Annotated in this window: 67 protein-coding genes, 8 tRNA genes, 2 rRNA genes, 6 pseudogenes and 1 other annotated feature; of the genes and pseudogenes, 18 read left to right on the top strand and 65 right to left on the bottom strand. The window is 35.0% G+C overall.

The window, feature by feature from the left end; translation table 11 throughout:
• The 4 genes and pseudogenes from U8D43_RS09550 to U8D43_RS09535 form a co-directional block, all read right to left on the bottom strand.
• Positions 1–934, bottom strand: a pseudogene (locus U8D43_RS09550) (IS1634 family transposase); the annotation flags it as partial.
• Between the two features lie 137 nt (positions 935–1,071).
• Positions 1,072–2,008, bottom strand: a pseudogene (locus U8D43_RS20960) (DUF4158 domain-containing protein); the annotation flags it as partial.
• Between the two features lie 152 nt (positions 2,009–2,160).
• Entirely contained in the window at positions 2,161–2,361 is a 201-nt protein-coding gene (locus U8D43_RS09540; RefSeq protein ID WP_335870955.1) for a DUF3953 domain-containing protein, read from the bottom strand.
• Between the two features lie 149 nt (positions 2,362–2,510).
• Positions 2,511–2,870 (bottom strand): DUF6176 family protein, encoded by a 360-nt coding sequence (locus tag U8D43_RS09535; protein ID WP_335870954.1) that lies wholly within the window; start codon positions 2,868–2,870, stop codon positions 2,511–2,513.
• 1,307 nt (positions 2,871–4,177) lie between these two features.
• On the opposite strand from U8D43_RS09535, the gene U8D43_RS09530 reads away from it, so the two are divergent.
• From U8D43_RS09530 to U8D43_RS09520, 4 genes and pseudogenes are all read left to right on the top strand, one after another.
• Positions 4,178–4,609, top strand: coding sequence for a 6-pyruvoyl trahydropterin synthase family protein (locus tag U8D43_RS09530; RefSeq protein WP_335870953.1), 432 nt, complete (start codon positions 4,178–4,180; stop codon positions 4,607–4,609).
• A pseudogene (locus U8D43_RS20955) lies at positions 4,605–4,808 on the top strand (IS1595 family transposase); the annotation flags it as partial. The gene U8D43_RS09530 and the pseudogene U8D43_RS20955, both read left to right, overlap by 5 nt.
• A 205-nt stretch (positions 4,809–5,013) precedes the next feature.
• Positions 5,014–5,151 (top strand): hypothetical protein, encoded by a 138-nt coding sequence (locus U8D43_RS09525; RefSeq protein ID WP_335870952.1) that lies wholly within the window; start codon positions 5,014–5,016, stop codon positions 5,149–5,151.
• A gap of 238 nt (positions 5,152–5,389) precedes the next feature.
• The gene (locus tag U8D43_RS09520; RefSeq protein WP_335870951.1) at positions 5,390–5,641 is read left to right on the top strand and encodes a hypothetical protein; all 252 of its coding nucleotides are present in this window, start codon (positions 5,390–5,392) and stop codon (positions 5,639–5,641) included.
• A gap of 37 nt (positions 5,642–5,678) precedes the next feature.
• On the opposite strand, the gene U8D43_RS09515 is transcribed toward U8D43_RS09520, so the two are convergent.
• From U8D43_RS09515 to U8D43_RS09505, 3 genes are all read right to left on the bottom strand, one after another.
• The gene (locus U8D43_RS09515; RefSeq protein ID WP_335870950.1) at positions 5,679–7,007 is read right to left on the bottom strand and encodes an IS3 family transposase; all 1,329 of its coding nucleotides are present in this window, start codon (positions 7,005–7,007) and stop codon (positions 5,679–5,681) included.
• A gap of 113 nt (positions 7,008–7,120) precedes the next feature.
• Positions 7,121–7,363 (bottom strand): hypothetical protein, encoded by a 243-nt coding sequence (locus U8D43_RS09510; protein WP_335870949.1) that lies wholly within the window; start codon positions 7,361–7,363, stop codon positions 7,121–7,123.
• 29 nt (positions 7,364–7,392) lie between these two features.
• Positions 7,393–7,572, bottom strand: coding sequence for a hypothetical protein (locus U8D43_RS09505; protein WP_335870948.1), 180 nt, complete (start codon positions 7,570–7,572; stop codon positions 7,393–7,395).
• A gap of 530 nt (positions 7,573–8,102) precedes the next feature.
• On the opposite strand from U8D43_RS09505, the gene U8D43_RS09500 reads away from it, so the two are divergent.
• A complete protein-coding gene (locus tag U8D43_RS09500) occupies positions 8,103–8,312 on the top strand; it encodes a helix-turn-helix transcriptional regulator (RefSeq protein ID WP_335870947.1) in 210 nt (69 codons plus the stop codon).
• On the top strand, positions 8,309–8,785 hold the full coding sequence (locus U8D43_RS09495; RefSeq protein ID WP_335870946.1) for a hypothetical protein: 477 nt from the start codon (positions 8,309–8,311) through the stop codon (positions 8,783–8,785). Before U8D43_RS09500 ends, U8D43_RS09495 begins: the two co-directional genes overlap by 4 nt.
• 82 nt (positions 8,786–8,867) lie before the next feature.
• Here the strand turns inward: U8D43_RS09495 and U8D43_RS09490 are convergent, their stop codons facing one another.
• The 5 genes from U8D43_RS09490 to U8D43_RS09475 form a co-directional block, all read right to left on the bottom strand.
• Positions 8,868–9,125: a hypothetical protein gene (locus U8D43_RS09490; protein WP_335870945.1), complete on the bottom strand. Its 258-nt coding sequence runs from the start codon at positions 9,123–9,125 to the stop codon at positions 8,868–8,870.
• A gap of 57 nt (positions 9,126–9,182) precedes the next feature.
• On the bottom strand, positions 9,183–9,440 hold the full coding sequence (locus tag U8D43_RS09485; protein ID WP_335870945.1) for a hypothetical protein: 258 nt from the start codon (positions 9,438–9,440) through the stop codon (positions 9,183–9,185).
• Complete coding sequence (locus U8D43_RS20950) at positions 9,437–9,973, bottom strand: metalloprotease family protein (RefSeq protein WP_442893586.1); 537 nt, start codon at positions 9,971–9,973, stop codon at positions 9,437–9,439. Before U8D43_RS20950 ends, U8D43_RS09485 begins: the two co-directional genes overlap by 4 nt.
• A 261-nt stretch (positions 9,974–10,234) precedes the next feature.
• A complete protein-coding gene (locus tag U8D43_RS09480; protein ID WP_335870944.1) occupies positions 10,235–11,380 on the bottom strand; it encodes a hypothetical protein in 1,146 nt (381 codons plus the stop codon).
• Positions 11,381–11,727: 347 nt separating this feature from the next.
• Entirely contained in the window at positions 11,728–12,462 is a 735-nt protein-coding gene (locus U8D43_RS09475; protein WP_335870943.1) for an ABC transporter ATP-binding protein, read from the bottom strand.
• A 244-nt stretch (positions 12,463–12,706) separates the two neighbouring features.
• On the opposite strand from U8D43_RS09475, the gene tnpA reads away from it, so the two are divergent.
• The 4 genes from tnpA (at position 12,707) to U8D43_RS09460 (ending at position 14,739) form a co-directional block, all read left to right on the top strand.
• Positions 12,707–12,928: an IS66 family insertion sequence element accessory protein TnpA gene (gene tnpA / locus U8D43_RS09470; RefSeq protein ID WP_335870942.1), complete on the top strand. Its 222-nt coding sequence runs from the start codon at positions 12,707–12,709 to the stop codon at positions 12,926–12,928.
• 71 nt (positions 12,929–12,999) lie between these two features.
• Complete coding sequence (gene tnpB / locus U8D43_RS20945; protein WP_442893584.1) at positions 13,000–13,314, top strand: IS66 family insertion sequence element accessory protein TnpB; 315 nt, start codon at positions 13,000–13,002, stop codon at positions 13,312–13,314.
• A 529-nt stretch (positions 13,315–13,843) separates the two neighbouring features.
• A complete protein-coding gene (locus tag U8D43_RS09465; protein WP_335870941.1) occupies positions 13,844–14,272 on the top strand; it encodes a disulfide oxidoreductase in 429 nt (142 codons plus the stop codon).
• Positions 14,269–14,739, top strand: coding sequence for a thioredoxin family protein (locus U8D43_RS09460; RefSeq protein ID WP_335870940.1), 471 nt, complete (start codon positions 14,269–14,271; stop codon positions 14,737–14,739). The genes U8D43_RS09465 and U8D43_RS09460 overlap by 4 nt, the downstream gene beginning before the upstream one ends.
• A gap of 130 nt (positions 14,740–14,869) precedes the next feature.
• Here U8D43_RS09460 and U8D43_RS09455 read toward each other — a convergent pair.
• Positions 14,870–15,193, bottom strand: a pseudogene (locus U8D43_RS09455) (transposase); the annotation flags it as partial.
• A gap of 214 nt (positions 15,194–15,407) precedes the next feature.
• On the opposite strand from U8D43_RS09455, the pseudogene U8D43_RS09450 reads away from it, so the two are divergent.
• Positions 15,408–16,265 (top strand): annotated as a pseudogene (locus U8D43_RS09450) (DUF4158 domain-containing protein); the annotation flags it as partial.
• Positions 16,266–17,156: 891 nt separating this feature from the next.
• Here the strand turns inward: U8D43_RS09450 and U8D43_RS09445 are convergent.
• The 6 genes from U8D43_RS09445 to U8D43_RS09420 all read right to left on the bottom strand — a co-directional run bounded on the left by U8D43_RS09445 (position 17,157) and on the right by U8D43_RS09420 (position 24,508).
• A complete protein-coding gene (locus U8D43_RS09445; protein WP_335870937.1) occupies positions 17,157–17,978 on the bottom strand; it encodes an alpha/beta fold hydrolase in 822 nt (273 codons plus the stop codon).
• Positions 17,979–18,157: 179 nt separating this feature from the next.
• A complete protein-coding gene (locus tag U8D43_RS09440) occupies positions 18,158–19,420 on the bottom strand; it encodes a cell wall-binding repeat-containing protein (RefSeq protein ID WP_335870936.1) in 1,263 nt (420 codons plus the stop codon).
• 35 nt (positions 19,421–19,455) lie between these two features.
• Positions 19,456–20,229 carry a hypothetical protein gene (locus U8D43_RS09435; protein ID WP_335870935.1) on the bottom strand — a complete coding sequence of 258 codons (774 nt, stop codon included), beginning with the start codon at positions 20,227–20,229 and terminating at the stop codon, positions 19,456–19,458.
• A 1,511-nt stretch (positions 20,230–21,740) separates the two neighbouring features.
• Positions 21,741–23,234, bottom strand: a complete 1,494-nt coding sequence (locus U8D43_RS09430) for a BMQ_0737 family morphogenetic spore coat protein (protein WP_335870934.1) — start codon at positions 23,232–23,234, stop codon at positions 21,741–21,743.
• A 142-nt stretch (positions 23,235–23,376) separates the two neighbouring features.
• Complete coding sequence (locus tag U8D43_RS09425; RefSeq protein WP_335870933.1) at positions 23,377–23,586, bottom strand: hypothetical protein; 210 nt, start codon at positions 23,584–23,586, stop codon at positions 23,377–23,379.
• Between the two features lie 310 nt (positions 23,587–23,896).
• Complete coding sequence (locus U8D43_RS09420; protein ID WP_335870932.1) at positions 23,897–24,508, bottom strand: Type 1 glutamine amidotransferase-like domain-containing protein; 612 nt, start codon at positions 24,506–24,508, stop codon at positions 23,897–23,899.
• A 776-nt stretch (positions 24,509–25,284) separates the two neighbouring features.
• Between U8D43_RS09420 and U8D43_RS09415 the strand changes: the two genes are divergently transcribed.
• Positions 25,285–26,400, top strand: a complete 1,116-nt coding sequence (locus tag U8D43_RS09415) for an IS4 family transposase (protein ID WP_335870931.1) — start codon at positions 25,285–25,287, stop codon at positions 26,398–26,400.
• A gap of 513 nt (positions 26,401–26,913) precedes the next feature.
• On the opposite strand, the gene U8D43_RS09410 is transcribed toward U8D43_RS09415, so the two are convergent.
• The 11 genes and pseudogenes from U8D43_RS09410 to U8D43_RS09365 form a co-directional block, all read right to left on the bottom strand.
• Positions 26,914–27,159, bottom strand: a complete 246-nt coding sequence (locus U8D43_RS09410) for a hypothetical protein (protein ID WP_335870930.1) — start codon at positions 27,157–27,159, stop codon at positions 26,914–26,916.
• Between the two features lie 189 nt (positions 27,160–27,348).
• Entirely contained in the window at positions 27,349–27,594 is a 246-nt protein-coding gene (locus U8D43_RS09405; protein ID WP_335870929.1) for a hypothetical protein, read from the bottom strand.
• Between the two features lie 694 nt (positions 27,595–28,288).
• Positions 28,289–28,804 carry a hypothetical protein gene (locus tag U8D43_RS09400; protein WP_335870928.1) on the bottom strand — a complete coding sequence of 172 codons (516 nt, stop codon included), beginning with the start codon at positions 28,802–28,804 and terminating at the stop codon, positions 28,289–28,291.
• Positions 28,805–29,029: 225 nt separating this feature from the next.
• Positions 29,030–29,695 (bottom strand): hypothetical protein, encoded by a 666-nt coding sequence (locus U8D43_RS09395; protein ID WP_335870927.1) that lies wholly within the window; start codon positions 29,693–29,695, stop codon positions 29,030–29,032.
• Positions 29,649–30,224 carry a sigma-70 family RNA polymerase sigma factor gene (locus tag U8D43_RS09390; protein WP_335870926.1) on the bottom strand — a complete coding sequence of 192 codons (576 nt, stop codon included), beginning with the start codon at positions 30,222–30,224 and terminating at the stop codon, positions 29,649–29,651. Before U8D43_RS09390 ends, U8D43_RS09395 begins: the two co-directional genes overlap by 47 nt.
• A 265-nt stretch (positions 30,225–30,489) precedes the next feature.
• On the bottom strand, positions 30,490–31,053 hold the full coding sequence (locus U8D43_RS09385) for a GNAT family N-acetyltransferase (RefSeq protein WP_335870925.1): 564 nt from the start codon (positions 31,051–31,053) through the stop codon (positions 30,490–30,492).
• Between the two features lie 78 nt (positions 31,054–31,131).
• Positions 31,132–31,380 (bottom strand) — a binding site (T-box leader).
• Between the two features lie 1,000 nt (positions 31,381–32,380).
• Entirely contained in the window at positions 32,381–33,199 is an 819-nt protein-coding gene (locus tag U8D43_RS09380; protein ID WP_335870989.1) for a DUF4238 domain-containing protein, read from the bottom strand.
• Positions 33,200–33,211: 12 nt separating this feature from the next.
• Positions 33,212–34,348, bottom strand: a pseudogene (locus tag U8D43_RS09375) (IS4 family transposase).
• 14 nt (positions 34,349–34,362) lie between these two features.
• A complete protein-coding gene (locus U8D43_RS09370) occupies positions 34,363–34,959 on the bottom strand; it encodes a hypothetical protein (RefSeq protein ID WP_503627276.1) in 597 nt (198 codons plus the stop codon).
• Between the two features lie 663 nt (positions 34,960–35,622).
• Positions 35,623–35,787: an RDD family protein gene (locus U8D43_RS20940; protein WP_442893583.1), complete on the bottom strand. Its 165-nt coding sequence runs from the start codon at positions 35,785–35,787 to the stop codon at positions 35,623–35,625.
• Positions 35,788–35,795: 8 nt separating this feature from the next.
• Positions 35,796–36,002 (bottom strand): hypothetical protein, encoded by a 207-nt coding sequence (locus U8D43_RS09365; RefSeq protein WP_335870923.1) that lies wholly within the window; start codon positions 36,000–36,002, stop codon positions 35,796–35,798.
• Positions 36,003–36,940: 938 nt separating this feature from the next.
• Here U8D43_RS09365 and U8D43_RS09360 point away from each other — a divergent pair.
• The 4 genes from U8D43_RS09360 to U8D43_RS09345 are packed head-to-tail and all read left to right on the top strand — an operon-like array spanning position 36,941 to position 41,895.
• Complete coding sequence (locus U8D43_RS09360) at positions 36,941–37,987, top strand: ThiF family adenylyltransferase (protein ID WP_335870922.1); 1,047 nt, start codon at positions 36,941–36,943, stop codon at positions 37,985–37,987.
• 13 nt (positions 37,988–38,000) lie between these two features.
• Positions 38,001–38,900: an LpxL/LpxP family acyltransferase gene (locus tag U8D43_RS09355; RefSeq protein ID WP_335870921.1), complete on the top strand. Its 900-nt coding sequence runs from the start codon at positions 38,001–38,003 to the stop codon at positions 38,898–38,900.
• Positions 38,897–40,156, top strand: coding sequence for an MFS transporter (locus tag U8D43_RS09350; protein ID WP_335870920.1), 1,260 nt, complete (start codon positions 38,897–38,899; stop codon positions 40,154–40,156). The genes U8D43_RS09355 and U8D43_RS09350 overlap by 4 nt, the downstream gene beginning before the upstream one ends.
• 38 nt (positions 40,157–40,194) lie before the next feature.
• Positions 40,195–41,895 (top strand): M3 family metallopeptidase, encoded by a 1,701-nt coding sequence (locus U8D43_RS09345; RefSeq protein ID WP_335870919.1) that lies wholly within the window; start codon positions 40,195–40,197, stop codon positions 41,893–41,895.
• Between the two features lie 127 nt (positions 41,896–42,022).
• On the opposite strand, the gene U8D43_RS09340 is transcribed toward U8D43_RS09345, so the two are convergent.
• Together U8D43_RS09340 and U8D43_RS09335 are read right to left on the bottom strand one after the other, a co-directional pair.
• The gene (locus tag U8D43_RS09340) at positions 42,023–42,430 is read right to left on the bottom strand and encodes a hypothetical protein (RefSeq protein WP_335870918.1); all 408 of its coding nucleotides are present in this window, start codon (positions 42,428–42,430) and stop codon (positions 42,023–42,025) included.
• Positions 42,431–42,669: 239 nt separating this feature from the next.
• Positions 42,670–43,932 (bottom strand): helix-turn-helix domain-containing protein, encoded by a 1,263-nt coding sequence (locus U8D43_RS09335; RefSeq protein ID WP_335870917.1) that lies wholly within the window; start codon positions 43,930–43,932, stop codon positions 42,670–42,672.
• A 380-nt stretch (positions 43,933–44,312) separates the two neighbouring features.
• On the opposite strand from U8D43_RS09335, the gene U8D43_RS09330 reads away from it, so the two are divergent.
• Positions 44,313–45,419: a spermidine synthase gene (locus tag U8D43_RS09330; RefSeq protein WP_335870916.1), complete on the top strand. Its 1,107-nt coding sequence runs from the start codon at positions 44,313–44,315 to the stop codon at positions 45,417–45,419.
• Positions 45,420–45,909: 490 nt separating this feature from the next.
• On the opposite strand, the gene U8D43_RS09325 is transcribed toward U8D43_RS09330, so the two are convergent.
• From U8D43_RS09325 to sigW, 22 genes are all read right to left on the bottom strand, one after another.
• Positions 45,910–46,326: a hypothetical protein gene (locus tag U8D43_RS09325; protein WP_335870915.1), complete on the bottom strand. Its 417-nt coding sequence runs from the start codon at positions 46,324–46,326 to the stop codon at positions 45,910–45,912.
• A 405-nt stretch (positions 46,327–46,731) separates the two neighbouring features.
• A complete protein-coding gene (locus U8D43_RS09320; protein WP_335870914.1) occupies positions 46,732–48,267 on the bottom strand; it encodes a Tn7-like element transposition protein TnsE in 1,536 nt (511 codons plus the stop codon).
• On the bottom strand, positions 48,248–50,107 hold the full coding sequence (locus tag U8D43_RS09315; protein ID WP_335870913.1) for a TnsD family Tn7-like transposition protein: 1,860 nt from the start codon (positions 50,105–50,107) through the stop codon (positions 48,248–48,250). Before U8D43_RS09315 ends, U8D43_RS09320 begins: the two co-directional genes overlap by 20 nt.
• 11 nt (positions 50,108–50,118) lie before the next feature.
• Positions 50,119–51,813, bottom strand: a complete 1,695-nt coding sequence (locus U8D43_RS09310; RefSeq protein ID WP_335870912.1) for an ATP-binding protein — start codon at positions 51,811–51,813, stop codon at positions 50,119–50,121.
• On the bottom strand, positions 51,788–53,944 hold the full coding sequence (locus tag U8D43_RS09305; RefSeq protein ID WP_335870911.1) for a TnsB C-terminal domain-containing protein: 2,157 nt from the start codon (positions 53,942–53,944) through the stop codon (positions 51,788–51,790). The genes U8D43_RS09310 and U8D43_RS09305 overlap by 26 nt, the downstream gene beginning before the upstream one ends.
• Positions 53,941–54,780, bottom strand: coding sequence for a TnsA endonuclease N-terminal domain-containing protein (locus U8D43_RS09300; protein ID WP_335870910.1), 840 nt, complete (start codon positions 54,778–54,780; stop codon positions 53,941–53,943). The genes U8D43_RS09305 and U8D43_RS09300 overlap by 4 nt, the downstream gene beginning before the upstream one ends.
• Before the next feature lie 465 nt (positions 54,781–55,245).
• Positions 55,246–57,000: a type I restriction-modification system subunit M gene (locus tag U8D43_RS09295; RefSeq protein WP_335870909.1), complete on the bottom strand. Its 1,755-nt coding sequence runs from the start codon at positions 56,998–57,000 to the stop codon at positions 55,246–55,248.
• 11 nt (positions 57,001–57,011) lie between these two features.
• Positions 57,012–58,127 (bottom strand): AAA family ATPase, encoded by a 1,116-nt coding sequence (locus U8D43_RS09290; protein ID WP_335870908.1) that lies wholly within the window; start codon positions 58,125–58,127, stop codon positions 57,012–57,014.
• A complete protein-coding gene (locus tag U8D43_RS09285) occupies positions 58,124–59,392 on the bottom strand; it encodes a restriction endonuclease subunit S (RefSeq protein ID WP_335870907.1) in 1,269 nt (422 codons plus the stop codon). Before U8D43_RS09285 ends, U8D43_RS09290 begins: the two co-directional genes overlap by 4 nt.
• Positions 59,385–62,393, bottom strand: coding sequence for a type I restriction endonuclease subunit R (locus U8D43_RS09280; protein ID WP_335870906.1), 3,009 nt, complete (start codon positions 62,391–62,393; stop codon positions 59,385–59,387). Before U8D43_RS09280 ends, U8D43_RS09285 begins: the two co-directional genes overlap by 8 nt.
• Positions 62,394–62,456: 63 nt before the next feature.
• The gene (locus U8D43_RS09275) at positions 62,457–62,672 is read right to left on the bottom strand and encodes a helix-turn-helix domain-containing protein (RefSeq protein ID WP_335870905.1); all 216 of its coding nucleotides are present in this window, start codon (positions 62,670–62,672) and stop codon (positions 62,457–62,459) included.
• A 383-nt stretch (positions 62,673–63,055) separates the two neighbouring features.
• Entirely contained in the window at positions 63,056–64,591 is a 1,536-nt protein-coding gene (locus U8D43_RS09270) for a Tn7-like element transposition protein TnsE (RefSeq protein ID WP_335870904.1), read from the bottom strand.
• Positions 64,572–66,443 carry a TnsD family Tn7-like transposition protein gene (locus U8D43_RS09265; protein WP_335870903.1) on the bottom strand — a complete coding sequence of 624 codons (1,872 nt, stop codon included), beginning with the start codon at positions 66,441–66,443 and terminating at the stop codon, positions 64,572–64,574. The genes U8D43_RS09270 and U8D43_RS09265 overlap by 20 nt, the downstream gene beginning before the upstream one ends.
• Positions 66,444–66,527: 84 nt before the next feature.
• Complete coding sequence (locus U8D43_RS09260; protein WP_335870902.1) at positions 66,528–68,219, bottom strand: ATP-binding protein; 1,692 nt, start codon at positions 68,217–68,219, stop codon at positions 66,528–66,530.
• Positions 68,194–70,350 carry a TnsB C-terminal domain-containing protein gene (locus tag U8D43_RS09255; RefSeq protein ID WP_335870901.1) on the bottom strand — a complete coding sequence of 719 codons (2,157 nt, stop codon included), beginning with the start codon at positions 70,348–70,350 and terminating at the stop codon, positions 68,194–68,196. The genes U8D43_RS09260 and U8D43_RS09255 overlap by 26 nt, the downstream gene beginning before the upstream one ends.
• On the bottom strand, positions 70,347–71,186 hold the full coding sequence (locus U8D43_RS09250) for a TnsA endonuclease N-terminal domain-containing protein (protein WP_335870900.1): 840 nt from the start codon (positions 71,184–71,186) through the stop codon (positions 70,347–70,349). The genes U8D43_RS09255 and U8D43_RS09250 overlap by 4 nt, the downstream gene beginning before the upstream one ends.
• Before the next feature lie 152 nt (positions 71,187–71,338).
• A complete protein-coding gene (gene glmS / locus U8D43_RS09245; RefSeq protein WP_335870899.1) occupies positions 71,339–73,141 on the bottom strand; it encodes a glutamine--fructose-6-phosphate transaminase (isomerizing) in 1,803 nt (600 codons plus the stop codon).
• Between the two features lie 622 nt (positions 73,142–73,763).
• A complete protein-coding gene (glmM, locus tag U8D43_RS09240) occupies positions 73,764–75,107 on the bottom strand; it encodes a phosphoglucosamine mutase (RefSeq protein ID WP_335870898.1) in 1,344 nt (447 codons plus the stop codon).
• 28 nt (positions 75,108–75,135) lie between these two features.
• Positions 75,136–76,365, bottom strand: a complete 1,230-nt coding sequence (locus tag U8D43_RS09235; RefSeq protein WP_335870897.1) for a CdaR family protein — start codon at positions 76,363–76,365, stop codon at positions 75,136–75,138.
• Positions 76,358–77,197, bottom strand: a complete 840-nt coding sequence (cdaA, locus tag U8D43_RS09230; RefSeq protein ID WP_335870896.1) for a diadenylate cyclase CdaA — start codon at positions 77,195–77,197, stop codon at positions 76,358–76,360. Before cdaA ends, U8D43_RS09235 begins: the two co-directional genes overlap by 8 nt.
• A gap of 453 nt (positions 77,198–77,650) precedes the next feature.
• Positions 77,651–78,268 carry a zf-HC2 domain-containing protein gene (locus tag U8D43_RS09225; protein WP_335870895.1) on the bottom strand — a complete coding sequence of 206 codons (618 nt, stop codon included), beginning with the start codon at positions 78,266–78,268 and terminating at the stop codon, positions 77,651–77,653.
• Between the two features lie 13 nt (positions 78,269–78,281).
• On the bottom strand, positions 78,282–78,845 hold the full coding sequence (gene sigW / locus U8D43_RS09220; RefSeq protein WP_335870894.1) for an RNA polymerase sigma factor SigW: 564 nt from the start codon (positions 78,843–78,845) through the stop codon (positions 78,282–78,284).
• A 166-nt stretch (positions 78,846–79,011) separates the two neighbouring features.
• On the opposite strand from sigW, the gene U8D43_RS09215 reads away from it, so the two are divergent.
• Positions 79,012–79,173 carry a Spo0E family sporulation regulatory protein-aspartic acid phosphatase gene (locus U8D43_RS09215; protein WP_335870893.1) on the top strand — a complete coding sequence of 54 codons (162 nt, stop codon included), beginning with the start codon at positions 79,012–79,014 and terminating at the stop codon, positions 79,171–79,173.
• Between the two features lie 30 nt (positions 79,174–79,203).
• Here the strand turns inward: U8D43_RS09215 and rocF are convergent, their stop codons facing one another.
• From rocF to U8D43_RS09160, 11 genes are all read right to left on the bottom strand, one after another.
• A complete protein-coding gene (rocF, locus tag U8D43_RS09210; protein ID WP_335870892.1) occupies positions 79,204–80,106 on the bottom strand; it encodes an arginase in 903 nt (300 codons plus the stop codon).
• A 365-nt stretch (positions 80,107–80,471) separates the two neighbouring features.
• Positions 80,472–80,544, bottom strand: a tRNA-Lys gene (locus tag U8D43_RS09205).
• A 185-nt stretch (positions 80,545–80,729) separates the two neighbouring features.
• Positions 80,730–80,804 (bottom strand) — tRNA-Gln (locus tag U8D43_RS09200).
• 153 nt (positions 80,805–80,957) lie between these two features.
• Positions 80,958–81,041 (bottom strand) — tRNA-Tyr (locus U8D43_RS09195).
• 12 nt (positions 81,042–81,053) lie between these two features.
• A tRNA-Thr gene (locus U8D43_RS09190) sits at positions 81,054–81,129 on the bottom strand.
• A 122-nt stretch (positions 81,130–81,251) separates the two neighbouring features.
• Positions 81,252–81,324: transfer RNA gene (locus U8D43_RS09185), tRNA-Val, on the bottom strand.
• 63 nt (positions 81,325–81,387) lie between these two features.
• Positions 81,388–81,462: transfer RNA gene (locus U8D43_RS09180), tRNA-Glu, on the bottom strand.
• Positions 81,463–81,475: 13 nt separating this feature from the next.
• Positions 81,476–81,548: transfer RNA gene (locus U8D43_RS09175), tRNA-Thr, on the bottom strand.
• Between the two features lies 1 nt (position 81,549).
• Positions 81,550–81,624 (bottom strand) — tRNA-Asn (locus U8D43_RS09170).
• Between the two features lie 7 nt (positions 81,625–81,631).
• A 5S ribosomal RNA gene (rrf, locus tag U8D43_RS09165) occupies positions 81,632–81,747 on the bottom strand.
• A 126-nt stretch (positions 81,748–81,873) separates the two neighbouring features.
• Positions 81,874–81,991: ribosomal RNA gene (locus tag U8D43_RS09160) — 23S ribosomal RNA — on the bottom strand; the annotation flags it as partial.

Here is an 81,991-nt window from a genome sequence, read left to right as displayed (position 1 = left end):
TTTCACCTTCTGTTTTTCCAATTGACTCGAGTGGGCAACGAGGAATCGATACAACCGCCCCTCTAGTTCTTCTTCAAACGCTTGGTAACGGTAGTTGGAGCCATTCGTTTGGCTCGTTAATTTCCCTATGACCTCCCACTTATTGTTCTTCCACGCCTTGCTTTTTAATTCAGTGGAAAGTCTGAAGGTATCAGGAAGCCGCGAAAGAAAATCCAACTGATGGGCAGCTAAATCTTGGAGATTTCCTTTTGAAATGAGGGCAGAATCGGCTTGGTATAGGAGGTTCGACCAGTTCTCTTCTGACAGGGTTTCACGTAATTTCTGAACAAATTCCATGTTCCATTTCACATCCGAGGTGTTTCCATTCTCCAACTTGGCTACGATGGGGATCCCTTGAGGAGTGACGCCCATGCCCAGGACGATTTGCTTCAAATCCGGACGTTTTTGTTTACTGTATCCATACGTGACGGAAAGGGGTTCTTTTTCAGATAGACCAGAAGAAGAAGAATCGGGAAGATAATCGCCAGATACGGAAAAGGAAGTCGTGTCGCAATGTAAAGTATCGAGTGCTACATTCAGTTGATTTAAGGTCGATAAGGCTAACGGGGTGTTGACTTTCCACGGATCGGCTTCGTATAAATAATCAAGCGCTCTTCCTAACGAATCATCATTGAACTGTTCCGGTTTTACATCCGATCCAAAGAGAAGTTCAACATCTTGTTTTTGGTAAAATTCCTGGACCTTATAGAGAGGAGATTTTTGGCCAAGGATGTTTAGAACCAACGCCTTGAGTCGGGTACCGGGGGGACAGGCCACAGCGCTGTTAATCCCAAACGACCGACTCATTAATCTTTTCTTCAAACTGAATTTCATCCATTAATTTCGACAATAGTTGTGATGGTCCCACGTCTAACGTAAGTACTTGATTCACCATAATTTGACCCTCCACTTTCATCATTACTGTAAGGTTCTAGAAAAAGTGGAGGTATCCTTCATAAAAATAATACTTGGATAATTTTTCATGCGGAATGTGAGTTATAATAAATTATCGATCTTTATTTTAAAACTACATCCATCCGGGTGATCAAGGGTTGCTTTTAATAGATTTAAGATATGCTTATTTTCCCCTGTACTTCCCCTAATTCTTCCTGAGTTTCTTTACGTGTCGAATTCTTTGCTTTGTTACCAAATTTGTGTGAAATTTCATCCAATAAATCCGCCAGTCCGTCAATAATCTCTGATTTCTGATGTGCGAATAAAACTGACAAAATGGTATAACGAATGGATGGAGGATGTGCACGTAGCTCCGTGGCTGTTTCAGTTGCAGCACGAAGGCGATACTTAGTGACAAGTTTAGGTGCCGCCAGATGATCAAAAGGCCCTCAGGGATACCTAGGTATCCCTGAGGGCTAATAACTTCTGTAATTCCATCTCCATTGTGGCAACACTTGGCTTACGTGGAGAAGACAAAAGATCCCGAAAAGTCATAATCTAACGGCTTTCTGTTTCTTGTCCTTCATTGACACGAGAATCCAACAAGGCATCAATAGTTCGTTTTAAACTCCCTGGGGAAGGGGGTTCCACTTTCTGTTTGCGAAAGAAGCCATAGGATTGATTGGTTAAGAAATCAATATAATGTGACAGGGATACATGCTCTGCCAACCATCCGCTTAATCGTTCATTATCTGCACCTATAAGTTCTCGAAAACCAAAAAATTCTCTTATCATGTTACGATGGCGAGTATAAATTTTTTCTTTTCCATCCCATCCATACTCTTCAAAACAATCTGGAGATACATCTATTTGTTTTGCAATATATTCAATAATAACCCTTGGAATATCTTGCTTTATCGTTGGGGATTTTGCATCCTGTTGGAAATATTTCAATAACAGGGCAAAACCCAAACGATTTGCCTCGGTTCTATTTCCCATAAGTAAATTTAGTTCATCTGGCTGGCATAAGTATAAAATCAGTTATAAGCTCTTCTTCAGTCCAGTTTCGTTTCAATACTTTCCCCTCTAATCTATAGTGTTTATTTCTAGTATAATTTTGATAGGGCAACGCTAGCAAGTGAGCTAAAAGAATTACTTTCATCTGTTTGTTTTACATTTATTGTAATCCTTGTGACGGACTAGAGAAGCAACCCTGTGATTGAGCCTTTAAGGGATGAATAGTACTACGAATAGAAGCATAGAAACAAATAAATTAAGATAGCCATAAGCTGTTCGTCCTTGTTGAAATCCTTCTAATCCCATAACCAACATCATCAAACCTAAGAAGAACAACATGTATAGTAGTAGCCAAACATGTTTTGTTAGTAAGCTATAACCTGACACAGTAAAAACTATTACATCTAACATAATTCTTAAATTTCCCTACATAGTTTTCTCCCTACCGGTAGGACAGGTTCCCAAAAATAGGAGTCTACATAAATACTTCCATTGTTTGGTTTCGCTATAAAACAAGACCCGAAAAACATCCTTCTTCATTTTATTAAAGGTACATTTTTTTAGCTCATAGCGTTTCTGATATGATCAGGTACCATCATCACTTCAGTAGCTATTGCTGGCATCTCCTCATCCTGTACAATACACTCTTCCCAATAGTGAATATGTTTTTTCATGACATCATTTTTCTTATTTAATTCCTCATCAGAAAGTTGAACTTCTTTCTTATTACCTTGTATTGCATACCAATAAAGGTATTCTCCGTCCTCACCTTTTTCTCGAAACATCGTTTCAACAAATAAGTTCTCATTCTTCAAAATAATCAATACCTTATCCATATTTTGATTTAGCATATCCATCCACTGATCCACCTGCTTTGTTTTTCCATCTTTAATGCGAAATTTACTTAATCGAGCTTTCATTTCCTACGCACCTCCATCTTATGTATCTATTAAAATATAGCACAATTTAACAGGTAGAACACAGGCTTTCCATATTCGGGAAGCGTCTTCATCTCAATTACAAACCTTTCCTATGGAAGCTCCACTGATCATCTCCTATTTAACGTCCGAACCACTTGTAGTTGATGATCAGGATTGAAGCCAGGATTCACTTCGACATCCACTTCTTCTACTCGAATAGAAATACTTAGATTCTGATTGATCAACTTGTTCAGATAGATCCATGGGTAACCACTGAGTAGTTGTTTTGATTGGACTTTCGACAACACTAAATTTTCTAAGCCAGTAATAGAACTGGGAGTAGGTAACAGGTTTTATTGAAACTTAAATTACCTAATGAGAGACCATAACTTGAGATTAAAAGAACGATTCAGGATCTCTTGTTCAATCAAATTGAAAAATGAATTCGTGCTCTCTTTAGAAGGGTGACGAGAGTATCGAAAGAACGAAAAAAGTATGACTGGGAGAGAAAATTTAAGGAAGCTGGGCATGGAGACAATCTAATTTACGATCCGTTGTTCTTCACCTTAATAAATGGTTTTATCCAATCAGTTGATTGTAACGGAGATGCTCGATTCCTATAGGAATAGCGGGGCATGTGAGACCACGCAGGCGCAAAGCGCAGGATGCTCACCGTCCGCCCCACGGAATGCGAGCATCCTGTTGAGGAAATCAACCACTACTCGCTTATAAAAAATATCATCAATGTTTACAAAAAGAAGCCAATTTGAAAAAAGATTGATCAAAATGGCTTCTTTTATTGTGAATTAGTGTACAATTTTTATAAAAAAGTTGGATCAAAAAATATCATACATCTTCATACAGCACAGTTTGCTTAAATGTTCACCTTCTAAAACGGTTAAACTTTTTTCCAGACATCGCATCTTTTTTATAAGCTTCTTCGCTATTTAGTATTTAGTTCAAACAACTATGTAGGTTTCGGAACTCAATCAATTATTCTTGTAACAGGTGGTGAATGCTGAGCGAGCAATTGAACTCATTCCCTTGTCCGGTTTGGTTTTTCGCTTGTTTTAATCAATATGTAGAATCCTGATATTAAGCTAAAATGGTAGCATCAATTGAACCCTAGAAAATTGTCTTGTCAACACTAAATAGCGAAGAGCCATATTCAGTCTATATAGATATTCTAAATACTTTTCGCCGAATAACATCAAAAACCAATTTAATTCAACTTTTATAGAGATTTGTACAATCAAAAACCTCGTACCTACCATATTATAAGTAGACCTTTAGGAAGGAGGGATACTATGTCAAAATCCAAATCAAAACCAAACTTTGCAAGTTTCGAAGCCATTATTCCACTAGATTCACAAAGGGTTGTAACAGGCTTCGGTTTTAATAGTGGTTCCCCATTGATTGGGGTAGAACTTACCATCTCCGGTACACCAAATCCTGTTACAGGATTTGTCGATGAATTTGGTGAGTTAAATGCCCTGTATAATATAACAATAGGTAATGAACTAAATAACAAGGCTCTAATTGAAAAAGGTGAACCCATACCACCAGGGTTAAGTAAACCCATATTAAAATTAAATTTTTCTCCTAGTGCTGAAAACATTGCATTATTTGTTTTTAAAAAATTAGATTCAGTTTTAGCTCAAAATAATTTACGTTTAGATAGAGTAACAGCTATCATACCTCAAGGTAAAGGTATAGTAGAAAGAGAGATGTTTAAATGAAGACGCCGATACGAAAGCGGCCTTCACAGTGATTAGAGAAAACCCGTTTTAAAGAGGGACTGGGCTCTGTTGATTGTAGAAGTGCTCTAAGGTAGAGGGAAATAGAAAGCACAGAGATTGACAAAGGTATACCTCTCGTGACTACGTCAAGTCTTTCAATGAACTCTCTAATACTCCAATTTCAGGGACGCGTTATCTGAATTAAGGGGCCTGATCCCCAGCACGGTAAAACTTCGAATTAAGGGGCCTGACCTCCTTAATTCCATGCTTATGTGGATTGCAAGTCAGAATCAGCATTAAAAGCAGGTGTTGGCTACACTTACGTTACATCGGAAAGCATAACTTCAACCCATACAATGACAATTGAAGCAGGGTATGCAGGATACTGGAGATTTGATCCTAGAATGAGAAAATCCACTGGTACAATGGATGCATATATAGATTGGTATCTTGCATCTTCAAGAGATGTAAGAGCGTACTATCCTACCAGACAAGGAAATGATTTAGATGGATGGTTAGTAGCAGTGAAAACTCCACTTTAGGGATGAGAGTGTATAGTTCTTAAAGAGAATCTAATAAATAGAATTAAAAAGTAGGCCATGTTCATTCGGACAGGCCTATTTTTTTAGCAATTTCCCCCAAAATGCATAACCAGAAAAACAATACTATATAAAAATATGCGCAGGAGGAATTTACCCTTTATAGAACCTTATTATAGAGTAGATTATTCAAAGAATAGGAACTTAATAAAATTAGATAATTAAAGGAGTTGGTTTTTTTATGTCGAGAAGAGGAGTTGGAATTTCATTTATAGCAATTGCTTCATTTTTGATTTCATCGAAATATATAAGTGCAGCAATATTCGGTTCCAGTCTACAAAACTGGAATGAAGGATTATTTAACGCAATGTTAGAATATGTGGGTAACACACTGAGCAATCTTAGTGTAATTGCTTTGATTGCTGGGATTTTGTATTTATTCATCGCCGAATTTGAATCTATAAGAAACAAAAAAAAAGAACAGTACTATTAAACTGGCACCTATGTCAAGGACACTATAAAAAAAGAGGTTAAGCAGCTAAAAGATGATTCCTATATTGAATAGGGGTCATCTTTTTTAGATTCCATTGATAACGATAATTGTTATAGTAAACCATGTAATGATTTATTTTTGACTTCAGTTCCTTCAATGTTCTTGCCGATTTATAATCGACCTCATCCTTCAGATGGCCAAAGAATGACTCCTGAGGGGCATTATCCCAACAGTTCCCTCTTCGCGACATGGACTGCCCTAAGCCATATTTTTTTAATAGCTTCTGGAATCGTGGGCTTGTGTAATGGCTTCCTTGGTCTGAGTGGATAAAGGCTTCTTCAGGAAGGATAACTTTTTTGTTGTTCTTCAATTTATGAAGGGTCTGGGTTGCGACGTCCAAAGTGATACGATCAGATACATGGTAAGCTAGTATTTCATTGGTGGATGCGTCTTTTACGGTCGACAAATAAGCCATACGATTGCCATTATATGGTAAATAAGTGATATCTGTCAGTAACACTTTCCCCGGGACTCCTTGCTTAAATTCCCTGTTTAATTTGTTCGGGACGACCTGGTGCTCCTTTGTTGCCTTAGCGATTTTTTTGTAAGGATTCGGCTTCCTATGAGGACACACAATTCCATATTTCTTCATGATTCTTTGTATCTTTTTACGGCTAAAGATCAGATCATACTCATTCTCGAGGATCATCTTTATGGAGCGTGAACCTTTTTTATATCCCCGGCGGTTAAACGCCATTAGGATGAGTTTCTTTACTTCCAAATCCAACTTCTCCCTGGCTTCCCGGTTGGTTGTTGCCTTTAGGTAGCTATAATATCCAGAACGAGAAACCTCTAAAAGATCACAAAAATACCTGGTCATCCTCTTAAATTCATTCCGATTAATTATCTCATGGATCAACTGATATACTTTACTCGTATTTAGTGTTTCTCTTGCGTTTAGTAGCCTCCTTTCTGTCGTTTCTAGCTTTTTTAACAGTTCCACCTGTCCCTCTAGAAGCTTGATTCTTGCATTCTGTCTTTCAATTACTTCGATTGGTGTAAGTTCCCGCTTTATCGGCCTTCCGGAAGCCATTTTCCTGGAATCTGTCAGCCCAATCAGCCCATTCTTTTCATACGATTTCTTCCAACGGTAAGCTGATTGTTCAATTCGTTTAATTCCAATCATATCCGTGTCGAAGCCATTCTCCGTAAATATCTGTCGAGGTAATTTTCCGGTTAGATAGTCATCCAAGAACTTCTTTTTAAATGCATCTGTATAGGTAATAGATTTCATGCTAGAGCGCTGTACATTTGGATTCTTTTGAAGTGTTTTTATCTCTTTAGCTGAAAATTTTATTTTACTCATGATGTCTCCTAATCCCCTTATAGTGAAATTTAAGTATATAAAAAAATACCTGTAGATAAAACACTCTTTTTCAAGTGTCTTAACTACAGGTACCATTTAGTTCCTTTCTTCTCTTAATATTCATATTGAGTGAAATTCATAAATGATATCCAATCTTTGTAATTGATCAGCAAATTATCAGAATCAAAATCTTCCTTCTTCATAAAAAGATGAAAATTAAAATTAGCTTCTTTCATAAAGTGATTCAAAAAGTACATTTGAGTGGCATCAACATCAATTGTGATAAAAACATCTGGATGTCCTTCATCTCCATATCGATTATTTCCAATTATCGGGGCAATGCTTGCATGAAGCATAGCGAATAGGTCGTTCCCCCCCGCTATCTCTAGAGGATAGTATCTCTGCTAGATAACCTTGAAATTTGTTGTTGAATCACTTGATTTTCCTCCGGCAAAAACACTAAATAATTACTGCGATTAAAATTATTTGGTAACGTTTGTGTATAGTGAATAAAAGCTTGTTCTCTTCCTACATTTTCGTTAAACAAAATTAAAGAATTATTCATTTAAAACACCACGTTTTTTTCGATTTTTCGCTTGATAACTTCAAGATACTTATCACTTTTGATAATCATTTCGGTTGACTGCTTATTATTATAATCATTTTTTCGTAGATGCCCATAAATAAGGACTTCCTTCCCCACCAGCTTCTTTTCTGAATACGAGAAGTCTTTCCAATGTTTTTGAAAAATTACGATAGTAAATGGGACATTTGTTGCTTCAAAATTGATATAAAGGGGTACTGCCAACAATTTGACATGAAACCCCGTTAAGAAAATAAATGGAAAATAAAAACTGGTTTCTCATCAATTAGGAAAAAATCCAAATATTTAAACAAGATCGTATCTATGATACGATCTGAAAATACTGTTACTACTGCATAAAAATCAGTTTTAAAGATCTTCAAACATCTCATCAAAGGCGGAACTTTTGATTTGAGAATAACAATCATGAAAAATTATACCTATTTAAAACGTAAATATACTTTACAAAATGAGTATAATACTTTACAATTTTTATAGGGAGAGATTGGATAATGAAAAATCGGGTTAAGGAATATCGGGCAAGATACAACTATTCACAAGAAAAACTTGCTTCATTAATTAAAGTATCAAGACAGACGATAGGGTTTATTGAGAAAAACAAGATGCTTCCCTCGACTTTGCTCGCATTAAAGCTGGCGAAAGTTTTTGATTGCAGTGTTGAGGATTTATTCTTTCTTGAGGAGGGTCATGACGGATTATGAACAGGTTTAAACTATATCACCCTAAATTTATGGTCTTTTTCTACTGTGTTTTATTCTTTTTCTTTGGCATTATTGACCTAACCATAAGAAATCCTAACTTTGCGATAATTACGGTCGGTGAGTATAAAATTCAGCTATTTAGCATAATAATTATATTAGGACTCATTAGTTTTTCTGTTTTCCTAATAATTTATTTTTTTTATTTTCAGAAGTGGAACAAAGGGAATCCTTTTACGCTTAAGCCACCGGAGATAAACGAAGAAGACGAGGGTTCACAAGAGATTTATTATACGGCTGCAAAACGGATTTACATGTTTTACACGGCTGTCATTCCAATATTGATGTCAATTACCTTTTTCTTATATATAATTTCATTTCAAATTGAAACTTACATGATAATACATGTTTTGCTTATGATTTTATTAATTCATTATCTAATTTATTATAAAGTCATTTTAGAATATATTAATTAACTATACTTTTAACTACTAATAGTTCCCTATAGTAGTTAAAAGAAAAAGCCTTCTGAAATTCATACTTCAGAAGGCCACCCTATTAAATACATTCAGCTTTTACACTTACGCCTGTCGTGCTCCACTTCCAATCTCCTGAGAAAGCCTTACCTTTCTCAACTACACACCAAATTGTAAGTGCTGCGAAGACTGTAAATGCTAGCACCATAAGAACTGCTAATAATATAGTGAACCAAGCATTGTATTCTACCTTTTTTTCTTGGATCGTAGAAATCATATCCTCTTTCCAGGTTGTCAAGGAAAGTAATATATTAATCCAAAATTGATTTACTAATGTCATGTTTTCCACCTCCTTTCAATAGTCGTTTTCTTAATAAGCAAAGCTTTTATAACATCATTAAATACATTCAGCTTTTACACTTACGCCTGTCGTGCTCCACTTCCAATCTCCTGAGAAAGCCTTACCTTTCTCAACTACGCACCAAATTGTAAGTGCTGCGAAGACTGTAAATGCTAGCACCATAAGAACTGCTAATAATATAGTGAACCAAGCATTGTATTCTACCTTTTTTTCTTGGATCGTAGAAATCATATCCTCTTTCCAGGTTGTCAAGGAAAGTAATATATTAATCCAGAATTGATTTACTAATGTCATGTTTTCCACCTCCTTTCAATAGTCGTTTTCTTAATAAGCAAAGCTTTTATTAACATCATTCCATCACCAAGTGGAGGAATGATGTTAATAACGTGAAAGATATAAATATAGCCTGTTAGGATTAGAAATGTTTGTTCTGTCCATTTTCCGATAGATATCATAAGGAGACCTACAATTGGTAACAAAAGTGCTGGCAACAAGGCTACCCTAATCATCTCTTTTTTTGACAATTGAAATTTTGGATAAAGTGAGATCTTCATAAATGAGAATTCTACTTGAACTTCCCCTCCTCTTCTGTTTCTTTTAAGACATTGAATATGCAAGTATTCGTGAACTACATATGACAACAATAGCCCACAGAAAAAAATTACATAAAACTGCAAAGTCAACTTTGCCAAAGTGAGGGTTGGATGAATTAAGAACGGGATTGATGTTACAAAAATGGATGTTAGCAGCACCTTTTTGTAATATCCTAAAATCAAACGTGTCAAAAGTATGAATGACAACTTTTGCACAGGGAAAGTAGAAACCATCATGATTTAGGTCTAGTCTTTTTGAAAAGTTGAACCAGAAATAAGTAGATCACAAAAAATAATGCGATTGTTATAAATATGGGTAGCCCACTCGCTACCCCAAATTCTAATGCTACCGAGTCATTTTCCGATGTTGTGCTAGAAAAGAATAAACTGCCGAAATACGATGTGCGATACCCATCTTCATTACTACTAAACAACAAAAATATAAAACTAGATGTTAAAATGAGCAAAGTTGTAATTACTGCTGCGATTAGGTAGTTAATGGCTGTAATCATTTTTTTCACTTCTAAAACTCCTTTTTAAGTTTATCAATCCTTGGATACTGAATAGAATAATGACGACGTAGAATAAGAAGAAAAACAGACTGTTCAGTAAATTCCCCAAGTTCAAGAATGTTAGTGATATACCTATGACAAGAACTGGAATCGTGACAATTGTAATGCTCGTTAAAACAGAAAAAGGATTGTCATTATAGGGAGGGAATAAAATCCCTGCCAATACGAATATTAAAACACCTAATGTAACAACTAAATAAGGAAGGAAAAGATGGACGACTGAATCTACTATAAATATCCCCGACAAAAAAATCGGAATGGAAATAAGATAGACCATGATGATTTGAGAAGTAACCAAATAGAGATAGTCCTTCCAAGGTACATAGTTAAACTTATACATCAATTGGCGAAGATTTTGAGAATAGATAAAGCTATAAATACCATTTATTGCGAGAATAATCGTCGTGTACAAAATAAAGTCACTGAGTTGAAAAATCATTAAGATAAATGCAGCCAAATAAACAAGCGCTACCGTATTTATTGTATTCATGTTTCGCAAGGAGCTCAGCACATATGCCTTCATTAAACGCATTGACTTTGTTCCTGTGATAAGAATGTTCCTGGACTTTGACATGTACGATTGATCTGGGATGATAATGATTACTCCGATAAAGATCAAACAGAGCGCTACGTATATAAGCGTAGTTAGTAAAAAGCCGAATTCTTGGTGAACATTTTGAAAGAGAAGGAGGAAACTCTTTGCCTCATTTGTCCCAAGAAGAAAGTCATTGGCAAGCTTCTTTACAAGTTCTTGAGCTTGACTGAAAAACATTGCAAAAATTAATACTAAAATTGATATATTAATAACATGAAACATTTTTGAAATTCGAAAAAAGTAACAAATAAAAGACGTCAATTTTGAAATAACTTGTAGTGCCAGATAAGTAAAGCTGCTTACATATAGTAAATTCACAATCAAAATGTTGACATAAGTAAATTGATGGATCAAGAGCATTGATAAGACGACGGAGAATGAGAGAAAAAAGATAGCTACAAAGGAAAAAAGTGTCTCATAGATAAAAATTGAGAAGTTTCGTTCCTTATTGCTGATTGGAAAATTGATCGTCATTCTCAAGAATCCATGGACCTTTGAAAAAACAATTTTAAGAAAAATCGTTACAACCATTGTCCAAAGAATTATTGTATTGGAATAAGTATTTAAAAGGAATACAACTGTTTTCTCTGTCTGAATCGTATCAGAGAAAAAAATAAATATGGAATATGAAATAAATGTAGTTAAAATAAATACAGCGAAAAAAAGTAAAATTCTCACAATGTAATTTTTTAAAATACCAAAGTTTAAGATTTTACGAGTAAAAAAAGTGTTATACAAACGAACAAGGCTTTTAATTTGAAATAATCTCATTTTAGTAGAGTCTCCGTAAAATTCAGAATTATATTGATATTGATAGAAAATTATATGTCACTTAAGATGATCTCATTCTTTAAATCTTCATGATTCATTATCCCTCTAAAAATAGAAAGAAGATTAGTAGTTTTATTAACATTATCTATGTATTCTTGAGTATGTATTTTCCCACCATATAACATTACTACTTTATTACACATCTCTTCCAACAGATGAAGGTCGTGTGAACACATTAGTATGATATTCTCAGCACCAGAGAAATTCATTAACAATAGTTTTGTGACTTCACGAGATTCAACGTCCATTCCGTTTAACGTTTCATCAATAATAAGTACTTTGGGGTTGATTAACATAGCCGCGATTAGCTGCACTTTCTTCTTCATTCCATTTGAATATTCCTCCATTAAGACATCCATTGCTGCTTCAAATGAATAATAGTTAGTTAATCGAATGAGATTCTCTGAATGGATTGGTACTGAATACAAATCAAGCATAAGGTTGATGTACTCACGTCCGGTGAGGAACTCTGGTAAGACATCATCACTAGGTAGATACAATATCTCTTGCTTCACTTTGAGAAAATTGTTGTCTGCCCCATCTAGCTTGATTGTGCCACATTGCCTTTCAAGGAGATCACAAATAAGTTTAATCAAGGTTGTTTTCCCGCAACCATTGGGTCCAATCAAAGCAAGAAAATCACCTTTATCAACTTCTAGATTTAGTTTATCTAAGACAGGAGTCTTCTTATCATATGAAAAAGATATATTTTCTATTTTTAACATCATATTCCTCCTTTGGTAGTAAATAACAATAATATCACTTTGTTATTATATAATATAATTAAATAAAATAATAGTAATATTTAAAATAAATAAAATAATATGAATATTTAAAATAAAAAACTGAAAATAGTTTAGTTTTTTAGATTCTGTCAAGAAATTCACAATCTATGATTCCACCCAAGAGCGGACATAACGTAAGCGTCAAACAGCCCACACCTTCTCCATCAAATCGAGGAGTGTCGTTATGGATCGAAAAACAAAATATCAGGTCTGGAAAAAACGAATGGAAGACTATGAAATTAATGGTCAATCCATTTTAGATTGGGTATCTAGTTACAGGGGTGGGCTCACGATTCATCAGTTCTATTACTGGAGAAAGAAATTTGAATCCGAGAATAAACGAATAGACCAGAACACCAAAAATAGTTGGACATCGTTTGAAGTCGAAACTTTCTCAACTACCTGAACCCTACAGGTAAGAATCAATGATATGTTACTTTATATCCCGAAGACGCGAGCGCTGATCATACACATCGAGTGTTTAGGGTGCTGAGACACGTGTGGTCAGTCAAAGACAATTTGATCATACGTGTATATCTTGCACAAAGGAGTACCGATCTAGGGAAATCAATTGAGGGCCTTGCAGCCATTGTTCAAGAAACATTCGAATTGAATCCCTTTTCCTCGTGTCTCTTTGTTTTCTGTAATCGTCAACGAGACAAGATTAAAATACTCCACTGGGAGCTCAATGGGTTCTGTCTCTATTACCGCCGATTAGAAAAGCGTAACTTCCCATGGTCTGAATCCTCTTCCACTTCTCCGCAAGTCATTACTCACCGGCAATTTCGTTGATTACTAGATGGGCTTTCAGCTCGGGCCAGAGCTATTATTTACTGTAAAGTCGAAACTGCCAAAGAAAATGGATTGAATCTATTACAGTATTTAATCTATTTGAGAAACTCCCAAATAAGAGTGCAACAGACATGAATGGATTGACCATCTACTGCCTTGGTTAAAAGGATTGCCAGATCATTGCCGTACCTTTAAAGAGAAGTAAATCATATAACAATCCCTATCTAGTTCATAGGTGGGGATTGTTTGTCACTTACGATTTCCTTAGTGAGTTTTCATTTGTTATTACAGGTATTTTAACAAATTTTGGAGTTTTTTCCAAAGAAAGATTGACTGCATATATTTTATGTTTTATGTTATTTAATATTGGTATTTTTTTCAGGAAGGCACCAATAAATATTAAGAAAAATAAATAAAATATGAAGTTTTTGATTTGAATGTGTAGCCTAAATTGAATTAGGTTATAAAAGAAAATTAAGTTGAATCATTTTGATACAACTTAATTTTCTTATTTTTGGAGGTAGTAATGATGAACAAAAAGGAAGAAAATATTTTATTCTATTCTTGGGTATTTGCTTTTTTAGGGACGATAGGATCTCTTTATTTTTCTGTGATAAGAGGTTATGTTCCATGTGAGTTATGTTGGTATCAAAGAATCTTCATGTACCCAATGTCTGTTATTTTATTTATTTCTATTTGGAAAAAAGACACAAGTGTTTGGATTTACTCTTTAATACTATCTGGAATTGGAATAATACTTTCATCTTTTCATTATTCTATTCAAAAACTTGCTTTTTTTACAAATAGTATTCCATCTTGCGGCGAAACTCCTTGTTCAGGTGAATATATTAATTGGTTAGGATTTGTAACAATTCCATTTTTATCATTAACTACTTTTGTTATAATTTTCATTTGTAGTTTATGGATTAAAAAATTAAGAAAGGAAGAACCTCAATGAAAAAAATATTAATTTTTTCGAGCGTAGTTATAACATTATTTATAGGAATTGCTGCAATTAATTTTTATAAAAATGCTAAAGCAATAGAGGATAATCCATATAATAAATCAAATCTTCATCCTGAGACTGTTAAATTACTTGATGATCCAAACTATCAAAATTTAATTTTGCCAGAAGAGCTAGAAAACAAATTATCTAAAGATGATGTAGTTACGGTGTATTTTTATAGTCCACTATGCACTTATTGTGTAAAAATGACTCCCATGATTTCTCCTTTTGCGAAGGAAATAGGTGTAGATTTAGTTCAATACAATATATATGAATTTAAAGAAGGATGGGATAAATATAAAATTGATTCTACACCAACAATAGTTCATTATGAAAATGGAAAAGAGGTAGCTAGAATTGTTGGTGGACAACCAAAAGAAAAATTAAAAAAATTCTTTGATACAAATCTACTAAATTAAAAGGCTCTTCGCCATTTACAGTGATTTTATAGAGAGAATTCAACTCTATTTTTCTCAAAAACTAAAAACCGGACAAGGAAATGGGTTCAGTTGTGAGCGAGGTATGGCTCCGAACTGTTACTCATTCTTTTTATTTAAGTGCAAAATCAAGTTTTCCAGCAAGCAGGTAAATCACGGCGATCATATTCTTATCAGAACGATACCCACGAGCTTTTCTCTTAGCTGCCTGAAATAAACTATTAATCCCTTCTAGCAGTCCGTTATTTAGGTTGGACTTAAACCACTGGGTGATTCCGTCGTAATGGTTTTTAATCATTTTGGTCACTTCTACCATGGGTTCTAATCGGCAGCGTAGGCCCCATTGAATCCAATCTTTTAATGCCATCTTGGGGATTACTCCTGGGTAACGATAAATCTCTTGCAAGGTAAGTTTCATTCGGTATGCTTTCGCAGTATGGGTATTTTTACATATCCCCCCGATAAGGTTTATTAAGAGGGAAAACAACGTATTTCAAAAAGTATGCAACGCTATTGAAATATTTCAAATTGCATTATGATGTATTTCTGAAACGTAAAAAACATGTTTAAAAGAGCATTTCAAATAGTATACTTTTTGAAATAGATTAATAGGATCCAAAATATAATCTCTTTTTTTGGAAAGGGCAAATATGGATATTGTCAAAAGCAGAACTGAGCAAAAACGATTGAAAATTCTTGGGGAAGATGAATTAGAAAGCATTTACGGGAGACCACGTTTTACATATGAGGATCGTTGTCACTATTTTTCTCTTTCTCAACCAGAGAAAGAGTTGTTAGATACATTTCGTTCTGTCAAATCTAAGGTCTACTTTATCTTGCAGCTCGGCTATTTTAAAGTAAAAAACCAATTTTTCTCGTTTGACCTCCATGAGGTAGAGGAAGATCTTCGATATATTTTAAACGAGCATTTTAATAATCGTGAAATGGTCACTCTAAATGTAGTTGGTAAGAATACTAGGCTCAAACAACAACACTTGATTCGTGAATTTTTCAACTATCGCAGTTGTGATGCCGAAGAAAAACAACAATTAGAGAAAAAGGCTTGCAAGGCAGCTACTTTTAGTGGGAAACCAATCTTTATTTTCCGTGAAATTATGAATTACTTATCAGAGAACCTCATCGTTATTCCTGGTTATAGTTTTATGCAAGAAACGATAGGAAAAGCCATAACTCATGAACAAAACCGATTAATTGTTATGATGCAGAATCACCTAAATCATCCTGATATCGATTCCTTAAAGCGACTACTTGAAGATTCTCAAGGTCTGTATGAAATTACGCAGCTTAAACATGAACCAAGGGACTTTAGTGCAGGTGAAATAAAGCGAGAGTTGGAGCGAGGGAAACAAATACAGTCTTTATATCGGCTGGCGAAAAAATTGTTACCAGGGTTAGGAGTTTCTAATGAAAGCATCAAATACTATGCTTCATTGGTAGGGTATTATTCGGTCTACAGGCTCAAGCAACTCAATGAGTGGGTCGGTTACGAGGAAGCACGGGGACGTATCTCGTGCTTTCCTTCTTCAATTTAACACTGGGTGCCTCTCTACCCGAATTTTCTTGTTTCACAAATATGTTTCACGTTAATATTTTTAGCAATCACTAATTTTCAGGGGCAATTGGTGGTTGCTTTTATACGTTGATAAAATGCACTATCACTCTTACTATTCTTTGATGAAAGAATTAAACAGCTACAGTAGAGGGATTTAAAGATTGGGTATTTTTGCATATCCCCCCGAAAAGGTTTATTATGAAAAACTTCCTTATTTTTACTTGTGGGAGGTCCTATCAAAACTAAACCCCAAGGCATTCTCTAGCAGTCCTCCATTAAAGCAGATGTTGGTTTGGAATAAAGTTTGATCAAAAATGTCATGTAAAGGCTCACCTTATGACAAACAAAAAGAATCCATTTTGAAAAAAGATTGATCAAAATGAGTGCTTCTCTTTAAATTGATAGCTTAATTTTTATAAAAAGTTTGATCAAAAGTATACTATCCAAAGGGGGAAAACGGTACATCTTTTTTGAAACCGGTATGACTTTATTGTAAACGGTACATCTTTTTTATAAACGGTACGACTTTATTTCAAATCCACAGTTGGTTTGGAATAAAGTTTGATCAAAACAACTGATAAACCTTAATAATATCGCGAACAAAAAGAAGCCATTTTGAAAAAAGATTGATCAGAACGGCTTCTTTCATTGTGAATTAGTGTGCAGTTTTTATAAAAAAGTTGATCAAAAATTTCCATAAACCTCTATATATCAATATTTCCTCTAATACTCTCCTTCTAAAACGGTTAAACTTTTTTCAAAGTAATCAAACTTTATTTTATCAGAAGTGGGTTTTGTCCCAGCCTCTTTTTCTATTTTTTATTCATCAATCAATCATTTTCACTATTTCATCAATAACCAATTTAGGTTGATCTAAATGAATATAGTGACCAGCACCTTCGACTGTAATGTGAGTATTATGGTCAGATAATGAAGCAATATCTTGTTGTAGCATAGCCCAAACTTGTTCCGCTTCGTTGCCTAAACCATGTTCTGTAGCTGATAGGACGGTAATCGGAATGGTACGTAATGGATCTGATTCTCGGGAGTCTAAAGCTTGTTGAAAACTATTCATAACAGTTTCATAGTCTCCTTCGGCTGTAAACTGTTCATAATAAAATTCTTTCATTTCTTCTGGTAAATAAGGTTCAATCATTAGCTCCTCTTGACTTTCATGTGAACTGTCAATGAATACTATTCCATCTAACTCGTCTCCAAATTTTTCTGCATATACACGAGCATTGATTCCTCCAATGGAATGGGCAACAATTACATAAGGTGCCTTAATTTTTGATTTTTTAATCGCTTTATGAAGTTGCTTTGCATGATGTTCAGCGTCCTTTGGCATTTCACCATTACCACTTTGACCTAACCCTACTCGGTCATAAGAGAGGGTTTGGGTTACTTCAGATATTTCCGCTTGAAGTCCATTCCAATTACTAGAGTCATCTCCATAGCCGCTCTCAAAAACGACAGCAGGTTCATGCATATCTCGATTCTCAGATCCTTGGACATTTACAAAAAGGTCCACCTTTCCAACATCCACCTTACTAGAGAAATCTTCGTGTGGTTTAGCGGATGCAGTAGTGTTAGTACCGATGAATAGCATGGAGACGGATAAAGATACGGTTAATATTGTTTTCTTCATAGATTTATTCCTCCCTTGTTCTAATGGTAGTTATTAGACAAAAACCCTAAAAGTCCTTCAAGGATTATCTCTCGCACATTACAAATTAATACATTTCTAGGACTAGAATCTATATATTGGTTAAGCGGAAGTGTATCAAAACAATCCCCCTATAAATAAATTTATAGGGGGATTGTTTATCATTCTGTTACTCCAAGTTCTAAATTAACGAGCACATCTTCCGAAATCGCATTATCACCTCCTAATACAAAGACTCGCCCACTCTTGTTTTTTAAATAATCTTTCACTTCTTGACGTGTTTCCGTTGGGTGTATCAATACTATCTGCGCTCCAAATTGGTGAGATAAACCGGAAGCGACTACCGCATCCGGATAGTCTTGTTTGGTAGTAGAGGTAGACTCACCACGAACCAAAATATAATTAAATCTAGAATCAGATAAATGCTGAGCTGCAGCAACACTCGTCGCGTATCGATTTGATCCTGCAATGCGATTCACAGTAATCCCTTTTGATTCTAATTGAGCTGAGAGCTTTTCTGATATTACAGCTTTCCCTCCATAAATATCGACAGAAGTAATGGTATCAGGTAGATTAACAGGTAATTCGTCGCTATTTGCTAAATAAATTGGTTCTGCTACAAGAGAAGCATGAGCAGAAGCCGAAAGAGCATCTGCCACAGTATACCCGTTCACAATAATTGCGTTCGTATTGGTAAAATTGACTCTTGAAACAATTTTGTTGATATTAGCAGCAGTATCAAAACGAGTAGCCCCTGCTACACGCTCTACATCGTATCCTAGTTTCAGTAATTTTTTTTCAACTGTGGTACTTATCGCTGAAGTTCCACCAAGCAAATAAATTTTATCAGTTTTTAGTCTACTAATTTCATTGAGTACAGATTGATCTATTCTCGATGGATAGGTTAATAGTATTGGAGCATCTTTAGCACCTGATAAACCAGATCCTGCTAAAGCATCGACAGGATTGTCAGCTCTTGCAAGAATGACAGATTTTTCATGAGGATATTTCAACCCTTTCGGCCACCCTTGTTTAGACACTTCTATCGCAGTATCTAATCTTGTTTTCCCAGAAAAGCGAATATAATCTCCTACTTCTTCTCCATCAGCCCCAACTATATAGAACGTTAACATTTCATGGATGTTTGGTGAAAATGGATTAGAAATTTCAAAGGTCTGTCCACTATATTCCACCGTTCCGTTATAAAGGCCACTCAAATGAAAGTTACCTGCTCCGAAATATCCCACAATAACTGGTTCACAAAAGTTATTCGGACTTACACCATTTTCAAAACCTACATTATTGATACTAATCGTCATCTCACATTGCCCATAATCAGCTTCACTTCCATTACCAAAAGCTACGTTTGTCGAACTAAACATAGCTATTACAAGCAAGCTACTTAATAATTTATAGAATTTCATTTATGTTCTCCTTTTTCTCCTTATACAAAGACCTATTATTGAATTAGACGTTTGGTTCTATAGTTTTCAGGAGTTATTTCAATGCTCTGTAAATCGAAATACATTTTTTTTATCTTAATATATAATTTTTGCGAATTCTCATTGTTCATTTCTACCAACTGACCAAGTAACTTATCTGTATCTAATAATCGTAACCCATTCTTATGAGAAAAAGTCACTTCAACATCCATACTGTTCAACGTAGTCAATATCTTTTCTAATTCCTGTATCGCAAATTTATCTTTTTCATGCCGATAAATAACAGAAAAAATTATATAACTTATCATTATCCCGATAGCCAATTGCAGCACAATAGATACACTTTCTGCTATGGTTAGAAGGTTGTAAAAAACAACATTATTTATCACTGAATAAAATGGGGACAATAGCGGTTCTAGCAAATAGTTCAAAAACACGTATAACAACATCATATTGATCAATGTACGTACTAAGGATTTGCTTATGTATCTAACATATTTGGCTCTCTCTACAACAAACAGAATGATGTTTTCTACTAATTTGAAATACTCCAGAAAAGTAAATTCTTTCTTTAATTTTCGTAAATTTAATTTCGTAAACCATAAAGTTGTCACTACAAAACTAGCAATAATTAAGAAAACCTTACTAGTCAGAGCAGGTACAGCGGACCCATTGGATAACGTTGTGACTGAGTACATTGTTGCTGTTACCAATATGAAAAATAGTGATATCCCTACTAGCATTTTCCTATCGATTACTGTGTTTAGAAAACTTGACTTACTTGTATCCATTTTATTCTCCTTTATTTTTAATTCTTAATACTAGTATGTTTATTGAAACAATAGAAGTCTTTAAATCTCTGTATAGCTGTTGGTTTGGAATAAAGTTTGATCAAAAACATCTTCCAATCCTCAATATTATTGCTAACAAAAAGAATCCATTTTGAAAAAAGATTGATCAAAATAGATTCTTCTCCTGAAGATTCAATGTGAATTTTTATAAAAAAGTTCGATCATTTTCTACCTTTGTTATTCGACTATCAGCGCCCAACTCTTGAAGACTTGAATTCGAGATAATCTTTAAAAATATTTATAGCTGTATTCAAAAGAATCCCCTGTATTAGTACTATCTAATAAAAATCGCATTCCTAAAGATAAGAACAAATATCCTAACAAATGATAAAGTTTTTAAAGTTGAATAACTCACATCGACCCAATCTATTCATCTCTTAAATAAATAGATAAATAACAAAAAATGAGATAAATATTGTATCAATGACTAACAAGTATAATCCAACATTAGATTTTTTTACCTTTACTAAGCTAAAATTAAATACGCTATCATACAAACTTATAACAAATAAAACAAATGAAATGATAATTACAACAGTGTTTTCTGTAATTAACACTGCAAGTAAATAAATCAACCACCTTCGAAAGAAATTAAACATCATAACAAAAAGAAAGAAGGGAATAGAATTTGGATTTATATCCAACTCAGCATCGGAAGAAATCTCACTAATTCCCTTTTTTATATTCTTAAAATCCCTTAAGTAGTCAATATTAATCCACAATACAATTATGCAGTATACGATTATATATACTTCTTCAATGTTTTTTACCAGATCCATAACTATAAACACCACACTCCCATTGACTAATTGCTCACTTTTTCTTCCATATGTTTAATAAAGCACTTACGATGTTCATACTACGTTACATAAATATCCATTTAATAGGCTAGTCTTCAACAATATAGTTCTTATTTAGAATGACTGTTGTTGTTGATGTTTATTCCACCGTCGAAACAAGGAGTGCACCCATTAAAAATAATAGGAATAGCAACGAGCAATTTCAAAATACCACTCCCTAGCATCCTCTAGTTTAATTACAATTATTGCAAATATTCTATATTTACACAATCTTTCATTCAGTTATATGGCCCTTTATGTCGGTTTGGATTAAAGTTTGTTCAAAAATATCTCACAAACCTTTATACTATCACCTGCAAAGAGAAGCCATTTTGAAAAAAGATTGATCAAAATGACTTCTTCTCCTGAAGGTTAATTGTGGATTTTTATAAAAAAGTTCGATTATTTTCTACCTTTGATCCACAAGCGCTCCCGATTGCCGAAAATATGAATTCGAGGTAACTCCAATTATGTAGTTAAGTTATAATGTTGTTATTTGGAAGTAGGGGCGAATAAATTTACTGAACAGTTTCTTCGAAGTGTTCAGTAAACTTCTTCTCGTTCATCCATTTTAAAATGAAAATCATGGGTCCCTCCTCACCTTTCTCAGAACTATGATGAGGAAGGTGGGAATTCTGGAAATACTATGGGACACTGTGGTGGTCTAACGGGTGATGGACAAGTTTGTGGTAAAACGTCTCTAGGTTGACAGAAGTCGGCTTCTAATTCTACGGCTACAGGGAATGTAGACTGAATACTTTGGCAAAGGGTCAGCTTAATGATTACATTAGAGAATGTGATTTGTCCGCCCCCTGGAGATTCAGTAAGAGTGCCCGTGCTCACGAGAAAACACTCTCGTTGAGTATAAGTGATATCAATGTTGGTTCCAGTAGGCGCACATAATACGACTTGCTCAAAGAGAGAAAATCGTTGAGGACCACTAACACCTGTGATGGCTAGACCTACTGGTATATTTAAATCCCCAGCTCCAAACTGACTCTCTCGTACAGGTACTGTTGGATCGGATATATCATAGATTTCAATGGTACCATCAGAAGAATTACTTACATAGAGGATCGAACCTGTAATTTCTAAACCTGTTGGCCCAGATAAATCCCCGGTTCCAAACTGATCCTCTCGTACAGGTACTATTGGATCAGAAATGTCATAGATTTCGATGGTGTTATCGCTTAAATTACTTACATAGAGGATCGAACCTGTAATTTCTAAACCTGTTGGCCCAGATAAATCTACAGCTCCAAACTGATCCTCTTGTACAGGCGCTGTTGGATCGGAAATGTCATAGATTTCGATGGTGTTATCGCCGTTATTACTTACATAGAGAATAGAACCGGTGATGGCTAAGCCTGATGGCTCATCTAAATCTACAGCTCCAAACTGCCCCTCTCGCACAGGCACTATTGGATCGGAAATATCATAGATTTCGATGGTGTTATCATTTATATTACTTACATAGAGAATGGAACCGGTGATGGCTAAACTTACTGGTTGATCTAAATCTCCATCTCCAAACTGCCCCTCTCGTACAGGTGCTGTTGGATTGGATATATCATAGATTTCAACGGTGGAATCGTCTCTATTACTTACATAGAGAATAGAACCGGTGATGGCTAAACCAAATGGCTCATCTAAATCTCCACCCCCGAACTGGCCTTCTCGTACAGGCGCTGTTGGATCGGAAATATTATAGATTTCGATAGTACTATCGTCACTATTTGCCACATACAAATACTGTTCCTCTGTATTGCCACTTCTAAAGACCGTTCCATCGGCCAACATAATCATGAACGTAATCATTACATTCTTTTGAATCGTTACCCATTGTAGCGTTACTTCTTCCCCATCAATGATAACCGTACGATCTTCCCTACTCACGATCTGAAAGGGATTCGTGGGATCAGGTAGTACCTCACATGTAGTCGTTACTCCTGATAAGTCTGCTCCAGCAGGTAATCCAGGGAAAGAAATCGTTGTATTCCCTAATGGTAACGTGAAATCAGCTTCATTGATGATCCAGTCATACACCTTGTGAACATGTATACAAATGGGTTCTTGTCCATCTTGAAAAGGATTGAGTTGCATCATTTATTGTCAACTCCTTTCATAGTATCATTCTATGAAAGCTCAAAGGAGTGGGTGTGGACGCTCACCTACTTTGTGTCGCTCTTTGGGTCAAAAGGTTAATATCCTCTTTTCTCAAACTACCACATAGCAATTTCATTGGAGTTCACTTCACAAGGCTATTTCCGCAAAATGGACAGAATTTAATTGGTATAAATATACTTTCTTCACCTTCACCATAACTTGAATCATATATTTCTGTTGTCACTTCCATATATGGGCTACCGTCAATTTTAGAAATTTCTAACTTATCTCCATTCCGTAATTCTTTTATGGCTAAATTCATTTCTTCACATTGATGATCTTTGATAGACATTTCCTCACTCCTTTACTTCGCTTTTTGTGTAAAGAGGATAGTTCAATTAATTATTGAGCGCTTATCTCTCCACTCCAACCACATTTACAAAAGTAATTCCAACAAGTCGTTTCTAAGTGTTGCTTTGAAATAAAGTTTGATTAAAAACACCAAACAAACCAACATTTTACGTTAATTGAAAAGAACCCGTTTTGAAAAAAGTTTGCTCAAAACGGGTCAATTCTTTGTGAAATAATTTGCATTTTTTATAATAAAGTTTGCTCATTTCCTGCTGTTAATCTGCAACAATTGTCCCCGATAGTTGATTTTTTTAACAAACAACTACATTGTTTTCTTTAACTTCAATTACTTGTGTATTTGAAATGGGCAAAAGATTTAACGTGGAACCATAATGAACAATTAAATCCGATGCCGCGTCCTTAAATGGCTCGTTAATACAGTGAGGAACAGGATAAAATCCAACTAAGTTCAGACCTTCAAATGTGTTCAAGTTTGTAGCTTTTTCTTTATCATCCATAAATCTCACATACTCTATATTAGGAGAAGTTACTATTGCTCCTGCCGATTCCCCAATATACAATTTTCCCGAATCAACTTGTTCTTTTATTATCTTATCTGCTCCTGATCTTCTCAGCTCTTGCAGCAGGAAAAACGTGTTTCCTCCTGAAACATAGATAAAATCATTTCGTTCCAATTTTTCTTTAATCTCTTCTTGCGTTGCTACAGCAACATCAAGTTCTTCAACTATCACGCCCAACTTTTTGAATTCTTCTTTTGCTGTATAAACATAGTGAACGACTTCTTCTGGGATACTCGCAGTAGGAATGAATGTTAAAATTTTCCCTTTTAAATCCTCATCAACAAATTCCCTGAATAGATCAACTACATCTTTAAACGAAGATGTTAAAAATATTTTCTTCATATCAATTCTCCTTTTTCGTTATTGCTTTTATACAGATTTGAAAATCCCTTTAACAAAATTTGGCTCGATTGCGGTATAACCTTATATTATTTTTACCATAAAAAACACCCTTTGGACAATGCAAAATCCAAAGGGATAAAGCTTCGCAACTTTTTCACAAACGTCGCATCTTTATTTTAAACATCGCGAGTTTATTTCAAATCCACACTAAGTAGCCGTCATTCTTTATTATCTTTCCAGTGCGTGCTGAACGAATTACACCTACAGCATGTTGTTCGTATATCTTTAAATTCTCGTTGTTACACTTAGGGCACTTTTCGTATTCCATTTTAATCACCTCAATGTGTCACAGTTTTGGTCAATTCTTACCCTATTTTGTTGAAATACTCATTAAGATTCAGCTTCTTCGTGCATTTTATCAATCCACGAAATTAAACCTTCTATTGTTGGATTAGTCTTCTTTTCTTCACAATCAAGCATATAATATTTTACGCTTTCGCCTATGTCCGAAAGCCAGTTTGATCTAAACTAACCTCATAGTGTATAGCAATAATAAAGTTGTTTAATTTTTGCTCTAGAAACGAAGTAACCACCTAACAAATAATTTGATAAGTAGTTTTAAAGTTGTTTAATTTCACTAGTGTTGCATTAATTTAATGTAAATATTTAAAATACTCACAATCTTCAATTTTATTATTTTATGCAAAGAAAAAGTCCTTTATAATGGATAAAGTCAGGTGGTAACCCGTCCCAATCCACTAAAAAGGACCAAAATCATGGACAAGATTACACGAAAAACTTCATTTGGGCAATGGTTTTCTCCGATAAATTTTCAATCATTTGAAAAAGATGTGAAAACCATGCAATATAACCGTTATACTAAAAAACTAACTATGGATTCATTTCTAAAACTTATGCTTTTTGCACAAGTAAAACAATCTGATAGCCTTTACGATTTGAGGGATGCTCTAATTGATGACGACTTTCAGCAAGGCGTCAACATAGAGTCCATCAGTGTTTCGCAACTTTCTCGTCGATTAAACAGTATTCACCCTGATATTTTTCAACGGCTGTTTCTAGATTTAGTCGTGCAGATTCATCAAAAAACAAACTATGCGAAAATCCCTATGCCATTAAAAATCATTGATTCGAGTACACTACCTTTAAATTTGACCTACCACCAATGGGCGGAGTTTCGGAAGTCAAAAGCAGGTGTGAAATTACACCTCCGCCTTGTATTCATGGAAAACGGATCATCCTACCCGGAAAAAGCGGTCATTACAAACGCCATTGAACATGACAAGAATCATCTCGAAGTTTTAGTTGATGACAAAGAATGCATGTATGTGTTCGACCGAGGCTATATAGATTATGAACGCTTTGATCGGATGACCGATGAAGGGTATTTTTTCCTTTCGAGATTACGGAAAAACGCCGTGACACGAGTAGTTTATGACTTCGAAATTCCAGAGGATTCTTCTGTTCTATCGGATCAAATGATGTTGATTGGTACCACGCAAAATCGAGCAGAGAACTATTTTCGCTTACTTAAGGTCATCGATTCAAAAGGAAACCTACTTAATTTAGTTACGAATCGTTTTGATTTAGAACCTGATGAAATTTCAGAAATGTACAAATCACGCTGGGCAATTGAATTGTTTTTTAAATGGATCAAACAACACGTAAAGATAAAGAAATTTTTTGGTCAAAGCGAATGGGCCATTCATAATCAAGTCTTCATTGCGTTAATCACGTATTGTTTACATGTCCTAGCTCAACAAACCACGAATAGTAAACGGACAATTTTACAAATAACGCGTTACTTTATAGGAACCATCTGGAAACCAGCACGTACTTGGATCCGGAAAGTCGAAGGAAAAACTATTCCGTAATATAAAATAGGTCGTGTCGCTACTGTATAAATGGAAATAAAAACCAAATGGACGAGCCACTTTTGTTCAGGTGCTGAATTTTTTGCTCTTAACAACGAAAACAATATAACTGAATATTAAGTCTTTATTTATGCAACACTAATGGACCATTATGAATGTAATAATTATTGAGTATTTTAAAATCATAAAGAAAAACTCTGGATAAGGAGTTTCCTCTAACGAAACCATTCCATCAACATCTGTTGTACTTCTAACCCTTTGTATCAGGACTATCATCAATGAGAAAGAAGTAATAAAGGAATATATACCAGTTTTTACTAAAGTCCTCTCCACAAAAATCCTCCTTAATCTAAATTGTTCATTTCACCTCTAACACAATTGTAACATTTTGTGATTTATTTAGTGCCTCCTTATTCCATAAAACTGCCCAATAATTGAACAAGGGCAATAGCCAGATCAATTAGATGATCTTCAGTTATTGCCCCCTTTACATGAAGATGAATTCAAAAACTCTTAAACTCCAAGGTTGCTTACTATCCAAGTTGAAAATATAATTCCGCCTATTGTATTAACGACTCCCAAAACCATAATTATCTTTCCTTGATTACCTACTTCATAATCTCTTCTTAAAACTAATCCAAGAAAAAACGCAATTGGGCCAAACACAATTGGACTAAATAGATAAGGAAAAAATGCCGAAATCCAACTTATTGTTAACAATATTTTCCTTCCATCTTTCTGTTTAATAGTCTCTCCCATAAGTAAATACCCCCTAATTATTTGCTGAGTTTTATCACAAAACATATTCTTCTTATTTCATAAACCTGCCCTTTAATGGAGTATTGATAAAACCGAGACCAGCTCCTGATCTTCAGCTATTGCCCAATTTAATGGAATAACCATCTCCCCAAGGACGAGGCGACCTGGGTTTGAGTTTTAAAATATCGATTAGAAAACTCGGTTAAAAGTTGCGGCTATCTTCGAAAATAATTCAGATGGTGATGGGAAACCACGATCAATAAAGTACAACTCATTTATAATAAGAAAGAGAAGTGAAACCAAGACAGCAATAACAATAAATATTGTCCATATTTTTCTATCTCTATCTCTTTTTACATTTTTATACTTCCTCTTTCTGTATAAACTTTGAGCCATTCGTAGCCGTTGATTTTTATCTTGTTTATCGGCATTCATAGCTTACAATCCCTTCTTTCAACGATCAACTTATATGTTTAATACAAAAAACCTAATACTTATCTATCGTTACTCCAATAGACTTCCTAATAAAATGTGCCTATTAAAGAATCCAGCCCCTTTAACTTTATTCCAATTATTTCAAAATCGAACAGATCATTCAAGAAAAACTATAAATAAAAAAGAAGCTCATCTAGTTCCGGATAAGCCTCTATAATTGAAATCCTAAATAAAAGTTCGCTTTGATAAGAGAATAATCAAACCGCACAGTAACGCTACAATAACTAAAGAAAAAAAGTATAAAGCTGGTGAAATTGTAGCGCCAAATCATATTCTGTTGGGTAGTTTTTCAACATTGTTCCAAGCAGCTTCCATATCAGGAACATACCTCTTCGTCCTTATATAGCCTATTGTCATCGTACTAATGAAATAAACTATATGAATAGTAATTGAACATAAAATTGCTTGAATTATTACTTTCAATTCCAATCACCCTTCGAATTCATCAAAATTATAATTTCATTTGTTCAGCTATACTGCGGATTTTTTTACGCTGCTGTCCAGTTGGTAGCCGCATTCACTTATTCCGTTAAGCTGCCCGTTAATCCAATAACACCAACAAAATAGCGTTAATCCTTCTTGGATCAACGCCCATTTTTTTCTTGAGTAAGCCTTTATTAGAATTCCTATTCTTTTATTGCTTCAATTTTTCTAATAATCCACCATCATCTATATTTCGTATGATCGAAATTTCCCCATTTTCATTTAAGTTAATTCTTCCAGTGACATTTGCTGTGTTTGTTAGTTCACCTTTATTGTACTCTACTTTAACTTTGTACTTGTAGGTAGCATTTTCAGTGTCACCCTCTATTTTTTGTATGTCAATGTTAGTTGGCTCTAATTGATAGCCATTTTCATATGCAAACCTGAGATATGTCAATGCCCAATTTTTATTAACAAATTGTTTTAAGTCTGCAACTAGCGGCTTATAGTTTTCTTCTACATACTCTTGTAAATCAGGTGGATATGCACCCTCTTGCTCAAGGGCATTAATTAGTTCATCACTAGGACCTGTAAATTCATTTTCTAAATAAGTTTGGATTGTTTTCATATCCTCATCATCTTCCTTTGAAGAACTACACGCTGCCATTAAAACTGAAAAAAAAGCTAAAACCAATAATATCCTGATTAAACCAAAGGCATCTTTCATAATTATCCCCCTTTAATTATTTACGTACTGAAAAAAGAAAGTTTCAAATATCTAATAACACAAAGATAATATTCCTTATTCATAAACACTTTAGTAATTAGAAACTCAATTACTTAATTTTTAAATTTCCATTCGCTTTAACCTGTGCTTACCTTAATATTAGGTTTTTTAAATTCAAAGGAGACCGCCATTTACAGCAATCACCCTTCTAATTTATTTTATGTCTTACTGGAATGACTTAGCTATCTGCACCAATTCATTCTGATAAAGCATAATTTCTGATTTACCTGGATCATAATAGATATCGTACTGCGTTCGTTCATTTTCTGACCAATGAAAAGTACTTCTATTAAGTTCATTATCATCAAACAATTGGCCAGGGTGATAATAACCAATAATATCTCCACTTTCTATCTTCTCACCACTGGAATGTTGATGTTCTTCACCAACACTAGATTCAAAAAATAAAACTCTGAGAATTTGATTTTGCTCTCCCTCAAACCTTACACTATGCATTGTTCCATATGAGGAATCATCAACTGTTTTAGTTGTTACCTCTTCTACTTTAAATGGGAGCTTTGTAGGGAATTTAAATTTCTCATCCAAAAAAACTGGCCTATTTATATCAACTTCATATAACTCTAAATTACTATTTCCATTTTTATTTTCGAAGACCCCTAACTCTGTACCCCCATAATAAGCAAATATTGATATACATGCAGCTACAAAAATAGTTGAGAATAGAGGAGCAAATATAAATCTATTTTTGGTTGCTCTTTTTGCCTTAGCCCCGTTTTTTATCTGGTGAAACATTTCCATTTTCCTTTCATTGCTCAGACTAATCTTATTCAAAGGAGATTCCCTGACTAGTTGTTTGATATTTCTCTCCATCCTTAGTATTCCCCCCTTGCAAATTTTTCTTTACCAGTTCTTTTGCTCTGGACAGCCGTGATTTCATTGTATTTTCGTTAACACCTAATACAGCGGCTATTTCTTTAATTTTCAATTCTTGAAAATAATAGAGGTAAATAACTTCACGATACTTTAATGGTAAATTCAGAATCTCTTTTGTCAGGCAATGTTTTCCGTAATCCTCCAAAACCAAATCCTCAGGTGTTTTGGTATTTCCTTTAGCAAGGGAAGATATCTTATCACTAAGGTATACATACCTTGAATAAGCACTCCTTAGATAGTCTTTAGATTGATTGATGGCAATACTCATGATCCACGTTTTAACAGAAGAGTTACCTTTAAAATTGTCAATATTCTTATAGCACTTTATAAAAACGTCTTGTACTAAATCTTCGGCAATTTCTTTTTTCTTTACATATGTAAAAATTAAGCGGTAAACATCATCATTATACTCGTTGAAGATGTATGCGAATAAGTCATCATTTGAAGAAAAACTGCGATAATTCATAACAACAACCTCCTTTCTTTTTCTTATTAATCATTAGACGATTCTACATTCCTAATCGTTGAAGAATTTAATAAAAATATTCAAATACCCGCTAATACAAAAGGCGATCACCTTATATGGCAATCGACTCCCGTTTTTGTACGATATATTCGGATCATATTTCATTAACCTGCCCTTTAATTGAACAAGGGCAATAGACGAATCAATTAGCTGATCTTCAGTTATTGCCCCCTATAATGGAAGATTGATTTCTTCAGAAGATACCTTATCTAATCACTGAATAGATACTAGTATCTGTTAGTTTACTTCCATCTGCGGATAAATCATCGTTTCTTAATGTCCCTTCAAATTCGAAATCAAGTTTCTCAGGGATTGAGCGACTTCTCTGATTTGTTGATTCACAACGAATTTCAATTCTTTTAAATTTAATGTGATTTAAACCAAAATCAGTTAACTCCTTTACAGCTTCCGTCATATATCCATAGCCACTAAACTTTGTATTAATCCAGTATCCGATTTCGCATTTTGGAATATCCCAGTCTATCCCCTGAAAACTAATGGTCCCTATAAAATCGTTGTTATCCCTACGAAAAATTAGAAAACGGAAACTTTCTCTTTTCAAAAAATTTATATGAGCATTTCTCAAATTAATCTCCGTTTCTTCAATAGTAGGAAGTTCTTGGGCAAAGGGTAACCAAGCCTTTAATTCCTCAAATGAATCTCTAATAGCTTGGTTTACAATATTCCCATCACCAGTTTGATGTGGTGCCCTGAGAACTAGTCTTTCTGTTTCTATTTGCAGCGGAACATCTATTAATATTGGATTCACTCTAAATCCCCTCCTGATTTTTGTTGATTTCTATTTAAACTTTTGCAATAAAAAAACTCTCACCCCCAAGAAATAATTCTTGAGGACGAGAGTTGTAATTTCGCGGTACCACCTCAGTTTGTTGATACGTCACCATACCAACCTCTTCAGGTACTTTCATACCCTATCTTGATATCGGAAGAATCCGTCTTACTATCCCTAATTTTCATTAGCTTGGCAAGAAGCTCCGAGGCTTTATTCATTAAGACGAAAATTACTCCTTTTCAGCAGGTTGGAGCTCTCTGTAAAAATTCAGTTCTTAACTACTCTTCTCATCAACGCTCAATAATATGAAATTTTCTAAAAATTATACCTTTTTTTGCTAAAATTGTCAAAAGCTTTTTCAATTAACGTTAGCAATAGGTAAGCGTTTGAAGCTATCTCCGACTTTTCCCCTGCTCCGCACCGAACGTGCTAGTTTCCCAGTATTCGGCGGTCCATCTACTGACTGATATGTACTAGATTATAAGTTCCTAGTTACTTTGACGATTAGGATAATACGATGTTTTCCAGTTCACATACCTTCGGGTATTGATTGATTTTGTTCAAAATGGTCTTTGAGATGTTGAGATTTTTAAGGATTGACTCTATCTTCTCCATGTCTGTTAGGTGGATTAACCGGTGAATATCCTGGTGAAGAATTCGCAGGTTATGAAACTTATCGTTTCCTCCTAGTGACTTTGGGAGATGGTGATGACAATGCACTTCAAACGCCTGTAAATCCCGGCCTGTGAATTCACATTTCCCCATTTTCATACTGTATCGGCTAATTCTATTATCCGCACCTTAACGCTCAATACCATAGCTTTTGACTACAGCACCTTAAGGTAGTTTGAAACCTCCACCTGTATGGCGATTCCGCCGGGCCCACCGTCATCATTTGTACAGCATAGTTGCTTTGAGTAGTCTCGCTACTCACGGACACTTTCGTGGCGCACAGTCGTCCGCATAGCAGACGAGGTATCCTTCCTTCAGATTAGACCGTTTCTTTGCGTATCGTTCACCAACTTTTGATTTGTATGATTTGTGCAGAGGAAAGAACTTCCATTGGTCAGCAATCCACTGATCTAAATCATTCAACACGATATTAGTGAGGAGGGGAGATCTACCGTCTTTTAAAGTACAATCTTCTGCCTCTTTTGAAGGATAAACGGTGCCTGAACCTCTTCACTGAAAAATAAAGTGACCTTTTTATTGGTCATTTTTTTTACTTATATTCTTTTCTAACAAATTTTTCGTTTCGTTTTGCAAAATCATTTGAATATTTAGCTTTCTCTGCTTCTAAAAATTACCTTATCAATGGAGATTCTGTTCGATTCAACCCTCCCATGTGAGAAGGAACCTTTAAGCTATTAGCAAATAGGGAATTCCTTATCCATGAAAATCGAAAGTCTTTTGACACTTTATTTTGGCTAAAGCTAACTAACATTCCATCCGAATCAACTGATTCAAAAGAGGCCACTTCTCTTTCAAAGTCTTTTATCTTCGGTTTGCGAATGTTCTTTTTGTATAATCCCTCGATATAATCTTTTTTTGTCTTTTGATTAAAAAATACGTTATTATATGCATTTAAATAAAAAAAGTCATTTAATTGATCAACATCTTTCGCTCTACGTAAGGTTAATACACCATTTTTCACCTCAGGAATATCGTAAGCTAGTTTGTCATATAGCATAATACATTTATGAGGTGAGATAGGAAGAAATAATTGTAGCCCCCTCGTTATAAAACCAAAACCTCTGGTATATCCCTTGCTAACATAAAAAGAATTATAACGAACGACAGAATTATCAGATGTAATAAATCTTCTCGCTCCTGTTTGTTCTACAATTAAGATAGGTTCTAAATCAATAACCATAGGTATACTTTCAAGTGCAGCTTTTATCTGGTGATTAGCCGGTTCATTCCAACCAATTGTGAATTGGTCTAAGTCGACATCTTTAAATTCGGGATGTTCTTTCATCATTGTTTTAGTCATAAAGTCAACCATATTATTTGTTGAGTCTGCAGACCTTAAGTTTCTTGCTTCACTTACTAAAATGAATTTTATAAGTTCAATATACTCTTCAAAACTCGGGAATTCATTGGTGTCAATAATACCTTTTATCAGGCGTGTTGATTATCCATTTTCAGGCAGACTAATCCCGTAGAAAAGCCGGGTGTTTTTTAAAACTACACTCATTTCGGATAACCAATCAATTGGGAGATCATTTATTAAAAGAAGTCTTGTAAATGAGATAAATGATAGCTTCGTTTTTACTTCTCGTTTGGATGTATTCTGATACAACCATTTGAGTAAAACGTATGCGATAAGTGCTGAAAAGAGCTGATTATAAACAGCGTTCTCCGTCGTTCAAAAGAGCACAGGAACATTAAGGTTTTGTTTAATCCAGCGAAAAAACGTTTCCATTTTCCAGCGTGCTTTATACATTTCCGCAATGTTCTATGCAGAAATATGCATTAAATCGGTAACGACTCGAATTTCTTTTCCTTTATCATCATGAAAAAACACCACTCGATGTCTTTTGGAAGTTCGGCATTGTTTCGTTCCAAGCTTACAAGTGATATCTCGATTCACGTTTGATCCTTCCTTTTCCATTCGTTGAAGGGACTTTGGGCTAACGATTTCAACGTTTGATTTAAGACGAATCACAAATGATTGACCTTCCTGAAGAAATTGATCAAAACGAGACAGTTTTCCATACGCACGGTCTTCAACGAGAATAAAACGATCATCGACTAGCTTTTCTCCAATTGGACCATCATGTTTCCTTCCGATCGTTTCAATCACTTTTAGAGGCATTTCTGTTTCTTCTGTAAATGCGACATGGAGCTTGATGCCAGAGCGTTCCCCATGAAAAAGAGCCCAAGGAAGGCGGGTTTTTCCAACCGTAATCGTAGTAGAATCAACAAGTAATAGGTTTTTAGGGATTTTTAATGATCTTCTTGTCGCACGATTGCATTTCGAAACGATAAGATGAAATAGTTCTTTCATCAATTGATAAGGGACATGACTTCCTTTTTTAGAAAAGGTAGAATAATTGACTTGAGGTAATCCGTGTTTTCTTCCAACATCGGCACTTTGACGGTAGCTTTTCCATTCATTAGCAGCAGCACAAACAAAATAACAAACGAGTGTCATTACATCGAATTTAGTACTTTTATCCTTATAACCAGTGAGTTTTGTGGCGATTTTTATCTCTTCTGGCAGAATTAACTTTTGAATCAAATTTGGGAAAGTGGTAGACTGTTTCATAGGGACGCTCCTTTTTAAATTGTTTGTGTCGTAACAACAATTTTACTAAAAGGGCGTCCTTTTTTGTAGTTTTTTACTGGATTTAATTGGTTAATCAACACTCTTGGTCCAGCATAAAAGATTGGATTTCCGATAGAGTCGTAGATAATATTCCTTTCATTATATGCCTCTAGCTTATCTTTCCAAGTTGAATGATATGAATACGTGATGGTCTCTGTCGGTGTTCCGATTGTACCTGTGGAGTAGGTATATTCTTTCTTAAAGAGAATATTGCCTCCAGTGTCATACTCATACGTAAAGGTTTTGTTGGTATGAGGGGTGTTTTCACGAATTAGTTCATTGAACTCATTGTACGTATACGTGATCGTCTTGCCCTTTTCTGTAATCGACTTAATATTCCCATTCGGATCATAGGTATAGTCAATCTGATTATCTTTATTTTTGATAGATTTCACCCTATTTGTCGTACCATTGTTGATTCCCTCTTCGTACATCAAGGTTGTTTTAAACTTCGTTGCGCCTGTATCTAGACTTCTTGTTTTTAGACGTCCCAGTGCATCATAAGCATAGGAATCATTTACCATAGAGCTTTCATCGTGTACGTTTAAAATTTGACTGTCTGTCCATGCTTTTCTAGAGAAAGAAACGCCCGGATGTAACCATTTAAGGCATCTCGACCGAAAATGCTGGATCCAATTTCGGTTTTTCCACTTGTGAAATCTTTAAAGACCTCTACTGTAGCTGTATATTTCTTTCATCAAGGAATATTAAGAGTGATAGTGCTTTTTATCAACGCAAAAAAGCAACCACCAATTGTCCATGCATATTGGTGGTTGCTAGGAAAATTATCGTGAAACACTTTTGTGAAACAAGAAAATTCGGGTAGTGACAGGCACCCATTAGCCTTTGTTTTTAGACGTCCCAGTGCATCATAAGTATAGAAATCATTTACCATAGAGCTTTCATCATGTACGTTTAAAATTTGACTGTCTGTCCATGCTTTTCTGGAGAAAGCAAACGAGCGAATGTAACCGTTTAAGGCATCCCTACCAAATAGGCTGGACCCAATAGCGGTTTTTCCACCTGTGAAGTCTTTAAACCCCTCTACTGTATCTGTATATTTCTTTCATCAAAGAATATTGAGAGTGTTAGTGATTTTTATCAACGTAAATAAGCAACCACCAATTGCCCCTGCATATTGGTGGTTGCTAGTAATATTATCGTGAAACAAGGAAATTCGGGTAGTGAAACCACCTAATTCAACAGTGTCACTTTTATTTAACATAAGTTTTGGCGAGTAAGTCTCCTATTCTCTTATTATCATCTCTATAGAATAACACTATCATTTCAACTATTACTATAGGTAAAGTAATGTTTCTTATGATTACTTGAAAGTTACTTAAATCAAAATTATCACCATAGATTTTCAATCCAAACATTCGTTTCCCTATACTGTTTTTTTGAAGCTATCCTTAAACACGGGGAGTGTGAATACAAAAAGATTTATAAGAAAGTTCATCTCGGTTGTTACTTTAAATTCGTCATTTGACAAAAAAGGGATACTAATTAAAACTAATAAGACAGCGATAATAGTGAACAGCAAATAATCAACTAAAAATGCAGCTATTCTTTTAAATACAATGTTACCTTTCATGAACTTTACTTCCTTTCGATTTCAATTTTTCAGCATATTAATATTAAATCTCTCATAACATCTATAGCTTTTTTATACGTTAGAGGTGACAAATAGTTTGGCTGGGAATGGTCCTCTTAGAGTTATAAAAAATAACAATATATTCAAATTAATTTTTCATTGGTTTTGCTTTTGTTTCGTACGTTTATTAGAAAGCATTCAACCAAATTTTTTCAGAGTTAGCCATTTCTAGATTTTTTGAGCATCTCTTGTGTCAACAGTAACTACGAAAGTTTGTACATCCATACTAAATTCTGAGCAAAAGAGATACCAATATTATCTTTAAATAAATTTATATCATTTTTTACAAAATAAGAGAAATTACTACTACTACTATAAATTTTAAAACTTCTTGAATCAGCTTTTTTCATTCTAGTCTAATTTTAGTTTTACTACTTTCCAAAATCAATATTCTTCTTTTGTAAAGTATATAGAACCATCCGCCATTGCAATTTCAAAGAAAAAAGGTCTATTATCTGGAGGGAAAAGTATTAAAGGACATGCTCAAAAGACAAAATGAAGCACGAGATACGTCCCCATGCTTCCCAATAAAAAGGGATGGGATATAACTAGCTTCAAATAATGAAAACGTACCCAATGCATCTAGCATTATATATATATTGTTTGTTGAAAAAATTGAAAAAATCCCCATAAGAAACCTCAATTATCCTTTTGAATTAAAGGAATTTTCTCAATACACAAAAACTTATATTTGAGTTATTCTTAATTTAGAAAGTTTGAGGGATTAAATTTCAAACTTTAAATACATAATCTCATGGGAGGTGAGAACATGGTACTAGTATCTACTGAAAAACAAGGCGATACAAAAAAATGCTAATCTTATTTTAGGGAGATAGTAAATTATTATCTCCCTTTTTTATATTATTGGAGGGACAATAATGGATACATATTTTATTTTAAGATTTGATATTAGCGTTTATTATAACTTTCCACATATCACATGTGTTATGGGTAATACAAACTTAAACAAAACCTTTGCTGTGGATGAAGAAAATATTATTTGCTTTATTGAATATTTGTCCCAGTGTCGTTCTAAGGAGGATATATTAGAGTGGGCAAGTAAAAATACTATAGGTACTGACATAATTGAAATTGTAGATATACTGGTCAGTAATGAAATTGTAATCTCAGGAATAGAACCTTTAATAGATATAGATGAGAGTAATAGATTTTACAGTTATATTATGACAAAATCGCAATCTATCCAGCAGTTTAATAATGCAATAGTTAATATCCGCAAATCAAAAATAGGTATTGTTGGAGTAGGTGGAATTGGAAGTAGAGTAGCACATGAGCTAGCTGCTTTAGGAATCAATTCTTTTAGCCTCGTAGATGCCGATATAATAGAAAGCCATAATCTGCAACATCAAATAAGTTACAGAAAACACTCAATTGGTTTATCGAAGGCGGAGGAACTTAGTAAGCTATTAACAGAGGAATATGATGCTAAAGTATACTCTGTTAAAGAGTTAATTAAGGGGCAAATGTCGAAAACTACAAAAAAAAGTTTAGTAAACTGTGACCTAGTTATTGTCTGCGCAGATGAGCCTTCAGTTGATGTTGTAGCAGACACCATGACCCCTTTTTTTGAAGAAAATTCAATACCTCATATAGTGGGAGGAGGATACCATTCCCATTATACCAACACAGGTATAACCATTGTTCCTGGAAAGACAATGGGCTGGAGGGACATGAATTCTCTAAAAAAAAATGGAACTACCAACCTTATCGGCAATCAACGAATAGAAGGAATAACGGGAAGTTATAATCCTTTAGCTACTATACTTTCTGGTTTAATAGTAAATGAGGCAATATCTGTAATTACAGAACTTTGGTCACCAAACTTTAGTGGTAAAATGGGCGACTTTAATATAGAAGATGTTTCGTTTACATGGAGATACGGATTTTCAAAATCACTAAGATAAGGAAGTGTGCTGAATGTCAGTAATAGATTTCGATCATATGGTTAATAACTCAAATATATGGAAGAGTATACCTTTTAATGATTCTACAGATCGTAAGAGACTATATAACTTTATAGATCTAATTGATCAGGAGGGTTCTATTTATGAAGCTGATAATAAAGCTGAACGACATAAAAATGTATCAGAAAAATTAATTCCATTCAAAGATATTCTGAATATAGAAGATTTAGCTAATGACTATATTCAATACAGCTATGAGCGTAAAAAAATCTGGCTGAAATTTTCTTTAGCCCTACACCACAAACAACTAACAACAATAATAGATGAGGAAAGTCTAAAAGAAATGGAGATTGTTTGTAATAAAAAACATCCCACAATATTATGTCCTTTCCATCTAGGTCCATATTCTTTGGTTACCATTCTACCCACTATATTTAACAGAGAGATTTCTGTGCTGGTGAATGACGAAGAGAGAGGCCTACTAAGTGATTGGGCAAAAAATTTTATTGAACATGAAGAATTTAAAAGAATGAACTTATTGAAGGTACCATCAATGTCATCACCGTTAAGGTTCCTTAAAAATGTTATGAAGAATCATATTGGAATTATTTTTCCTGAATTCTCTTATGGAATTGGAAAAGAGTTCGAGAGAGTAAACTTCTTTGGTAAAACTATGAACGTACCTACTGGGGTTTACACGCTTTCTAAAAAAGCTAACGCTAAAGTTATTCCTATGACTTGTTATTGGGAAAATAATAAAATACACTTTGCATTCGGAAGAGAATATGATCCAAGTCTACTCAATGCTTCTGCATTCCTTAATGAAATATTCTCATTCGGCGAAACTTATATAAAGGCATATAAGGAGCAATGGTTTTGGGAATTAGTTGATATGAATGGAGAAATTGAATGAGTTTATTAAAAAATAAAAATTTTATGCTGTTACTTGCAGGAAGGATTGTTACCAATATCGGTGACAGCCTTTACCTTATTGCGGCTATGTGGCTGGTCCTAGATCTTGGTGGATCAGCTTTTTATACTGGTCTTGCGGGTTTTTTAACCACCTTACCTAGCACTTTGCAATTCTTAGCAGGTCCATTAGTTGATAAATATGACAAGAAGAAAATAATGGTTATTTCTCAAATATGCCAACTGGTTCTTATTCTATCGATTCCCATACTCTACTATGTAGGATGGCTAAATATAACCTTGGTATTAATAATAATGCCTATTCTCTCACTAATGGAACAACTTACTTACCCTGCCCAGACTTCACTAATACCTATTATTGTAAAAAACGAGCAACTTGCTTCAGCAAATTCTCTAATGACCTTTGCTTTTAGATCAGTAGATATGATATCAAGAGGATTAGCCGGGGCTATGATCGTTATGTTTGGAGCAATAAATATATATATATTAGATTCTTTCACTTTTGTAATCACTATTGTTTTGTTCAGTATGATGAAACTACAAAAAAGTAGTGATTCTCGAAAAGAAAAGGTATCTATAAAACAAGTAGCTATCAACTATTCTAATGATTTAAAACAAGGGTTTAATTTCATTAAGGGAACCATAATTATGAACATGTTCCTAGGTGCAATTTTAGCTAATTTTATTTTTGGTATGGCTTTCGCAATACTTCCGATTTTTTCAAATGAACATGGAGGTGCAGACACTTACGGTTACCTATTAGCTGCTTTTTCTTTTGGTTTTTTAGCCGGTGCTGTGATGGCACCAAAATTTAGGAACTTTCGCCTAGGCATGATTACTATAATATTATACTTAATAGCCACTTTATTTTGGGTTGGATCTGTTATGTTAATTTCTTATAGCACACTACTAGGCGTTCTTTTCTTTTCTTTGGCAACTATACCACTTGGAATTTCGGAAATTCTCTTATCAACTGTTGGACAAATGTTAATTCCACCAAGATTAATGGGAAGGGTATTTTCAATAATTACATCTGTTAGTGCTTTGTCATATCCACTTGGTTCATTGAGTGGTGGCTTATTGGGCATCTATTTTAGTCCAACTCTTATTTTTGCTTTAGGAGGATTGGGCCTTTTCGCTATAAGCACAATATGGTTAATCTTCTCTAGACTTAGAAATTTACCAAAACCCTCAGATATTCAATTAACTAAGAATGAAATCACTAAAAGTATAAGTTAACAGATATATGAAATATTACATTCAGAAAGGGGTACGTTATGCTTTGGAATTTAGACTCAATCTACAATTCATTAGAAGAATGGAAATCTGATTTTTTTGGTTTAAAAACTATGATTGATTTCAATACAGAAGATACAAAAGAAATTTTATGTGATAAAAATATTAAAGAACTTCTAACCATTAGAGAGAAAGAGATACGTACGGCAGAAAAGTTATATGTATATTCAAAATTGAAATTCGATTTAGACTTATGTGATGATACAAATCAAAGAAATTATCAACAAGCGTTAGAATTATTAGTTAAAGTGATAAACCGTAAAGAAAAAATGAGCCGAGAAATTGAAAAGATAAAAAATACACTTAACGATCAAGCAAAACATAATGAAATTATTGAAAAAAAACTAAAAGTAAAGACTTATAATGATAAAGGTAAACTTGACCATTTTATGCAACAGCTTGAATTTAATAAATTATCTTATAGAAAGATATTAAATAATACTAAAAATATGTTAGTAAATGAGGATGAATTTTACACTAGTTTATATAGTAATGATGCATTCGTAAGAAAAAGTAATTTTAAAAACTATCATAGATATTTTTTTGGGGTGATTGATGAGGTATCGGAATTATTGATCTCTCAAATTAAAATCTATAAAGAACTTGCATCCATACAGGGATTTGACTCTGCACTTACAGGAGTTTTGAACAATGATATGCTAAATAAAGAATTTTTCATTCGTTTCTTAAAAAATATCAATCAAAACATCTCCTATTTTCATAAGTATATTGACAATAGAAAAAAATGCTTAGAAATAGAAGAATTACATTCTTATGATTTATATTATTCTCCTGAAAGGATGCTTAATGACAATATTGAAACAATTGACCAGGCTTTGTCACTTGTCAAAGAAGCATTAGCACCGTTAGGAACGGAGTACCAGAACATAATTGAGGAAATTACTGATAGAGGTCTTATTCATTCCGAGATGTCTCCAAACAGACGAAGAGGCTCATATAGTATCGGTTCGTATGATACGAAGCAATTTATTTTGTTAGAATGGCAAAATGATATAGACGGTATTCATACACTTGCACATGAAATAGGACATAGTGTCCACAGTACTCTTTCTAATGAATATCAGGGCTATTCGGATGCAGGTTATTCAAATTTTATTGGGGAAGTATTTGCGCTACTGAACGAGGTACTAGTCGTAAACTATTTAATAAACAATACTGAGAATCCTAGAAAAAAAAGAGAATATATTTCATATTATATTAGGAAATGTATCGATAAGGTCTTTAATCCTGCATTGTTCTCTGAGTTTGAATATTGGTTACATGAACAGATTGATAATTCTAAAGAACTCTCTTCGAAAGACTTATCTGATAAATATTATAAAGTTTATCAATTGTTCTATGGTCCCCATTTTACTTATGATGATGAAAATGCAATAGAATGGGTAAGGATACCTCATTTATTCGATGCATTCTATTTATACAAGTATGCAGCTGGCTATACAATTGCAATTAGCTTATATTCTAAAATTCTCCAAAGCGATTCAGATTTTGTGAAAAAGTTAATAAACATTTTAAAGGCAGGTAAAACTATAAGTGTAGCTGATTTTTTTGAAATTACTGGGATTGAAATTAATGAAATGAATTTTATGGATGACTTCTTTCAGGAGTTTGATAAGCAATTATATTGTATGGAAAACACAATTCTCCCTAAAATTTTGTAAGAAAACAAAAAGTCTGACTTAATAGTTACGTTGAGTCAGATTTTTGCTTTTTGATATCCAGTAATTATAACTATGCCTTTGGAGATTCTTGATACAACCCTCTTCACATAATTAATATAAATTTATATCAAAGGTGTACAGGATTTGGATATTCACCTGCTTCTATAAAAGCAGGTGAAGGGTCTGGATATTCATCTGTTGCCATAAATGCCGGTGAAGAGTCTGGATATTCATCTGTTGCCATAAATGCCAGTGAAGGGTCTGGATATTCATCTGTTGCCATAAATGCCGGTGAAGAGTCTGGATATTCATCTGTTGCCATAAATGCCGGTGAAGGGTCTGGATATTCATCTGTTGCCATAAATGCCGGTGAAGGGTCTGGATATTCATCTGTTTCCATAAATGCCAGTGAAGGGTCTGGATATTCATCTGTTGCTATAATTGCTGGTGAAGGGTCTAGATAATCATCTGCTAAGGTTATAGCCAGCATTAAAGAAATACAAACTGATAAAACAACTAATACAACTCTTTTCAATATAAAAGTTCCTTTCTTATGTACAATGTATTATTACATTATATTCTTATACTAATATTCAATGATTAACTCTGTTACTTTTTAAATTTATTAATAGAATTTTCACATAATTTAATATATTTAAATTACTTCTCTATTTTTTTTGATTATTGGTATCCACTTATTATAACTATTACTATGTTTATGAGTTATAGTTAACACCAAAGAAATACAAACAGATAAAAACAATATCAGTCTTTTCAATATAAAAGTTCCTTTCTTATATGCATAGTATTGTCTGTACTTAAGTATTTTTCAAAGTATTTACAAGCTGACTTGTAGTGGTTTATTTTTTGATATAATTCAGCTAATAAAAGCATACATTCCTTAGATAATATAGGATCTGTTTCTAAATAGTAAGGAAGTATTGTATTTTCTACTAGTTCGATTAGTTGGATCTCGCTTCCTTCCATAGAATATAGCTTCATTATTTGAAATTTATACAGCAGTTGAGATTGAATGTTCTCTGTTATCTTGATGCCTTTATCCATGTAGTAGAAGGCTTTATCTATATCTCCATATCGTTTATAGGTATACGCTAATAAGTATATTGTATTTGCTCGTTCAGCAGGTTTATCTTTTAAGTCTAGTGATTTTCCGAAGAAATCTAAGGACTTCACTAACTCATTTTTATATGAATAAACAATTCCAAGGTTATGATAAACTCTACTTAAGTTTTTTTGATTATCAGAGTAATTTAAATTATCGATTAATTTAAGGAAGTATTCTTCAGCTTTATTAAAATTTCCAACTTTACTGTAGTTAATGCCTATTATTAAATTGCATTCAACAATTTTCTTGAAATTTAACTCTTGATTAAAGGTAACTAAAGCTATTTTTATATATTTATTAGATTGTTCAAATTTTTTCAGTCTTGAATTTACCATACCGAGTTGAAAATATAGATTAGCATCTTCGCCTTTCATTTCAACTAAGACTTGTTGAGCTTCCTCATAATTAGATTTACTATTCTCTATAGAGCCAAATAGATATTGAAAAAAACCATTTGATTTATGATACCAATATTCATATTCCAAAGTCATATACTTTTTCATATTATTAGCTTTATGTAAATAATTTTGTGCTTCTATTTGATTATTTTTATATATTGCGTAATTTGCTAGAACTATAAAATATCCAATACTTATTTCTGGATCAATTAAGTTTTGGTTTTTTTTAATAAGTTTATCTATCAATATTTCTATCTTTATCTCATTTCTTCTAGAAATTTCTTCATAGGCTTCTTTAATTAAAGCCTTTAAACTTTTGCTATCACCTTCTTTTAGGTCATTAAGATTTAGGTCTAATCGGTTGCATAATAGCTGTAAGATATCATTTTTGGGAGCTATTACATTATTTTCTACTTTACTTAAATATGTAATTGAGCAAATTCCCGAACACACAACCTCTTGAGTTAGACCTAATTCTTTTCTTCTATGCTGTAAGATTACACCAATCCTCACGTTATTGCACCCCCAGAAATATTGAAAAAAAATCAAAAAAAAAGGGTTATAATCCCTGATATTAAAATAATATTTTTCAACAATATTTTACCTACAATTACAATTTATAGCAAGTGTGAATATTGAATATCCTTTATTTATATAGGCTATCATGGAATCTGTTAAAAAGATTGAAAAAAAAAAAAAACACCCCCCCTAATAATACTATTCAAAAAAAATAAATTTCTCAATACTATTACAATGACTTATAAACTAGAGTTAAAGTAGGTGTTTTAGAGTACCACACTTTAAGTTGTTCAGAAGGTGAAGAAAAAAATCATAATACCCTCTATTATTCAGAGAGGAATGGAAACTTAAGTGCATGAAAGGAGATATTGCTAATGTCAAACTGGACAGTGAATAATAATTTTATTGAAATTAATAAAGGAGATCATAACCATTTTGTCTACTCGGAAAAAGTAGATAATTACTTATCTTTTAAGTACTACGATTACTTGGCATGGGCCATCTATAAGTCTAGAGCAAAGAACATATTGCTTTTAGGGATGGGCGGAGGAACAGTATTACAGCTATTAAAGAAATGGAGCTTTACACCACCCTGTACTGCTGTTGAAATAGATGCAGATCTTATTGAATTTTCAGTTGATAATCAGTGGTTAGACTATCCAAACTTAAATATAGTACATGCAGATGCTACTAAGTACATCCCCACAGAAGAATATGATGCAATTGTTATAGATTTATATAACGATAAAGGTTTAGTAGAGGAAATGTATAAAATAAATAAATTATCGTACTTATTTAACAAACTATCTGAAAATGGTTCTATTTATTTACATTGTTTTGAACCTGCCCTCAGATTTGAGGCTTTTAATATATTCTTTTCAGAAAAGATACCTTCAATATCATTTACTTTGGCGCAGGATATCACAAGAATGGGTGGATTTTCGAATATCATTCGTTATTGGACAAGTTCATTACTCATTGCCTCGAAACAACCAACTAGCATCGATAACAACTATAGTTGGGAGATTAACAGTGAAGAAATAAAATGGCTAGATGAATTTTTACTTTCTAAAGAAAAAAATATTTTATCTTTAGATGAACAATATACTATCTTTACAGAAGGATATTCATTTTCAGAATTATACAAAGTAGATAATTTTTATTTGGGACAATTTATTCATTCATGTACCGATGAAATAAAAGACCAAATAAGTTCAATCTTAAAACTCGATACCTTGGCTGAAAAACAAGTAGATGCATACCTTGCAAATGGTAGTGAAATATCACAATATAGGATTAATGCTGCTTTTCTTTTATCGGATTTATTCCAAAAAAAGAGCCAAAGTGAATTAAAAGTTATTTTAATACATTTATTGGATTTATACAAATACGATAAAGATTCATCTATTAAACAATTGATAAGTTATGTCTATGCAATGCTGGGTAACTTTAAAAGCGCTATAGATTATTTACAAAATTAGAACAGTTTTCTCATAAGGAGATTGTGTATTGAAAGCATCTAAGGAATTAATTAAGGACTTAGAAGATCTTTATCATAAGTATGAGGTGGACTTTGAGGGAAAATCTAAAGAAGGTTTATTATCGAACAATACAGTAAAGACTTATCTCTTGCACTCTGGTAATTTTTCGATGGTGTAGGGATGAGTTTGTACCAGGTGAAAAGAACAAAAAAAGCAATTGATCCAAAAAGGGACAGTTCAAACAAATGGAACGTCCCTTATATTATTTAATAGGTTTAATTATTAAATTATTTTCATGTAATTAATTTACCACTCTCTTAAAGTATGTATTATTTAATAATTACACTTACATTATAGTGGATTTTTTTGTGAAAAACACTATTTTAATAGAAAAATGTCATATTTTTAGTAAATTTCCTTTTAATAAATCATTTTTTGGTAAAAAAAACACAAGAGAAATTTCTCTCGGTTTTTTTCAAACATATTTAAATTAAGATGTACTCATAGATTTTCTAATTATATCAGTCAAAAAAATATATAATGGGAAAATTATTACTGCACCAATTAACAATAAACCTAAACCTGCGGATGGAATATCACTTTCAGTTGGGTCAGGAAGGATTCTAGTGGTAATATAACTAAAAAATACAAAGTATGGAATCCAAAGTATGTAGCGCAAAAAGTTCAATAAACTTTCTTTGATCCATTTTTTTGATAAATAAAGTACGAAAAGCGTTCCCAATATCAATATAATAATTGTTGTCACATTATTCAAAACAAGTACCTTTTCATTTTTCAATTCTGTTATTCTACTTATACGCTGTGCATTTACCATTAATTCCACTGGAATAAGTAACAATAAAGAATATACAATACTAATTATATTTATCTTAATAAAATAGTTCATACTAAAACCCCCTTCTATTTTTTAACAACCACACTTGATGTTTACATAATAATTATATTATTTTAGTTGCACGATGTAAAAAGGTATCTTCTCTATTCTTTTCAAGACCTCATTTCTTTCTAACGTGGGCTGTAATACGGCCAAATTATTATTATGCGCAAAGATAAAAAGTCTGTAACTTTCTCTCATTTCCCGCTAATCACCAGTTGTCAAAAACGTAAGCGTCAAACTATCCCCACATGGTTTGACGCTTACTATACAAGAGTGCCTATGTCAGAAATAACTTTTTTAAAACCATTTACTTTCCAGTATAACTATATGGTGGCACATTGAGAATCCCTTGTTATTTATTCCAAATCATAAGTAAGTCTTTATTAACTTCTATCTACATTGGTTTATCCTCTACTAATATAGTATTTTATTCAATAAAACCTCTGCCCTATGCTGAACCCCTTTAGAACTATGTTTAGCTTTTACCAGTGTAATACCTTGGTCTTCCAGGCTTTTCAATGACTTACTTGTCCAAGTTCCACAATCATTCACAAGATTTACTAGCAACCGATCATAAATAGCTTTCCATTCACACGTTATAGATGATGATATAATCAACATTGACAAAGAACGATTTTGCCGTTCAATTTCTATAATATTGTATTGTTTTCCATTCCCTAAATATATTTGGGCAATAACATATCGTCGCTTAGTGATATTATCACTCAACTTAGTAAATCTCCGTTCACCGTGACTATCTGGCAACACATCCATAATTACTTGTATTGCTCCTATTATGGGATATCGCTCAAGTACTTTTAGAACATTAATAAAATCTTGAAGCTCTCCTTGTGCTTGAATTTCATGTAGCATTTGATGCTCTAATCCTCGCACGAGTTGTTGTCCACCACTATCTGCGGTTGATCGAATAGAACCCGTATTAATGTAGTATTTCTTTGTGTTTTCATCTTCCTTCGTTCGCTGCTTGGAAACGCTACCTTTAATACGTTCAATTTTGGGAACTAATGTGTATTCATGTTTTAACTGATTCATTTGTACGAGATCAAAGTCTTCAGTAGAACCATCTAATTGTTCATCTAATGTAAAGCCCTCTTCATCACCCTGTTTATTTAGAGAACGATAAGTGTACTTCTTCGCTTCATTGGATTTCTCTTGATCTTGTATTTCTGGATGTGAAATAGAAATATACTTGTACGGAATATCTTTATTTTTCACATTAACAATTTGTAATATTGTAAACGTATTATTCTTCTCCTTTACACGAGCTGTTATAGTTATCGGCTGTGTAAAGGTCCATTCGAATCTCAAAGCCTTTTCCTGCAACCAGGTAAAGGCTATATTTTCATAAACTTGTCGTAAATCACGGTTCGTCAGCAACCACACCAATTGATATACGAACGCTGTCTTTGTATATTTCAATTCATATTGTGATGAAAAGCTAAGATGAATTTTATTAGGTTCGTATGTTTCTGTGAAGAACTGAGGAAATGAATTCGATTCGAACAAGCGATATAAAAGAAAACCATTCGGAGCTAATATGCTACGTAATACTTCAATGACTGGTAAAATAACATTCTTCCCATTGAAAGAGAACACGAAACTACGGGAAGTTGCAGAATCACTGCTTCCCTGAATAGACCAAGGTCGTTCATGATATTTAACTTTATTAGGATAAATAGTCATATTTATCTCTTGTACACCTTCAGGGGCTTTACTTACCGTTATGATGCCATCAGTATAAAAATGTTGAATTGCTAGGCATGGTAATGTACCCCAATCCATTAATATACATTCTGTACGGCCTTGTGAGCGAAAATAAGCTTTAATCATCATTTTATGTTCATATCGGAATGGTTCACCAATCCATAGTAGTTGTGCTTTTTCACCTGTAGCAAAAGGCCAAGCAATTTTAACCTGTTGTTTGCTCATAACTTTTCACTTCCTGTTTTGTTCGTAAATATTCTTCCAAATACGGTTTTATTTCATGAAAATGATGTGACTTCACAGCGCCAATACGCTGTATTTTCCATAATACAACTAGTTCTTGCCTCTGTAATATTCGATCAATAATCTTACAACAACGTCTGATTTGGAATTGTTGAGTAGATTCCGTAGTTTCAGATAGGAGCTTTTTAGTCTGGGGGAGCTTATCAAGATGTTTCTCCAAGTTTGATAATATTCCAAGCCGTTTCCCAATAATTGAGATTGTAATTCGGACAGGTTTTTCTAGTTCGATTAACTCCTTGTAAAGCTTCTCCACTTTAAAGCAGTATTCTCGATCACGTGAGGCCCAATCGACAATTGCTTGGTTATTCTTCTTCTCCTGAATTATAGGCAGCTGTTTGAACAGCCATTCTTTATCATGACGATACAAGTACATATATTCTTTTGGGAAACACTTATGAATTTGTGTTCTTGAATAACTTGGGTATTGCCTCATTCCGTTTAACAATTGTTTTCGATAAATTAGCAACATCGAAGGAATAGTGTTCTCTGATAATCTTTCAATTTTTATCTCTGAAGAAAGATATTTTTTAACCGTTTTCGAATCTACACCAAGCACTTTAGCTAATGTTCTTGTACTGTACCTCCCTTCTGCTTCCAATTCATGTAATTTTGCCTTCCAGACGTCTCCAAACGCTTTTATACGTCCAATACGATATTTAAATCTATCAGGGCCTTTTTTAGAGTAAATAAAGCCACAAGAGCATTCAAACGTACCAATGGATGCTTTTGATTTAAAATCTCTCGTAACATTTACTTCAGGAATCACAAATTCTTTATAATGATTAGCTGCTTTATTTAAACAAGGCCATGGGCCACTACCGAAAGAACCTGTATCAGCTTCAACTTGTAAAAAGGAATCTACATCTTGTTCTAAGAAATAAAGCATAAGCAAATGACGGAAAGGATGTGCATGGCGTTTTAGATTGCGTGTAATGACCTTCAGCCAATTGTACTCATCATCAACATCGATTGCTGATTCATACTTAACTAAAAATCCTTTTGGGAACTTTGATTGAAATACTTTGTATAGCTCATTTTGCCGAATTCGATTAGAAGTTGTTATTAAATTACGCTCACGTAAAAGAACACGATATTTACGATTAATAGATTCTCTTGAAAAGTGATGTATTGGGACTTGCAGCAGTTGATATGCCATCTTTGCCAAAGCAATTTGAATAACTACAAACTCTTTTGGTTCAACCTCTTGAATCATCGATAAGTTCATTAGTTTTTTATCAAATCGAATAAACTCGATTCTACTCTGCTTTGAAAAATCTATAGGATACTTCTTTAATTTCTGTTCATGATGTGCACAGAAATCAATCCCTTGTAGTTGATGCTCACGATGAATATAGGGTTCTCCACGTCGCTCAATATCACTAGCTGCACATTCCGGACAATAATAGAGTCCGTCCTTTTTACAAATACCTCCTGCGACCATTCCAAGTCTTGTATATAGTCCTTTTCCATCTCCTTGAACATCTTGTAAAAGTTCTTGCTGACGTTGTTTGGAAAGAAACGGAGCATAGTAAAGGTAAATCGTGTGATTAGCGACTAGGCTTTCAACAGAATAGTTAGAGCCTAATTGCTCAACTAGTACAGAAAAATGACTGCCAATCTCTACACTTGGTATAACAGAACGAGTTTGAAATACTTCTTCCAACGTATCCTTGCAATCAATATTCCCACTGTAAAAGTGATAACGTGCGACCGCCGAATAAATCAATTCATCTGGATATGGATCAGTAAAGAATGGCAGCATGTGATTCCCTCCTAGTAGAATTCCTCCAAAGGATTTTTAATGTATCCATTTGCTTTTAATAATTCATAGGGGTGTTGCTTTTTGTCTAACGCTTGCTTTCTTAGCTTTAGCAATGGCAGAATCTCTGTATTTTTTGCTTTTCCCTTTGATTTTTGATCTTTCTTTTGTTGATTTAATGCAATCGCATGCTGAATCACATCTGATTTAAGTTGATTAAATTCAGTATCAAGTGGATTTCTCTCAACTATTTTTTGTGCGAGTTTTTTTATATCATTTTCTTTCAAACTATCAAAAATACCTAGGGCTACCACCTCAACACTTAAGTTCCCAATCATGTCTTGGCGTTTATACTCTATTGTATTTTGGCGCTCTTTAAATGCTTCTTGAATACGTCCTGTCATTTCAGTATTTCGCTTGTGATTCAGCATGACTTCATCCAAGTTAATCATAATATCTTCATATTTCATCATATCGGCAAAATTGTTCGTCCGAATAGCTGTCATCATTGGTTGAATCGTTTGCATATCTACCCTAGCAGTCTTTTTTAACACTTGTGGTGTAATGATTTCAGCCGGGTTGTCCTCATCAAATAATACTCGTTCTTGCGCTAGAATAAATAGGTTCACGGCAACAGCAGTAATCCCTTGGCATTCATAATAAAATGCCTTCTTTGTCTCCTCTGTAAGCTCAGAATGGGTTTTTAAACACTGTAATTCCCAAAGTGTCTCTAGGAAAAACTCCCACTCTTCACTATTTTTATCCATACGATCCCAAATAATAGCTCCATCACTTGCTGCCCGTCTTGCCTGTCTGAAGTTTCCTTTGAATAGTTTTTGTGCTTTAGAAGTGCCGATTAAAACCGTAGGAATACCAACTGTATTAGACAGTGTTACAAAAAAATTTAACATTTCTTCCTGTTCATTTTTGGAATGTAGTAAGTGCTGGATTTCATCAATTACTAAAACACCGATGCCGTACATACTTGCTAACGATGTCATGTACAATAACATTGTCGATGTCACACGGTTCAAATAACCGTACTTTTCTAAATATCGAGTTCCTAGTAAATCATCAATTGCTTTGAAAAAGCTTTTGCAAAGTGTAGATAAACTTCCATCATACGGGCAGTCAATTTTAAGCCAAACAATTTGAGTTCTATTAAACGGTTGTCCTTTGTATTCTTCATGCTTGATCACTTGTGGATACATAAGCAAAAGACGTTCAATTGCTGTTGTTTTACCAATTCCAGAAATACCGATAATGGATAAGCTATCAGCAGTTGAACGAATGTAATTTAGTCGTTCATCTATATATCTATGAGCTGTTTCCTCTTCTTCACGCAATTCATGCAACACCCGAACACGCTCTAGAAATGTTCTATCTAATGGATTTCGCGCCAAGTAACCTCTCCGAATCAATGTAGACAATCGGCGTTCTACCTCGAAATGTATCGGTAACGGCTGGGTAAAATTCCTTACACGTTTTAAGACGTGATAACGAATATTCGTTTCACTTAACTTATCTTGCTCACTAATTCGTGGAGTCACCATAAATCGCTCTAGCACATCGTCCTCATTAAATATAGGTGGAAGAGCTTCGATGAAAGGATTATTGGTATATTCATTTAAAAGTTGTTCCTTATAGACAGCTTTCTCAAAGTCTCCTTTTAAGACAACCATGTCATTTGTCTTTCCCAAATTCCTCATCTCGCTTCTTCTTTAATTTTTCCATAAGACGTGAGCTTGATTTCTTAGGTGGTGTTTCATCAATCTTCTCTTTTGTAACGAAGTCGATTACTTCAGCTGCTTCACTAACTTTATGAGGTGATAAATCAAACTTTTCAGCTTCACGGTTTAACTGCTTTTCAACATCCTTGTTTTCACGAATAGCTGCTATTTTAGCTTTCTTGCTGGTTGGCTGATTGAAAGATTCTTTTTTGTTCTTCACTGCTTTTTTTATAATCTCTTCTAATGCAGCATCAGTATTTACTGTAAGCTGGATCTGATTTGTTCGTTCCATTCCCTCTAGTTCATTCCGAAGTTGTTGCTGAAAAACAATTTCCTCTAAGAAGTCACCTTTATATTGCTGATTAGGCTCTAATAAAATACACGTTTCAAAATCTATTCCGTTATCATGGGGAATATAGATTTTTTCAATATTGCGCGGATCATAAACGATTTCTAGACTTCTATTTTTCAACTTTAAATACCATTGCTCTTCAATCGCTTGGCGAGAACCATAAAGAAGATTTTTAAACTTGATTCCAGCTCTTGAAATTGTCGCTTTCCCACGTGGAAGCACGTTTAGACGTAGAATATTTCGATCAACTGCCCTTAACCTTCCTTTACGATTTTGAATACCCCAATTCCATAAGTTAATCGGTGTTGGCACTAGTCCATCAGATACCATTTCTTTTTCAACGGGATATTTATCAATGATTTTGCGGTTATGGTGTAGCACCATCGTAATAATAAGAGATGTAAATTCCTTTAAATTCAGCGTAGCGTTTAAGCGATAATCTTGATCGCCCCGTTCTCGAAATTCCTTTTGAATTGCCCCGGGAGCTTTTTGCTTTACCTTCCCATTAAACGTACGGAATTTCCTTTCAACAATCCCTTTCAAATCCCCCCTATAAGCCGCAGTATTCTCGATTTTAATGTTAAGATTGTTAATTAAATTCTCTACGGAATAGCCTTCAAACTCACCTCGATCAGCGATAATAATTTCAGGCAAATGATGTGTTGGCCATTGCTCAGGTGTAATATCAATTCCGTACTGATTACAGAACTTTACTTTGTCAGCAACCATATTATCTAAAGCCATCATTGCACCTATCCAAGACGGCCCTTCTAGCCCAACATATAGACCCGTAATAATACGTGAATACACATCAAGTACCGCATAAATAACAGGTCGCCCAATTACTTTATTTACGTCAAGTGAACTAACTAAATAAATATCTGCAATGGTAGCGTCAATTTGAAATCTAGTACCAGGACCATTTGTTTCTGATTTAGAATCACTTAAAATCGGACGATGCTTCAATTCATATTCCTTTGTACTTTTACGGAATTGAATATCCTTTTTCGGGTCTTCAAGCTTTTTAAACCAGTAGTAAAACTGATGGTACGAGGGAATTCGAGTGGCCTCCCAAATACCGTACTTTAGCTCACCATTTACCTTATAGCGATCAGAGTAAAAGTCACGCAGCATGAAATTATAAACATCTCTTAAAGAGTAATTATTCTTTTTCCTGTAGTACTTGTTGATAACGTGCTCAATTTGGATCTTTACTTCATCAGTAATGTTAATACCAGTTTGATATTCATTATTTATACTTACCTTTCTAGGACGACCAACCTTTGCATTTGTTAGGGCTTTTGTTCTCCCTTTACCACCTGAATTAGAGTAGTCAGGTAACATGGCATTTTTGGTCATACCACGTTGCCAATAACGAGTTAGTAACTTTTTAACCTTTGTTTTGCCTAAGTTGCTGTCCCGAGCGATTTCACGAATTTTATTTTCTCTTCCTCGTTTGTAGCGCAAATCTTGCATATTGGGGACACAGTATTTTTGTATAGTTTCCCAATCTTCTTCGCGCTTACGAATTTGCACTTCTGTTAAATCACTTTCTGAAATCACTTTTGCATAGGGATCATTAATCGCAAGTAACTCTCCTTGATTCATATCTGTAATTAGGTTGGAATATAGCTCCCTCCTCGGCATCGCACTACTCGTGTCAATATTAACAATATAGACATGTGGTTCTTCAATATCAATTACCCGAATCCTTGTCGAATCGGTTACATATTGAAATACTTGATTAATATAAATCATCCGTATTTCACCTTCTCTAAATTACCTTCATCAATACATTTAATATCAATTGTTTGCTCTAAATCAATCGGCTTTTGCATATCAATGACTACGATTTTTCTAGCAAGCAAGTGATAAAATAGTGTAACACCACTTCCAAAAGGCAAGTGTGTATCTGTATCAAACTCATTAGTAATTTCACGGATACTTCGTGAATTATTCAATAGGCGATTCATAAGAGACATGGATAAAGCTTCAATATGTTGGTCATCCATTTCTTGATATACATCATAGCTACGAATATCAAAATAATCATGGATATAACTAATATTTCTTGCCATTGTCTTATGAATTTCTTCCTCTGTTACAGTTGCCCAATTAATGCTTCTACGCTTCCAATATTCCCGTTCAATTTCAAACTTCTCTAACACACGTTCTTCTAACAGCTTATCTTTCATTTTGATAGTATGAGCGACTTCAAATACACCTTGCCCTTTATCAACTGTTAATAAAAAGTCCGTTGTCATAACAATTGGATGGCCTGTTTTTGGATCAGCTGGGTGTTTAATCCCAAGCTCTTCAGCAATGACAATCGTCTCTTCTTGTGGTAATAAAGGAAATTGTTCACGAATATCCAAGATAACATCAGAAAATTCAGTTAAATAAAAGTAGTTCCGTTCCAAATCCGATAAAAACTCATGTTGTCTGCCGGTTTTTATACCTTTTAATCTTGTTGATCGACCTAATGAGGAAACATCTTGAATTTTAAGCCAAGGCTGATAATCTGCTCCACTGCCAGTGCCTCGACCTTCTTTAATCCACTTCTCAATTTCAGATGTTCTTTTTCTTTTCGACACAAAAACACCCCTTTAGATAATCAAATCCAAAGGGGTAAAGCTTCGCAACTTTTTTATAAACGTCGCGTCTTTATTTTAAACATCGCATCTTTTTTATAAACATCGCGTCTTTATTTCAAAGCCACAAACTGTTGGTTTGAAATAAAGTTTAATCACAAATATCTCACCAAACGGCATTTCCCGTTAAATTAAAAGAATCCATTTTGAATAAAGATTGATCAAAATGGATTCTATATCAGTAGATCTATTCTTTGATTTTATAAAAAAGTTTGATCATTTTCTAATGAATGGTGTTACTCAATAGTGCTCTTGATTGTGGAAGATCCTTACATAATTCTTATTCAACATAAAGAAACTTTACTTGAACAAGTAGATTTTATAAACTTTAATTTTGTACTAAAAGAAGTATTCATTTATATATAACTATTAGAATGTAAAGAACTTATTTTTGCATAATAACTCGCTTTAAGATAGCTCAGGCAATCCAAGCTCTTTTAAGAATTGATTATGCTTATCCTTTGCCTTGCTAATAGCAACCTCAATTTCATCTAGATTTTTTTTCACATCTGTAAGGTCAATAATTTCTTCTTCCGCAGCCGTACTAACATATCTTGAAATGTTTAAGTTGAAATCATTCTTTTCAATTTCTTTCATAGATACACGGCGAGAGTATCTTTTGTCATCTTCTTTTCGAAATTGATATGTGTCAACTATTCTGTCGATATGCTCTGGCAATAGGAAATTTTGCCGCTTACCTCTGTCGTAGTACTCACTTGCGTTGATAAACAACACGTCTTCAAATTTTTTGCATTTTTTAAGCACAAGAATACAAACCGGAATACCCGTTGAAAAAAACAAGTTAGCGGGCAAACCTATAATCGCGTCAATATTTCCATCTTTGAGTAGCTTTGTTCTGATTTTCTCCTCTGCTCCACCACGGAACAGAACACCATGAGGCAAGATAATTGCCATTGTTCCCTCACTACTTAAAAAGTGAAACCCATGAAGTAAAAATGCAAAGTCAGCTGCTGATTTCGGTGCAAGACCGTAGCTTTTAAAGCGGAAATCCTCAGCTAGAGTATCGGTAGGCTCCCAGCGGTAACTGAAAGGTGGATTGGCTACAACTGCATCATATTCCAACTTTTTTGCTGGGTTCATTTCAGTGAGAATTTCCCAATCATTTAGCAGTGAATCTCCGTGAAATATTTTAAATTCGGAGTCTTTAAGCCCATGTAGAAGCATATTCATACGAGCAAGATTATAAGTTGTTATATTCTTTTCCTGCCCGTATATTTGACCAATATTATTTGCACCGAGCTGCTTTCTAACATTAATCAGAAGCGAGCCGGAACCGCACGCAAAGTCAAGTATGTTATTAAGTTTCCGTTTTTTACCTATGCTTGGGTCTTGGCTATCAAGTGTGACTATTCTAGAAAGGATAGTTGAAATTTGCTGGGGCGTATAAAACTCTCCTGCTTTTTTACCTGAGCCTGCAGCAAATTGTCCTATTAAGTATTCATACGCATCTCCTAGAAGGTCACTTTCATTGGGGAACTCCGATAATCCTTCTGCAATAGCAGTTATTATTGAGCACAGCGTTGTATTGCGTGATTCATAATTCTTTCCAAGCTTATCTGAGTCGAGGTTAACCTCAGAAAATAATCCGCGAAACGTGCTATCAAAGGATTCATTTTCTATAAATTTGAAGCCTGCTTGCAAATTTTTTAAAAGATACTTATTTTGTGTACGAGCCAATTCATATATATTACCCCAGAGATATTGTGGCTTGATTACAAAATGAACTTTACGTCTCATTTGTTTTTCAAACGTAGCCACTAGATCTAAATTGTTGATATACCAAACAACAAGTGGAGTCAACTTTTTGCTTTCCAACAACACTTCATGCTCTTCAATTATTGTGTTTTTTTCCTTGCTATCAAATTGCTGTTTATTAGCATAGTCTATTATTTGTTCTTTCAATGCGTTAATAACATCATCCTGATTGGCAGCAACGGTGAGTTTTTTTATTTCTTCTTCACATTGTAAATAATCGGTGCCGAGTTCTTTCTTTGCCGCTTCTTCATAATTATCCGAAAGGTAGCGCAGGAAGAGGAAAGACAGCATATAATCACGGAAGTCATCAGCATTCATGGACCCGCGCAATTTGTCAGCAATTCCCCAAAGTGTTGCGCCTAATTGTTTCTGTTGTGTATCAGTCATTTTTTTGCCCTCTATTCTTCAGTAAATAGTTCAGGGTTGAATCGGTATAATTCCAAGTAACCCCTTAAAATTTTTCTGAAAACCTCTTTATTATCTTCAACCATTTCAATAGGCTCAAACAACGAATAGTTCCCATGACTTAATATGTTCACATATCTTGCAAATGTTATTCCATCCGGGTCATCTTCATCGCGTTTAATACATTCGGTGAAGTCTTTGAATCCATGAAACGATGCTGCCTTTTCAAGAATGTTTCGCAAAATATTGAAGTGATAAGTATAGAGTCTACCTGTGTTCGCTGCATTGCTTAGCTCTTTAATTAATGCAACATGGTTGAAAAATGGAGTATCTTTGGTTTCTTGAATAAGGTATTCGTCTGTTTCCTTATTTTTCAACAAAAGATAGTCCTTTCCTTTTGACTTTTTAAACTCATTATACATTACATTGAAAAACAACGAATGATGTGAAGATATGACTACTTTAATACCCTCTTGGCTCTTTAGCATCTTAGCTAAATGGCTTGCTACTGCAATGACGTTATTATCATCCAGTGATGAAATGGGATCATCAATATAGATGTGCTTAACCCAACTGTAGGCTGGTTCTTGGTCAACAACTAATTGAACAACCGCCAGAAAAAAACACCATACAAATATATTCTCTTCACCACGAGAAATCTTTATGTTATCTATTTTTTCGGTTCCGCCATCTTTTCTGACTTCCCGTGCAAAACTAATCGTCCAATCTTGGTAATCAATTGAAAAATCAAAATCAGCGTACCGATTTAAAAACGGGCGAATACGACTTTCCATTTCAAGCTCTCTTAAGCCATCAAAAAAACGAGAATTTCTATTAATATACAAGAGTCTATTGGTGTCTCCCTCTAAGTCGTTATCCCAAGTGAATAAATCTTCTGTGAAAGCATTGTAATATAATGTATCTCGTGTTTTTTCTTCAGTTTCAGGAATAGGATGTTTCCCCAAGTCTTTAAAAACTCCTGAAAGTCTTGTTTTACCTGTACCATTGTATGCAAAAAGAAGAACATATTTCTTGCTATCAAGAACCGTTCTAAAATGGGTCGCCAGTTCATTTAAATCAGTAAAAGAAGTTATCGATTGAGAATTCATTCACTCACCTCCTCAATAGAAGGGAACAGTCCTTGCATCAAGCCTTTTTTATGAATTCTCAAAGATTCAATTTTTTCTGCCTGTGCTGTTATAAGGGTGTCTAAAGCAGAAAGGCAATTAGCTATTTTTTCTTGTTCTTTAATATCTTTTGGAATATAGAAGATATAATTTTTCAATTTAGTGCCATTAATTGAATTTATGGTTGCACCCAAATCAGCTTTCACTTGTTTATTATAAGCCGTTGATTGAAGTAGTTGAAACACAAATTTGGAGAACTTCGTTCTAAAGACTGTCATAAACGCGCCATGAGTACATAAAGGCATGCCCTTGGGAATAATCGCATTTTTACCTATCAAAGCTTTTGAACCATTTCGGACACAAATTAATATATCATTTTCAAAAGAAAGATTGGCACCTCTTATATCTGTTCTAACATAAACGTTGTCATCTAATGTGATGACATTATTTTTGATATTTGACGATCTTAAAACAAGCAAACCGTTTTCTCTAATATCATTCGGACTGTATGTTAATCCCGAGACAAGCTCACCTAATTGACCAAGAGTCGTTTTTATCCATTCGCCGCTGTCCTTAAAATCCGAAAATCTCCATTCGGGTACGGTCTTATCTTCAGCGGGAAACATCTTTTGCATCAAACCTTTTTTATATGCTTTAAGAGTCCTAAGCTTATCCTCCTCAGCAGCAATAAGATCATCAAGCGAAGAAAGGCAGTCGGCTATTTTTTGTTGTTCAGCCTCTGAATTGTAAGGCAAAGGCATCTTCATAAAATCACCATTTGAAATGCTCATACGGTCATGTCTTGCACCAGTATTTGAGACTCTTTTTAAATAGGGATGCCATAGAACTGTTTTAAAGTAATGCTCATAAAAGTCATTATTTGGCTTCTCAAACCTGAACACTGTATATAGCGGCGACATGACACCTCTTCCGACCTTATTTTTAGATATCGGACCTACTGGAGCAGTTACAGATATACGAGGATTATAAACATAGTCCCCTTCCTCAATCACAAAATAATTCTCAAGATTATTTTGGTTTGCAACTTTTCTGTCGAAATAATCACTTTGGTCCACAACTCCCTCAACAGCCGAGTTTGTAAGAACACGATTTACTATATTATCTTTATTTCTTTTTGTTATTTTGTTTGCTAAATTATTTAGAGTGATTATTTTCCATTCTCCCGTTGAGCGAAACTCCGGAAACCTTAGTCTCGGCACCAACTTCGTTTTCTCTTTATTATTCATAAGCATTCAGCCCCACAATCACACGTCCATCTGCAAGCTTTTTAAGCAGTGGGATTAAATTATCCATCAAGTCTAGTTCTTTTTTTGTCCTGTCTCTCCAGCCAAGCTCTAGCGGCTCTAACAAATCACTTAGCTTTTCACCGTCAAAAATCATGCGCCCTATAATATCATCTATAAAGGCTTGCAACGATGCAGGTTCAATACCATGTTTGTTTGCAATTGATTCCATTTCTTTTACTGCTTTTTCTTCCTTGAATTTTTGGTATCCAGCTTTTATTTCCTTTTCATCCAATCCTTTTCCAAATTCCAATGTTCTGATATAAGCAATAATATCTTCACGTTCCTCCATCATATTTGAATTGGAACAAAGTAAACTAATAAGCTGCTCACGGCTCATTTTTTCTTTTTTAGGTACATCGGGTTGTGTATATTTCGAAATTAAAGACATAATGTAGTCATAATCAATAATGGCAGAGGAAAATAAAACGAATTCAAAATCGAGCTGTTCAATCACCGGATCTTTATCCTTAATATCTTTGCCCTGCTGTGCCTTTAACATTTGGGCAGTTTCAATGTAAACACCACGGAACGCACGCAAAGTGTCCTCTGGCAAAAGTCCTTCAATTTTTGCCGATTGTTCTTCTTTGATATCTGTATATTGGTCTAGCTGTGTTTTAAGGCGTTGTACTTCCTTAAATTTATTAATGAATTCACCTCGAGCGGAGTCGCCCTTAAGGTTGCTTACTTGCTCAGGCTTACATTCTAACCCTTGTGATTCCATAAATGTCTCAAGATCGACAACTGCTTTTTCTAGCTTTTCAACCACAACAGGAGCAGGGTCAACTAGCCAAATTTCTTTTGCCCTACTACTGTTTTCTTTTCCAGAAAACAGCGCAATTGCTTCATCTACATCTTTTTCTTGCCCTCTAAAGTCAAGAATATTCCCATAAGGTTTTGTGTCGTTCAAAACACGGTTTGTTCTTGAAAATGCTTGAATTAAGCCATGTTGCTTTAAGTTTTTATCAACGTATAAAGTGTTTAGATACTTTGAATCAAATCCTGTTAAGAGCATATCCACCACAATAGTAATATCAATTTTGTTTACATGAGGATAGTCAGAATTAGTGTACTTATGGTCTTTGATGCGCTTTTGCACATCTTGATAGTATAAATCGAATTCGTTTATGCTGTGATTTGTGCCATACTGCAAGTTATAGTCATCAATGATACTTTTAAGTGCGGCTTTTTTCTTATCTGGCTCTTGTTCATTATCGGCTTTTTCTTGTTGTAAGTCTTCTTGTAACTGCTTAACATCTTTGTTTCCTTCGGCCGGAGGTGAGAAAACACAGCCAATATTTAGCCGCTTAAAGCTTTCGTCATCAGATTTTTTTCGTTCCTTTTGCAGTGACTTGAAAAGTTCAAAGTATTCTATTGCATCGTTGATAGAAGCTGTGGCGAAAATCGCATTGTATCTCCTACCATTTGTTGCGGAATCATGTTTTAATAATATTGCTTCGACAATCGCTTTTTTACTTACAGTGTCAGAGGCTTTTGCTGCTTTCTTGAAATCTTCTGGCTTAAAATAATCTATGTGGAAGCGAAGCACGTTGCGGTCATCAATTGCATTGGTTATGGTATAGGCATGCAGTTCTTTTTCAAAAACGTCTTTTGTTGTGATATAAGAACCAACCGTGCCATCAATTTGCTTATATGTTGCATTTTCTTCAAATATTGGTGTTCCAGTAAATCCGAAAAGCTGAGCTTTCGGAAAAAAGCTTTTAATTGATTCATGATTATCGCCAAACTGTGAGCGATGGCATTCATCAAAGATAATGGCAATACGTTTATCGGTGAGCTTCGCCAGCCGGTCTTTATAGGTAGGTTCGCCCCTTTTCCTTTTCTCTTGGTTACGCTTACTATCTTCATTAAGAGCCAGCCCAAGCTTTTGAATTGTGGTAACAATAACTTTGTCACGATAGTCATCTGAAGTAAGCCGTTTAACTAAGCTTTCTGTGTTGGTATTCTCTTCAACGCATCCTTCCTGAAATTTATTAAACTCCGATCGAGTTTGTCTATCAAGATCTTTTCTGTCAACCACGAATAAACACTTCTCAATATCAGGATTATCCTTCAAAAGTGTTGATGTTTTAAACGATGTAAGTGTTTTACCACTTCCGGTAGTATGCCAGATATATCCATTACCACGGTTCTGATCAATACAGTCCATTATTGCCTTAACTGCGTAAATCTGATAAGGGCGCATAACCATCAATTTCTGCTCACTTACAACAAGTACCATGTAACGGCTTATTAGTTGCCCAAGAGTGCATTTGGGCAAAAACTTATCAGAAAAATCAAGAAGATGGGTAATTTTGTTGTTGTTCTCATCTGCCATTTGATAAATTGGCAAAAAGCGCTCGTCTGCATTAAAACAAAAGTGCTCTTTATGATTGTTGGCAAAATAATAAGTATTACTCTCATTGCTCACAATAAAAAGCTGCATAAAGCAAAGTAGCGAGTTTGTATAACCATTGCCGTGGTCGTTTTTATATTCTACAATTTGCTCCATTGCTTTTTTAGGTGTGATTTGCAGTGACTTCAGTTCAACCTGAACAACAGGAACCCCATTAATGAGGATAATAACATCATAACGATGGTTGCTGTTATCTGTGTTCATACGTAGTTGGTTTATCACTTCAAATTCATTTTTACACCAGTCTTTTGTATTAACAAGGGTGTATTGAAGCGGCGTGTCATCATCACGCTTGAATGTGTTGATTTCCCGTAAAGTTCTTGCTGCAGTGAATACATCTGAAGTGATAATACTATCTCTAAGGCGTGTAAATTCTGAATCGCTTAACTTTACACGATTCAGTCTTTCAAAGTGTTCTTTGAAATTAGCTTCAAGCGAAGCTTTATCTCTAATATCCTCACGATATATGTATTTTAAGTCCCTAAGCTTTTCTATAAAACCGGCTTCTATTTCCCTTTCTGCTTTCATATCTAATCTCCTCATATTTTTAGAATAGAAAATTCCTAAGCTTTTTCTAAAACTACATAATATCTATTTAGCATTCATAAGCAGCTCAATCAATTCATTGTTTATATTGTTATTTTCACAAAGCTTAATTAAGGCATGTCGAGCAATTTTATTCGGCTTTGTATGATTATTCTCCCATCGATTCACAGATGTAAAACCAACATGAAGCTCACGAGCAAGTCCCTCTTGAGACAAACGCAGCTCCAAACGTAGTTTTTTAATTGCTTCGCTTAACTCCATTTTGAATCACCTCGTAATTATACAACTAACCACGACATATTATATCATAAGCTATAGCATTTTTAGGTATAAGGTTATTGATATACTGCGCTGTCTTTACATTAAGAATTGGGGAAGGGCTATGTACTGGAAAGAGAAGCTACAAACCTTCAATGTTCTAAAATGGTTTTCAATAGCCATTCATGGTATGCGTACCGTTTTGGGTAAGCCTTTTGCTTGGACTAGGTTTTTCCGGAATATGAACGAGATGTCACTCGTCGCATTTTCCACGTCGAAGCACCTTATAAATGTGTCCTAATTTCACATTCGTTTACAAGGTTGAATTGTAAATATATTTCAAATTAAATATACCTTACATACAGTTTCATAATTATTACTCCAAACTAGTAAATTAATTTGTTTAATAAAACCTCTGCTCTGTGCTGAACCCCTTTAGAACTATGTTTAGCTTTTAACAGTGTAATACCTTGACCTTCAAGGCTTTTCAAAGACTTACTTGTCCATGTTCCACTATTATTCACAAGATTTACTAGCAAACGGTCATAAATAACTTTCCATTCACGAGTTACAAGCGAAGATAAAATCAACGTAGACAAAGAGCGATTTTCTCGTTCAATTTCTACAATGTTGTATTGTTTTCCGTTTCCCAAATATATTTGAGCAATTATATAACGTCTCCTTGTGATATTATCACTCAATTTCGTGAATTTACGTTCACCGTACCCATCTGGCAACACATCCATAATTACTTGTATTGTACCTATTATAGGATACTGCTCAAGTACTTTTAGAACATTTATAAAATCTTGAAGTTCACCTTGTGCTTGAATTTCATGTAACATTTGATGCTCTAACCCTCGCACTAATTGTTGACCACCACTATCTGCGGTTGATCGAATAGAATCTTGATTAATGAAGTATGCCTTTGTGTTTTCATCTTCCATGGTTCTTTGCTTGGAAAGGCTACCTCTAATACGTTCAATCCTGGGAACTGATGTATATTCATGTTTTAACTGATTCATTTGCACGAGATCAAAGTCTTCGGTGGAACCATCTATTTGTTCATCTAATATAAAGTCTTCTTCGACACCCTGTTTATTTAGAGAACGGTAAGTGTACTTCTTCGCTTCTTTGGATTTCTCTTGATTTTGTATTTCTGGATGTGAAATAGAAATATTCTGGTAAGGAATATCTTTATTTTTCATATTAACTATTTGTAATATTGTATACGTATTGTTCTTCTTCTTTACACGAGCTGTTATAGTTATCGGCTGTGTGAATGCCCATTCAAATTTCAAAGCCTTTTCCTGCAACCACCTAAATGCTAAATTTTCATAAACTTGTCGTATATCATGGTTCGTCAGCAACCACACTAATTGATATACAAAAGCTGTCTTTGTATATTTCAATTCATATTGCGATGAAAAGCTAAGATGAATTTTATTAGGTTCGTATGTTTCTGTGAAGAACTGCGGAAATGAATTCGATTCAAACAGACGATATAAAAGAAAGCCATTTGGAGCTAATATGCTACGCAAAACTTCAATGACTGGTAAAAAAACATTCTTCCTATTGAAAGAGAACACGAAACTACGGGAAGTTGCAGGATCACTGCTTCCATGAATAGACCAAGGTCGCTCATAATATTTAACTTTATTAGGATAAACAGTCATGTCTATCTCTTGTACACCCTCAGGAGCTTGACTTGCCGTTATGATGCCATCAGTATAAAAATGCTGGATTGCTAGGCTTGGTAATGTACCCCAATCCATTAATATACCTTCAGTACGGCCTTGTGAACGAAAATAAGCTTTAATCATTATTTTATGGTCAAATCGAAATGGTTCACCAATCCATAGCAGTTGTGCTTTTTTACCTTTTGCAAAAGGCCAAGCAATTTTAACTTGTTGTTTGCTCATAACTTTTCACTTCCTGTTTTGTCCGTAAATATTCTTCTAAATACGGTTTTATTTCATGAAAATGATGTGACTTAACAGCACCAATTTGCTGTACCTTCCATAATGCAACTGTTTCTTTCCTTTGTAATATTCGATCAATAATCTTACAACAACGTCTGATTTGAAATTGCTGAGTAGATTCGGTAGTTTGAGATAGGAGCTTTTTAGTCCGGGGGAGCTTATCAAGGTGTTTCTCCAAGTTGGCTAATACTCCAAGCCGTTTTCCAATAATCGAGATTGTAATTCGAACAGGTTTATCTAGTTCGATTAACTCCTTGTAAAGCTTCTCCACCTTAAAGCAATATTCTCGATCACGTGAGTTCCAATCGACAATTGCTTGGTTATTCTTCTTCTCCTGAAACTTAGGCAGCTGCTCAAACAGCCATTCTTTATCATTACGATACAAGTACATATATTCTTTTGGGAAACACTTACGAATTTTTGTTCTTGAATAATTAGGGTATTTCCGTATTCCATTTACTAATTGTCTTTTATAAGTTAGCAACCTCGAAGAAATATCGTTTTCTGATACAACCTCTATTTTTATCTCTGAAGAAAGATGCTTTTTAACCGTTTTTGGATCTACACCCAGCATTTTAGCTATTGTTCTTGTACTATACGCTCCTACGGCTACCAACTCACTTAATCTAGCCTTCCAGGTCTCCCCAAACGATTTTACACGTCCAATACAATATTTATCTTTTGATAATCTATCAGGACCTTTCCTAGCATAAATAAAGCCACAAGAGCATTCAAACGTACCAATGGGTGCTTTTGAGCTAAAATCTCTCGTAACATTTACTTCAGGAATCACACATTCTTTATAATGATAAGCTGTTTTATTTAAACAAGGCCATGGACCACAACCGAAAGGACCTGTATCAGCTTCAACTTGTAAAAAGCAATCTACATCTTGTTCTAAGAAATAAAACATAAGCAAATGACGGAAAGGATGTGAATGGCGCTTTAGATTGCGTGTAATGACCTTCAGCCAATTGTACTCATCATCAACATCGATTGCTGATTCGTACTTAACTAAAAATCCTTCTGGGAACTTTGATTGAAATGCTTTGTATAGTTCATTTTGACGAATTCGATTAGAAGTTGTTATTAAATTGCGTTCTCGTAAAAGAGCACGGTACTTAAGATTAATTGATTCTCTACAAAATTGATGATGTATTGGAACTTGCAGCAATTGATAAGCCATCTTTGCTAAAGCGATTTGAATGGTTATAAACTCTTTAGGATCTGCTTCTTGGAGTACCGATAAATTCATCAGTTTTTTATCAAATCGAATAAACTCAATTCGACTAGATTTTGAAAAATCAATAGGGTACTTCTTTAATATCAGTTCATGATGAGCACAGTAATTAATTCCTTGTAGCTGGTGTTCACGATGTATATAAGGTTCACCGTATTGCTCAACATCGTTAGTTGCACACTTTGGACAATAATATAGTCCATCCTTTCTACAAATCCCTCCTGCAACCATTCCAAGTCTTGTATAAAGCCCTTGTCCATCTCCTAGAACATCTTTTAAAATTTCTTTTTTACGATTCTTAGATAAAAACGGAGCATAGTAAGGATAAATTGTATATTTAGCTAATAAAGCTTCAACAGTGTAATTGGGAGCTAGTTGGTCAGCTAATGTAGAAAAATGGCTACCAATCACTAAACTTGGGATTACAGAACGACTTTGAAAAACTTCTTCTAATGTGTCTTTATAATCAATATTTCCACTATAAAAGTGATAGCGAGCTATCGCTGAATATATCAATTCATCTGGATACGGGTCCGTAAAGAAAGGTAGCATCCAAAATCCCCCTGGTTTATTCGACATACTTCTATCATGTCGATCAAACTAGGTTTTTAGACGCCTCATAACTTAGTTTCTAATTTACTTATAGAATTCTTGTAATGGGCTTTTAATAAATCCTTTTGATTTAAACAATACGTAAGGGTGTTGTTTTTTTTCAATTGCTGCTTTTCTTAATGTTAGCAATGGTAATAATTCTCCCTTGGGCATCTTAGATTCTTTTTTTAGTTTCTTTTGCTGATTTAGTGTAATAGCTTTTTGAATTGAATCTGTTTTCAATACATTAAAATCTGTATCTATTGGGTTAGTCTCTAAAATTTTGGTTATTATTCGCTTTATATCATTCGTACCCAGATTTTCAAAAATACCTAATGAAGCTACCTCTAGAGTTAAACCTTCAATTGTATCCTGTCGCTTATACTCCATAGTATTTTGTCGTTCTTTCATCGCCTCTTTGATTTTACCTTCATACTCTATATTTTGCTTATGGTTAATCATCAGATCATCTAGATTAATCACAATATCCTCGTACTTATACATCGCTTTTAAATCGTTTTTCCGAATTGCATTGAGCATTGGTTGAATTATTCTCATATCCTCTTGTGCTGTCTTCTTTAGAACACGTGTAGTAATATGTTCTTCCTCATTTGATTCATCAAATAAAGCCCGTTCCTGAGCTAAGATAAACAAGTTCACAGCAACCGAAGTTATCCCCTGAGATTCCTCATAAAAGGTCTTTTTTACCTCTTCAGTGAGTTCTGAACGTGTTCTAAGGCATTGTAATTCCCATAAAGTTTCTAAAAAGAACTCCCATTCTTCACTGCCCTCAGTCATCCGGTCCCAAATAATCGCACCGTCACTTGCTGCACGACGAGCTTGTCGGAAGTTTCCTTTAAATAGTTGCTGTGCCTTTGAAGTACCAATCAATACTGTAGGAATACCGACCGTATTTGATAAAGTTACAAAGAAATTGAGCATTTCCTCTTGGTCATTTTTAGAATGTAGTAGATGCTGGATTTCATCGATGACCAGCACACCAATACCATACATACTGGCTAATGAGGTCATATGCAAAAGCATTGTTGACGTAACACGATTTAAATAGCCATACTTCTCTAAATAACGTGTGCCAAGTAAATTATCAATTGCTTTGAAAAAGCTTTTACAAAGCGTTGATAAGCTGCCATCATACGGGCAATCAATTTTCAGCCAAACAATTTGTGTACGATTAAAAAGATGGCCTTCATAGGATTCATGTTTAATAACTTGAGGATACATTAGCAACAATCGCTCAATTGCTGTTGTTTTACCAATACCAGAGAGACCAATAATTGATAAACTATCTGCTGTAGAACGAAGGTAATTCAAACGCTCATCAATGTATTTATGAGCTTCTTCCTCATCTTCACGCAAATGGTGTAATACTCGTATACGTTCTAAAAAGGTTTTATCCAAAGGATTTCGAGCTAAATAACCTCTACGAATTAGCGTAGAAAGTCTTCGTTCTACTTCAAAATGGATGGGTAAGGGCTGGATAAAGTTTTTCACACGTTTTAGCACATGATATCGGATATTCGTTTCACTTTGCTTTTCTTGCTGAGTAATACGTGGTGTTACCATAAATCGCTCTAGCACATTGTCTTCACTGAAAATAGGGGGAAGAGCTTCAATGAATGGATTTTTATTGTACTCTAATAAAGCTTGAACCTTATACTTAGCTTCCTCAAAATCTCCTTTAAGAACAAGGCTATTCGTCATTTCCAAACGTCTCATCTCTCTTCTTTTTTAGTTTTTCCATTAGACGTGAACTAGATTTTTTAGGTTTGTCATCCTGTACTTTTTCTTTTGTTGCAAAATCAATAACATGTGCTTGATCACTGATGACAGCTGGCGTTAGATCAAACTTCTCCTCTTCACGATTTAACTGTTTTTCCGTAAGTTTGTTATCTCTTATCGAAGCAATTTTTTCTTTTTTACTTGTTGGTTGATTGAATGATTGCTTTTTCTTCTTCTCTGCCTTTTTTATTATTTCATTCATCATGGCATCCGTATTAATGGTTAGCTGTACTTGATGAGAGCGTTCGACTTCTTCCAACTCACTACGTAGCTGTTGGTGAAAAACAATTTCCTCTAAAAAGTCGTTTCGATACTGTTGGCTTGGTTCAAGTAATATACACGCTTCAAAATCCAAACCATTATCATGAGGAATATATATCTTCTCTACATTACGAGGATCATACACAATTTCAATACTGCGATTTTTAAGCTTCAGATACCATTGTTCTTCAATCGCTTGCCGTGAACCATATAACAAGTTTTTAAACTTAATACCTGCTCTAGAAATTGTTGCCTTGCCACGTGGTAATACATTTAAGCGTAGAATATTACGATCAACTGTTCTTAAACGCCCTTTACGATTTTGAATGCCCCAGTTCCATAAATTTACCGGTGTTGGCACTATTCCATCTGTAATCATTTCCTTTTCCATTGGATATTTATCAATGATTTTATGATTATGGTGAAGGACTAGAGTAATAATTAATGTTGTAAATTCTTTAAAATTCAACGTAGCGTCTAAACGATAATCTTGGTCTCCGCGCTCACGATATTCCTTTTGAATTGCCCCAGGAGCCTTCTGCTTTATTTTGCCGTTAAACGTACGAAATTTACGTTCAACAATTCCTTTTAAATCTCCTCGGTAAGCTGTCGTATTTTCTATTTTTATATTTAAGTTATTGATTAAATTTTCGACAGAATAACCTTCAAACTCTCCTCTATCTGCAATAATAATTTCAGGTAAATGTTTTGTTGGCCATTGTTCCTCTGTAATCTCAATTCCATATTTCTTACAGAAGTCCAATTTGTCTGACACCATATTATCTAAAGCCATCATCGCTCCAATCCATGAAGGCCCTTCTAATCCAACATATAGTCCTGTTATTATTCGTGAATACACATCAATAACAGCATAAATAACAGGACGACCAATGACTTTATTTACATCAAGTGAGCTCACTAAATATATATCTGCAATTGTTGCATCAATTTGGAAGCGAGTACCTGGACCATTTGTTTCCGATTTTGAATCACTTAAAATAGGACGATGCTTCAGTTCATATTCTTTCGTACTTTTACGGAACTGAATATCTTTCTTTGGATCTTCTATTTTCTTAAACCAATAGTAAAACTGATTGTAAGACGGAATTCGGTTTGCTTCCCATACCCTGTATTTCATTTCACCATTTTCTTTATAACGGTCTGAATAAAAATCACGCAATATGAAATGATAGACATCTTTTAATGAGTAGTTGTTCGTCTTTCGGTAATATTTATTAATTGCATGCTCAAACTGTAGCTTCACTTTGTCTGTTATATTAATGCCAGTTTGAAAATCACCACTAATGTTCACCCTACGTGGACGACCTGTTTTAGCTTCTGTCAAAGTTTTCACTTTACCTTTGCCACCAGAGTTTGCATAGTCTGGTAACATGGCATTTTTATTCATGCCACGCTGCCAATACCGACTAAGTAGTTTTTTTACTTTAGAAGGTGTTACATTAAGCTTTTCTGCAATTTCTTTAATTTTGGACTCTCTTCCACGTTTCAGAAGTAATTCATTCATCTGTATTAAACAATTCTCTTGAATGGTAGCCCAATCTTCTTCACGTTTTTGAATCTGTACTTCTGTTAGATCATTGTCTGCTACAACACGCACAAATGGATCTGCTATTACTAGCAATTCATTCTGTTCAATTTCTGTAGCTAATGTTGTGTATAATTCTTTCTTAGGCATTGACGTATGAGCATCTATATCAACAATAAACACATACGATTCCTCTATTTCAATTACACGAATTCGCTTAGAATCTTTCACATATTGAAGTACCTGATTAATAAAAATCATCCGTATTTCACCTTCTTCACCTTGCTTTCATCAACCGATTTAATACTAATTGGCTGCTCTAAATCTATCGATTTCAACATATTTATAATGATAATTTTTTGAGCTAATAAATGATAAAATAGTGTAACACCACTACCAAAAGGTAAATGCGTGTCTTTATCAAATTCATTTGTGATTTTACGGATGCTATCATTAGTGCCTAAAAGCCTCTGCATTAAAGAAATAGATAAATCTTCAATATACTTGGCATTCATTTCACGAAATACATCATAATCTCTAATGTCGTAGTAATCGTGGATATAACTGATGTTTCTTGCCATTGTTTTATGTACTTCTTCTTCTGTTACAATGCCCCAATCAATTTTCTTTCTATGCCAATACTCACGTTCAATCTCAAACTTTTCAAGTATACGCTCTTTTAATAATTCATCCTTCATTTTAATTGTATGAGCGACTTCAATTACACCTTGTCCATTATTAATCGTTAATAAAAAATCCGTTGTCATCACAATCGGTTCTCCCGTTTTAGGATCAGTGGGATGTTTAATACCTAACTCATTTGCAATGACAATTGTTTCTTCTAATGGTAGTAAAGGAAATTGCTCACGAATATCTATAACAGAATCCGAAAATTCTGTTATATAAAAGTAGTTTCGTTCTAAATCTGATAAAAACTCATGCTGCCTATTTGTCTTTATTCCTTTCAAGCGAGTAGATCTACCTAACGAAGATACATCTTGAATTTTTAACCATGGTTTATATTCTGAACCAATACCTGAGCCACGGCCTTCTTTTATCCATTTCTCAATTTTAGATGTTCTTTTTCTTTTTGACATAAAAACACCCCTTTAGACAATTATATCCAAAGGGGCAAAACGGTACAACTTTATTATAAACGGTATAACTTTTTTACAAACGATACATCTTTCTTATAAACGGTATATCTTTCTTTCAAATCTACACAAACACAAATCACCCTATCCCAAACCTACTCAACCGTAACACTTTTCGCTAAATTTCGTGGCTTATCCACGTCACAGTCGCGGTGTAGGGCTGCATAGTAAGAGATCAATTGTAACGGTATAACAGAGATAAGAGGTGTTAACATTTCATTTACTTCTGGAATTGTAAAACGATCGTCTTCTTCTTCAAGACCCTTCATGGAGATAATACACGGATTCGCACCACGAGCCACAACTTCTTTCACGTTTCCGCGAATACCTAAGTTAACGGCTGCTTGTGTTGCAAGTGCAACAACTGGTGTTCCTTCTTCAATTAAGGCAATCGTGCCGTGCTTCAGCTCTCCACCGGCAAAACCTTCTGCTTGAATGTAAGAGATTTCTTTCAATTTAAGGGCTCCTTCAAGGCCTACATAGAAATCCACGGAGCGTCCGATAAAGAAACAGTTACGAGTAGTCGCCAAGTATTCACGCGCAATGCTTTCCATTTCTTCTTTTGTTTCACATAGTGCTTCCATTGCATTCGCTACAATACCAAGCTCTTGTACTAGATCAAAGCCGATATCCATATTACGAGATTCCGCTGTTATGCTCGCCAAGATGGCCAGTACAGCTAATTGTGCCGTATAGGCTTTTGTAGAAGCAACGGCAATCTCAGGACCTGCATGAAGTAACATCGTATAATCGGACTCACGTGAAAGCGTAGATCCAGGTACGTTCGTAATCGTGATGGCAGTGTGACCGAGTTCTTTAACACGCACTAGAACGGCACGGCTATCTGCTGTTTCACCACTTTGCGAAATAAAGACGAACAGTGGTCTTTGAGAAAGAATCGGCATATTATAGCTGAATTCACTTGCTACGTGAACTTCCACTGGAATCTGTGCCATTTTCTCAATAAATTGTTTTCCAACAAGACCAGCATGGTAACTTGTTCCACAAGCCACAATATACACACGGTCCGCTTCATTCATTGCATTGACGATATCCTGATCAATATCCAATTTATCTTTATCATTTTGGTACGCTTGCACAATTTTACGTGTCACAAGTGGCTGCTCATCGATTTCTTTTAGCATATAGTGCGGATAAGTGCCTTTTTCAATGTCACTTGCATCCAGTTCTGCTGTAAACGGTTCACGTGTCACGACTTCACCGTCAAGCTTTTGAATCGTCACTTCGTCTTTTTTCACGATGACTGTCTCTTTGTCCATCAACTCTAAAAATTGATCCGTTACTTGAAGCATTGCCATCGCATCACTTGCGATTACATTAAACGTCTCGCCAAGGCCTACAAGTAAAGGACTCTTATTTTTTGCAACAAAGATGGTATCTTCGTTCTCAGCATCAAGCAAGGCAATCGCATAGGATCCCTTTAACAGCTCTAAGGTCTGACGAAATGCTTCTTCAACCGGATTTCCTTCGTTAACCAACTTCTCAATTAGTTGTACGATGATCTCCGTATCAGTATCACTTTTTAATGAGACCTCTGGGAGATATTCACGTTGTAAGATGCTGTAATTTTCGATGACGCCATTATGAACAAGCGTAAAGCGTTCAGAAGTACTTCGATGTGGATGGGCATTGACTTGACTAGGTACGCCATGAGTAGCCCAACGTGTGTGACCAATTCCTGTATTTGCTTCTACCGAATCATTCACACCATTGCGCAAATCCGCGATTCGTCCTTTTTCTTTAAAGACATGAATGCCACTCGCATTTTGAACAGCAATTCCTGCCGAGTCATAGCCTCTATATTCAAGCTTTTCTAGCCCTCTTAAAAGAATTTCTTTTGTATCTTGCGTTCCAATATATCCAACGATTCCACACATAGGTTTGTTCCTCCCAATAAGTAGAAAAGGGGACAAGAACCACGGGGGACACTTGCCCCCTTATCTCTATAAATAGTTTATGTTTTTTACGCATATTTCATCCTTTGTCCATAAAGTTGCCTCTATGTTTTAAGATAAAACGACGACTGTGCGTATCAGCCGGGAGGTATCCGCCGATCAATCGATACTCCTCCTCCTCGTCAACTAGACGTCTTCGTCCTCGGTCTAGTTCAGGCGCTTTATAAAATACTTAACCACTCTGCTCCTTTCCCTTCTAGAATAAGAAGTTTCCTTTTAATTGAAGGCTGTTTTCGTAAAGATTGTGGCTTTTCGAATAGGAATATTTCCCCTGATTTGTATGACTTCGTGCTCTTTTCCTCATGAAAACTACTCCATTTCTAGATGAAAAGTAAGAAATCAGTCAAAAAAACCTTACTACCTGTTTTTTCTTTGTGCCAATAGCAACAAAGTATACAAAAAGAGCCTAATTGAAAAAGAAAACATTATTATCATATCGTGAATGAAAATAATCGTCAATAGAAATGTAAAAAGCCTACAAATAACTCACTAATAAAAATATGCATAAAGAGCGTATTTTGTGCTCTTTATGCATAAAGATGTACTATAAGCCCATTTCTACTTCTACGACTTTAATAATGCGAGAAACGTATTCGTCGCATTTTTCTTCAGTTGCAGCTTCAGCCATGACACGAACAAGTGGCTCCGTTCCAGATGGTCGAACAAGAATCCGACCGTTGCCAGCCATTTCCGCTTCTACTTCAGCGATGATGGCAGCAACTTTTTCATTTTCTGTTACATGATGCTTATCGGTCACGCGCACGTTCACCAATTTTTGTGGGTATTTTTTCATTTCATTCGCAAGCTCGGAAAGTTTTTTATTCGTTAGCTTCATAATGTTCACAAGCTGAATTCCCGTTAATAATCCGTCACCCGTTGTATTGTAGTCTAGAAAAATGATATGCCCCGACTGTTCTCCACCAAGATTGTAGCCGTTCTTTTTCATTTCCTCTACCACATAACGGTCTCCTACAGCCGTTTGAACACTGTGAATCCCCTGCGCTTCTAATGCTTTATGGAAACCAAGATTGCTCATCACCGTTGAAACCACCGTGGACTGCTTTAAAAGAGCCTCTGATTTTAAATGTTTCGCACAGATATACATAATCTGATCCCCATCAATAATCTCACCATTTTCATCAATCGCGATTAAGCGATCTCCGTCCCCGTCAAAGGCAAGCCCAACATCTGCTCCTTTTTCTTTTACAAGAGCAGCCAAGGTTTCGGGATGGGTAGAACCAACTCCATCATTAATGTTTAAGCCATTAGGCGATGCGCCCATTGTGGATAAATCCGCGTCCAAATCGGCAAATAAATGAGTAGCAAGAGAAGAAGTAGCTCCGTGTGCGCAATCTAGCGCGACATGAATACCAGCAAAATCCTCATCCACACTTTGTTTTAGATATTGAAGGTATTTTTGTCCACCTTCAAAGTAATCACTTACTTGACCAAGGCCCGAACCTGTTGGGCGCGGCAGTGTATCTTCCTCTTGATCTAAAAGAGTTTCAATTTGAAGTTCTTGCTCATCTGATAACTTAAATCCGTCAGATCCAAAAAATTTAATACCATTGTCTCCTACTGGATTGTGAGAGGCAGAAATCATAACACCAGCTTGCGCATCCATTACTTTCGTTAGAAAGGAAACACCTGGTGTGGAGATAACCCCCAATCGCATAACTTCAGCGCCAATAGATAACAATCCGGCAACTAACGCTCCTTCAAGCATATGACCTGAAATTCGTGTATCTCTTCCAATTAGAATCTTTGGCCGTTCTGTATTCTTCGTTAACACATACCCACCATATCGACCAAGTTTAAATGCCAATTCAGGTGACAGCTCTGTGTTTGCTACACCTCGAACACCATCTGTTCCAAAATACTTACCCATATTCAAAATCGCTCCTTTTTTCTTTCTGTTATGTAGCAGTCTTATCAATTTTCACTTTAACTGTTTCGATCGAGGCATTCCATGTCACACCATCGAGTCCATCAATTTTCACTGTCACCTCATGCTCTCCCACTTCGAGATCGGAAACGTCTATAAATACGTTAAAATCATCTTCTGTTAACTCTTCTAAAATGTTCTGGTAGGCTTCCACTGTTACATCTAATTGGCCTTCTTCAGGTGATAAAAAGGAAATTTCCATCCCTTCTTCTTGCCCTCTAGACTCAATCGGTCTTTGTGAAAAAGTACGTTTATCTTTTTCTTTTACATTGACGGTCACTGAGACAGCTTCAGGCTCAACCTGATTCAAACCTTCAGGTAAAGTCACGGGGATTTCAAACGTTGTATCTTCTGTTATCTCTGATACATCTACTTCTACCTTTAATTCTTTTAGGGAATCCAATACCTCTTTTCGACCAAAGGCGAAGATCGTTTCTGGCTTAATATCAATCGAATCAATTTCTACCCCTTCAGGCAAGGATCCTTTCTCTACGATCGATAAAGACACTTCCTTTGATGGGTTAATGACGTTAATGGTGACATCTACAATTTCCGGTTCAATTGTTACGTCTAATTTATTTAACTCTAAGTCCAGTGCAAGCACTCTTGCTTCTTTCGTGATAGTTTCATCAATTGAATCATTGATATCCAAAGTGGCTTTTACATAAGTAATTTTGTCAATTTCACTTTTGGCACCCGTAATAGAAACCTTTTCTGGGCTTACGGTTAATTCTTCAATTTCGTACCCGGCTGCGAGTAACGATTCATTAATTTCAGGTTCGATGAAAAACTCGGCTGTAATTTTCTCTTGTACATTCACACTAAGATAAGTTGGATCCAATTTCACTTCTAACTTTTCAGATATATTCTCCCATCGAACCGGCACATTGTGGTCTCCAATCGTCAAATTTTCTAAATCCACAAACACATTAAAGTCTTTTCGAGCTTTAATCGATTGGACAAGACTTTTAGGGCCAGAAATCGCAATGTCGACGGTATTGGGAAGACCTGAAACAACTAGGTTTTCTGTGTCATAATAAGCCACTAATGGCACATTTAGTGTGATTAAGTCTTCACTTGTTCCACTCTCTCTAGAATCCTTTATAACATCATCGTCGATATAAACCGTTGTAAACAACAATAGCGCTAAAAATAATGACACGATACGCATAAACCAACGGCTATCCATTAATTTATCCATTTTCTTTCTTCCCCTTCCATGTCCATTTTGTAGAGGAAGTGACGTTTTGTTTCTCTCCAATTAATTCTTTTTCTAACAATGCACTAAAGTCATCAATGGCTAACTCACGATGTAGCTCACTGTTCTTAGTGACTGAAATACTCCCTGTTTCTTCGGATACTATGATGGTAACGCTATCTGTTACTTCACTAATTCCCAATGCAGCCCGGTGGCGTGTTCCTAGCTCCTTCGAAATAAAAGGACTTTCTGATAATGGTAAATAACAAGCTGCGGCTGCAATTTGATGTTTTTGCAAAATCACGGCCCCATCATGTAGTGGTGTATTTGGAATGAAGATATTAATCAACAGCTCAGAAGAAATATGCGAATGTAGTGGGATTCCTGTTTCTATGTAATCACTCATGCCTGTCTCTCTTTCAATCGAGATAAGCGCACCTATTCTTCGTTTTGCCATATAGCTTACCGCTTTCGTAATATCTTCAATCATTCTACGCTCTTCTTCTTCTTCTTGAATACTGCTCCGTGAGAATAAACGACCTCTTCCTAACTGCTCAAGCGCTCGTCGAAACTCTGGCTGAAAGATAATAATAATGGCCAAAAATCCCCAGGTAATGGCTTGTTCCATCATCCAGCTTAATGTGTCTAATCCAAGCAGACCGCTAAGTCCACGAACAATTAAAATAACGAAAATCCCTTTAAGTAATTGCACAGCTTTCGTTCCACGAATCAGCATAATTAGTTTATAAATCACAAACCATACTAACAATATATCAATGATTTTTGTTACACTATCCCAAACTGTCAATTGTGACAAGAAATCAGCAAACGGCATATTACATCCTCCAATACGTTAATCGAAAGCGTAAGCCGTGTTAATGGCTATTAGCATCTCTAACTTTGCTATTATATCATATATGATCTTATTTTCCCTTATATGGCAATCTCCATTCAGAAAAAAAGACAGGCTTAGTAAGAGGCCTCTGAAAAAGCAGCTTTTATTTTATTGCCTGAAGATTTAAGAAGCCAAGGACCTATATGTAGTAGGTTCTTGGCTTCTTTCCTTTAAAATATCACTTTTTCAATGCCCTCGCATAGCAACTGTTTTTTTGTGGCTGTTTTCGCAAAGTTAGGTGCTTTTCGAACCGGTCTATATTCATTAATACAACTGTTTTTTGGGCATCTTTTCCTCAATTTCAGATGGGAATCAACAGCAAAATTGAGGATTTCATCTGAAATTAGATAAAATAGCAACAATGTGCACGAAAAGAGACTTTTTGTTGATGTATTATTCACCAAAAAGAGAAACCACTTTTTTACTCATATCTTTTATATGAAACCATAGCCATTCAAATGCTTGATCGATTTCTTCAATTTCACCCGTCACATTTCCAGCTGATGCCATATATTGTTCGCCATTAATGACGGTAATATCTCCTTTTACTTCCCCCTCTACCCTCACGTTTCCGTTCTTGACATATAAGTCTTCCGTCATCACGATTCCCTCGGGAACCACAACCGTTTGACCTTCTACTACAAGACCAGGGTAGTTAGTAAACACTAGCTGGCCACTGTTTTCCCATGAGGAGAATAACGTACTTCCCATGAGGACAAAAAAGAGTGAAGCAGCAACCAAGAACGGATGTCGCTTTAACCATCTTTCCACGCCAACTTTCTTTTTTTCTTTTGGCAACCTCTCCATCACATTCGCAGTAAAATTGCTTGGCGCATGCACATGAGAGGTGCTTTGGACCAAAGCAAGAGCTTTTTTTAATTCATGAAAGTGTTGGTGACACTCTTGACATGTTTGCAAATGGGCTTTTAACTCCTGTTCCTGAACATCTGAAATATCTTCATCTAAGTATTCATGCATATAATCAACGATTTCTTCTGGACAAGTCTTCACTTAACTCACCTCTCTACATCTTACGTAATTGCTTACGGAGAGCCTCTCGCCCTCTATGTACTCTTGTCTTCACCGTTCCTAAAGGCAAGTCTAATATTTCACTGATTTCTTGCAAAGGGAGTTCCTCTATATACTTTAATACGATAACCGACCTGTATTTTTCGGGTAGGTTTGAAATTTTTTTTTGAATCGTTTCTTGAAGTTCCATACTTTCCACTTCTTCTTCAGGTAAAGCTGCATCTGTCGAGACTTGTGAATACAACGTTAACCCCTCTGTCCCTCTAACTTCAGCGTCTAAATAGTAATCGGGCTTTTTCTTACGAATCCGATCAATACAAAGATTGGTGGCTATACGGTATAACCAAGTTGAAAACTTTCTATTTTGCTGAAAGGTATGAATATTGATATACGCCTTCATAAACGCTTCTTGTGCCATGTCCTCAGCTTCATGGCGATTTCCTAGCATTCGATAGCAAATTTGAAACACTTTATCTTTATAAAGCTCCACAATCTCAGCAAAGGCATTTTGATCACCTTTCATCACTTGCTTAATTCTTTTATTGACTAATGCATCCATCCTATCTCCTCCGCTTCCTGCGGCTATACATATTTACGAATGTATACCAAAAAGGTTTCAAAAAAAAAACACTAATAATATATTAACAAATTTTTACTAGAATGTTTAACTATTTTATATACGGGGTATAAAGGTATTACATTCTGATGTGAAGGGGTATGTAATGATGAAAAGAAGTAAACAAGATTTATTAAATAGAATTGAAGATTGCCGTACAAAAATGGTTCAACTAGCACTTCAGTCCTCATTTGCAGATGACCAAGTCATTCATATTAGTACACAGCTTGATGACCTTATCAATCAATACCAACGAAATAACCTTATATAAAAAAAGCAGCCCCTATGAGGCTGCTTTTTCTTATAGTAGTTTTTCTCCGAATAAAGATCCCATTAAAGCAACAGCAACCGTAGCTGTTTTGTTTTTCTCATCAAGAATTGGATTGACTTCAACAAATTCTGCTGACGTAATCACATTCGCTTCTGCAAGCATCTCCATAGCCAGATGACTTTCCCGATAACTAATTCCTCCAATTACTGGTGTTCCAACACCAGGAGCATCATTAGGGTCCAATCCATCTAAATCTAGCGATAAGTGAATACCATCTGTTTTATCTCTTAAATACGAGATAGCCTCTGTCATAACTGTAGTCATTCCTAAGCGATCGATTTCGTGCATCGTGTAAACCGTGATGCCTCTTTCTTTAATGAGTTCTCGTTCTCCTTCATCGAGCGAACGTGCGCCAATGATAACAATGTTTTCTGGTTTGATTTTTGGACCATATCCCCCGATATTGGTTAACGACTCATGACCAATGCCCAAACTAGCTGCTAAAGGCATTCCATGAATATTACCAGTAGGTGAGGTATCCGCTGTATTCAAATCTCCATGGGCATCATACCAAATTACGCCTAAATTTTCATAATTCTTCGCAACTCCTGCTAGTGTTCCAATCGCAATACTATGATCTCCTCCAAGTACAAGAGGAAATTCCCCTTTTTTAATTACACTATCCACCGTCGAAGCTAATTGCTCACTAGCTTCAGCAACTGCTTTTAGGTTTCGCAAAGTGGTATCTGGTGATATTGCTCTTTCTGGACGTCCAATTTCAATATCTCCTAAATCTTCAATGTTTAGTCCTATGCTCTCTAATCGTTCTACTACTCCTGCATAGCGAATAGCGCTTGGGCCCATATCAACACCTCTGCGCATTTGCCCTAAATCCATTGGTACTCCAATAATTGAAACGTTTTCTGTATTCATCAACAAATCCCCCTTATCATTCTCTATTCACTATTGTATCCTTCAAAGGGTAGATGACTCAACTCAACATTTCTCTGTATATATATGCGCTTACATTTTGTTTTTTTTGAAAATTCCTAGCTTTTTCATAAGGGTGTTTTCAAAAGGGTATTTCCGCAAAAATCGTTGCCTTTCGAACCAGTCTACAAACTGTTAGATGGCTTTGCTTCAGATACCTTTTGTCTATTTTTGACAAATAAAAACAACAAAATGAAGGATTGACTCTAAACTTAGATAAAATAGCAACAATGGATACGATGTAGTCATAAGATAAAAACCTTAGACTTTTAAAAAAGTCTAAGGTTTAAAGTTCAAAATTAATGAAGTGAGCCATGAAGGATTCGAACCTTCGACCCTCTGATTAAAAGTCAGATGCTCTACCAACTGAGCTAATGGCTCTCGATTCAAGTATAGAATTGTAAAAAGGATATCTTTTTTATGATGGCATCTACGACATCCAGCTTTCAGATTGTCTATTCTAGATGCTTTTCAAGCTGTACGCTAGAAGTTTTTACTTGGAAGTTGGTTCTTTCGTGCTCTACCAACTGAGCTAATGGCTAGTAATAATACTCTAAAAAAAATTATGGCTGGGCTAGCTGGATTCGAACCAGCGCATGACGGAATCAAAATCCGTTGCCTTACCGCTTGGCTATAGCCCATTGAGTTTGCTCTAATTTGGATATAAGTCTTAATTGTGAACACCACAATTATAGTATGTACATAGAATGTTATTTCATTCATTTGCACGAAATACATATTTCAGAAAAATAAAAAGGACTATACTATGTATGTCCATTACATAAAAATATAAATGGTGGAGGGGGGCAGATTCGAACTGCCGAACCCGAAGGAGCGGATTTACAGTCCGCCGCGTTTAGCCACTTCGCTACCCCTCCAGAAATATTTCGTGGTGCCGGCAAGAGGACTTGAACCCCCAACCTACTGATTACAAGTCAGTTGCTCTACCAGTTGAGCTACACCGGCAAATAGTGTTTTAGTTCCCCAATACTTCGGCAAACATTTATTGTTTGTTTTGCTTCGCTTTTAAGGAAGTTTATTTTGCTTCGCTTTTAAGGAAGTTTATTTTGCTTCGCAAAAAAACTAAATGGAGGATGACGGGATCGAACCGCCGACCCTCTGCTTGTAAGGCAGATGCTCTCCCAGCTGAGCTAATCCTCCGCAATTAAATATTTAAACCATTTAAGGTTGTTTATTTTACTCGGCTTTGCTTCGTGAAAAAATTGGTGACCCGTACGGGATTCGAACCCGTGTTACCGCCGTGAAAGGGCGGTGTCTTAACCGCTTGACCAACGGGCCATATTAAAAATTAAGCTTCCAACCGGGCTCGAACCGGTGACCTCTTCCTTACCATGGAAGCACTCTACCTGCTGAGCTATGGAAGCATGGCTCCGCAGGCAAGACTCGAACTTGCGACCGATCGGTTAACAGCCGATAGCTCTACCACTGAGCTACTGCGGAACAATAAGCCTGGCGACGTCCTACTCTCACAGGGGGAAACCCCCAACTACCATCGGCGCTGAAGAGCTTAACTTCCGTGTTCGGTATGGGAACGGGTGTGACCTCTTCGCTAATGCCACCAGACATATTCTTCAAAGACAAGTATTATTATACTATCTTTTATGAAATTTTCAAGAGTTTTTTAAAAATTACACTCTCAAAACTAGATAAAGGTTGATGAAGATAGTGAGTAATCACCACTTATTGTGTTTGGTTAAGTCCTCGATCGATTAGTATTCGTCAGCTCCACATGTCACCACGCTTCCACCTCGAACCTATCAACCTGATCATCTTTCAGGGATCTTACTAGCTTGCGCTATGGGAAATC

This window comes from Bacillus sp. 2205SS5-2 (genome assembly GCF_037024155.1).
GTDB lineage: Bacteria > Bacillota > Bacilli > Bacillales > Bacillaceae_K > Bacillus_CI.
This window is presented reverse-complemented; position numbering and strand designations above follow the sequence as displayed.

Excerpts from the sequence above, each read along its gene's own strand:
- U8D43_RS09540 (WP_335870955.1), bottom strand. The coding sequence starts at position 2,361 with ATGTTAGATGTAATAGTTTTTACTGTGTCAGGTTATAGCTTACTAACA.
- U8D43_RS09535 (WP_335870954.1), bottom strand. The coding sequence starts at position 2,870 with ATGAAAGCTCGATTAAGTAAATTTCGCATTAAAGATGGAAAAACAAAG.
- U8D43_RS09530 (WP_335870953.1), top strand. The coding sequence starts at position 4,178 with ATGTCAAAATCCAAATCAAAACCAAACTTTGCAAGTTTCGAAGCCATT.
- U8D43_RS09525 (WP_335870952.1), top strand. The coding sequence starts at position 5,014 with ATGAGAAAATCCACTGGTACAATGGATGCATATATAGATTGGTATCTT.
- U8D43_RS09520 (WP_335870951.1), top strand. The coding sequence starts at position 5,390 with ATGTCGAGAAGAGGAGTTGGAATTTCATTTATAGCAATTGCTTCATTT.
- U8D43_RS09515 (WP_335870950.1), bottom strand. The coding sequence starts at position 7,007 with ATGAGTAAAATAAAATTTTCAGCTAAAGAGATAAAAACACTTCAAAAG.
- U8D43_RS09510 (WP_335870949.1), bottom strand. The coding sequence starts at position 7,363 with ATGCTTCATGCAAGCATTGCCCCGATAATTGGAAATAATCGATATGGA.
- U8D43_RS09505 (WP_335870948.1), bottom strand. The coding sequence starts at position 7,572 with ATGAATAATTCTTTAATTTTGTTTAACGAAAATGTAGGAAGAGAACAA.
- U8D43_RS09500 (WP_335870947.1), top strand. The coding sequence starts at position 8,103 with ATGAAAAATCGGGTTAAGGAATATCGGGCAAGATACAACTATTCACAA.
- U8D43_RS09495 (WP_335870946.1), top strand. The coding sequence starts at position 8,309 with ATGAACAGGTTTAAACTATATCACCCTAAATTTATGGTCTTTTTCTAC.
- U8D43_RS09490 (WP_335870945.1), bottom strand. The coding sequence starts at position 9,125 with ATGACATTAGTAAATCAATTTTGGATTAATATATTACTTTCCTTGACA.
- U8D43_RS09485 (WP_335870945.1), bottom strand. The coding sequence starts at position 9,440 with ATGACATTAGTAAATCAATTCTGGATTAATATATTACTTTCCTTGACA.
- U8D43_RS20950 (WP_442893586.1), bottom strand. The coding sequence starts at position 9,973 with ATGGTTTCTACTTTCCCTGTGCAAAAGTTGTCATTCATACTTTTGACA.
- U8D43_RS09480 (WP_335870944.1), bottom strand. The coding sequence starts at position 11,380 with ATGACGATCAATTTTCCAATCAGCAATAAGGAACGAAACTTCTCAATT.
- U8D43_RS09475 (WP_335870943.1), bottom strand. The coding sequence starts at position 12,462 with ATGTTAAAAATAGAAAATATATCTTTTTCATATGATAAGAAGACTCCT.
- tnpA (WP_335870942.1), top strand. The coding sequence starts at position 12,707 with ATGGATCGAAAAACAAAATATCAGGTCTGGAAAAAACGAATGGAAGAC.
- U8D43_RS09465 (WP_335870941.1), top strand. The coding sequence starts at position 13,844 with ATGAACAAAAAGGAAGAAAATATTTTATTCTATTCTTGGGTATTTGCT.
- U8D43_RS09460 (WP_335870940.1), top strand. The coding sequence starts at position 14,269 with ATGAAAAAAATATTAATTTTTTCGAGCGTAGTTATAACATTATTTATA.
- U8D43_RS09445 (WP_335870937.1), bottom strand. The coding sequence starts at position 17,978 with ATGAAGAAAACAATATTAACCGTATCTTTATCCGTCTCCATGCTATTC.
- U8D43_RS09440 (WP_335870936.1), bottom strand. The coding sequence starts at position 19,420 with ATGAAATTCTATAAATTATTAAGTAGCTTGCTTGTAATAGCTATGTTT.
- U8D43_RS09435 (WP_335870935.1), bottom strand. The coding sequence starts at position 20,229 with ATGGATACAAGTAAGTCAAGTTTTCTAAACACAGTAATCGATAGGAAA.
- U8D43_RS09430 (WP_335870934.1), bottom strand. The coding sequence starts at position 23,234 with ATGATGCAACTCAATCCTTTTCAAGATGGACAAGAACCCATTTGTATA.
- U8D43_RS09425 (WP_335870933.1), bottom strand. The coding sequence starts at position 23,586 with ATGTCTATCAAAGATCATCAATGTGAAGAAATGAATTTAGCCATAAAA.
- U8D43_RS09420 (WP_335870932.1), bottom strand. The coding sequence starts at position 24,508 with ATGAAGAAAATATTTTTAACATCTTCGTTTAAAGATGTAGTTGATCTA.
- U8D43_RS09415 (WP_335870931.1), top strand. The coding sequence starts at position 25,285 with ATGGACAAGATTACACGAAAAACTTCATTTGGGCAATGGTTTTCTCCG.
- U8D43_RS09410 (WP_335870930.1), bottom strand. The coding sequence starts at position 27,159 with ATGGGAGAGACTATTAAACAGAAAGATGGAAGGAAAATATTGTTAACA.
- U8D43_RS09405 (WP_335870929.1), bottom strand. The coding sequence starts at position 27,594 with ATGAATGCCGATAAACAAGATAAAAATCAACGGCTACGAATGGCTCAA.
- U8D43_RS09400 (WP_335870928.1), bottom strand. The coding sequence starts at position 28,804 with ATGAAAGATGCCTTTGGTTTAATCAGGATATTATTGGTTTTAGCTTTT.
- U8D43_RS09395 (WP_335870927.1), bottom strand. The coding sequence starts at position 29,695 with ATGGAGAGAAATATCAAACAACTAGTCAGGGAATCTCCTTTGAATAAG.
- U8D43_RS09390 (WP_335870926.1), bottom strand. The coding sequence starts at position 30,224 with ATGAATTATCGCAGTTTTTCTTCAAATGATGACTTATTCGCATACATC.
- U8D43_RS20940 (WP_442893583.1), bottom strand. The coding sequence starts at position 35,787 with ATGTTTGGATTGAAAATCTATGGTGATAATTTTGATTTAAGTAACTTT.
- U8D43_RS09365 (WP_335870923.1), bottom strand. The coding sequence starts at position 36,002 with ATGAAAGGTAACATTGTATTTAAAAGAATAGCTGCATTTTTAGTTGAT.
- U8D43_RS09360 (WP_335870922.1), top strand. The coding sequence starts at position 36,941 with ATGGATACATATTTTATTTTAAGATTTGATATTAGCGTTTATTATAAC.
- U8D43_RS09355 (WP_335870921.1), top strand. The coding sequence starts at position 38,001 with ATGTCAGTAATAGATTTCGATCATATGGTTAATAACTCAAATATATGG.
- U8D43_RS09350 (WP_335870920.1), top strand. The coding sequence starts at position 38,897 with ATGAGTTTATTAAAAAATAAAAATTTTATGCTGTTACTTGCAGGAAGG.
- U8D43_RS09345 (WP_335870919.1), top strand. The coding sequence starts at position 40,195 with ATGCTTTGGAATTTAGACTCAATCTACAATTCATTAGAAGAATGGAAA.
- U8D43_RS09330 (WP_335870916.1), top strand. The coding sequence starts at position 44,313 with ATGTCAAACTGGACAGTGAATAATAATTTTATTGAAATTAATAAAGGA.
- U8D43_RS09325 (WP_335870915.1), bottom strand. The coding sequence starts at position 46,326 with ATGAACTATTTTATTAAGATAAATATAATTAGTATTGTATATTCTTTA.
- U8D43_RS09320 (WP_335870914.1), bottom strand. The coding sequence starts at position 48,267 with ATGAGCAAACAACAGGTTAAAATTGCTTGGCCTTTTGCTACAGGTGAA.
- U8D43_RS09315 (WP_335870913.1), bottom strand. The coding sequence starts at position 50,107 with ATGCTGCCATTCTTTACTGATCCATATCCAGATGAATTGATTTATTCG.
- U8D43_RS09310 (WP_335870912.1), bottom strand. The coding sequence starts at position 51,813 with ATGAGGAATTTGGGAAAGACAAATGACATGGTTGTCTTAAAAGGAGAC.
- U8D43_RS09305 (WP_335870911.1), bottom strand. The coding sequence starts at position 53,944 with ATGATTTATATTAATCAAGTATTTCAATATGTAACCGATTCGACAAGG.
- U8D43_RS09295 (WP_335870909.1), bottom strand. The coding sequence starts at position 57,000 with ATGACTGATACACAACAGAAACAATTAGGCGCAACACTTTGGGGAATT.
- U8D43_RS09290 (WP_335870908.1), bottom strand. The coding sequence starts at position 58,127 with ATGAATTCTCAATCGATAACTTCTTTTACTGATTTAAATGAACTGGCG.
- U8D43_RS09285 (WP_335870907.1), bottom strand. The coding sequence starts at position 59,392 with ATGAATAATAAAGAGAAAACGAAGTTGGTGCCGAGACTAAGGTTTCCG.
- U8D43_RS09280 (WP_335870906.1), bottom strand. The coding sequence starts at position 62,393 with ATGAAAGCAGAAAGGGAAATAGAAGCCGGTTTTATAGAAAAGCTTAGG.
- U8D43_RS09275 (WP_335870905.1), bottom strand. The coding sequence starts at position 62,672 with ATGGAGTTAAGCGAAGCAATTAAAAAACTACGTTTGGAGCTGCGTTTG.
- U8D43_RS09270 (WP_335870904.1), bottom strand. The coding sequence starts at position 64,591 with ATGAGCAAACAACAAGTTAAAATTGCTTGGCCTTTTGCAAAAGGTAAA.
- U8D43_RS09265 (WP_335870903.1), bottom strand. The coding sequence starts at position 66,443 with ATGCTACCTTTCTTTACGGACCCGTATCCAGATGAATTGATATATTCA.
- U8D43_RS09260 (WP_335870902.1), bottom strand. The coding sequence starts at position 68,219 with ATGAGACGTTTGGAAATGACGAATAGCCTTGTTCTTAAAGGAGATTTT.
- U8D43_RS09255 (WP_335870901.1), bottom strand. The coding sequence starts at position 70,350 with ATGATTTTTATTAATCAGGTACTTCAATATGTGAAAGATTCTAAGCGA.
- U8D43_RS09250 (WP_335870900.1), bottom strand. The coding sequence starts at position 71,186 with ATGTCAAAAAGAAAAAGAACATCTAAAATTGAGAAATGGATAAAAGAA.
- glmS (WP_335870899.1), bottom strand. The coding sequence starts at position 73,141 with ATGTGTGGAATCGTTGGATATATTGGAACGCAAGATACAAAAGAAATT.
- glmM (WP_335870898.1), bottom strand. The coding sequence starts at position 75,107 with ATGGGTAAGTATTTTGGAACAGATGGTGTTCGAGGTGTAGCAAACACA.
- U8D43_RS09235 (WP_335870897.1), bottom strand. The coding sequence starts at position 76,365 with ATGGATAAATTAATGGATAGCCGTTGGTTTATGCGTATCGTGTCATTA.
- cdaA (WP_335870896.1), bottom strand. The coding sequence starts at position 77,197 with ATGCCGTTTGCTGATTTCTTGTCACAATTGACAGTTTGGGATAGTGTA.
- sigW (WP_335870894.1), bottom strand. The coding sequence starts at position 78,845 with ATGGATGCATTAGTCAATAAAAGAATTAAGCAAGTGATGAAAGGTGAT.
- U8D43_RS09215 (WP_335870893.1), top strand. The coding sequence starts at position 79,012 with ATGAAAAGAAGTAAACAAGATTTATTAAATAGAATTGAAGATTGCCGT.
- rocF (WP_335870892.1), bottom strand. The coding sequence starts at position 80,106 with ATGAATACAGAAAACGTTTCAATTATTGGAGTACCAATGGATTTAGGG.